The 115343-nt window shown below is 58.5% G+C and carries 96 protein-coding genes and 1 pseudogene (1 of these 97 only partly in view); 50 read left to right on the top strand and 47 right to left on the bottom strand.

Annotation, left to right across the window (positions count from 1 at the left end; genetic code table 11):
* The first annotated feature begins 159 nt into the window (after positions 1–159).
* From KVQ82_RS00750 to KVQ82_RS00720, 7 genes are all read left to right on the top strand, one after another.
* Positions 160–1605, top strand: coding sequence for a sodium:alanine symporter family protein (locus KVQ82_RS00750; RefSeq protein ID WP_198758419.1), 1446 nt, complete (start codon positions 160–162; stop codon positions 1603–1605).
* A 166-nt stretch (positions 1606–1771) separates the two neighbouring features.
* Complete coding sequence (locus tag KVQ82_RS00745) at positions 1772–2776, top strand: asparaginase (RefSeq protein WP_222017563.1); 1005 nt, start codon at positions 1772–1774, stop codon at positions 2774–2776.
* 203 nt (positions 2777–2979) lie between these two features.
* Positions 2980–3972, top strand: coding sequence for an AraC family transcriptional regulator (locus tag KVQ82_RS00740; RefSeq protein ID WP_222017560.1), 993 nt, complete (start codon positions 2980–2982; stop codon positions 3970–3972).
* A gap of 210 nt (positions 3973–4182) precedes the next feature.
* Entirely contained in the window at positions 4183–5208 is a 1026-nt protein-coding gene (locus KVQ82_RS00735; RefSeq protein ID WP_222017558.1) for a histone deacetylase family protein, read from the top strand.
* On the top strand, positions 5205–6305 hold the full coding sequence (locus KVQ82_RS00730; RefSeq protein WP_222017556.1) for a polyamine ABC transporter substrate-binding protein: 1101 nt from the start codon (positions 5205–5207) through the stop codon (positions 6303–6305). Before KVQ82_RS00735 ends, KVQ82_RS00730 begins: the two co-directional genes overlap by 4 nt.
* Before the next feature lie 157 nt (positions 6306–6462).
* Positions 6463–11061 carry a DUF6543 domain-containing protein gene (locus tag KVQ82_RS00725; RefSeq protein WP_222017553.1) on the top strand — a complete coding sequence of 1533 codons (4599 nt, stop codon included), beginning with the start codon at positions 6463–6465 and terminating at the stop codon, positions 11059–11061.
* Between the two features lie 22 nt (positions 11062–11083).
* Entirely contained in the window at positions 11084–15607 is a 4524-nt protein-coding gene (locus tag KVQ82_RS00720; RefSeq protein WP_222017551.1) for a hypothetical protein, read from the top strand.
* 34 nt (positions 15608–15641) lie between these two features.
* On the opposite strand, the gene KVQ82_RS00715 is transcribed toward KVQ82_RS00720, so the two are convergent.
* Positions 15642–17198 carry a PLP-dependent aminotransferase family protein gene (locus KVQ82_RS00715; protein WP_222017549.1) on the bottom strand — a complete coding sequence of 519 codons (1557 nt, stop codon included), beginning with the start codon at positions 17196–17198 and terminating at the stop codon, positions 15642–15644.
* A 92-nt stretch (positions 17199–17290) separates the two neighbouring features.
* Between KVQ82_RS00715 and KVQ82_RS00710 the strand changes: the two genes are divergently transcribed.
* The 3 genes from KVQ82_RS00710 to KVQ82_RS00700 are packed head-to-tail and all read left to right on the top strand — an operon-like array spanning position 17291 to position 19055.
* On the top strand, positions 17291–17914 hold the full coding sequence (locus tag KVQ82_RS00710) for an FMN-binding negative transcriptional regulator (RefSeq protein WP_041071665.1): 624 nt from the start codon (positions 17291–17293) through the stop codon (positions 17912–17914).
* A gap of 10 nt (positions 17915–17924) precedes the next feature.
* Positions 17925–18371: a GNAT family N-acetyltransferase gene (locus KVQ82_RS00705; protein WP_182403105.1), complete on the top strand. Its 447-nt coding sequence runs from the start codon at positions 17925–17927 to the stop codon at positions 18369–18371.
* A 12-nt stretch (positions 18372–18383) separates the two neighbouring features.
* On the top strand, positions 18384–19055 hold the full coding sequence (locus KVQ82_RS00700; RefSeq protein WP_041071669.1) for a GNAT family N-acetyltransferase: 672 nt from the start codon (positions 18384–18386) through the stop codon (positions 19053–19055).
* Between the two features lie 88 nt (positions 19056–19143).
* On the opposite strand, the gene KVQ82_RS00695 is transcribed toward KVQ82_RS00700, so the two are convergent.
* Positions 19144–20043 (bottom strand): homocysteine S-methyltransferase family protein, encoded by a 900-nt coding sequence (locus KVQ82_RS00695; protein ID WP_108184251.1) that lies wholly within the window; start codon positions 20041–20043, stop codon positions 19144–19146.
* A 110-nt stretch (positions 20044–20153) separates the two neighbouring features.
* On the opposite strand from KVQ82_RS00695, the gene KVQ82_RS00690 reads away from it, so the two are divergent.
* The 3 genes from KVQ82_RS00690 to KVQ82_RS00680 all read left to right on the top strand — a co-directional run bounded on the left by KVQ82_RS00690 (position 20154) and on the right by KVQ82_RS00680 (position 24344).
* A complete protein-coding gene (locus KVQ82_RS00690; protein ID WP_222017547.1) occupies positions 20154–20975 on the top strand; it encodes an ABC transporter substrate-binding protein in 822 nt (273 codons plus the stop codon).
* A complete protein-coding gene (locus KVQ82_RS00685; protein ID WP_003229672.1) occupies positions 20972–21808 on the top strand; it encodes an amino acid ABC transporter permease in 837 nt (278 codons plus the stop codon). The genes KVQ82_RS00690 and KVQ82_RS00685 overlap by 4 nt, the downstream gene beginning before the upstream one ends.
* Positions 21809–22067: 259 nt before the next feature.
* Positions 22068–24344, top strand: a complete 2277-nt coding sequence (locus tag KVQ82_RS00680; RefSeq protein ID WP_222017545.1) for an autotransporter outer membrane beta-barrel domain-containing protein — start codon at positions 22068–22070, stop codon at positions 24342–24344.
* A 134-nt stretch (positions 24345–24478) separates the two neighbouring features.
* On the opposite strand, the gene oadA is transcribed toward KVQ82_RS00680, so the two are convergent.
* A complete protein-coding gene (gene oadA, locus KVQ82_RS00675; protein WP_007962245.1) occupies positions 24479–26287 on the bottom strand; it encodes a sodium-extruding oxaloacetate decarboxylase subunit alpha in 1809 nt (602 codons plus the stop codon).
* A gap of 11 nt (positions 26288–26298) precedes the next feature.
* Entirely contained in the window at positions 26299–27714 is a 1416-nt protein-coding gene (locus KVQ82_RS00670) for an acetyl-CoA carboxylase biotin carboxylase subunit (protein WP_222017543.1), read from the bottom strand.
* A 190-nt stretch (positions 27715–27904) separates the two neighbouring features.
* On the opposite strand from KVQ82_RS00670, the gene KVQ82_RS00665 reads away from it, so the two are divergent.
* Entirely contained in the window at positions 27905–28867 is a 963-nt protein-coding gene (locus KVQ82_RS00665) for a LysR family transcriptional regulator (protein ID WP_041073865.1), read from the top strand.
* Here KVQ82_RS00665 and KVQ82_RS00660 read toward each other — a convergent pair.
* The 3 genes from KVQ82_RS00660 to KVQ82_RS00650 all read right to left on the bottom strand — a co-directional run bounded on the left by KVQ82_RS00660 (position 28809) and on the right by KVQ82_RS00650 (position 33133).
* Positions 28809–29021, bottom strand: a complete 213-nt coding sequence (locus KVQ82_RS00660; protein WP_121182817.1) for a PA3496 family putative envelope integrity protein — start codon at positions 29019–29021, stop codon at positions 28809–28811. The two genes, KVQ82_RS00665 and KVQ82_RS00660, sit on opposite strands and share 59 nt — an antisense overlap.
* 211 nt (positions 29022–29232) lie before the next feature.
* Positions 29233–30099 carry a transcriptional regulator HexR gene (hexR, locus tag KVQ82_RS00655; protein WP_007962240.1) on the bottom strand — a complete coding sequence of 289 codons (867 nt, stop codon included), beginning with the start codon at positions 30097–30099 and terminating at the stop codon, positions 29233–29235.
* A gap of 127 nt (positions 30100–30226) precedes the next feature.
* Positions 30227–33133: a GGDEF domain-containing phosphodiesterase gene (locus KVQ82_RS00650; RefSeq protein WP_222017541.1), complete on the bottom strand. Its 2907-nt coding sequence runs from the start codon at positions 33131–33133 to the stop codon at positions 30227–30229.
* A gap of 225 nt (positions 33134–33358) precedes the next feature.
* On the opposite strand from KVQ82_RS00650, the gene uvrD reads away from it, so the two are divergent.
* The 4 genes from uvrD to KVQ82_RS00630 all read left to right on the top strand — a co-directional run bounded on the left by uvrD (position 33359) and on the right by KVQ82_RS00630 (position 37720).
* Entirely contained in the window at positions 33359–35542 is a 2184-nt protein-coding gene (uvrD, locus tag KVQ82_RS00645) for a DNA helicase II (protein WP_041073860.1), read from the top strand.
* Between the two features lie 141 nt (positions 35543–35683).
* On the top strand, positions 35684–36124 hold the full coding sequence (locus tag KVQ82_RS00640; protein WP_027610340.1) for an EamA family transporter: 441 nt from the start codon (positions 35684–35686) through the stop codon (positions 36122–36124).
* A gap of 176 nt (positions 36125–36300) precedes the next feature.
* Positions 36301–37176: a Tim44 domain-containing protein gene (locus KVQ82_RS00635; RefSeq protein ID WP_041073858.1), complete on the top strand. Its 876-nt coding sequence runs from the start codon at positions 36301–36303 to the stop codon at positions 37174–37176.
* 136 nt (positions 37177–37312) lie between these two features.
* Positions 37313–37720 carry an SMI1/KNR4 family protein gene (locus KVQ82_RS00630; protein WP_108184257.1) on the top strand — a complete coding sequence of 136 codons (408 nt, stop codon included), beginning with the start codon at positions 37313–37315 and terminating at the stop codon, positions 37718–37720.
* Positions 37721–37741: 21 nt separating this feature from the next.
* On the opposite strand, the gene KVQ82_RS00625 is transcribed toward KVQ82_RS00630, so the two are convergent.
* Positions 37742–39505: a cation:proton antiporter gene (locus KVQ82_RS00625; RefSeq protein ID WP_041073855.1), complete on the bottom strand. Its 1764-nt coding sequence runs from the start codon at positions 39503–39505 to the stop codon at positions 37742–37744.
* Between the two features lie 282 nt (positions 39506–39787).
* On the opposite strand from KVQ82_RS00625, the gene KVQ82_RS00620 reads away from it, so the two are divergent.
* Positions 39788–40270, top strand: coding sequence for an acyl-CoA thioesterase (locus tag KVQ82_RS00620; protein WP_003229693.1), 483 nt, complete (start codon positions 39788–39790; stop codon positions 40268–40270).
* A 95-nt stretch (positions 40271–40365) separates the two neighbouring features.
* On the opposite strand, the gene pdxY is transcribed toward KVQ82_RS00620, so the two are convergent.
* Entirely contained in the window at positions 40366–41238 is an 873-nt protein-coding gene (gene pdxY, locus KVQ82_RS00615) for a pyridoxal kinase PdxY (protein ID WP_047297339.1), read from the bottom strand.
* Positions 41239–41355: 117 nt separating this feature from the next.
* Between pdxY and KVQ82_RS00610 the strand changes: the two genes are divergently transcribed.
* Positions 41356–41769 carry a DUF3301 domain-containing protein gene (locus KVQ82_RS00610; protein ID WP_086792506.1) on the top strand — a complete coding sequence of 138 codons (414 nt, stop codon included), beginning with the start codon at positions 41356–41358 and terminating at the stop codon, positions 41767–41769.
* A 1-nt stretch (position 41770) separates the two neighbouring features.
* Here KVQ82_RS00610 and KVQ82_RS00605 read toward each other — a convergent pair whose 3' ends face one another.
* The gene (locus KVQ82_RS00605; RefSeq protein WP_222017539.1) at positions 41771–42742 is read right to left on the bottom strand and encodes a GTP-binding protein; all 972 of its coding nucleotides are present in this window, start codon (positions 42740–42742) and stop codon (positions 41771–41773) included.
* Between the two features lie 28 nt (positions 42743–42770).
* Here KVQ82_RS00605 and KVQ82_RS00600 point away from each other — a divergent pair, with 28 nt between their 5' ends.
* Positions 42771–43127, top strand: a complete 357-nt coding sequence (locus KVQ82_RS00600; protein ID WP_047297341.1) for a hypothetical protein — start codon at positions 42771–42773, stop codon at positions 43125–43127.
* 4 nt (positions 43128–43131) lie between these two features.
* Here KVQ82_RS00600 and KVQ82_RS00595 read toward each other — a convergent pair whose 3' ends face one another.
* Positions 43132–43782 carry a DUF1826 domain-containing protein gene (locus KVQ82_RS00595; protein WP_222017537.1) on the bottom strand — a complete coding sequence of 217 codons (651 nt, stop codon included), beginning with the start codon at positions 43780–43782 and terminating at the stop codon, positions 43132–43134.
* Entirely contained in the window at positions 43782–44987 is a 1206-nt protein-coding gene (gene zigA, locus KVQ82_RS00590) for a zinc metallochaperone GTPase ZigA (RefSeq protein ID WP_222017535.1), read from the bottom strand. The genes KVQ82_RS00595 and zigA overlap by 1 nt, the downstream gene beginning before the upstream one ends.
* Before the next feature lie 233 nt (positions 44988–45220).
* Between zigA and KVQ82_RS00585 the strand changes: the two genes are divergently transcribed.
* Complete coding sequence (locus tag KVQ82_RS00585) at positions 45221–45598, top strand: glutamine synthetase (protein ID WP_222019346.1); 378 nt, start codon at positions 45221–45223, stop codon at positions 45596–45598.
* Here the strand turns inward: KVQ82_RS00585 and KVQ82_RS00580 are convergent.
* Positions 45595–46797: an N-acetylmuramoyl-L-alanine amidase gene (locus tag KVQ82_RS00580; protein ID WP_222017532.1), complete on the bottom strand. Its 1203-nt coding sequence runs from the start codon at positions 46795–46797 to the stop codon at positions 45595–45597. The two genes, KVQ82_RS00585 and KVQ82_RS00580, sit on opposite strands and share 4 nt — an antisense overlap.
* Before the next feature lie 84 nt (positions 46798–46881).
* Between KVQ82_RS00580 and folE2 the strand changes: the two genes are divergently transcribed.
* The 6 genes from folE2 to KVQ82_RS00550 are packed head-to-tail and all read left to right on the top strand — an operon-like array spanning position 46882 to position 52076.
* The gene (folE2, locus tag KVQ82_RS00575; protein WP_222017530.1) at positions 46882–47778 is read left to right on the top strand and encodes a GTP cyclohydrolase FolE2; all 897 of its coding nucleotides are present in this window, start codon (positions 46882–46884) and stop codon (positions 47776–47778) included.
* Complete coding sequence (locus tag KVQ82_RS00570; RefSeq protein ID WP_142579864.1) at positions 47775–48443, top strand: metal ABC transporter ATP-binding protein; 669 nt, start codon at positions 47775–47777, stop codon at positions 48441–48443. Before folE2 ends, KVQ82_RS00570 begins: the two co-directional genes overlap by 4 nt.
* A complete protein-coding gene (locus KVQ82_RS00565; protein WP_222017528.1) occupies positions 48443–49309 on the top strand; it encodes a metal ABC transporter permease in 867 nt (288 codons plus the stop codon). The genes KVQ82_RS00570 and KVQ82_RS00565 overlap by 1 nt, the downstream gene beginning before the upstream one ends.
* Before the next feature lie 11 nt (positions 49310–49320).
* Positions 49321–50196, top strand: coding sequence for a metal ABC transporter substrate-binding protein (locus KVQ82_RS00560; protein ID WP_222017527.1), 876 nt, complete (start codon positions 49321–49323; stop codon positions 50194–50196).
* Positions 50193–50753, top strand: a complete 561-nt coding sequence (locus KVQ82_RS00555) for a carbonate dehydratase (RefSeq protein WP_041073832.1) — start codon at positions 50193–50195, stop codon at positions 50751–50753. The genes KVQ82_RS00560 and KVQ82_RS00555 overlap by 4 nt, the downstream gene beginning before the upstream one ends.
* A 3-nt stretch (positions 50754–50756) precedes the next feature.
* Positions 50757–52076 (top strand): dihydroorotase, encoded by a 1320-nt coding sequence (locus KVQ82_RS00550; protein ID WP_222017525.1) that lies wholly within the window; start codon positions 50757–50759, stop codon positions 52074–52076.
* Between the two features lie 94 nt (positions 52077–52170).
* Here the strand turns inward: KVQ82_RS00550 and KVQ82_RS00545 are convergent, their stop codons facing one another.
* Complete coding sequence (locus KVQ82_RS00545) at positions 52171–52689, bottom strand: DUF3617 domain-containing protein (protein WP_027610324.1); 519 nt, start codon at positions 52687–52689, stop codon at positions 52171–52173.
* A gap of 132 nt (positions 52690–52821) precedes the next feature.
* On the opposite strand from KVQ82_RS00545, the gene cls reads away from it, so the two are divergent.
* Positions 52822–54261 (top strand): cardiolipin synthase, encoded by a 1440-nt coding sequence (gene cls, locus KVQ82_RS00540; protein ID WP_222017523.1) that lies wholly within the window; start codon positions 52822–52824, stop codon positions 54259–54261.
* A gap of 42 nt (positions 54262–54303) precedes the next feature.
* On the opposite strand, the gene cfaB is transcribed toward cls, so the two are convergent.
* From cfaB to hflK (KVQ82_RS00515), 5 genes are all read right to left on the bottom strand, one after another.
* Positions 54304–55491, bottom strand: coding sequence for a C17 cyclopropane fatty acid synthase CfaB (gene cfaB / locus KVQ82_RS00535; protein ID WP_041073826.1), 1188 nt, complete (start codon positions 55489–55491; stop codon positions 54304–54306).
* 211 nt (positions 55492–55702) lie between these two features.
* The gene (locus tag KVQ82_RS00530) at positions 55703–57610 is read right to left on the bottom strand and encodes a heavy metal translocating P-type ATPase (RefSeq protein ID WP_198759165.1); all 1908 of its coding nucleotides are present in this window, start codon (positions 57608–57610) and stop codon (positions 55703–55705) included.
* Positions 57607–58668: a protease modulator HflK gene (gene hflK, locus KVQ82_RS00525; RefSeq protein WP_108184270.1), complete on the bottom strand. Its 1062-nt coding sequence runs from the start codon at positions 58666–58668 to the stop codon at positions 57607–57609. Before hflK (KVQ82_RS00525) ends, KVQ82_RS00530 begins: the two co-directional genes overlap by 4 nt.
* Positions 58665–59711: a protease modulator HflC gene (gene hflC / locus KVQ82_RS00520; protein WP_108184271.1), complete on the bottom strand. Its 1047-nt coding sequence runs from the start codon at positions 59709–59711 to the stop codon at positions 58665–58667. The genes hflK (KVQ82_RS00525) and hflC overlap by 4 nt, the downstream gene beginning before the upstream one ends.
* Positions 59708–61669 carry a protease modulator HflK gene (hflK, locus tag KVQ82_RS00515; protein ID WP_222019345.1) on the bottom strand — a complete coding sequence of 654 codons (1962 nt, stop codon included), beginning with the start codon at positions 61667–61669 and terminating at the stop codon, positions 59708–59710. The genes hflC and hflK (KVQ82_RS00515) overlap by 4 nt, the downstream gene beginning before the upstream one ends.
* 210 nt (positions 61670–61879) lie before the next feature.
* Here hflK (KVQ82_RS00515) and lpdA point away from each other — a divergent pair, with 210 nt between their 5' ends.
* Complete coding sequence (gene lpdA / locus KVQ82_RS00510; protein WP_222017522.1) at positions 61880–63280, top strand: dihydrolipoyl dehydrogenase; 1401 nt, start codon at positions 61880–61882, stop codon at positions 63278–63280.
* Positions 63281–63437: 157 nt separating this feature from the next.
* Here the strand turns inward: lpdA and KVQ82_RS00505 are convergent, their stop codons facing one another.
* A complete protein-coding gene (locus KVQ82_RS00505; RefSeq protein ID WP_041073817.1) occupies positions 63438–63911 on the bottom strand; it encodes an Lrp/AsnC family transcriptional regulator in 474 nt (157 codons plus the stop codon).
* Between the two features lie 144 nt (positions 63912–64055).
* On the opposite strand from KVQ82_RS00505, the gene KVQ82_RS00500 reads away from it, so the two are divergent.
* On the top strand, positions 64056–64685 hold the full coding sequence (locus tag KVQ82_RS00500) for a LysE family translocator (RefSeq protein ID WP_222017520.1): 630 nt from the start codon (positions 64056–64058) through the stop codon (positions 64683–64685).
* On the opposite strand, the gene KVQ82_RS00495 is transcribed toward KVQ82_RS00500, so the two are convergent.
* Genes KVQ82_RS00495 through KVQ82_RS00465 form a run of 7 tightly spaced genes read right to left on the bottom strand, consistent with a single transcriptional unit; the run spans position 64682 to position 73813 of the window.
* Positions 64682–66814 carry a hypothetical protein gene (locus tag KVQ82_RS00495; RefSeq protein ID WP_222017518.1) on the bottom strand — a complete coding sequence of 711 codons (2133 nt, stop codon included), beginning with the start codon at positions 66812–66814 and terminating at the stop codon, positions 64682–64684. The genes KVQ82_RS00500 and KVQ82_RS00495 overlap by 4 nt on opposite strands.
* Entirely contained in the window at positions 66801–67991 is a 1191-nt protein-coding gene (locus KVQ82_RS00490; protein WP_222017517.1) for a DUF3142 domain-containing protein, read from the bottom strand. The genes KVQ82_RS00495 and KVQ82_RS00490 overlap by 14 nt, the downstream gene beginning before the upstream one ends.
* Positions 67992–68051: 60 nt before the next feature.
* Positions 68052–68879 (bottom strand): class I SAM-dependent methyltransferase, encoded by an 828-nt coding sequence (locus KVQ82_RS00485; RefSeq protein ID WP_222017516.1) that lies wholly within the window; start codon positions 68877–68879, stop codon positions 68052–68054.
* A complete protein-coding gene (locus KVQ82_RS00480) occupies positions 68873–70027 on the bottom strand; it encodes an acyltransferase (RefSeq protein ID WP_047596949.1) in 1155 nt (384 codons plus the stop codon). The genes KVQ82_RS00485 and KVQ82_RS00480 overlap by 7 nt, the downstream gene beginning before the upstream one ends.
* Positions 70024–70908 (bottom strand): bifunctional 2-polyprenyl-6-hydroxyphenol methylase/3-demethylubiquinol 3-O-methyltransferase UbiG, encoded by an 885-nt coding sequence (locus tag KVQ82_RS00475; protein ID WP_041073806.1) that lies wholly within the window; start codon positions 70906–70908, stop codon positions 70024–70026. The genes KVQ82_RS00480 and KVQ82_RS00475 overlap by 4 nt, the downstream gene beginning before the upstream one ends.
* On the bottom strand, positions 70905–72209 hold the full coding sequence (locus tag KVQ82_RS00470) for a glycosyltransferase (RefSeq protein WP_222017514.1): 1305 nt from the start codon (positions 72207–72209) through the stop codon (positions 70905–70907). Before KVQ82_RS00470 ends, KVQ82_RS00475 begins: the two co-directional genes overlap by 4 nt.
* The gene (locus tag KVQ82_RS00465; protein ID WP_222017512.1) at positions 72203–73813 is read right to left on the bottom strand and encodes a glycosyltransferase; all 1611 of its coding nucleotides are present in this window, start codon (positions 73811–73813) and stop codon (positions 72203–72205) included. Before KVQ82_RS00465 ends, KVQ82_RS00470 begins: the two co-directional genes overlap by 7 nt.
* 427 nt (positions 73814–74240) lie before the next feature.
* Here KVQ82_RS00465 and KVQ82_RS00460 point away from each other — a divergent pair, with 427 nt between their 5' ends.
* From KVQ82_RS00460 to KVQ82_RS00425, 8 genes are read left to right on the top strand one after another with little or no spacing between them, the layout of a single operon-like run.
* On the top strand, positions 74241–75155 hold the full coding sequence (locus tag KVQ82_RS00460) for a GDP-mannose 4,6-dehydratase (RefSeq protein ID WP_222017509.1): 915 nt from the start codon (positions 74241–74243) through the stop codon (positions 75153–75155).
* Complete coding sequence (gmd, locus tag KVQ82_RS00455) at positions 75152–76120, top strand: GDP-mannose 4,6-dehydratase (RefSeq protein WP_007960806.1); 969 nt, start codon at positions 75152–75154, stop codon at positions 76118–76120. Before KVQ82_RS00460 ends, gmd begins: the two co-directional genes overlap by 4 nt.
* A 3-nt stretch (positions 76121–76123) precedes the next feature.
* Positions 76124–77566: a mannose-1-phosphate guanylyltransferase/mannose-6-phosphate isomerase gene (locus tag KVQ82_RS00450; protein ID WP_222017508.1), complete on the top strand. Its 1443-nt coding sequence runs from the start codon at positions 76124–76126 to the stop codon at positions 77564–77566.
* A complete protein-coding gene (locus tag KVQ82_RS00445; protein ID WP_041073796.1) occupies positions 77566–78363 on the top strand; it encodes an ABC transporter permease in 798 nt (265 codons plus the stop codon). The genes KVQ82_RS00450 and KVQ82_RS00445 overlap by 1 nt, the downstream gene beginning before the upstream one ends.
* On the top strand, positions 78363–79628 hold the full coding sequence (locus tag KVQ82_RS00440) for an ABC transporter ATP-binding protein (protein WP_222017505.1): 1266 nt from the start codon (positions 78363–78365) through the stop codon (positions 79626–79628). Before KVQ82_RS00445 ends, KVQ82_RS00440 begins: the two co-directional genes overlap by 1 nt.
* Positions 79625–81001, top strand: a complete 1377-nt coding sequence (locus KVQ82_RS00435; protein WP_086792543.1) for a glycosyltransferase family 1 protein — start codon at positions 79625–79627, stop codon at positions 80999–81001. Before KVQ82_RS00440 ends, KVQ82_RS00435 begins: the two co-directional genes overlap by 4 nt.
* Positions 80985–82115 (top strand): glycosyltransferase family 1 protein, encoded by a 1131-nt coding sequence (locus KVQ82_RS00430; RefSeq protein WP_198759157.1) that lies wholly within the window; start codon positions 80985–80987, stop codon positions 82113–82115. The genes KVQ82_RS00435 and KVQ82_RS00430 overlap by 17 nt, the downstream gene beginning before the upstream one ends.
* Entirely contained in the window at positions 82116–83246 is a 1131-nt protein-coding gene (locus KVQ82_RS00425) for a glycosyltransferase family 4 protein (RefSeq protein WP_222017503.1), read from the top strand.
* Positions 83247–83361: 115 nt separating this feature from the next.
* Here the strand turns inward: KVQ82_RS00425 and KVQ82_RS00420 are convergent, their stop codons facing one another.
* The 6 genes and pseudogenes from KVQ82_RS00420 to KVQ82_RS00395 form a co-directional block, all read right to left on the bottom strand.
* Positions 83362–85392 carry a pyridoxamine 5'-phosphate oxidase family protein gene (locus tag KVQ82_RS00420; RefSeq protein ID WP_222017501.1) on the bottom strand — a complete coding sequence of 677 codons (2031 nt, stop codon included), beginning with the start codon at positions 85390–85392 and terminating at the stop codon, positions 83362–83364.
* 59 nt (positions 85393–85451) lie between these two features.
* Positions 85452–86078 carry a glutathione S-transferase family protein gene (locus tag KVQ82_RS00415; protein WP_222017499.1) on the bottom strand — a complete coding sequence of 209 codons (627 nt, stop codon included), beginning with the start codon at positions 86076–86078 and terminating at the stop codon, positions 85452–85454.
* A 102-nt stretch (positions 86079–86180) separates the two neighbouring features.
* The gene (locus KVQ82_RS00410; protein ID WP_108184286.1) at positions 86181–87107 is read right to left on the bottom strand and encodes a LysR family transcriptional regulator; all 927 of its coding nucleotides are present in this window, start codon (positions 87105–87107) and stop codon (positions 86181–86183) included.
* A 251-nt stretch (positions 87108–87358) separates the two neighbouring features.
* Entirely contained in the window at positions 87359–87751 is a 393-nt protein-coding gene (locus KVQ82_RS00405) for a hypothetical protein (RefSeq protein WP_140396033.1), read from the bottom strand.
* 107 nt (positions 87752–87858) lie between these two features.
* Positions 87859–88418 (bottom strand): annotated as a pseudogene (locus tag KVQ82_RS00400) (arsinothricin resistance N-acetyltransferase ArsN1 family B).
* Between the two features lie 141 nt (positions 88419–88559).
* The gene (locus KVQ82_RS00395; protein WP_230679402.1) at positions 88560–88733 is read right to left on the bottom strand and encodes a hypothetical protein; all 174 of its coding nucleotides are present in this window, start codon (positions 88731–88733) and stop codon (positions 88560–88562) included.
* A gap of 326 nt (positions 88734–89059) precedes the next feature.
* Here KVQ82_RS00395 and KVQ82_RS00390 point away from each other — a divergent pair, with 326 nt between their 5' ends.
* On the top strand, positions 89060–90385 hold the full coding sequence (locus KVQ82_RS00390) for an OprD family porin (protein ID WP_042561899.1): 1326 nt from the start codon (positions 89060–89062) through the stop codon (positions 90383–90385).
* A gap of 373 nt (positions 90386–90758) precedes the next feature.
* Here KVQ82_RS00390 and KVQ82_RS00385 read toward each other — a convergent pair whose 3' ends face one another.
* The 5 genes from KVQ82_RS00385 to KVQ82_RS00365 form a co-directional block, all read right to left on the bottom strand.
* A complete protein-coding gene (locus KVQ82_RS00385) occupies positions 90759–91091 on the bottom strand; it encodes a DUF2790 domain-containing protein (protein WP_042561900.1) in 333 nt (110 codons plus the stop codon).
* A gap of 151 nt (positions 91092–91242) precedes the next feature.
* Entirely contained in the window at positions 91243–91440 is a 198-nt protein-coding gene (locus tag KVQ82_RS00380; RefSeq protein ID WP_042561901.1) for a co-regulatory protein PtrA N-terminal domain-containing protein, read from the bottom strand.
* Between the two features lie 142 nt (positions 91441–91582).
* Complete coding sequence (locus KVQ82_RS00375) at positions 91583–94750, bottom strand: CusA/CzcA family heavy metal efflux RND transporter (RefSeq protein ID WP_042561902.1); 3168 nt, start codon at positions 94748–94750, stop codon at positions 91583–91585.
* Positions 94751–94776: 26 nt separating this feature from the next.
* Entirely contained in the window at positions 94777–96000 is a 1224-nt protein-coding gene (locus KVQ82_RS00370) for an efflux RND transporter periplasmic adaptor subunit (RefSeq protein ID WP_042561903.1), read from the bottom strand.
* 88 nt (positions 96001–96088) lie between these two features.
* Entirely contained in the window at positions 96089–97318 is a 1230-nt protein-coding gene (locus KVQ82_RS00365) for a TolC family protein (RefSeq protein WP_225138954.1), read from the bottom strand.
* 409 nt (positions 97319–97727) lie between these two features.
* On the opposite strand from KVQ82_RS00365, the gene KVQ82_RS00360 reads away from it, so the two are divergent.
* Together KVQ82_RS00360 and KVQ82_RS00355 are read left to right on the top strand one after the other, a co-directional pair.
* Positions 97728–98402 carry a heavy metal response regulator transcription factor gene (locus tag KVQ82_RS00360; RefSeq protein ID WP_080896080.1) on the top strand — a complete coding sequence of 225 codons (675 nt, stop codon included), beginning with the start codon at positions 97728–97730 and terminating at the stop codon, positions 98400–98402.
* Positions 98399–99838, top strand: a complete 1440-nt coding sequence (locus KVQ82_RS00355) for a heavy metal sensor histidine kinase (protein ID WP_042561904.1) — start codon at positions 98399–98401, stop codon at positions 99836–99838. The genes KVQ82_RS00360 and KVQ82_RS00355 overlap by 4 nt, the downstream gene beginning before the upstream one ends.
* A 596-nt stretch (positions 99839–100434) precedes the next feature.
* Here KVQ82_RS00355 and KVQ82_RS00350 read toward each other — a convergent pair.
* Positions 100435–101112: a heavy metal response regulator transcription factor gene (locus KVQ82_RS00350; protein WP_047297377.1), complete on the bottom strand. Its 678-nt coding sequence runs from the start codon at positions 101110–101112 to the stop codon at positions 100435–100437.
* Between the two features lie 952 nt (positions 101113–102064).
* On the opposite strand from KVQ82_RS00350, the gene KVQ82_RS00345 reads away from it, so the two are divergent.
* Complete coding sequence (locus tag KVQ82_RS00345; protein WP_155401178.1) at positions 102065–102208, top strand: hypothetical protein; 144 nt, start codon at positions 102065–102067, stop codon at positions 102206–102208.
* Positions 102209–102264: 56 nt separating this feature from the next.
* Positions 102265–103950, top strand: a complete 1686-nt coding sequence (locus tag KVQ82_RS00340) for a phosphoethanolamine transferase (protein ID WP_047297378.1) — start codon at positions 102265–102267, stop codon at positions 103948–103950.
* A 239-nt stretch (positions 103951–104189) separates the two neighbouring features.
* On the opposite strand, the gene KVQ82_RS00335 is transcribed toward KVQ82_RS00340, so the two are convergent.
* The 4 genes from KVQ82_RS00335 to KVQ82_RS00320 all read right to left on the bottom strand — a co-directional run bounded on the left by KVQ82_RS00335 (position 104190) and on the right by KVQ82_RS00320 (position 108467).
* Entirely contained in the window at positions 104190–104675 is a 486-nt protein-coding gene (locus tag KVQ82_RS00335) for an ATP-dependent zinc protease (RefSeq protein ID WP_155416825.1), read from the bottom strand.
* Between the two features lie 91 nt (positions 104676–104766).
* Positions 104767–105681 carry a cation diffusion facilitator family transporter gene (locus KVQ82_RS00330; protein ID WP_042561907.1) on the bottom strand — a complete coding sequence of 305 codons (915 nt, stop codon included), beginning with the start codon at positions 105679–105681 and terminating at the stop codon, positions 104767–104769.
* 158 nt (positions 105682–105839) lie between these two features.
* Complete coding sequence (locus tag KVQ82_RS31805; protein WP_230679408.1) at positions 105840–106160, bottom strand: zf-TFIIB domain-containing protein; 321 nt, start codon at positions 106158–106160, stop codon at positions 105840–105842.
* Between the two features lie 213 nt (positions 106161–106373).
* Positions 106374–108467, bottom strand: coding sequence for a heavy metal translocating P-type ATPase (locus KVQ82_RS00320; RefSeq protein WP_047297379.1), 2094 nt, complete (start codon positions 108465–108467; stop codon positions 106374–106376).
* Between KVQ82_RS00320 and KVQ82_RS31445 the strand changes: the two genes are divergently transcribed.
* The gene (locus KVQ82_RS31445; RefSeq protein ID WP_162184570.1) at positions 108409–108933 is read left to right on the top strand and encodes a hypothetical protein; all 525 of its coding nucleotides are present in this window, start codon (positions 108409–108411) and stop codon (positions 108931–108933) included. The two genes, KVQ82_RS00320 and KVQ82_RS31445, sit on opposite strands and share 59 nt — an antisense overlap.
* Before the next feature lie 81 nt (positions 108934–109014).
* Here KVQ82_RS31445 and KVQ82_RS00315 read toward each other — a convergent pair whose 3' ends face one another.
* Positions 109015–109659, bottom strand: a complete 645-nt coding sequence (locus KVQ82_RS00315) for a thioredoxin domain-containing protein (RefSeq protein ID WP_042561909.1) — start codon at positions 109657–109659, stop codon at positions 109015–109017.
* Positions 109656–110096: a disulfide bond formation protein B gene (locus KVQ82_RS00310; RefSeq protein WP_047297380.1), complete on the bottom strand. Its 441-nt coding sequence runs from the start codon at positions 110094–110096 to the stop codon at positions 109656–109658. Before KVQ82_RS00310 ends, KVQ82_RS00315 begins: the two co-directional genes overlap by 4 nt.
* A 95-nt stretch (positions 110097–110191) precedes the next feature.
* Between KVQ82_RS00310 and KVQ82_RS00305 the strand changes: the two genes are divergently transcribed.
* The gene (locus tag KVQ82_RS00305; RefSeq protein ID WP_042562261.1) at positions 110192–110599 is read left to right on the top strand and encodes a helix-turn-helix domain-containing protein; all 408 of its coding nucleotides are present in this window, start codon (positions 110192–110194) and stop codon (positions 110597–110599) included.
* A gap of 288 nt (positions 110600–110887) precedes the next feature.
* Here KVQ82_RS00305 and KVQ82_RS00300 read toward each other — a convergent pair whose 3' ends face one another.
* The gene (locus KVQ82_RS00300) at positions 110888–111520 is read right to left on the bottom strand and encodes an antitoxin Xre/MbcA/ParS toxin-binding domain-containing protein (RefSeq protein WP_080963325.1); all 633 of its coding nucleotides are present in this window, start codon (positions 111518–111520) and stop codon (positions 110888–110890) included.
* A 294-nt stretch (positions 111521–111814) separates the two neighbouring features.
* Between KVQ82_RS00300 and KVQ82_RS00295 the strand changes: the two genes are divergently transcribed.
* The 3 genes from KVQ82_RS00295 to KVQ82_RS00285 all read left to right on the top strand — a co-directional run bounded on the left by KVQ82_RS00295 (position 111815) and on the right by KVQ82_RS00285 (position 114067).
* On the top strand, positions 111815–112147 hold the full coding sequence (locus KVQ82_RS00295) for a transposase (RefSeq protein ID WP_108184288.1): 333 nt from the start codon (positions 111815–111817) through the stop codon (positions 112145–112147).
* Positions 112144–112479 (top strand): IS66 family insertion sequence element accessory protein TnpB, encoded by a 336-nt coding sequence (gene tnpB, locus KVQ82_RS31440; protein ID WP_042561913.1) that lies wholly within the window; start codon positions 112144–112146, stop codon positions 112477–112479. The genes KVQ82_RS00295 and tnpB overlap by 4 nt, the downstream gene beginning before the upstream one ends.
* A 61-nt stretch (positions 112480–112540) precedes the next feature.
* Positions 112541–114067, top strand: a complete 1527-nt coding sequence (locus KVQ82_RS00285) for an IS66 family transposase (RefSeq protein WP_047297381.1) — start codon at positions 112541–112543, stop codon at positions 114065–114067.
* Between the two features lie 25 nt (positions 114068–114092).
* Here KVQ82_RS00285 and KVQ82_RS00280 read toward each other — a convergent pair whose 3' ends face one another.
* Positions 114093–115055: an arsenic resistance protein gene (locus tag KVQ82_RS00280; RefSeq protein ID WP_108184780.1), complete on the bottom strand. Its 963-nt coding sequence runs from the start codon at positions 115053–115055 to the stop codon at positions 114093–114095.
* A gap of 91 nt (positions 115056–115146) precedes the next feature.
* Here KVQ82_RS00280 and KVQ82_RS00275 point away from each other — a divergent pair, with 91 nt between their 5' ends.
* Positions 115147–115343 carry the start of a helix-turn-helix domain-containing protein gene (locus tag KVQ82_RS00275; RefSeq protein ID WP_080896083.1) on the top strand. It continues 238 nt past the right edge of the window, so 197 of the gene's 435 nt are visible here — the first part of the coding sequence; it begins with the start codon at positions 115147–115149; its stop codon lies beyond the right edge, outside the window.

The raw sequence follows: 115343 nt of genomic DNA, 5'->3' as shown, positions 1-115343 counted from the left end.
GAGGCCATAACCCATGCGAAACCCGAACTAATAACAAACCCGCGAAATGGACCGGGACGAAACCTTCGCCTCACCTGTCGTGCCGCGCGCAAACCGGTGTAACGCGATGTTTCTGAACATCCAGCATTTGCTTACACAAAAAACAGCGAGGAAAAATCCATGCTCGAAGTCATCAACGACTTCCTCTCAGGGAAAGTACTGATCGTGCTCATTGTCGGGCTCGGTAGCTACTTCACGATTCGCTCGCGTTTCGTTCAATTGCGCCACTTCTTCCACATGTTCGCGGTGTTCCGCGACAGCCTCAAAAGCAGCGGCGGGCAACTCAGCTCGTTCCAGGCCCTGATGCTCAGCCTTGCCGGCCGCGTCGGTGCAGGCAACATCGCCGGTGTCGGCATCGCCGTGACCCTCGGTGGTCCGGGTGCGGTGTTCTGGATGTGGGTGACCGCACTGGTCGGCATGTCCAGCAGCTTCTTCGAATGCACCCTGGCGCAGGTCTACAAGCGCGCCGACGGTGACGGTCTGTACCGTGGCGGCCCGGCCTACTACATCCAGCACGGCCTGAAGCTCAAAGGCATGGCGGTGGTGTTCTCGGTCCTGCTGCTGGTCACCTACGGCTTCGCCTTCATCGGCCTGCAGTCCTACACCGTGACCCACTCGCTGCAAAACGCCTTTGCCTTCGACCCACGCCACACCGGGATCGTCCTGGCGGTGCTGCTGGCCATCACCTTCATCGGCGGCATCAAGCGCATCGCTGCAGTGTCCGACCTGCTGGTACCGGTCAAGACCCTGGCCTATATCGGCGTGACCCTGTACGTGATCGGCACCCAGATCGAGCACGTGCCAGCCATGCTGGAAACCATCTTCAAAAGCGCCTTCGGTCTCGACCCGGCCTTCGGCGGCCTGCTCGGCAGCGCCATCGTCATGGGCGTGAAGCGTGGCGTGTTCGCCAACGAAGCGGGCCTGGGCAGTGCGCCGAACGTCGCCGCCGTGGCCTCGGTGAAACACCCGGGCGCTCAGGGCGTGGTTCAGGCCTTCAGCGTGTTCCTCGACACTTTCGTGATCTGCACCTGCACCGCGCTGCTGATCCTGCTGTCGGGCTTCTACACCCCGGGTTTCGAAGGTGACGGCATCGTCCTGACCCAGAACTCGCTGGCCGCCGTGGTCGGTGACTGGGGCCGCATCTTCGTCAGCGTTGCGCTGTCGCTGTTCGTCTTCACCTGCATCCTCTACAACTACTACCTGGGCGAAAACAGCCTGCAGTTCCTCAGCCGCAACCGCGCGTTGCTGATGGTGTTCCGCGGTCTGGTGCTGGCGCTGGTGGTATGGGGTTCGATGCAGGATCTGTCGACCGTGTTCGCCTTCGCTGACATCACCATGACCTGCCTGGCCTTCGTCAACCTGATGGCCCTGGCCATGCTGTTCAAGGTCGGCATGCGTGTCATGCGCGACTACGACGAGCAGCGCCGTGCGGGCATCAAGCAGCCGGTGTTCGATTCCAGCAAATTTGCCGATCTGGATTTGGACTTGAAGGCCTGGCCGACCGAGGCGCCAGCCGTCGGCAAGACCGCAGTCGAGCCGCAAGGCATCCCTGCAGCGCAACGCTGACAGGTGAATGACGGGCGCATCCCCTGCGCCCGTCAGTTACAGTTCGTAAAACTGTGGGAGCGAGCCTGCTCGCGAAAGCGGCGGATCAGTCGACATTCTGGTATCTGACCCACCGCATTCGCGAGCAAGCCCGCTCCCACAGGAACTCATCGTTTCGGAGAATCCTATGAACCCTTCGACTTATCCCGCCGCCCAACACGTCATGGTGCTCTACACCGGTGGCACCATTGGCATGCAGGCCAGCGCCAACGGCCTGGCCCCTGCGTCCGGTTTCGAAGCCCGCATGCGCGACTACCTGCACAGCCAGCCCGAACTGGTGGTGCCGCAGTGGCGCTTCCGGGAAATGTCGCCGCTGATCGACAGCGCCAACATGACCCCGGCCTACTGGCAACAACTGCGCGAAGCGGTGGTCGATGCGGTGGACGTGCAAGGCTGCGACAGCGTGCTGATCCTGCATGGCACCGACACTTTGGCTTACAGCGCCGCGGCCATGAGCTTTCAGCTACTCGGCCTGCAGGCGCGGGTGTGCTTCACCGGCTCGATGCTGCCGGCCGGCGTGACTGACAGCGATGCCTGGGAAAACCTCGGTGGTGCGCTGGTTGCTCTGGGTCAGGGTCTGGCGCCGGGCGTGCACCTGTATTTCCATGGCGAGCTGCTGGCGCCGACCCGTTGCGCGAAAGTGCGCAGCTTCGGCCGGCATCCGTTCAAGCGCCTGGAGCGTCAGGGCGGCGGGGTGAAAGCGCCGTCGATTCCAGCCGCACTGAACTACAACCAGCCGAAACAACTGGCCAAGGTTGCTGTGCTGCCACTGTTCCCCGGCATCGGCGCCGAGGTGGTTGATGGCCTGCTGGCCAGCGGTATCAAAGGTCTGGTGCTGGAGTGCTACGGCAGCGGCACCGGACCGAGCGACAATCCAGAATTCCTCGCCAGCCTCGGCCGCGCGCGGGACAACGGTGTAGTGGTGGTCGCGGTCACGCAGTGCCATGAAGGCGGGGTCGAGCTGGATGTGTATGAAGCCGGCAGCCGTTTGCGCGGCGTGGGCGTGCTATCCGGCGGCGGCATGACCCGCGAGGCGGCGTTCGGCAAGTTGCAGGCGTTGTTGGGTGCAGGTCTGGAATCGACCGAAGTGCGCCGGCTGATCGAACTCGATCTGTGTGGCGAGCTGATCTGACACCACCCGAACCCTTGCAGGAGTGAGCCCCTGTGGCGAGGGCGCTTGCTCCCGCTCGACTGCGCAGCAGTCGCAGTGTTTTGGGGCCGCTACGCGCCCCAGCGGGAGCAAGCTCCCTCGCCACAACAGCCCTCATACCGTTTGATCTTCACCCGGCATATAACTTGCTGCCGTTTCCAGCACCCCCAAGGCTGGAAGATCTTATGCTCCACTCCCACCTCACCACGCTCAACGCCGTCTCACTGGTGCTCAACACCTTCAAGACCGAAGGCCTGTCGAGCGAAGCGCTGCTGGCCGGCAGCGGCATCAGTGCAGCGGATCTGAACCGCGCCGACACGCGCATCACCACCAATCAGGAAATGCAGGTGTGCGCCAACGCGGTCGCGCTCAAGCACGACATTGGCCTGGAACTGGGCCGGCGGATGCACGTTTCCTGCTACGGCATCCTCGGTTACGCGCTGCTGACCTGTGCCACCTTCGGTGACGCTTTGCGCCTGGCGATTCGCTATCCGGCGCTGTTGGGAACACTTTTCGAACTGAGCCTGGAAGACGATGGCGAGCGCGTCTGGTTCGTCGCTGCCGATTACCGCGAGAGCCCGGAGATGGCGGTGTTCAACGCGGAATTCTGCCTGGTGTCGCTGAAGGTCATCTGCGACGACCTGCTCGGGCATCCACTGCCATTGCTGGCGACGCGTTTTGAACATGCTGCGCCGGATTATCGCGACAGTTATGCCGAGCACTTCGCCAGCCCGCTGCACTTCGCCGCCAAGGACAACGCCTTCGCCTTCGACCGGCGCTGGCTCGATCAACCGTTGCCACTGGCCGACAGCATCACCCACCAGGCCATGGCCGATCGCTGCCGCAAACAGAATATCGAGTTCACCGGACGGCAGGCGTGGCTGGGGCGGATTCGCCAGCTGCTCAGTGCCCAGCTCAATGCAGCACCAGGCCTCGAGGGGCTGGCCCAGCAGATGAAATGCTCGCCGCGCACCTTGCGCCGTCACCTCAAGGACATGGGCAGCAGTTATCAGGAGCTGCTCGACGAACTGCGTTTCGAGCGCGCCAAGCAGATGCTGTGTGAGGATCAGTTGCCGATCTACCGCATCGCCGAGACCCTGGGTTTCAGCGAAACCGCAAGCTTCCGCCATGCGTTCGTGCGCTGGAGCGGCGTGGCGCCGAGCCAGTTCAGACCCTGAAGATCAAAAGATCGCAGCCTTCGGCAGCTCCTACGCCGATCTGTGTAGCAGCTGCCGAAGGCTGCGATCTTTTGATCTGCTGGAAAGGGGCGAATTGCGGTCAGAGTTTTTGGCCATATCGATCCCCTTTTGGCCTTTCCTGCCGTTCTCCGTTGCGCCGCGCGCCGCAACACTGGGGGCAACCGAATCAGCCCCTGCGGAGAACAACAAATGCTGACCATCTACTCGGACGATCACCACCTGCACCACGGCCGCTGCGAGCTCATCGACGGCCAGCTCAAGCCGTGCTTCGAGATGCCATCGCGTGCCGACCACGTACTGCAACGGGTACAGCACCAGAACCTCGGTTCGGTGGAAGCGCCAAAGGATTTCGGTCTCGCACCGATCGCGCGCATTCACAGCCGCGACTACCTCGACTTCTTCAAAGGCGCCTGGGCGCGCTGGACCGAATTCAACACCGACGGCGACCTGCTGCCGTACACCTGGCCGGCACGCACGCTGCGCCAGATCAAACCGACCAGCCTGCACGGCCAGCTCGGTTACTACAGCTTCGACGGCGGCGCACCGATCACCGCCGGCACCTGGCAAGCCGCCTACAGTGCAGCGCAAGTGGCGCTGACTGCCCAAGCGGAAATCCAGCGCGGCGCGCGCAGCGCCTTCGCCCTGTGCCGGCCACCGGGACACCACGCCGCCAGCGACTTGATGGGCGGTTATTGCTACCTCAACAACGCCGCCATTGCCGCTCAGGCATTCCTCGATGCCGGCCACAAGAAAGTCGCGATCCTCGACGTCGACTATCACCACGGCAACGGCACGCAGTCGATTTTCTACGAGCGCAGCGACGTGCTGTTCACCTCGATCCACGGCCACCCGGAAGCGGAGTTTCCGTTCTTTCTCGGCTACGAAGATGAACGCGGCGAAGGCGCCGGTGAAGGCTTCAACTTCAACTATCCGCTGCCGGCCGGCTCCGGCTGGAAGGTGTGGAGCGCGGCGCTGGAACAGGCCTGCAACGAGATCGACAGCTACGGTGCCGACATCATCGTCGTGTCGCTGGGCGTCGACACCTTCAAGGACGATCCAATCTCGCAGTTCAAGCTCGACAGCCCGGATTACCTGGCCATGGGCAAGCGCATCGCCGCCCTCGGCAAACCGACCCTGTTCGTGATGGAAGGTGGCTACGCCGTCGAAGAGATCGGCATCAACGCGGTGAACGTGCTGGAAGGGTTCGAACAATGAACCGACTCAAGCACTGCATGGCGCCAGCCCTGTGCGCGGCGCTGCTCAGCTTCGGCGCCCACGCCGAAGAACGCACCTTGCGCGTCTACAACTGGTTCGACTACATCACGCCCAAGGCGCTGGAAGACTTCAAGGCGCAGAACAGCCAGACCAGACTGGTCTACGACATCTTCGACACCAACGAAGCGCTGGAAGCCAAGCTGCTGACCGGCAACTCCGGCTATGACGTGGTGGTGCCGTCCAATGTGTTCCTCGCCAAGCAGATCGAGGCCGGGGTGTTCCAGCCGCTGGACCGCAGCAAACTGCCGAACTGGAATCACCTCGATCCGAAACTGATGAAGCTGATCGAGGCCAACGACCCGGGCAACCAGTTCGCCGTGCCATACATGTACGGCACCATCCTGATCGGTTTCAACCCGGCCAAGGTCAAGGCCGCACTGGGTGACAACGCGCCGGTGGACAGCTGGGACCTGATTTTCAAGGAAGAGAACATCAGCAAGCTCAAGCAGTGCGGCGTCGCCCTGCTCGACTCGCCGTCGGAGATCCTGCCGCTGGCCCTGCAACACCTGGGCCTGGACCCCAACAGCAAAAAGCCGGCGGACTATGCCAAGGCCGAGGCGTTGCTGATGAAGATCCGCCCGTACGTCACTTACTTCCACTCCTCCAAATACATGGCTGATATTGCCAACGGTGACATCTGCGTCGCAGTGGGTTATTCCGGCAGCTTCTCGCAAGCGGCCAATCGCGCCAAAGAGGCGAAGAACGGTGTCGTGGTCGACATGCGCCTGCCCAAGGAAGGCGCACCGATCTGGTTCGACATGCTCGCCGTTCCCAAGGGCGCGAAGAATCCGCAAGACGCCTACACCTTCATCAACTACCTGCTGCAACCGGCGGTGATCGCCCCGGTCAGCGATTTCGTCGGCTACCCGAACCCGAACAAGGACGCTACCGGGCTGGTCGATCCGGCGATCCGCAACAACCCCAACCTGTACCCGACCGATGCGGCGATGAGCACGCTCTACACCCTGCAACCGCTGCCGCGTGATGCCGAACGGGCGCGCACACGGGCCTGGACCAAGATCAAGTCCGGCACCTGACCGTCACTTCGGTTCAGTTACGGGCCTGCGTTGATGCAGGCCTTTTTTTGTCCGCGATATCTATATACCGCCATGCCGGCCCCGACGGTCATTACCTTGAGCCCGAACGCGCACCGAACGCCCAACGGTACCTGCGCCCACCTCACAGGAAGTGACCATGAGCGAAGATTCCGCCCCACCCGCCGCCCTCCCGAATAATCAGAATGACTTGCTCACCCAACTGGTGGCAGGACCCTCGATCAGGGAGGTCGCCACCCAAGCGCTGTTGCCGGCCCTGAAAACCCTCTACCCGCAACTGATCATCGATCCGCGTCTGGCCATGGTGGTGACACCGACCTGGGCCTTTGATGCAACGCAGGTCATCCCCGGCGCAAGACGCTACGAATCACTGACGGGCGCCCTGGTCCGTCATGGGGTGGCATCCACGCCCGTGCTGTATTTCGATGGCGAGCATTACCTCACCCTGGAACCTCTGGCGCCGGTACCGGTGCAATTGCCGGTCAACATCGAGGCTATCGGGCGCTTGCTCAACGAACTTGCGCCCTTGCTGTTCATTGCGTTTCAGGAGCAACAGCTCAATTACTGGAACCAGCTCACGCGCCCCTCGACGCCACGCTGGAAGCAGTTGTCCCACTCACTGCGCGAGCGCTGGAACATTGAACCCGGGCCATCATGGGATGCCGATCAGGTCGCCATGGCCCGCCACTTGTTCACTTATCCGGAAAAGGACGCTCGCACGACCAACGACCGCTATCAATCGCGGGCCTGCCTGATCGACCTCGACCAGGTCGACGACGGTGCTGCAAGACACCTGAACACCCTCGACATGGCGGTGCTGACCGGAACGCTGGGCACTCGCACACTGATCCTCACTTACACCATAACCGGTGGTTTTCAGAGCTACGAGTCAATGCAGGCGCTGGGCGAGTCCCTGCTGAGCTACACCGCAGAAAATGACGCCGGCAATGCCTGGCAGTGGCGCCTGATCGAACCCGAAGGCAACTACTTCGACCACCTCGCCTGTAACCTGATTGCCTTGCAAGCCGATGCGATCGGTGCACTGGCGACCGATACCGACATCCGCAACCGCGATCTGGCCCCCCACATCAGTCGGGCGGCAGATGGACACGACCCGACGGACAGGCAGGCACCCTCGCGCTTCAACCGGGTCGAGCAAGGGTTGCCGGACTGGATGCTCAACGCGTCCTCCGTCGATCTCACGGCCTACAGTCGTCATCTGATGGACTTGGCGACCCTTCGCACACAGAACGCCAACCAGTCGTTTCAGGACGGGATCAAGCCGATCCGCGAGTACACCCTGGAGAGACTTCGCGAGGCCATGCTCAAGCAACATCCCGAGGCTGCAGATCTGGATCTGGCAGACATCGAGATCGTGGTCGACAGTGTCGTGGTCTGGGGCACTTTTGTGCCACCGACGGAACCACAACGTAGCACCTTGAGCCTGGTCGATCTGGCGCTGCAAAACCTGATCGCCGTCCCCCTGGGTGACAAGACCGTGCGCAGCAAAAGTGCCTCGACGCTGCCGTCCTGGATGAACGCGGCGTACCTGGAGGCCTTGATCGTCAGTGTCGACATCGGCAGGACCTACCCGGCCCTGATCAAAGGCAAATTGCTTGACGATCCTCTGGAAAGCCTGCGCCGGCAGAATCTGTTCACCGGCCATTTGCGGGTTGAGCTACCGCTGTTGGCCCTGCAACAAAAGATTCGCGGCCTGGGCGGGATCAATGAGCTCGGCTATCGCTATGTCGCGGCCGTGGTGCAGGTGCTCGATGCCAATCGCCGGGTCGACGGCCAGGAAATTGTCATTCGCCCACTGGCATTCAATCCCGGTTGGCGGCTGCTTGCCTCTGCGGACGAAGTGGCCAACATGTTTGTCATCGGTCCTCGACAGATGGACAAGGGCCCCTGCCTGCTTTACCAGCCATTACTTGACCAGTCCTTGAGCCAGTACCCGACACCGGCCAACCTGATTTATGCCATCAAGCATTCGGCCACCCTGCGCCAATCGGTACTTGCCTGGTTACCGGACAGGGTACGCAGCCATTACTCCGACTACGTATTCACCGGCAGCCTGCCCTCGGTCTGGTCGCTCTCGCAGCTGTTGGCAGACCCGCTGACCCCTCTGCAAATGGGCGGCACGCTGTCCCTTGGCACGCAAGTCATTGCCAACGATTACCTGGCTGCTGTGTTCAAGAGCAACGCCCTGGCACTGGTGGATCTGGCACAGCGGCAATCGGTGTCCAACGCGCAAAACCGCTGGGCGACTTTCAAACAGGCGGCGTGGTCGATCCTCAATGCGGCGCTGCCCTTTCTGGGCAGTACCGTCGGTACCGCCGCGTGGGTCTGGCAGATTCTGGAGGACCTGCAACAAGGCCTGGACGCCACAGAAACAGGCGACCGTGACCAGCAGAAAGCCGTGATGACCGATCTGTTGCTGACATTGGCCATGGTCCTCGCGCACCGCGGTGCGACGCGTCATACCACGGCCCGCCAGATCGAAGAAAAGCCTGTCGGTGCCGTCACGACCGAGATTCGGCAGGCCGTCGAACCGCCGCCGGCCTCTATCGTGCAACTGCCCGACAGGGCAGGCGATTCCGCTACTGCCCGGCACCCTGTATCCCTACTGACCGGCCCGGCCCTGAGCCTTAGGGAAACGCTCGACCGCTTCCAAATCAGCAAACCCGAGCCTCTGACTCCGCCCGCTGCCGATAGCGGTGCGTACCGACATCTCTACAGCCACGACAACCGCTACTACACCCAGGTCGGGGAGCGCTGGTTCGAGGTGGCCGTGGAGGAAAACGGCGAGGTCTCGATCATCGACGCTCGCCAACAACCTCCACGCCAAGGGCCGCCGTTGATCGGCAATTCCCGTGGGCAATGGTTCGTCGACACCCGCCTGCGTCTGCGAGGCGGCGGCTTGTCTGTCCGGCGCAAAGCGATCAAACAGCAAAACGCTCAACGGATCGCCGAGCTCAAGCAACAGTTGGCCACGTTTGATGAGGAACGCGCCAACGCCAAAACCGAACTGATCGCCGCTTACAACCAGATGAAAGCTGCCAGCACCGAGGCTCGACCGGCCTTGCAGCAACAATTTTTAGACCTGCTCGAGCAGCGCAGCAGCCAGTACGAAGCCCCCATCGAACAGCTCAAGGCGCTCAGCCTGCTTGAAAGCTTGCCCAACTACCGCTCCGCCATGACTTCGATGCTGGATACCCAGCTGTACTTCAACCAGAGCTGGCTTGATGAGAACAATGCCACCTTCAGCCGGACACTGCGTGAAACCCTGGCACTGCTGGAGGCGCAAGAGACTGCCGCGGGCTCGGGCGATCAGACGATCTATCGACAGATGATTGATCTCGCTGAAGGCGTAATCGGCAAGATCGAGTTTGCCCACTCGCGGTTCCAGGCGCTGAGCAGGCTAGGCAGAAACGCTGCCGAGATCACCAATAAGTACCGCAGGCAATTACCCGCTTTCAGCGTGAATGACCTCAAGGCGCTGCAAGTTTCACTGGCGCGTGAGGTCTGCTTCGAAGCAGGCGACGGCGCTGCTCTGAATGAGGCGCGAGGCGACTTCACCCGCCTGCTCGACACCACCAACCTGGCGATCCAGACCTCACAGGAACTGATTCAGGAAGACAGCGCCGAGGGGATTATCCAGCGCGTCGAAGCGCTTGATGGCGTGCTGGAGCAGTTCACGGGCATTACTCAAGCCTTCGAAGACATGTCCCTCAGCCACAAGGAAGTGCTGATCCAGCCTTCCTTCGAGCAAGTGCGCAAACGGGTCAGCGAATTCCACAAAGACACTGAAGATCATCTGGCGCAATTGCTGCGTGAACTGCCGACGACGGAGCCACGTTCCGTACCTTCACAACCGCCGCGAACCTCGCGCAAACGGGTCATCAAAACGCGCTTCAAAGGCACCGTGGTCGGCGAAATGCGCCCTTCGGCTCCCGGTGAACCCGTTTTGCTGGAGGTTCGCGCCCCCGTGACCGGCAAGGTCATCGCCACCTTTCACGAAAAGACACCCGGGGTCTGGCTGGAACGCATCCCGGCCCCGCGGCGCCGTCCGGTCGCACCTGGACCGGCGCTGGCAGTACAGCTGGTGCAGGGCCAGGCACTGCTTGATGGCCTGGAGGATTTCATTCGGCGAACCGAAGCCCAATCGAAGAAACCCGGCCGTATCCCGGTGGAAACCGAGGAGCTGTTTCGACAACAAGCCGAACACGTCGGACAAAGCGCCAGTGCCCTGGCGCAAGCCATGACCCCTCTCAGCACGATTGACGGCCAGAGCCAGACCGCCACCCGACTGCAGGCGGCGCTTGAGAAAGCAAAGGAGCGACTGTACGACGAGGGTTACCGGGTTCGCGTCGACATGATCAAACGGCAACCGCCGACGGCGGCGCGGGTGGAATGGCTGCTGAGCAAAGGTGAAATCGACATCGTGCGCAACGGTGATCGGCGCCGGCTCAAGGGACCGCGCAAGGATTTTCTTCAGGAATACGAGATTCGCGAGCGTCGTGGGGCAGCGACTCTCTGGTACGCGCACTTTCATTATCCCCGGCTCGACGCGGCCATCAACGCCTTTACCGCTGCTCATTTGAAGACCCGGGAGCAGCGCTTGCTGGCCGGCGCTTTCGACGTACGCGCCGACACTGCAAACCCACAGCTCATCGCGATTTATCGCAGCGAGATCAGCCCGCAACTGGCTCGTGCCCTGTTTTTTTCGCATGCCTGAAATGTCAAAAAGGAAACTGACAATGACCGACTCTGTCGACAACCTCCGCCCCCCCGTCCTGCTGAAGAAAAACCTCGTCGTGCGGCAGACGAGCCAAGGCCCTACCGTCGACGAAGTGGCGGCTCAGATGCTGCGTAAAGCGCTGAAAGAGAGGTTTCCCGAACGCGATATCGACCCCGACCATACGCTCATCGGCACCCCTCAATGGCAATGGGACGACGGTACGCTGACGGCAATGCCCATCCGGTTCGAGTCTCTGACCCAGGCCGTAGTCCGGCAGTTCTTCACCGCCACCAGCGCCAATTACCTGGAAGGCGAACACTTCCTGACAACCGATCCGCAAGCCACACCCGTGCTGCACCTGGACATCGGCATCGAAGCCATCGCCACCCTGCTCAACGACTACGCGCCCCTGCTTTTCACCGCCTTTGGCGAACGTCAGCTGGATTACTGGAACAGCGCCGGACCCAAGTCAACGCGTTGGCAGGAGTTGTCCGATGCCCTGCGCAAAGCCCTTGATGTGCAGACCGACAGTGGCTGGGATGAAAGCCAATGCCACGTGGCCAGAGCCGTCTCGCAGTTCCCGGACAAGCAGCAGAGGCCAACTCGGGCTCCCGAGGTTTCGTCGATCAAGGCCTGCCTGATCGACGTCGATACGGTCGATGACAAGGGCGAGACCCGGCATCTGATCGTCGGCGGCGCGGCCGTGCTCACGGGGCGTTATCGGCAGCGCGACCTGGTGATGATGTACTCGGTAGAGAAAGGTTATGAGTCGTTCGACACTCTGGAATCGCTGGGAGCGTCTTTATCTGATCGCCTGCCCGACCAATTGGCCGGGCGCAACCTGAAGTGGCAGTTGTTCGAGCCCGCGGGCAATTTCTTCGATCATATGGCCTGGGCGTTGATTGCCAGTCAACTCGATGCCATCGCCTCGATCACCAGCGCAGAACTCGCCGCCGATCGCACGCCGTACGCCCCGGACTTGACCCGTGCCGACCATCCCCGCGATACCGGACTGGACGATGCCATTCCCGACTGGCTGATCGGCGCCTCGGCGGCGGACATGGAGCGCTACAGCCGATCGGTCAGTGCGCTGGGCAAGCTATACAAACTGGCGGACAAGAACCTGTTCCGGATTGCGTCCATCACGACCTTCGCTGGCAGGCGTATGCGCGAAGCCATTCTGGCCGATAAAAAATCTGCGGCCGGGCTGCCGCTGGAAACCCTCGAAATCACCATCACCAACAGCTTCGAGTCGGGGGGCCTGACGCTGCCCAACCCCAACGATACTCATACGGAAACCCTGGGTGAGTTTGCACTGCAGAACGCCGCCCCCTACCAGGCAAGCCTGCGCTTCAATCCGCCGCAAACCGTTCCCCGCTGGTTGAATGAGACCTATCTGACAAACATGGCGAGCCAGGTCAACATCGGCCTGGCCTATCCACAGTTGATCAAGGAAAAACTGATCAATGATCGGCCGCAAGCTGCATTACAAGCACAGTTCTATATCAGACAACTCCAGGCTGTGCTGCCGCTTGTTGCACTGGAGAACAAAATCCGTCGCATCGCCGGTTTCAATGAGCAGGGCCATCGCTATGTGTGCGAATGGCTCAAACCGACACCCGCTCATCCGCAACCGGTGGTGATACGCCCTCTGACCTTCATCCGCTCCGGAGAAAGCATCGGTGATACGGTGGACAACATGTTCATCATCGGCCCCCGTCAGCCCGAGGCCGGCCCCTGCGTGCTGTACCGGCCACTGTTCGAACAATCGCTGATGCAGTTCCCTTCTGCGCAAAACCTGCTGTACGCCTTGCACCAACCGGGAGAGCTGAGGGATTCGGTGCTGGCGTGGTTGCCCGATGCAGCCATCAGCTTCAAATACGCTCAATTCACCTTCCCGATCGGCCTGCCCACTCCATGGCTCGGCGCTGAGTTGCTGCTGGAACCCTGGACCTCCGTGAACTGGGCCGGGCCTGTCGAGCTCGGGTCGCAGGAACTGAGCGGCGATGTATTCGCCAAATTGTTCCAGTCCCATGCCCAAGCGATGGCACAACTGGCTGACCGGCAATCGCAATCCAATGCCGAACGCCGCTGGGCCTTGCTGCGAGACAGCGGCTGGGCCGTGTTCAATGTTGCTGCGAACTTTCTCAGCGGCCCGGCTGGCGCGGCCATCTGGATCTGGCAAAGCCTCACTGAAATCGAACATGCGCTGGAGGCGCATCAACGCGGCGACAGGCTCAACGAATGGAGTTCGGTGGGCGACATGTTGCTGACCTTGGGCATTCTCCTGGCCCATCACGCTGCCGTACGCCGCAAGGCCGGCCCACGCCCATGGTCAGACATCGACGACAACGTAGCCGACTTGCCGCAGAAACCGGCCGTAGCGCCCGCCAAACCTGTCGTGACCCTGATTCCCACGCCACTGACCGATGAACTGCCTCCCGCTCATTACAATTCACTGGAAGCCAGCGGCTCCATACCTCGCAGGAGCCCTGCGGCCTTGATCGCGTATCTGCAAGATGCCGCAGTCCCGGCCCCGGACCTGACTGATCCGAATGTGCAGACCTTGCGGCGCGGTCGTGCCAGCCTGTACAGGCTCAATGATCAGCTGTACGCACAGGTCGGCGAACACTGGTACACGGTGATCGAAAACGATGATCAACAGCTGCAGATCGTATTTGCCGGCAATCCGCGGAAAACCGGGCCGCTTCTGGCGCAATTTGCTCAAGGCCAGTGGGTGGTCGATACGCGTCTGCGCCTGCGCGGGGGAGCCGGTGGGCAGAGTCTGCAAAACCGGCTCAGGAGCCAACGCAGGGAAAAGGAGCAACAGCGAAAACAGCTGGAAACCGCGCTGAATGACTTCAAACGCCAGGAACCCGCGGCCGATGCCGCGTTGCAACAGGCACTGGATGAAATGCTCGCGGCCAGCGGCCCTGCGCACGAGCAAGCCACCGAGCGCTATCTCGCACAGGTTGAAACGCTGATTGGCGATTATGACGCCGCCCTGAAAAACCTCGAGCAATGGCGCCAGAAAGGCGGCAGCGAAGGCTATCTGCATGATGTGCTGCGCCTGACCACGCTGCTGCAGAAAAACCTCGCCCTGTGGTTTTCCCTCAAACGCAACGCCTATGCCAGCCTTACCCACAAGCTGGTCGAGAACAACGAGATCGAATCGGACACCGCACTGCAAACTCATATCGAAAATGTCAGACAGACATTGGCATTGAGTCAGGACATGGTGACGCGCCTGCGATTGTCCCAGAGCTCACTGGCCGCTCTCGAAACCCTGGGTAGTGCCGGTATCACCGCTGCACAACGCTTGCGCGCGTTGCTGCCGTCATTCACCGAGTGGGATCTGAAGTCCAACGAAATCGGCATGTCCCACGAGCTGTGCATGCGTAACTCGGCCAACGCAGCGGCCGCGCCGGAGCGTGACGTGGTGGGATTGCTGATCATCGAGGCAGCTACCGCCACCCATCAGCATGCACAATTGCTCAAAACGCCGACCGCGAGAGATGCAATCGCGCTGCACATCGAACGTCTGAGCAAGCTGATCGATGTTTATGCCGACACCGATCAGCGCCTCACAGACCTTCCTGGTGAAATGCCGGACAAACTGGAGCCGACCCAGCTTGAACGAATACGCGGCCTGATCAACGAGTTCCGGCAACTGGCTCAGGATCAATTGAACGCGCTGCTGCCCGAGAACGTTGTCAGCGCCCCACCCGTCCCTCCCAGACCGGCCGTTGCGGGGCCCTCCCGCCCAGCCATAAAAGTGACCAAGAGCCGTCCTCGCGAACCGCAATCCGCCCACGCTTCAACCACAACCGAGCAACCTCTGGAGAGCGTACTGCCGCCGAGGCCGCGTCCGAATCGACAACCGCCGTTGGCAGACATCGATATTGTCGCCAATAGCCTGAAACTGGTTGATGACGTGCAGGCTTTCACGCAACAGACACGCAAGGACGCGTTACGGCCCAACCGGATTCCGGCGGACATGCAGGATCTGTTCGATCAACGAGCAGCGCTTCTGGAGCGAGCGGCGGCCGATGCTGCCCAGGCCCTCGCCCGCATTCGCGCAACTGGCGGCGCAACGCCGCCGGTGGGCAATATCGGGGCGTATCTCACCGCCGATGCCCAGCGATTACGGACCGAAGGCGTCAACCTCCGCGCCAGCATGCTCAAGCAGCGCCAGCCTCGTCAGGCTTATCTGCAATGGATGCTGGACAATCATCAAGTGCAAATCGAACGCAATGTTCAGGGAAGGATCAGGACCAAAAAACGTCGCGATTACTTTCAGGAATACCGGATTCTGGATGTAACCAACAAGCATCAACCATTGTGGCTGGCGCATTTTCACTACGACTCGCTGGAGGCTCCACTGGAAAGCTTCACAGCGGCGCACCTGAAAATCGCTGATGCGCATTTGCAGCAATTCACTGCCGAACGCCGCGAGGCACTCGGCACATTGGCACCGATCGACTATGTGCTGCGACGAATCAGCGACCCGGCGCTGTTTTTCAATCTCGAACCCCAGCCCTGACTCAGGCGACGGGGCGGTCTGGAGCCCGCCCCTTTCAATCCACCTGCCAGGCCCTGCGCAACCTGTCCAGCGCGGCGTCGATCGCCGGTTCAGGCACCGCAGCAAACCCCATCACCAGACCGGCGCGCTGCTCCAGCTCAGCGCCGGCGTCTGGCAACCAATAGCTGCTCAAACCATTGATCTCGACCCCGACGTCACGGGCCAATTCGATCAACTCCCGCTCACGCGCCACGCTGTCGACTGGCACGGTCATATGCAGGCCTGCGGCCACGACGGGCAACGGGCCGACTCCCGGGATGTTCGCCGGCCACCCCTTGAGCAGCGTGTCGCGCCGGCTCAGCGCCGCTCGCCGCATACGGCGGATGTGCCGCTGGAAGTGTCCGCTCGCCATGAATTCGGCCATGACCGCCTGGGTGCTGACTTCGGAATGCCTTACATCCACCGCACGCCGTTGAGCGAACGCCTCCACTAACCCCGGAGGCAGCACCAGATACCCCAGGCGCAATGCCGGAAACGCCACCTTGCCGAACGTGCCGACATACAGCACCCGTCCCTGCCGATCCAGCGCCGCCAAAGGGGCCAGCGGCGCGCCGCTGTAGCGGTACTCGCCGTCGTAGTCGTCCTCGACGATCCAGCCTCCTGTGCGCTCGGCCCAGGCAAGCAGTTCAAGGCGTCGGGCAAGACTCATCACCACCCCGGTGGGATATTGATGGGAAGGCGTTACATAAGTCAGGCAACAGTCGTTCAACCTCGTCAGTTCGGCACAGTCGATGCCCTCGTTATCCACCGCCACACCGTGCAGTTTCGCACCGGCCACGGCGAAGGCGTGACCCGCTGCTCGATACCCCGGATTTTCAATCGCGACGCCGTCACCCGGCTCTACCAGCAACTGTGCACAAAGGCTTATTCCCTGCTGCGCACCGCTGGTGATCACAATTTGTTCAGCTGTGCATTGCATGCCCCGAGAACTGCGCAGATAGGCAGCGATCATCCCGCGCAACCGTGCATCACCGGCCGGATCGCCATAACACAGCTGCTGCAAATCCGGTTTTCGCCAGAAAGCCGCATTCAGCTTGGCCCAGACGTCGAACGGGAACAGATCAAACGCCGGTACACCGACCCGAAAAGCCCGGGGCGGACCACTGGGCGGCCGGGCCAAATGGTTATTTCTGACCCGGGTCAGCGGATCGTTGTGGATAACGTTGCTGGATGGATCCACAGGTAAATCCGGGCATTTTGTGGATAAGACTGTGGGTAAGCCTGTTGAAAACCCTGTGGATACTTTTGTGGACAACTTTTTCGCTGGCAACGCTGCGTGAGGCAAATGCGCAACGTAAGTGCCATCACCGACCCGACCTTCGATGAAGCCTTCGGCATACAGTTGATCGTAGGCGCGCACCACACTGTTACGCGAAATGGCCAGCGCCGCCGCCAGATCACGACTGGCCGGTAGCCGCGTGCCGCTGCACAGCCGCCCGTCCAGTACGCGCAATCGTAATGCCTGATAGAGCTGGCGGCTCAAGCCTTGGCGGCGGTCGAGTTCGATTCCGGCCGGATTGAACGGCATAGACAGTGTGGTCGATTCGGGCATGGCAATGGACCTATGAAATTGGTCATCAATGGCTCTTACAACAGACCAATAGCCTGCCTAGGATGCAGGCATTCGCCAAGGAAAATCTCTCCATGTACACGCCCCGCGCCTTCGCCATCGACGACCTGTCGCAATTGCACGAACTGATCCTCGCCACTCGCCTTGCCATTCTTGTGAGTCACGGTGAAAACGGTCTGCAAGCCAGCCACGTGCCAGTGCTGCTGCACCGCGAACAGGGTCCGAACGGCACGCTGTACGGGCACCTGGCCAAAGCCAATCCGCAATGGAAAGACCTGCGCGACGGCGCTGAAGCGATGCTGATTTTTGCCGGCCCCGACGCCTACGTCAGCCCCGGGTTTTACCCGAGCAAGGCCGAGCACGGCAAAGTCGTGCCGACCTGGAACTACGTCGCCGTGCACGCCTACGGCCACGCCGAAACCTTCAGCGACGGCGGGCGCCTGCTCGACATCGTCAGCACACTGACTGATCGCCATGAAGCCGGACGCGCGCAGCCGTGGAAGGTCGACGACGCGCCAGCCGACTACATCGACGGCATGCTCAAGGCCATCGTCGGTTTCGCCATTCCCATCGACCGCCTCGAAGGCAAGCGCAAGCTCAGCCAGAACCGCAGCGCCGAAGACATTGCCGGCGTGCGCGAAGGCCTGGCTGCCAGCCCCGACATCAATGACCAGACCCTCGCCCACTTGATGCGTTAAGGAAATCAGCATGAGTCAGATCCAGATCCGCCCGGTGACTGCCGGTGATCACACCGCCTGGTTGCCGTTGTGGCAGGCCTACCTGCGCTTCTACAACACCGAGTTGCCGGACACCGTCACGCACAGCACCTGGCAGCGCTTCCTCGACCCGAGCGAACCGACTCATGCCGCCCTCGCCTGGGCCGACGGTAAAGCAGTGGGCATGGTGCATTTCATCTATCACCGTTCCAATTGGAGCATCGAAAACTCCTGTTACCTGCAGGACCTGCTGGTGACGCCGGAGACCCGTGGCACTGGCGTCGGACGCCGGCTGATCGAACACGTCTACGCCACCGCCAAGGCAGACGGTTGCTGCAAGGTGCATTGGCTGACCCACGAAACCAATGCTACCGCGATCCAGCTCTACGAGCGCATCGCCGAGCGCCCGGGGTTCATCCAGTTTCGCAAAGCCATTTAAGGAGCCGCGTACATGACCACTTCACTCGCCGACTGGAAAGGCGTCCCGGCGCCCACCAGCAAACTGCTCGAAGGCCGCTTTATCCGCCTGGAAAGACTTGACCCGGCGCGCCACGGCGACGAGCTGTTCAACGCCCTTGAGGGCCCCGGCGCCGACCCGAAGCTGTGGGATTACTTGCCCTACGGGCCGTTTCCGCAGCGCAACGCGTTCAATGACTGGCTGAACAACCATGCGGCCAGCAGCGATCCGTATTTCTTCAGCATCATCGACCGCGCCTCGGGTCAGGTGCAGGGCATTTTGAGTCTGATGTCGATTGTCCCGGCGCAAGGCCGCATCGAGATCGGCCACGTGACCTTCGGCGCGTCGATGCAGCGCTCGCCGAAAAGCACTGAAGCGGTTTACCTGCTCGCCAAATATGCCTTCGCGCTGGGCTACCGGCGCCTGGAGTGGAAGTGCAACAACGGCAACGCCCGCTCCAAATACGCCGCCGAACGCTTGGGCTTCAGCTTCGAAGGCGTGTTCCGCCAGCACATGGTGGTCAAGGGCCAGAACCGCGATACCGCGTGGTATTCGATTCTGGATTCAGAATGGCCGGCGATTGCGGCAGGGTTCGAGCAGTGGTTGAGCGATGCCAACCAGACGCCGACCGGGCAGGTGAAAGGCTTGGTCGAGTGCCGTAGTTAAATCGTCAAAGCAAAATCGGCAGCTCCTACAGGGTGAACGTCAATCCCATGCAGGAGCTGCCGAAGGCTGCGATCTTTTGATCTGTTGTTTACCCCAGTTTCTGCGCCAGCACCGCAATGTGTTCCGGCCCGATCCCGCAGCAACCGCCCAAATGGCTGGCGCCCCGCTGCTGCCAGTCAATCGCCCAGTGCAGATACCCCGGCGGGTCCAGATCGTCGCGCAACGGATCGAGACCGTCATTGGCCGTTGCCTCTTTCGGTTGCGGTGGAAATGCATTGGCATACGCGCCGATGTGAATCTGCACGCCCAGGCGTTCGAAGGTGGCGCGCGCTGCGTCAATCGCCGCGCCGATCACTTCCGGCTGGCTGCAGTTGAACAGCAGCGTCTCGACGCCCAGCTCCGCCGCCACGGCCGCTGCCTCAGCCACCGGCTCACCGGAACGCAGACGCGGTACTTCGTCGGTGTCTTCATCCTTCAAAGTAAACGACAGCCAGAACGGTTTGCCGTCCTGCGGCAGACCGGCACGAATGGAACGCGCCTCGATGATCGAGCTCTGGGTTTCCGCCAGCCACAGATCGACATGCGGCGCCAGGCCGGTCACCAGTGGCGCCAGCAATTCGTTCACCCGCGTCGCTTCGAACAGATCCGGGCGATAGGAACCGAACAGCGGCGGTAACGAACCGGCCACTCGCACCGCTTTGCCCGACGCCTGCACCGCACGCTGTGCCAGCTCGCCCGCCAACGCCGCCAGAGCCTGGCCTTCAGCGGCAAACCGCGCCTCGCCGATATGAAACGGCACGACCGCATAACTGTTGCTGGTGATCACATTGGCGCCGCTGGCGATGTAGGCGGCGTGCACCGCTTCGACCGCTTGCGGCGCTTCGATCAGGGCCAGCGCCGACCACTCGGGCTGCCGAAACGGCGCCCCGGCGCGTTGCAACTCACGGCCCATGCCGCCATCGAGAATTACCGTGCTTGCTGTGCCCATATGCTTTTCGCTCATATGCTTATGAAAATTACTCACTACCAGAGTAGTTCTTATAACTATTTAATACGCACCATTCGGTTAATAACAACCCCTTTTTTCAGGTGTCGACTGTGAAACTTCAACCGCTACTGGCCTTGGGCCTGACGATTCTGGCCGCGTCCACTCAAGCCTTCGGCGGCGCCACACTCGATCGCGTCGAACAGAAAAAAGAGCTGGTCGGCGTGCTGATGGAAAGCTACCCGCCCTTCTCGTTTCTCAATGAGCAGAATCAACTCGACGGCTTCGACGTCGACGTCGCCAAAGCCGTCGCGGAAAAACTGGGGGTCAAGCTGCGCCTCGAAACGCCATCCTGGGACGTGATCGCTGCCGGCCGCTGGAGCGGGCGCTATGACATCTGCATCTGCTCCATGACCCCAAGCAAGGCGCGCGCCGAAGTGTTCGATTTCCCGGTCGAGTACTACGCCTCGCCCGCCGTGATCGTGGTCAACGCCAAGGACGATCGCATCCACGGCGCCAAGGACTTGAGCGGCAAGAAAGTCGGCCTGACCAGCGCCAGCAGCTACGAAAGTTATCTGAACAAGAATCTGGTCATTGAAGGCGCCGAAGACACGCACCTGGAGTACCCGTTCGAAGATGTGCAGATCGCTCCGTACGATACCGACAACGTCGCCTTCCAGGACCTGGGCCTGGGCGCCGGTGTGCGCCTGGACGCCATCCTCACCAATCTGGTGACCGCGCAGCCGCGCCTGAATCAGGACCAGCGCTTCAAACTGGCCGGCGCGCCGCTGTACTCGGAGCCGAACTCGGTGGCCATCGAGAAGGGTGATGCCGAGTGGGACGCCAAGGTGCGCGAGGTGTTTGCGCAACTCAAGCAGGACGGCACGCTGAGCACGCTGTCGCAGAAATGGATCGGCGCCGATATCAGCCAATGACTGCCTTCCCGACACCTCCACAGCCGCCGCAACCGGTGGCTGAATCGCGCCTGCAACGGCTGTTCGGTTTCCGCACGCGCCTGTACCTGACCTGGGCGGCGATGTTCAGCCTGTTCGCCGGGTTTTTCCTGAGCTTCGATCTGAAGCTCTCGATCATCCTCGACAAGCTGCCGAATCTGCTCGGCGTGCACCTGGCGCCCAACGGCTTTCTGCAGGGCGCGGCGCTGACCCTGTTTCTTTGCGCGTGCGCCATCGTCGCCTCGTCCTTGCTGGGCTTCGTCACCGCCCTCGCGCGCCTGTCGAAAAGCGCCGTGGCGTTCGGGATCGCCAGTTTCTACACCTCGTTCTTTCGCGGCACGCCGCTGCTGATCCAGATCCTGTTGATCTACCTCGGCCTGCCGCAACTGGGCGTGGTGCCCGGCGCAGTGGTCGCCGGGATCATTGCCCTGTCACTCAACTATGGCGCGTACCTGAGCGAGATTTTCCGCGCCGGCATTCTCGGCGTGCCCTACGGCCAACGCGAAGCTTCGCTGGCGCTGGGCATGCGCGAGAGCGTGATCTTCTGGCGCATCACCCTGCCCCAGGCGATGCGCACAATCATCCCGCCGACCACCAACCAGTTCATCTCGATGCTCAAGGACTCGTCACTGATCTCGGTGATGGGCGTCTGGGAAGTGATGTTTCTGGCGCAGTCCTACGGACGCTCGAGCTACCGCTACATCGAGATGCTGACCACGGCGGCGATCATTTACTGGCTGATGTCGATCGGTCTGGAGCTGATTCAGGCGCGCATGGAACGGCATTATGGCAAGGCTTATGTGCGGCGTAGCTGAGCTGATGCGTCGACAGACATCTACCACGGGCGGATCGAGCAGTGGCAGATGAGTTTCTGATCATTACCAGCGGCCAGTGACAACACAACTTGTAGGAAAGGGCAGCAGGCCGGCAGGACGTAATGCGCAAATCTGCGTTGATCCGGCCTTTTCCGCCGATCAAAACGACGTAGCCCGCAGCACCGGGCGATCCGGCTGACATCGGTGCCTGCAGCCTCCAACTTAGAGTTTGGCCTCCTTCCAAGAGAGGCTGAACTCGATGCCCGTTCAATTCCACTTTCGACCGAAACACCTGACACTGGCCATTACTCTGGCGATGGGATGTGCTGATCTGTCCATGGCTCAGGACACACCGCCCGACACTCAAGGCATCTCTCCCGCCCCCTCTGAAACGTTCAAATCAGCGATCAACGCTTTCGCCAATCATCCGGACACCGTCCAACTGAAGGTCAGCAAAGCGTATCCGGCGCAGGAAGGTGTAGCGCTGGCGCTCGATGGCCGCAACGATCTTGTCACCGTGCAATCTCGCGGCAGTTTCGCCGGTCTGGTCGACGGTGGCGGGGGCGACAATCTGCTGCAACTCGACGCGAACAAGAAAGGCGTGCTGGGTGAAACCCGTAACTTCAGCGGGCTGGAGGTCAGGCGCGGGAACTGGACCCGTAGCGGACCGGGTGATTTCAACATCGGCGTACTGGTCCATCCGAAGGCAATGCTGGTCAACGATGGGCAAATTCTGGGTACGGCAGTGACCGAGGGGATTCTGATCAACAAAGGAGCGATCAATGGCGGCGCCACTGTCGCGTCTGGGGGTGACCTGACCAACCAGGGCCTCATCGACGGCACGGTGGATGTTCATGAAAACGCCCATATAGCCGGGAATGGTGCGGTTAATCATTTGAACCTGCACGGACGCATGACCGTCGACGATGTCTATGGCGCCCCCAAGATCGCGGGAGATCTGCGCCTGGCCCGTTCTGCCGTACTGGCCTATGCCGTGGATGCCTCCGGCAACAGTCAGACGGTGGTCGTAAAAGGAACCGCTCATTTGGGTGACGCCACCCTGAAACTCGTCACCGCCGGCGACTATCTGCAAAGCAGTCAGCACACTGTTCTGCAAGCGGAAAAGATTGAGGGACAGTTTGGCACCGTTGAAAACGATCTGGCCTACATGACCCCGACGCTGCACTACGAAGCACAACGAGTGGGCTTGCTCTATACCCGTAACGATGTGCCGCTCGAAAAACTTGCGACCACGCAGAGTAGTCAGGCGCTCGCCCAGAGCATTGACGAGACACCTTCCCCATCTCAGCAACCTCAGCAACCTCAGCAACCTCAGCAACCTCAGCAACCTCAGCAACCTCAGCAACCTCAGCAACCTCAGCAACCTCAGCAACCTCAGCAACCTCAGCAACCTCAGCAACCTCAGCAACCTCAGCAACCTCAAGAGCCTGAGGCACTTCGCCAGACAAGCAAAGCCATCAGCGCGGCCACACCTCAAAATGCTGCCGTCACGGCCCTGCTCGGCTCCAGCAAGCCGACGGCCAGCCTGGCCCTCGAACAACTCGCCGCCGGCAGCAACGCCAACCTCGCCAAAGCCACACTGAGCAGCGTCAATCCGCTCGGCGCCAGCATGCTTTCGGCCATGCATCAACTGGACAGCGGCAATGGCGCGCCGAGCTCTGGGAATGCACCGCGTCTGACGGCTGGTGGCGAAGGCAACGGGCGGGTCTGGCTGCAAGCACTGGGGCATGGCGGCCAGGTTGATCGTGACGCCGCCAGTGTTCTGAAGCATTCCACCCAAGGTCTGGTCATGGGGGCCGACTGGCGAATCGACGAACAATGGCATGTCGGCCTGATGGGTGCAAAAGCGCAAACCCGCTTCGATGCCCAACAGTTCGACGGTGATCTCGACAGCTGGCACCTCGGCGCCTACGCGCTGCGTCAGGATGGCCCGTTCGCCTTGCGCTTGGGCGCCTCGTACGGCAGCCATGACGGCAGCGGCAAACGTCGAGTCGACTTCAATGGTTTCAGCGATCGGCTCAAGGGTCGCTATGACGCCAGCACCCAGCACGCGTTTGCCGAAGTCGGCTACAACCTCGGTCGTGGCAACGTCAGCATCGAGCCGTTCGCCAGCGTCGGTTATCAACGCTATCAACGTGACGGCTACACCGAGAACGGTGGCGATGCGGCGCTCAAGGTTCAGGGTCAGACCCAGGCGAATCCGAGCAGCACCCTCGGCCTGCGCCTGGCGAACACCAGCCAGCTGTCCAACGGTATGCAACTGACGCCGCGTTTGAGCGCGAGCGTGAAACACACCTACGGCGATCTGGATAACGTAACGCGCCAGCACCTGGTCAAGGGTGGCAAAAGCTTTGAAGTCACTGGCGCCGAGATGGATCGCAACAGCTTCACGCTGGATGCAGGTCTGGATCTGACCCTGTCCGCCCGTAACACTCTGGGCATTGGCCTCAGCGGCGAGGCCGGCAACGACAGCCGCAGTTACGGCGTGACAGGCCAGTGGCGCATGGCGTTCTGACACAACGCTACGTGTAGGAGCTGCCGCAGGCCCGAGCCTGCGGCAGCCCCTACAAAGAACAGCATATTGCAGGCGAAAAAAAAGGGGAGCACATGCCCCCCCGAGGTTTAAAGCGTTGGATCGCGGCGGTTATCTCAGCCTTCGATCTCGATCAGGATTTCGCCCGGGTTGACCCGGTCGCCCTTGGCCACATGAATGGCGGTGACCTTGCCGGCAATCGCTGCCTGGACTTCGGTTTCCATCTTCATCGCTTCGGTGATCAATACAGCCTGGCCAGCCTTGACGGTGTCGCCCTCCTTGACCAGCACATCGACGATGTTGCCTGGCATGGTGGTGCTGACATGGCCCGGTGCCGACGCCTGCTTGCGTTTGCTGCTGCCACCGCCGACAAATTCGTTGAGCGGTTCGAACACCACTTCTTCCGGCATGCCATCGATGGACAGGTAGAAGTGACGCTTGCCTTCGGCCTTCACGCCGACACCGGTGATGTCGACGCGGTAGGTTTCGCCGTGGACGTCGATGACAAACTCGGTCGGCACGCCTTCGCCGCCGGCCTTCGCCACACCACCGGCCTCAGGGATCGGCAACAGCACTTCCGGAACGAGGGTGCCGGCGGCACGCTCTTCGAGGAATTTGCGGCCGATGTCCGGGAACATGGCGAAAGTCAGCACGTCTTCTTCGGACTTGGCCAGTGCGCCGATGTCGGCACGCAGCTTGGTCATCTCCGGCTTGAGCAGATCGGCCGGACGTACATCGATCACCTCTTCACTGCCGATGGCCTGACGACGCAGTTTTTCATTCACCACGCCCGGCGCCTTGCCGTAACCGCCCTGCAGGTACAGCTTCACTTCGTTGGTGATGGTTTTGTAGCGCTCGCCGGCCAGCACGTTGAAGAACGCCTGGGTGCCTACGATCTGCGACGTCGGAGTCACCAGCGGCGGGAAGCCGAGGTCTTCACGTACCCGCGGAATTTCCGCCAGCACTTCGGCCATGCGGTTCAGCGCGCCCTGCTCTTTCAGCTGGTTGGCAAGGTTGGAGATCATCCCGCCCGGCACCTGATTGACTTGCACACGGGTATCGACTGCGGTGAATTCGCTTTCGAACTGGTGGTACTTCTTGCGTACGGCGTAGAAGTACAGACCGATTTCCTGCAGCAGCTCCAGGTTCAGACCGGTGTCGTACTCGGTGCCTTTGAGCGCAGCAACCATCGACTCGGTGCCCGGATGACTGGTGCCCGAGGCGAAGCTGGAGATCGCGGTGTCGATGTGATCGGCGCCGTTTTCAATGGCTTTCAATTGGCACATCGCCGCCAGACCAGCCGTGTCATGCGAGTGGATGAACACTGGCAGCGACTGCTCGGCCTTCAACGCTCGCACCAGTTCACCGGTGGCATATGGCGTGAGCAGACCGGCCATGTCCTTGATCGCCACCGAGTCGCAACCCATGGCTTCCATCTGCTTGGCCTGCGCCACGAACGCGTCGATGGTGTGCACCGGACTGGTGGTGTAGGCGATAGTGCCTTGCGCATGTTTGCCGGCAGCTTTCACCGCTTCGATGGCCACGCGCAGGTTACGCACATCGTTCATTGCGTCGAAGATGCGGAATACGTCGATGCCATTGACCGCAGCCTTGGCGACAAAGGCTTTGACCACATCATCGCTGTAATGGCGGTAGCCGAGCAGGTTCTGCCCGCGCAGAAGCATTTGCAGGCGGGTGTTGGGCAACGCGGCGCGCAGTTGGCGCAGGCGCTCCCACGGGTCTTCTTTCAGAAAGCGTACGCAGGCGTCGAACGTCGCACCGCCCCAGCATTCCAGCGACCAATAGCCGACTTTGTCGAGTTTGTCGCAGATCGGCAGCATGTCTTCGGTGCGCATACGGGTGGCGAGCAGCGATTGGTGAGCGTCGCGCAGGATGGTGTCGGTGACAAAGATCTTCTTGCTCATTCTTATAATCCTCACAGGCCTGCGTGGGCGGCGATGGCGGCGGCGATGGCCAGAGCCAGCTCTTCGGGTTTGCGCTTGATCGAGTAGTTGGTCAGTTCAGGGTGGCTTTCAACGAAGCTGGTATTGAACTGGCCGCTACGGAATTCCGGATTGCGCAGGATTTCCTGGTAGTACGCGGCGGTGGTCTTCACGCCTTGCAGGCGCATGTCGTCCAGCGCGCGCAGGCAACGGTCCATCGCCTCTTCCCAGGTCAGCGCCCAGACCACCAGTTTCAGGCACATCGAGTCGTAGAACGGCGGAATGGTGTAACCGGTATAGATCGCCGTGTCGGTGCGCACGCCCGGGCCGCCGGGGGCGTAGTAGCGGGTGATCTTGCCGAAGCTCGGCAGGAAGTTGTTTTTCGGGTCTTCGGCGTTGATGCGAAACTGCAACGCAAAACCACGGTGCTGGATGTCTTCCTGTTTCACCGACAGCGGCAGGCCGGAGGCGATGCGGATCTGTTCGCGGACGATGTCGATCCCGGTGATTTCTTCGGTGATGGTGTGCTCCACCTGCACCCGGGTGTTCATCTCCATGAAGTACACCTCGCCCTCGGCGAGCAGAAACTCCACGGTGCCGGCGTTCTCGTAACCCACAGCCTTGGCCGCACGCACTGACAGGTCGCCGATGTAGGCGCGCTGTTCCGGGGTCAGTTGCGGGCTCGGGGCAATCTCGATCAGCTTCTGGTTGCGGCGCTGGATCGAGCAGTCACGCTCGAACAAGTGCACGACATTGCCGAAGCTGTCGCCGAGGATCTGCGCTTCAATGTGTTTCGGGTTGACGATGCATTTTTCCAGGAACACTTCCGCCGAACCGAAAGCCTTGGTCGCTTCGGAAATCACCCGAGGGAAATTCTGTTCGAGTTCTTCGCGGCTGTTGCAGCGACGGATGCCGCGCCCGCCACCACCAGAGGTAGCCTTGAGCATCACCGGATAACCGATGCGGTCGCCTTCGGCCAAGGCTTCTTCGATACCGGAGACGTTGCCTTCGGTGCCTGGGGTGACGGGGACGCCGGCCTTGATCATGCTGCGCCGGGCTTCGGTCTTGTCGCCCATGCGGCGAATGACTTCCGCCGACGGGCCAATGAACTTGATTCCGCGTTCGGCGCAAATGTCTGCCAGCTCAGCATTTTCCGAAAGGAAGCCGTAACCGGGATGCAATGCATCGCAACCGGTTTCCACCGCCAGATTCACCAGCTTGCGCGGGTTCAGATAACCGGCCAGAGGCTCGGCACCAATGCTGTGGGCTTCGTCCGCGCGCTTCACATGCAGGGCATGGCGGTCGGCGTCGGAAAAAATCGCAACCGAGCGAATGCCCATTTCGGCGCAGGCTCGCACGATTCGTACGGCAATCTCACCACGGTTGGCGATCAGGATCTTTGTTATCACTTGGAGGTTCCCTTGAGCCGGTGGCACCACGACCTGCTAGACCCAGGTCGACGCGTGACTAAATGTTTCAATTTAGTCGCAGCCCCACACTAGCGCTCGCAAGGGATTAACAAAAATGAATAAAAATTGGGTCAGGCATAAGCAAAGACTTATAGTTAAGCCATCAGCCTGTAGCCAGAGCCTATAAGAAATGCGTAAGTCCTTGATGCGTATGACATTACGCCAATTGCAGATCTTCAACGAAGTGTGTGATTTACGTTCCTACAGCCGCGCTGCCGATGAAATGTCTCTCACACAACCGGCCGTCAGCCTACAGATTCGTCAGTTGGAAGAGCTGATCGGGCAGCCGTTATTCGATTATGTCGGCAAAAAACTCTACATGACCGAGGCCGCCGAAGCCCTGCAGCGCGCCAGCCGGGATATTTTCGGCCGCCTGGAAAACCTCGACATGCAGCTGTCGGACATGCAGGGCTCGCTGCAAGGCCAGTTGAAGCTGGCAGTGGAATCCAGTGCCAAATACTTCGTGCCGCACCTGTTCGCCGCGTTCAAGCGCCAGCACCCGGAAGTGAACCTGCAGCTGACTGTGGTCAACCGCGGCCAGGTGATTCGCCGCCTCTCGGACAACCGCGATGATCTGGTGATCATGTCGATGGTGCCGCAGGACATGGGGCTGGAGTTTCTGCCGTTTCTGAACAACCCGATTGTCGCCGTGGCGCGCCCGGACCATCCGCTGGCGCACATGGGGCCGCTGCGCCTGCAGGATCTTGAGCCTTACACGCTGCTGATCCGCGAACCGGGTTCAGGTACGCGATTGGCCTGTGAAGAGTATTTCAAAGAGAAACGCGTGCACTTCACCCAGACTCAGGAAGTGGCCTCGGCCGAAGCTCAACGTGAATGCGTCGTGGCGGGCCTGGGCCTGGCGCTGTTGACGCGCCACGCCCTGAACCTGGAACTGGCGACCGGCGGTTTGGTGGAGCTGCCGGTCGAAGAGTTGCCGCTGTTTCGCAGCTGGTGTCTGGTGCAAGCCAAGGCCAAACGGCTGTCACCGGTGGCGCATGCCTTCCTGGCGTTTATCCGCAGCGAGCGGGTGCAGATCAGCGCGCTGGTTGAGCGTTTCGACGGGAAACTGCCGGTGCGGCCTGCCAGTAGTTGAGTTCGATGTCCTCGGGAAAATCGCTGATTTCGCTCTGAAGCTGACGGAGTTCGAAGCGATCTTCGATGGCGCGACGGAATTCCATGCGGCGCTGGTCTTCCTGCTGACGACGGGTTTTCGCGGCGCTGTTGCGTTCTTCGTAGGGCTGAGCCATTTCGAGTCTCCCAAGGCGAGTACGGGAGTTTCACGATAGGCGTGGGGGATGACGGTTTGGCTGCGCGGGGATGACAGTGCGATGAAACTTTGCAAATTGCGTTTCATTGTGGCGAGGGAGCTTGCTCCCGCTGGACTGCGAAGCAGGCCCGGCCTTTCAGGGCCGCTGCACGCCCCATCGGGAGCAAGCTCCCTCGCCACAAAAGCAGGCTTCAGTCGTCCAGAGCTTTCACGGCCTTGGGGGACAGCCGCAAGCTGCGCAGGCTGCGCTTAACGCTCTTCAGGTGGTTAACCAGACTCGGCCCACGCGCCATCGCCACGCCCATCGCCAGCACGTCGATCACCACCAGATGCGCAATGCGCGAGGTCAGCGGTGTGTAGATCTCGGTGTCTTCGTGTACATCGATGGCCAGGTTGACCGTCGACAGCTCGGCCAACGGTGTCTGGCTCGGGCACAAAGTGATCAGCGAGGCGCCGCTCTCGCGCACCAGGTTGGCAGTGATCAGCAGATCCTTGGAACGCCCGGACTGGGAAATACAGATCGCCACGTCGGTCGGCTTCAAGGTCACCGCCGACATCGCCTGCATGTGCGGGTCGGAATACGCCGCAGCGGTCAGCAGCAGACGGAAGAACTTGTGCTGCGCATCCGCCGCCACCGCGCCCGACGCACCAAAGCCGTAGAACTCGACGCGCTGCGCCTGGGACATCAGCGTCACGGCACGCTGCAATTCCACCGGATCGAGCTTCTCGCGAACCTCCATCAGCGTATGCAATGTGGTGTCGAAAATTTTCAGGCTGTAGTCGGCGACCGAGTCGTCTTCATGGATCGCGAACTGGCCGAAGCTGGCACCGGCGGCCAGGCTCTGCGCCAGTTTGAGCTTGAGATCCTGAAACCCGGAGCAGCCAATGGCACGGCAGAAGCGCACGATGGTCGGCTCGCTGATGCCGACGCTGTGGGCCAGGTCGGCCATGGAACTGTGCATCACCGCCGCAGGGTCAAGCAGCACGTGGTCGGCGACCTTGAGCTCCGACTTGCGTAACAGGTGACGTGACTGGGCGATGTGTTGCAGCAGATTCAAGGGGCTGGACTCTTCTTATGGGCAAGGATGTAGCACGCTTGTAGTTATACTACATGAATTGGCTTTTTGCCTGCTCAATGCGTAACTCCATGTCCCCATATCAGGCGCGATGGAGTGCATGTAGCCCTTAAAGCGGTTTTTCCTGTTCGCGCAACAGCCCGGCCAGACGGTCGGCCTCCACCGGACGACTGATCAGATAACCCTGCACTTCGTCGCAGCGCTCGACGCGTAGAAACTCCAGCTGCTCTTGCCGCTCGACACCTTCGGCCACCACCTTCAACGACAGCCCGTGAGCCATGGCGATGATCGCCCGGGTGATCGCCGCATCCTCACTGCCCTGCCCCAGCCCACGAATGAACGCCTGATCGATCTTCACGTAATCCACCGGAATCCGTTTGAGGTAACTCAGCGACGAGTAGCCGGTGCCGAAATCGTCGATTGCCAGCTTCACCCCCAGATCGCGCAGTTGCTGGAAGGTCGCGATGATGTGTTCGACGCTGTCGAGCAACTGGCTTTCGGTGAGTTCCAGTTCGAGGTAGTGCGGCGCCAGCCCGGTTTCCTCCAGCACCTGGCGCACCAGACTGACCAGTTTGCCCTGCCGCAGTTGATGCACCGACAGGTTCACCGATACCCGAATCGGCGCCAGCCCCTGACGCTGCCATTCGCACGCCTGCCAGCAGGCCTGGCGCAGCACGAATTCGCCGATCGGGCCGATCAGTCCGGTTTCCTCGGCCAGACCGATGAAGTCCCCCGGCGGCACCCGGCCCATGGTCGGATGATCCCAGCGCACCAGCGCTTCCGCCGCATTCAGGCGCCCGGTTTGCAGGCACAGCTTCGGCTGGTAGAACACCTTGAGTTGCTTGTCTTCGATGGCTTTGCGCAACTGGTTCTCCAGTTGCAGACGTTCAAGGGTGCTGGCCTGCAAGCTGTCGGTATAGAACTGAAAATTGTTGCCGCCCAGGTGCTTGGCGTGTTGCATGGCCATGTTCGACTGACTGACCAGCGCGGAAATCTCTCGGGCGTTGTCCGGCAGCATGCTGATGCCCATCGAGGCACTGACCACCAGTTCATGCCCTTCGACCGTCAACGGCAGGCGCAGCTTGCTCGACAGCCGCGTGGCGACCCGTGCCAGGCTCGACAGGTTGCCGTAAGCATCGAACAGCACGGCAAACTCGTCACCGGACAGTCGCGCGATGGTGTCAGCCTCCGGCAATGCATTGACCAGGCGTCGGGCCATTTTCTGCAGCAGTTGGTCCGCGACCTCGTGACCGAGGCTGTCGTTGAGCAGCTTGAAGCGATCGAGATTGATGTGCAGCAGCGCCAGGCTGCGCCGGCCGCCCTGACGCACGCGCTGATGGGCTTCGTGCAGGCGCTCGCGGAACAGTGAGCGGTTGGCCAGCCCGGTGAGCTCATCGTAGTGCGTCAGGTAGCGCATGCGTTCTTCGGATTCGCGCCGCGCGGAAAGATCGGCGAAGAAGCCAACGATATGACTGACGTTTCCCCGACTGTCGCGCACCGCGTTGAGTTGCAGCCACTGCGGATACAGCTCGCCGTTCTTGCGGGTTTCCACCAGTTCGCCCTGCCAGCTGCCGTGCTGCTCCAGTGCGTGGCGGATCGAAACGTAATGTCGCCGCGCATCACGACTGCACGGCAGCTCGACGACATTGCGCCCGAGCATGTCTTCGATGTCATAACCGGTGACCCGGCTGAACGCCTGATTGATCGCGATCAGCGCGTAGTTCGGGTCGAGAATGACGATGCCTTCGCTGGCCGCTTCGAACACCGTGGCCGCCAGTCGCTGCTGTTCTTCGAGGCTTTTGCTCGCGCTGATGTCGCGCCGGGTGCCGACCATGCGGATCACCCGGCCACTGTCACTGCGCTCCACGGCGCGACCGCGGTCTTCGATCCATACCCAATGGCCGTCACCGTGCCGTACGCGGTATTCGATCTGATAGTCCTCGGAGCGCCCCTTCAGGTGCTCGATCAGCGCCTGCTTGAGTCCGGGCACATCCTCGGGGTGCAGGCGTGGCTTGAGGTCGCGCAGGATCGCCGTGACATATTCAGGCGCGAGGCCGAACAGCTCCTGAATCTGCGTGTGATGGACTTCGTCGGTCTGCAGGTTCCAGTCCCACAGCCCCAGCTCACTGGCCTTCAACGCCAGGGCCAGGCGGGCTTCGCTTTTGCTCAGCGCCTGGTTGGCCACGTCCAGTTGGCGGCTGCGCTGTGCCACCCGGTCTTCCAGCTCGATCTGCGCTTCACGCAATTGGCCCTCGGCACAGCGCCGCTGTTCGATCTCCTTGGCCAGCGCCTGATTGAGCTGCTCGCTGCGGTTCTGCGCTTGCTGCAGGTGTTCGATCAGGTGCTGATTCTGAAACCGTCGCAGCAAGCCACGATCAATCAGCCGATTGACCTGCCAGGCGACCACGCTCAGCGAACCGAGCAGAATCAGCCCGAGCCAGCCCCAACCGCGCGCCTGCTCATCACCGCCCCAGAACAGGTAGCCTATCGCCGGCAGCAGGCACGGCAAGGTAAAGGACAGAAACGCCGGCAGGCTGACGGCGTAGGCAACGCTGGCCGATAACGTCGCGGCACCGATCAGGCCGAACACCCAGGCTTGCTGCATGAAGTTGTCGGCAGGCACCAGGGCGATGCCGGCACCGGCCAGGGTCAGACCGGTCATGGTCGAGCCGAGCAGGAACATGCGAAACCAGATCGGCTGGGCCTGGCGATCCGGGATCGCCGAATCGAACGCCGCGACCTGAATCACCCGCAGTGCCACCAGCGACAACAACCAGACCAGCCAGATGCTGACCACGAAATAGCGCTGCGGGCTCCAGAGCAAAGCGGCGCAGACCAGACCATTGAGCAACATGAACATCGTCGGCAGCAGCGAGCCCTGATACAGCAGGCGCGTGCGTTCGACCGCCATTTCGACGGCGTAATGCTTGCGGATGACCCGGGGTTCCACAGAGGGGCCCGACAGGTCTGAGCTGAGGGTCTTGTGCAATGTTGTTGTTCTTATAAGAGTGAGCATTGGGCCCGAAACGTGGACGGAGCATACACAAGCAGACCCCGTTGCCAAACTGCTCCAGATCATAATTTGCCGGAAACTTTTCCCGTCCGATCACCGGCAAAACCCGCAAAGCGAGGCGGGCCGAAGCCTGTAGCCAGTGACCGACCGGTCGTCATCGACGGCGCTTTCATCGGCTAATGCAAAGCTCGGTTTGCCCGGGCCTGCGGCGCACCCTAGAATGCCCCGATGCGCGATGATCTCTCCCTTCTGCTGAACTCCCTCAACGATGCCCAACGCCAGGCCGTAGCAGCCCCCGTTGGCCGTCAGTTGGTCCTGGCCGGTGCCGGTTCCGGTAAAACCCGAGTGCTGGTGCACCGTATCGCCTGGTTGATCCAGGTCGAAAACGCCTCGCCCCACTCCATTCTGTCGGTGACCTTCACCAACAAGGCCGCTGCCGAGATGCGTCACCGCATCGAGCAGTTGCTGGGTATCAACCCGGCCGGCATGTGGGTCGGCACCTTCCACGGCCTGGCGCACCGCCTGTTGCGGGCGCACTGGCAGGAAGCCGGGTTGAGCCAGACTTTCCAGATTCTTGACAGCGACGACCAGCAGCGACTGGTCAAGCGGGTGATCCGCGAGCTGGGGCTGGACGAGCAACGCTGGCCGGCGCGTCAGGCCCAGTGGTTCATCAACGGGCAGAAAGACGAAGGTCTGCGCCCACAGCACATTCAGGCCAGCGGCGACTTGTACCTGGCGACCATGCGCGGCATCTATGAAGCCTACGAGGCGGCCTGCCAGCGCGCCGGGGTCATCGATTTTTCCGAACTGCTGCTGCGCGCCCTCGACCTGTGGCGCGATCACCCGGGTCTGCTGGCGCACTATCAAAAGCGCTTTCGCCACATCCTCGTCGACGAGTTCCAGGACACCAACGCCGTGCAGTACGCCTGGTTGCGCCTGCTCGGCAAGGGCGGTGACAGCCTGATGGTGGTCGGCGACGACGATCAGTCGATCTACGGCTGGCGCGGGGCGAAAATCGAGAACATTCATCAGTACTCGTCCGACTTCCCGGATTCGGTAACCATTCGCCTGGAGCAGAACTACCGCTCCACCGCTGGCATCCTCAAGGCGGCCAACGCCTTGATCGCCAACAACACCGGACGCCTCGGCAAAGAGCTGTGGACCGACGGTGGCGATGGCGAAGCCATCAACCTGTATGCCGCGTTCAACGAACACGACGAAGCACGCTACGTTGTCGAAACCATCGAAAGCGCGCTGAAAACCGGCCTGGCTCGCAGCGATATCGCGATTCTCTACCGCTCCAACGCCCAATCGCGCGTTTTGGAAGAAGCCTTGCTGCGCGAGCGCATTCCGTACCGCATCTATGGCGGCCAGCGCTTCTTCGAGCGCGCGGAAATCAAGAACGCCATGGCCTACCTGCGTTTGCTGGAAGGTCGCGGCAACGATGCGGCACTGGAGCGGGTCATCAACGTCCCGGCCCGCGGCATTGGCGAAAAAACCGTCGAGGCGATCCGCGACCATGCCCGTCACAGCGATGTGTCGATGTGGGAAGCGATGCGGCAACTGGTCGCCAATAAAGGCCTGACCGGTCGTGCTGCCGGCGCCTTGGGGGCGTTTATCGAGCTGATCGAGAACCTTGCCGCCAAGTGCATGGAGATGCCGTTGCATTTGATGACCCAGACCGTCATCGAGCAATCGGGGCTGATCGCCTATCACGAAGCGGAAAAAGGCGAGAAAGGCCAGGCCCGGGTGGAAAACCTTGAGGAACTGGTCAGCGCCGCGCGCAACTTCGAAAACACCGAAGAAGACGAAGAGCTGACGCCACTGGCGGCATTCCTCGGCCACGCGTCGCTGGAAGCCGGCGACACTCAGGCCGACGAGCATGAAGACAGCATTCAACTGATGACCCTGCACAGCGCCAAAGGCCTGGAATTCCCTTACGTGTTCCTGGTGGGCATGGAAGAAGGCCTGTTCCCGCACAAGATGAGCCTGGAAGAACCGGGGCGCCTTGAAGAGGAACGCCGTCTGGCCTACGTCGGCATCACCCGCGCCATGCAGAATCTGGTGATGACCTATGCTGAAACACGACGCCTGTACGGCAGCGAGACCTACAACAAGGTTTCGCGTTTCGTCCGCGAGGTGCCGAAGGGTCTGATCCAGGAAGTGCGTCTGTCGAACAGCGTCAGCCGACCGTTTGGCGGCAACCAGTCGATGAGCGGCAGCAACCTGTTCAGCGGCAGCGAGATTCCGGAAACCGGCTTCAGCCTGGGTCAGGCAGTACGCCATTCAATCTTCGGCGACGGCGTGATCCTCAACTTCGAAGGTTCCGGCGCGCAGGCACGGGTGCAGGTGAATTTCAGCGAAGGCAGCAAGTGGCTGATGCTGGGGTACGCCAAGCTGGAAGCGATCTGACGCCGGTTTCGCTTTTCTGTGGGAGCGAGTCTGCTCGCGAATGACATCACCGTGGTTGATCTGATAAACCGCAGTGTGGCTTTCGCGAGCAGGCTCGCTCCCACAGGGGTCGGCGTTGGATGATCTAACAAGGACATATCCATGGGCTCAGGCTTCTTCTCTTCCTGGACATTCTGGGCCTTGCTCTCGGCGACGTTCGCCGCGCTGACGGCGATTTTTGCCAAGATCGGCATCGAAAACGTCAATTCCGACTTCGCCACTCTGCTGCGTACTATCGTGGTACTGGTCAGTCTGGCCTTGATTTTGTACGCGACGGGCCAATATCAGTCATTGGGATCAATTTCCGCCAAGAGCTACCTGTTCCTGCTGTTGTCCGGCCTGGGTACCGGCGCGTCGTGGCTGTGCTACTTCCGCGCGCTGAAAGTCGGCCCGGCTTCGCTGGTCGCGCCAGTGGACAAGCTCAGCGTGGTACTGGTGGCGGTGCTCGGCGTGATCCTGCTGGGCGAGAAACTCGACCTGCGCCAATGGGGCGGTATCGGCTTGATCACCGCGGGTGTGGTGATGTTGGCGTTGCGTCGATAAGCAAGTTTCCCGCTGAACCTATCCCATTTTCCTACAGACAAAAGTACATGGCCTGATTGCCTCGACCGAGCTGAACGTAACCTGTCAGGCAAAAGCCCGAAACACTCTCTCGCTAGCCAGTAACACTTCAGCTGTGCAACATGGCGCGCGTGTCTCCACAAACGGGAATTCCCTTTATGAAACGTTTTCTTAGCATCGCCATGGCGTTGTGCATCGGCCTGACGATGAGCCTCGACGCCAACGCCAAGCGCTTTGGTGGTGGCAAAAGTGCAGGCGCTGCGCCGACGCACCAGACCAGCCAGATGGCTCCTTCTTCCCCAGGCATGGGCGGCGCAGCAGCGACCGCTGGTGCAGCCGGCGCTGCCGGTGCCGCGGCCAAGGCTGGCGGCGCTTCGAAATGGCTCGGCCCTCTGGCCGGTATCGCCGCCGGTGGCCTGCTCGCGTCCATGTTCATGGGCGGCGGCTTCCAGGGCATGCAGATCTTCGACATCCTGATCATGGCCGTGATCGCGTTCGTGATCTTCCGCTTCATCGCCGCTCGTCGACGCAAGCAGCAGGAGCACCTGGCTCCGGCCGGCGCGCCGATGCAGCGTGAAGTATTCGAACAGAAGCCTGCTGCCATGGGTTCGATCTTCGGTGGTTCGGCTGCTCCGGCTGCCGCTCGTCCGGTGATCAACGCACCAGCCTGGTTCAACGAACAGCGCTTCCTTGAAGCCGCGCGCAGCCACTTCCAGTCGCTGCAGCAGCACTGGGACGCCAACGAAATGGACAAGATCGCCGAGTTCGTGACCCCGCAGATGCTCGAGTTCCTCAAGCGCGAGCGTGCGGATCTGGGCGACGGCTTCCAGTCGACCTACATCGACAACCTGCAAGTGCAGCTGGACGGCGTGGATGATCGCGCCGACAAGACCATCGCCACCCTGACCTTCAGCGGCGTGTCGAAGACCTCGCGTTTCGACCAAGGCGAAGTGTTCAGCGAGAGCTGGAACATGGAACGTCCACAGGGCGAGAACCAGCCTTGGCTGGTGGCCGGTATCCGCCAGAACGGCTGATCCCCATCGCGTTACGCATGTGGTAATAAAACCCCGGCTCAGGCCGGGGTTTTCTATTTCGCGGTTGCATCTATAGCGAGCTACTGTATAAACCGGCCCATATAAACCGCGCCATTCAAGCAAGAGGATCCCGGACGTGGAAGAAATCATCGAACAACTGCGCGAAGCCAACGAACCCGTACCGGTTCCCCTGGAGTTGCCCGACGAAGACCAGTTGGTGGAGATCGAAGAAGAACTCTTCATCAACATCCCGTTCGTCTTCAAAGAGTTTCTGCTGACCGTCAGTGATGTGGTTTACGGCAGCCTCGAGCCGGTGACCGTCACCGACCCGCAATCGCACACCTACCTGCCGGAGGTTGCAGCCAACGCCTGGGACATCGGTGTGCCGCGCGACCTGATCCCGATCTGCCAGGACGGCGACGACTACTACTGCGTGGAGGAAGACGGCACCGTGGTGCTGTGGTCCGGCGAAGAAGAGCTGATCACCGAAGAGTCTTGGGAATCGGTGTGGCACTGGGCGCGGGACGTCTGGCTGGAAAGCTGATTCGCTAAACGCCCGGGTCGGTCAGTGCCCCGACGACTCCTTGTGATTGTCGAGGGTTTCCAGCAGGGCCACCTGCATCCGCGTGTGCACACGGATGAACCAGCGCCAGAGCAGCGCCGCCACGGCGGCCGCGACTACGGCGACCAGCACCAGCAACTTGTTGGTCGGCAGGATACTGGCCGACAAGGCTGCCAACAGCAGGAAGATCACCAGCAGCGAGAGGATCGGGATCACTTCGGAGATCACCCGCCGCACTCGCTGCGTGTGCCGTCCGGCCATCTCCGGCTTCACGCCCATCTCCGCCAGCAGCATCGACAGCGCCTTGAGCTTGCGATACGCCGCGATCAGGAACGGCAGCGACAGCAGCAGCGCCCCGCCCCAGATCAACGCCTTCTGCCAGCTCGGATCAGCGACCCAGTCCTGCATCCACTCCGACAGCCGTCCGGCAAAGAACGCACCGCTGAAGAAGATCGCGATCACCAGCGCCAGGTTGACCCCGACCTGCAACAGAATCCGCCGGATCATTGCCGCCAGCATCGCGCCCTCGCCTTGCGGCTGAATGCTGCGCAGCCACTCGCCGTACATGCCGAATACTCGGCCCAGACGCTTGGGTACCGCCGCAGAGAGTTTGATCGACAGCGGATCGGCCGCGCGGATCAGGTACGGCGTCAGCAGCGTGGTGATCACCGACACCGCCACCGCCACCGGATAAAGAAAGTTACTGGTGACCTGCAGCGTCATCCCGAGTGCGGCGATGATGAAGGAAAATTCGCCAATCTGTGACAGTCCCATCCCGACCCGCAGTGAGGTGCGTCCATCATTGCCGGCGATAAACGCCCCGAGGCCACAGGACAACATCTTGCCGAGCACCACCGCCACGGTGATTACCGCGATCGGCCAGGCGTATTGCAGCAGGATCATCGGATCGAGCATCAGGCCGATAGCGACGAAGAAGATTGCACTGAACAGGTCGCGAACCGGTTCGATCAGGCGCTCGATCTTCAGCAACTGCCGCGACTCGGCCATGATCGCGCCGATCAGGAAGGCGCCGAGCACCATGCTGTATTCGAGCTTGACCACCAATAGGCAGAAACCGAAACACAAGCCCAGCACGGTGATCAGCAGCATCTCGTTGCTTTCGAATTTGGCGACGTACGCCAGCAGGCGCGGCACCAGCAGAATGCCGATCACCAACGCGACGATCATGAACAGCGACAGCTTGCCGACCGTGGAAAACACTTCGCCCGAACTGACCGTGCCGCTGACTGCGATGCTCGACAGCAAGGCGATGATGCCGATGCCGAGGATGTCCTCGACGATCAACACGCCGAAGATCAACTGGGCGAAGCGCTCGTTCTTCATCTTCAAGTCGTTGAGCGCCTTGACGATGATGGTAGTCGAGGAGATGGCGAGGATTGCGCCGAGGAACAGCGAGTCCATGGTGTTCCAGTCGAACCAGCGGCCGATTTCATAGCCGATCCAGATCATCAGGACAATTTCGAGGAACGCCGCGATAAACGCCGTGGCCCCGACCTTGAACAACTTGCGCAGGCTGAACTCCAGCCCGAGGCAGAACATCAGGAAAATCACCCCCAGTTCGGCGAGGGTCTTGATGGTTTCTTCGTCGTGAATCAGACCGAATGGCGGGGTGTGCGGGCCGATGATGAAACCGGCGACGATGTAGCCGAGCACCACCGGCTGCTTGAAACGGTGAAACAACACGGTGACCACACCTGCGACCAACATGATCACTGCCAGGTCCTGAATAAAGCTGATGGCATGCATGGTGTGGGCTCCTTGTATGACGTGACCCGCCGTCAGACTTCAAAAAGCTCTGAGCGAGTTGGGTAAAAATCCGCTTTTCATGTAGGAATTGCCCTTGGGCAGGGCCTTTTGCAGGTTAACACCGCGACTTCCGGCTGGAAGGCGGTGCAATATAAGGAAACAGATCGGTCGCGGCGTGACGGCAGCCAGCCGTCTGGCGTCCCGATAACGGTGCTTTTGAAAAAGCCACCAGGCACCCGCAGAGGTGCGTCCAGCCATCCAGCCTTGATCCGTGAGAACGTTATGGAACCCGGAAACGCCCAACTGTCGATGACGGTATTGATGACCCCCGACATGGCCAACTTCTCTGGCAATGTCCACGGCGGTACCCTGCTCAAATACCTCGACGAAGTGGCCTACGCCTGCGCGAGCCGCTATGCCGGCCGCTACGTGGTGACGCTGTCGGTGGATCAGGTGATTTTCCGCGAGCCGATCCATGTCGGCGAACTGGTGACCTTCCTCGCGTCGGTCAACTACACCGGCAACACCTCGATGGAAGTCGGCATCAAAGTGGTGACCGAGAACATCCGCGAGCGCTCGGTGCGCCACACCAACAGCTGCTTCTTCACCATGGTTGCGGTGGATGACCAGCGCAAACCGGCCGCCGTGCCGCCGCTGCAGCCGCAAAACAGTGAAGACAAGCGTCGTTATATGCAGGCGCAGCAGCGTCGGCAAATTCGCCAGGAGCTGGAGAAGCGTTATCAGGAGATCAAGGGCGACGCTTAAAGCAAAAGATCGCAGCCTGCGGCAGCTCTTACAGAGGATTAATGTTCACCCTGTAGGCGCTGCCGAAGGCTGCGATCTTTTGAACGATAACGCGATTACAGACTGATCGCCGTCGCCTCGAACTTCACCCGCGGATGCGCGATCCGGTCCTGCGCCCGCACCAGTTGCAGCTCATAACTGGCACACGCCTGGGTCTCCAGCAGCACTTCATGCACCGCCGCTGCGGTGAACTCGAACGCCGCCACCAGGCTGTCGCCCAGCAGCACCCGCGCGAGGAACAGCCCGGACGTCAGATCGCCCACGCCCACCGGCTGACGCGGAAACGCCAGCAGCGGACGGCGCAAGTGCCAGCTTTCATCAGCGGTCACCAACAACATCTCGAAACCGTCCGCCGGCTTGCCCGGATAATCCAGATGCTTGACCAGCACCGCTTTCGGCCCGCGCGCCAGCAGCGCCCGAGCCATCGCCAGGCAATCGAACAGCGACTGCGGCTTGCGCCCGGAGAAGCTGTCCAGCTCCAGTTGGTTCGGGCACATGATGTCCGCCACCGCCGCGGCTTCTTCCAGCAGAAAGTCGCTGACTTCGGCCGGCACACTGCAGCCCTTCTCCGGATGGCCCATCACCGGGTCGCACAGGTACAACGCCTTCGGATTGACCGATTTGATGCGCTCGACACCACGGAGAATCGCCCGACCCTGCGCCGCGCTGCCCAGATAGCCGGAGAGCACAGCGTCGCAGTTGCCCAGTTCGCCAATGGCGGCAATGCCGTCGACCAGTTCGGGGATCTGCTGCGGCGCGAGCACTTCACCGGCCCATTGGCCGTACTGGGTATGGTTGGAGAACTGCACCGTGTTGAGCGGCCAGACATTCACCCCGACCCGCTGCATCGGAAAAACCGCAGCGCTGTTGCCGGCGTGGCCAAAGACCACATGGGACTGAATGGCGAGCAGATGAGGCGTACGTTTCATTCGGGTTATTCCGTAAAACGATTGAAATTCAAGCCGCGCAGTATGCGACGAAACACAGCCTGTACGACAGACCGGCGACGCAGTTAAGCTGAGCTTATCTTTTGGAGTTTCCTGTTGATGCTGACCCTTGAAAACATCTTCGTGCTGATGCTGTTCGCCGCTGCCGGCGCATGGCTTTGGCACAACCACGGCTTGCGCGAGCGGGCGCTGGAGCGGGTCAAGCAGCATTGCATCAACGTCGGCGTTGAACTGCTGGACGGTAACGTCGCGTTGAAAAAAATCGGCTTGATCAAGGATGCCAGCGGTCGGCGGCGTCTGGCCCGGGTTTACAACTTCGAGTTCACCGTGACTGGCGAAACCCGGCACAACGGCATCATCACCCAGTTTGGTGCGCACAGCGCTCAGATTGAACTGGCGCCCTATCCGGCGCCGTTCGACGACACGCCACCGGTGGTCGAAGTTACCCGCCCACGGGCCGAAGTGATCGAACTGAGCCAGTGGCGTCAGGAACACAATAAGTGGAAGCCGTAAGCTAATCCGCTTGAACTCGACATTGCGTCAAGCCTGACTGCAAAGCATCGATACTTCGCGCATCGGCAAAGATCAGCTCTATACGCGAATCCCGTCGCCACTCGCTGGGCTGCCAATCCAGTTCAGCGTTATCCACGGCATTGGCCGACACCCAGCCCTCGACGCTATGGATAACCAGTTTCGCCCGCCGCCAGTTCAGGCTCTGCAGCCATTGGCTCAGACGATGCGTATCGAACGTCTGCCCCGGGTGCCAACGCCAGCCGATGCTCCAGCCGCCCTCTTGTGCCTGACTCAGGCAGATCGGCGATGCCGGGTCGCTCCAGAACGCCGGAATCGGTCCCGCCCCCTGCGGCACAACAAGGTTATCCACACCCGCCATTGCTTGCGCCGTCACACCCGGCAACTCGCGTAAAGACAGGTGCGCCTGCTGCGTCCAGATCAATTTGACCGCCGGCAAACGCTCGGCGATGGTCTGCCGCACAGCCTCATCCAGACCTTCTGCCTTGTTCAGCAACAGCAGACCGGCGCTGCCCAAAGCGTCCTGCTGAGCGGGTGGCAACGCTTTCCCGGCGGCCAGCGCCTGGGCATCCAGCACTGACACACACGGCTGCAGCGCCAGCACACCCAACCACGGCGCCTCGCCTAACTGCTTGAGCAATTGCGCCGGATGGCCCAGCCCGGACGGCTCGATGAACAGCCGATCCGGCCTGGCCTTGCGCAACAAACGGCCGAGGCCGATCTGAAACGGCGCGCCGTTGACGCAACACAAACAGCCCCCGGCAACTTCGCCCAGTGCGATACCATCGCCATCGCGGGTCAGCAGCGCCGCGTCGAGGCCGATCTGACCGAACTCGTTGATCAGCACCGCCCAGCGCTCGCCTTCCGGCCGTTGGGCCATGAGCTGGCGAATCAGACTGGTCTTGCCGGCGCCCAAAGGGCCGGCGATGACATGGGTAGGAATGTTCTGCAACATGACTGGGCGTTTTCTGAGGGGATTGGACATGCGTTGGATGGGATGGTCGTTGCTGTTGATGTTGCTGTCGAGCGAAGCCTTGGCTCAAGCCTGCGTTGTGCACAGTCAGGGCGAGCGACTCGACGTCAAGGTTTGCCAGCAAAACCGCAGTATTCCCGAGAAGCTGTTCAGCGACGGGTTCTGCCAACCGACCCTGGCCGGGCAGAAAGTCGAGGTGCAGTACGTCGATCAATGCCCGAGCGGCGCGTTCGGCGTGTGCAGCAACGCGCAAGTCGCCAATATGCCCTATCGCCAGGATATCCACTATTACGGCGTGGCTTCAGACATGGCGTATTTGAAGCCGTATTGCGAAGGCCAGAGCCAGGGTAAATGGCTCAAGCCTTGAGCCGTCAACCGAGCCAGTCGAGCGTCAGCAGCAACCGTCGTTCACCCGCTGGCAGTTGCGGAGAACGATGGATCAGACCGAAGCCTTCGTTGCCGTGCCATTTCTCGCCTTTCAATAGCGCCACGTCGCCACTGCGCAGTTGCTGGATGTTTGCCATGTCGTTTGGCTCAGCGTTCGCCTGACCCAATTGCTCGCGGTCCATCGCGCCCTCCTTGAGCCACTGACTGCCGATTCCGCCATACGTGGTGATCAGGCGCACCGGCACATGATCGACGTGGAAACGCGGACACATGGCCTTGTCCAGCACCCGCAGGCGCAAGCCGATACGCCGTGCACCCAGCAGGCAGGCGAAGGCACTGACCAGCCATCCCAGATCAGCGACAAAGCCTTCGTAGCCTTCCAGGTCACGGAACCCGGCAGCCAGTCCACTGAGATCAGGCTCGCCGTCTTCGTCCGGCAATTCGAGGCAAAGCGACTGCGCCAGTGGCTCGTTGCGCGACAGCACCAACGCTGCGAAATCGGCGATGTGCAGCGGCAGTTGGCGCTGCCAGACCGCAAGATTGACGTCGTCTTCGAGGATTCGCGTCAGCGTTTTCGGCGTCGCCCCCTGATGCTGATGACGTACTCGATTCTGCTGCAGTTTGAGCGCAAGCATCAGGCGGCCTCTTCGTGCCAAGGGCCGAACGGATCCGGCAGCGTGCGCCAACGGTCTACGCCAGCAGCCATTTCTTCGTCAGTCAGCAGGCAGGCATCGAGCTCCGACTTGAGCTGTACGAAATCGATGTTCTGGCCAATGAATACCAGCTCCTGACGACAATCTCCGACACTCGGCGTCCAGTTTTCCATGATTGCTGCGGTACTGTCCTGATCCTGCGGCCATTGGTTTTTCGGCACGAAACGCCACCAGCGTCCAGCGAAACCGTGGCGCATCAGGCCGCCCGCCTGCGACCAGCTGCCCGCATCCGTGACCTTGCTGGCGAGCCAGAAAAAACCCTTGGAGCGCAGTAATTTACCGTTCGTCCATGGACGATCAATGAAGCTGTAAAAGCGCTGCGGGTGGAACGGGCGGCGTGCGCGATAAGCCGTGGAAGCAATGCCATACTCGGTGGTTTCCGGCACATGCTCACCGCGCAATTCCTGCAGCCAGCCCGGGGCTTGGGCGGCTTTGTCAAAATCGAATCGGCGCGTGTTGAGGATCTTCTCCAGCACCACCTCGCCCATCACCATCGGGATAATTTCCGCCTGGGCATTGAGGCGCTTGAGAATTGCCGTGAGTTCGTCGCGCGCCTGGCGGCTGATGAGGTCGATCTTGCTGATCAGCAATACGTCGGCGAACTCGATTTGTTCGATCAACAGGTCGGTGATCGAGCGTTCATCTTCATCGCCCAAGGTCTCGCCACGGGACGCGAGGCTCTCGGCAGCCTGATAGTCGAAGAGAAAGTTCACGCCGTCGACTACCGTGACCATGGTGTCGAGTCGAGCAACGTCGGCGAGGCTCTGACCCAGCTCATCGCGGAAGGTGAAGGTTTCGGCGACCGGCAGCGGCTCGGAAATACCGGTGGATTCGATGAGCAGATAATCGAAACGGCCTTCACGAGCAAGTTTGCTGACCTCTTCCAACAGGTCCTCGCGTAACGTACAGCAGATACAACCGTTGCTCATCTCTACCAGTTTTTCTTCAGCACGGTTCAGGCGGACATCGCGCTGGACTTCGCTGCCATCAATGTTGATTTCGCTCATATCGTTAACGATGACTGCAACGCGCAAACCTTCTCGATTACGTAGTACGTAATTCAAAACCGTACTTTTTCCAGCGCCGAGAAAGCCCGAAAGAACGGTCACGGGAAGCGGAGATGACATTGGATAATCCTCATCAGATGGTGGCCGATGGGCGTTTATGCCGGATTTGGCGTAACGCGCCGTGTTCTAGAGCTTCAAGACAGAGTGACGGCAGAAGCTGACGCTTTAAATCGGCGGACTCAGGCTCAATAAAATTGATGTTATAGTATAACAATATGAATTAGCCAGACCTGCTCTTGCCCAAACCGATAAAGAGCATGAAGCTGCATGCCATCTGCCCGTCGGGAACCGTGATGAAAAATGTCCTGAAATGCTCGCTAATGAGTCTGGCATTGCTGTCGGGTGCCAACGTATGGGGACAAGCGCCCGTGCTCGCCAAGTGCACACACAGCGCTAACCTGCTGGCATGCGTCGATGCGCAAGGCAACGCCTACAGCGTGAATACGGTGGGCCGCACGATTTACCTGCGCGGCTTTGAAAAGGACGGCAATCGCTACTGGGCGCAGACCAATAGTCGGTTCGGCCAACTGACGTTCTTCACCGGCATCGCCTCTGACGGTGAAGCCTGGGTCGGCTACACCCGTCGCGTTGGCTGGACGACGATCAATCGCTTCTCCAGCTCAGGCGGCAGCAGCGCGAAGTTCACCTGCAGCCGGATCACTGGCTGCTAAACCTGCACCTTGTGCTGCGCCTGCTGCCAGGCGAGGTAACTGTCGATTGGCGGGTTCTGCTGGAAATAGCGCTGCAATCCTTCAAACAACCCGTTAGCGACAGCCTGCTGATGTCGAGTTGTCACCAGACGCTGGCTGTCACGCGCATTGGAAATAAAGCCGGTTTCTACCAGGATCGACGGCACATCCGGCGACTTCAGCACCGCAAATCCCGCCTGTTCCACGCGCTTTTGATGCAATGTGGTGATGCCTTGCAGACTGCCCAATATGCTGCTGCCGAGTTGCAGACTGGCGGCGATGGTGGCGTTCATCGACATGTCGAGGATCACGCCGGCGAGCATCGGATCCTTGTCCTTGAGATTAAGCAGACTGGTCGCGCCGAGCAGATCCGCGCCGTTCTCGCGCTGTGCCATGAAGCGTGCAGTCGCTGACGTCGCACCCCCTTCTGACAGGCAATACACCGAAGCTCCCGACGCCGTCAGACGCGGCGCTGCATCGGCGTGCACGGAGATAAACATGTCGGCCTTGTGCTGACGGGCAATGTCTACACGCTTGCGAAGGGGCACGAAAAAATCGTCATTGCGCACCAACTTCACGTCGAAGCCCTTCTCCTTTTTAAGACGTTTGGCGAGCAATTGGGCGATGGACAACACCACGTCCTTTTCCCGCTCACCCTTGGCGCCGACGGCGCCAGGGTCTTTACCACCGTGTCCGGGATCAACCACGACAATGATGTCGCGTTTAAGGTGATGGTTATTCGTGGATGTTTCACGTGGAACCACTGCGGTGCTCAGGACTTTATCGGCGTTCACCAAGTCGAGCACCAAACGGTGTCCTTGACCATCCTGCGGTGCCAAAACAAAGCTGTTCAATAGAACGGGAGTGTTCAGATCGAGAACGATCCGGGTATCGCCTTGACCAAAATGCCCGGCGCGGATCGAGCGAATGGCCGTATCTGCTAACGGCAATTGACTGAAATCACCACTCAGACTCGCCCCGGACAGGTCAATGATCAAACGCTCTGGAGCACTCAACGTGAACGTTTTGTAGCGCACCGGGCCGCTCAAATCGAAGACCAGTCGCAGCTTTTCACGCGAACGCCAGAGCCGCGCATTTCGCACTTGGGTTGCTGAGACACTGAAGGGCAGAGCCAAGGCTGCGCTGGCCAAAAACAAACTGAGCAAGTGGCGTCTGTGCATATGAAAACCCGTTCATGAAAAAAGCATCGAGATTTGAATTGTTATAATGTAACATCCAATTCAGTCAACACGATGGTTCCGAACATGAATTCGCTGACACTTCCGGATATCGCCACTCAAGCCTCTCGACAAGCATTACCGCTTGAGTGGGTGGGAATGCGCGGCATTGCCTTGCCGGTTTTATTGGATGGCCAACGTCTGAGCGCGAAGGCAGATGCAGGCGTCAGTCTTGACGATGGTGAGGCGCGTGGCATTCACATGTCGCGTTTGTATCTGGCCCTGGCAAGGCTTGAGCAGCAGAACCTTTCTCCACGGGTTTTGCATCAGGTACTGGACGATTTTCTGGCGAGCCACGAGGGCTTATCCAGCAATGCTTACCTGAATATCCACAGCGAAGTGCTGCTGAAACGACCCGCGTTGGTCAGCCCACTGGCGGGGTGGAAAAGCTATCCAGTGAGCATTTCTGCCAGCCTCAAAAACAAAGTGTTCCACGTGGAACTCAAGATCGATGTGCCCTACTCCTCGACCTGCCCGTGCTCAGCCGCATTAGCGAGGCAACTGATCCAGCAGCAGTTCATCGATGATTTTGCCAATAAGCCACTGCAGCACGCTGAAGTTCTGGCTTGGCTTGGCTCAAGCCACGGCATCGTTGCCACTCCGCACAGCCAACGCAGCACCGCGGAATTGCACATGCATCTGGAGGAGTTTATCGATGAGTTGCCCCTGAGCGTGATCATCAACGACGCTGAAGCCGCACTGGGCACCGCCGTGCAAACCGCCGTGAAACGCGCCGACGAACAAGCCTTCGCGCTGGCCAACGGGCAGAACCTGATGTTCTGCGAGGACGCCGCGCGACGACTCAATCTGGCCCTGCGTCGCTGCCCTGGTGTCAGCGGGTTCCACCTGCGAGTGATCCACGCTGAAAGTCTGCACGCCCACGACGCCGTCGCCGAAAGCCACTGGCATCGAGAACACGCATGATCCGCTGCCATTCCTTGAGCTGGGGCGCCCCCGGGCAACCGCTGACTTCACCACTGACGGTCACGCTGGAAAGCGGCAGTCTGAGCGCTATCGTCGGCGCCAACGGCTGCGGTAAAAGCAGCCTGCTGAAAGTCATCGCCGGGTTGCAGAAACCCTTGAGCGGAAAAGTCGCGCTAGGCGTCCCCCGCCAAGGAGGATTGTCATTCCTGCCGCAACAGCAACACCTCGACCGACAGTTTCCCATCAGTCTGGAAGAACTGGTGGCTGCCGGGTTCTGGGGCCGTCGATTGTCGACGCAATTGCGCGCACAGCGCCTCACTCACGCACTCGACAATTGGCACTTGAGCGGACTCGAGAAACGCCCGCTGATGGCGCTCTCCGGTGGCGAACTACAACGCGCATTGCTCGCCCGTTTGAGTCTGGCTGACGCGCCACTACTCCTTCTCGACGAACCCCACGCTGCGCTCGACGAACTGGGTCAGCAATTGCTTTGGCAACACATCCAGGCCTGGCACGCCGAAGGTCGAACCTTGTTGGTGGTCTGCCACGACCTGGCCGCCGTCCGCCAACACATACCGCAGACACTGCTGATCAAAAACCACGAATGCGTGTTTGGCGCCAGCGTCGAACTGATCCAGCAAACACCCGGCACGCAGGTGGCTTGATGCTCACCGTCGCCCACCTTTGGCAACCGTTCAGCGAATTCCTGTTCATGCGCCGAGCGCTGCTCGGCGGATTGGTCTTGGCCTGCAGCACAGCACCGCTCGGCGTATTTCTGATCCTGCGGCGCATGAGCCTGATCGGCGACGCCGTCGCTCACGGCATTCTTCCCGGCGCCGCATTGGGCTTCTGGTTCGCCGGCCTGAGTCTGCCCGCGCTAACGCTCGGTGGTCTGGGTGCGGGCCTGAGCATGGCCGGGCTGGCTGCGTGGATTACCCGTCGCACCGGTTTGCGCGAAGATGCCAGCCTCGCCGCGATCTACCCGATCTCACTCGCAAGTGGCGTTCTGATTCTCGGCATCGCTGGCAAACGCCTCGACTTGCTGCACTTGCTGTTCGGCTCGGCGCTCGCCGTCGACGGATCGACCCTCAACGGCATGTTATGGGTCTCGGCCCTCAGCCTGATCGCCATGGCAGTCATCTACAAACCGCTGCTGCTCGACACCCTCGATCCTCTATTCCTGCAAACCGTCAGCCGCCTCGGCCCTCTCGCACACGGCGTGTTCCTGACCTTGGTGGTGCTCAATCTGGTGATCGGCTTCCAGGCCATCGGTGCATTGATGGTGGTGGGTCTGATGATGCTGCCTGCCGCTGCCTCACGGTTCTGGAGTCGTCGTCTGCCGAGCCTGATTGCCATCTCCGCACTCATTGGCTGCCTGTCGGTGTGGCTCGGATTGTTGCTGTCGTTCGACTACTCGCTGCCCAGCGGGCCGGCCATCGTGCTGGTCGCGGGGTTCGCCTACTTGCTGTCCGTGGTGTTCGGACCGGTTCACGGGCTGCTGCGCCGCCCGCCTTTGCTCACATCCCAATGAGGTGTTTCCCGATGCGCGTTCTACTCGTGTTGTTCAGCTTGCTGCTGTCGATGTCGTTATCGGCGGCGGAAAAATTGCCGGTGGTCACCAGCTTCAGCATCCTCGCCGACATGGTGCATCAGGTCGGCGGCGAGCATATCCAGATCACCAACATGGTCGGCCCGGACGCCGATGCGCATACCTATGAGCCAACACCGGACGACGCCAAAGCGCTGCTCAAAGCCAAGCTGATCATCAAGAACGGCCTCGGTTTCGAACCATGGCTCGATCGACTGATGACCAGCACCGGCACCCAAGCCCCGCTCATCAGTGCCAGCCACGGTGTGATTCCGCGCTCGCTCGATGAAGACGGTGAAACCATTCCCGACCCACACGCCTGGCACAACCTGGCCAACACTGAGTTGTACATCGCCAACATCACCAAGGCGCTGATCGCTGCCGATCCGGCGAACAAGGCCGATTATCAACGCAACAGCCAGACCTACCTGAAACAGATCTACGCCCTGCTCGCCGAAGCCAAGACCAAGCTCGGCTCGCTGCCACCAGGCAATCGCAAGATCGTCACCAGCCACGACGCCTTCGGTTATCTCGGGCAGGCCTACGGCATTGACTTCATGGCGCCGCAAGGTCTTTCCACCGAGCGCGAACCATCGGCCGCCGAAGTCGCTGCACTGATCACGCAGATCCGTCAGGCCAAGGTCAAAGCGGTGTTCATGGAAAACATCAAGGACGCGCGCCTGCTCAAGCAGATCGCTGATGAAAGCGGCGCGCATATCGGCGGCACGTTGTACTCCGATGCCCTCGCCGCCAGTGGCCCGGCCAGCACCTTTACCGGACTGTTCGAATACAACCTCAACACCCTTTATGACGCGCTGAGCCAACCATGATCCGCAAAAATCCCTCAGGCGATCTGCCGCAAATTGCCGAGTCGGCCTACGTCGACAAAACCGCGATCATCTGCGGCAAGGTGGTCATTGGCGAGAATGTGTTCGTCGGCCCCTACGCGGTGATCCGCGCCGACGAAGTAGACGCTTCGGGCACAATGGAGCCGATCACCATCGGCGCCAATTCGAACATCCAGGACGGCGTGGTGATCCATTCCAAATCCGGCGCTGCCGTGACCATCGGCGAATTCACCTCGATCGCTCACCGCTCGATCGTGCATGGCCCGTGCGTGGTCGGCGACCGGGTGTTCATCGGCTTTAACAGCGTGCTGTTCAATTGCGTGGTCGGTGACGGCTGTGTGGTGCGGCACAACTCGGTGGTCGATGGCCGTGATTTACCGGACGCGTTCTATGTGCCCTCCACCACCCGCATCGGCCCCAACACCGACCTATCGCAGTTCCCGCCGGTGAGTGTCAGCGCCTCGGAGTTTTCCGAAGACGTGGCGCGCACCAATGTCGATCTGGTACGCGGCTACAAAGCCTTGCAGAACGAGTTCTGAGCCATGAGCAGCGTGCTGATTCGCAACGCCAGACTGGTTAATGAAGGGCGCGAGTTTGACGGCGATCTGTTGGTCAGCCATGGTCGCATCGTCAAGATCGCGGGACGCATCGACGGTGAAAATGCCCGTGTGGAGATCGACGCCAATGGCCAATGGCTGTTGCCGGGCATGATTGATGATCAGGTGCATTTTCGCGAACCGGGAGCGCCGGCCAAGGGCAGTATTCACTCCGAGTCGCGCGCAGCGGTGGCGGGTGGCATCACCAGTTTCATGGACATGCCCAACACCCAACCGGCCACGCTTACCCTCGAAGCGCTGGCGGATAAAAAGCGTCGGGCGGCGATCAACTCCGTGGCCAACTACGGATTTCACTTCGGTGTCAGTCAGGACAACCTCGACACCTTGGCCGCGCTCAACCCCTGCGAAGTGGCCGGGGTCAAAGTGTTCATGGGCGCTTCCACTGGCAATATGCTGGTGGATGATCCTAAGATTCTCGAACGCTTATTCGCCGAAGTGCCGACGATTCTGCTGGCGCATTGCGAACACACACCAAGCATCGAGGCCAATGCAGCACGTCTGCGCGAACGCCTGCCGGCGAATATCCATGCACTGATTCGCGATGCCGAGGCTTGCTACCGATCCTCTTCGCTGGCGGTGGAACTGGCCAGACGTCACGGCACCCGCCTGCACGTTTTGCACCTGACTACCGCTCGCGAGCTGGAGCTGTTCGAAGACAAACCTCTCACTCAAAAGCACATCAGCGCTGAAGTCTGCCTGCACCACCTGCTGTTCGATGACCGCGACTATCCAGCACTCGGCAACCTGATCAAATGCAACCCGGCGATCAAGACCCAGGCCGACCGAGACGCCTTGCGCGCGGCGCTGCTGAGCAACCGGCTGGATGTGATCGGCAGCGATCATGCACCGCATACCTGGGCGGAAAAACAGCGTCCTTACACCGAAGCACCGTCCGGGTTACCGCTGGTGCAACACGCCCTGCCGGCACTACTCGAGCTGGTGGCCGATGGCGTGCTGCCGATCACCACGTTGGTGGCGAAGACCAGCCATCGCGTGGCGGATCTGTTTGCGATTCCGGATCGGGGTTATTTGCGCGAGGGGTATTGGGCGGATCTGGTGCTGGTTGAGCCCGCGGCCATGGAGGTGTCGCGGCAACCGATTCTGTCGCAGTGCGGATGGACGCCGTTTGCTGACAAGACTTTCCGCTATCGGGTGAATACCACGTTGGTGTCGGGGCAGATTGCATGGCGGGAGCAGCGCATCAACGAAAGCTGTCAGGGGCTGCCGCTGCGGTTTATGCGTTAAATGATCAGGTGTCTGACAGAACGTCTTCGCGAGCAGGCTCGCTCCCACAAGGAGTCGCGCTGGCCCTGTGGGAGCGAGCTTGCTCGCGAAGCTTTTAAGCTCTTGGCTTCACAGTGCCGCAATCCTGACCCAACCACACCGCACGGGTTTCCAGACTGCCCTTCTGGTTGATGCCGATGGCGTTGAACGTGCCGTTGGCCACGGTGGTGAACTCACGATCACTGAGGAACGTCGCGACACCCGTGCCTTGCGCTTTCGGGCAGCTGAAGCGGAATTTCCACTGGTTGCCGGTGCGCTCGGTAATCTGCTGTTTGCAGCCCGACTGCGGATCGGCCAGCGGGATGTCGTTGGTCGCCACTTGCTGCGGCGTCAGGCAGGCACGAATGCCCTTGCCACCGATGTTGATCCCGTTCTTCTCCAGCGCCGCGCGCTGTTGCGGGGTCATCTGGCCTTGCAACTGGCCGAGGATCGATTGCACATCCATGGGCTGGTCATCGACCTTGACGTTGCTCGAGGTCATTTCCCACAGCCCCGGCTGCAGCATTTGCGCCTGCGCAACCACCGGCATTGCCAAACCCAGGCCCAGCGCCAAACCCAGCAGACGAACGTTCATCGAAAAAACTCCTCATCAGTAGTGGCCGTTAGACGTCGGCCGATTGCTTCGGTTCATGCACCAATTAAATAGCGACATTCGCCTCGGAACATGGTCTGTTACGCATTGAGTCTTCAGGAGCAAGGCTGCCCCATGGATTATTTTGGACCGCACATTTTCGGCTATCTGATCGCCCTCATACATAGCCTCGGCTTGATCGCCGCGATCCACGCGGTGCTGACCGTTCGCACCGCCCAAGGCTCGATCGCCTGGGCATTGTCGCTGATTTTCATTCCCTACCTGACACTCATCCCTTATCTGGTCTTCGGCCGCAGCACCTTCGACGGCTATATCAAGGCACGGCGCCAGGCCAACGAACAGATGCGTCAGGCAATTTCCGAGTTGAACTGGCGACCGTGGGTCGAAGAAGCCCTCACCGCCCGCGCCTCAAATGCCTATGCCTCGCTACGGGCCATGCCCAAACTGGGGCGGATGCCATGCCTGGCGAATAACGAAGTGCAACTGCTGGTGAATGGCCACGCGACCTTCGAGGCGATTTTCCAGGCCATCGATCAAGCGCGCGAAGCCGTACTGATCCAGTTTTTCATCATCCATGACGACCGCCTCGGGCAGCGCCTGCGCGATCTGTTGCTGAAGAAAGCTGCCGAAGGCGTGGCGATTTATCTGCTCTACGACCGCATCGGCAGCCACGCCCTGCCCCACAGTTATGTACAGGCGTTGCGCGATGGCGGTGTCGAGGTCAAAGCCTTCGCCACACGTAGCGGCTGGCTCAATCGCTTCCAGGTGAATTTCCGCAACCACCGCAAAATCGTCGTGGTCGATGGCGTGCTCGGCTTTGTTGGCGGGCACAACGTTGGCGATGAATACATGGGCGAGAAGCCGCCGTTGGCGCCATGGCGCGATACCCATGTGCAAGTGCGCGGGCCGGTCGTGGCCTGCATGCAGGAGTCATTTGCCGAGGATTGGTTCTGGGCCGCGCGCACATTGCCGCCGCTGATCCTGCCGGACGTTTACCCGGACGACGGCGTGCTCTGTCAGTTGCTGGCCAGCGGCCCGGCCGACGCCTACGAAACCTGTTCGCTGTTCTTCGTCGAAGCGATCCACGCCGCAACCGAGCGGGTGTGGATCACCAGCCCGTACTTCATTCCCGATGAAGCCGTGTTCGCCGCGTTGCGTCTGGCGGTGCTGCGCGGCGTCGACGTACGCCTGCTGCTGCCATCGCGCCCCGATCACCGCATCGTCTACGCCGCGTCCAGCCTGTATGCATTCGAAGCGGTGCGCGCCGGCGTGCGGGTGTTCCGCTACGAACCGGGGTTCCTGCATCAGAAAGTGGTGTTGATCGACAGCGAAATCAGCGCCGTCGGCAGCGCCAATCTGGACAACCGTTCGTTCCGGCTGAATTTCGAAGTGATGCTACTGACCGTCGACAGCGAATTCGCCGCCCACGTGGAACGTATGCTCAACGATGATTTCGAGCAGGCTTATGAAGTTGCCAAAGAGGAAAGCCGGGAGATCCACCGCCTACAACAGCTCGGCATGCGGATCGCCCGGCTTATTTCACCGATTCTCTAGAAGCCCATCACCCTCTCCAAGGGAGAGGGCAGGGTTCAGGCATCAAGGATTGTAGATGTCGTCACGGGTCCAGGGCAGTTCATGACTGCCGTCCGGATGAGCCTTCACTGCCAGAATCTGATGCAGATTGATCCAGCCCCGGGCAAACGCGTAGGCACACCCGGCCAGATATAGGCGCCAGATGCGCAGCGCCTGATCCGGCACCAGTTTCCCGGCGGCCTCGAGGTTATCCTCCAGCCGCTCGCTCCAGTGATCCAGCGTGCGCGCGTAATGCAGGCGCAGGCTTTCGACATCGACAATCTCCAGCCCGGCTTCGCTGATCTCGGCCGAGATCATCGCCAGGTGTGGCAACTCGCCGTTGGGGAACACGTATTTCTCGATGAAGTCGCCGGCACCGCGTCCCACCGGGCGGCCGTCGGTGTGCTTGGCGGTGATGCCATGGTTCATCACCAGACCGCCCTCCTTCACCGCGCCAAACAGGACTTTGCAGTATTCGGCGAGGTTGGCGTGGCCGACGTGTTCGAACATACCGACACTGACCACCTTGTCGAAACGCCCGTCCTGCGGCAGGTCGCGGTAGTCGAGCAATTGCAGTTCAATCTGGTCTTCCAGGCCTTCGGCCTTGACGCGCTCGCGGGCCAGTTCCAGCTGTTCCTTGCTCAAGGTGATGCCGAACACTTTGGCGCCGAATTCACGCGCGGCGTAACGCGCCAGACCACCCCAGCCGCAACCGACATCCAGCAGGTAATCGCCCGGCTGCAAACGCAGCTTGCGACACAGATGGCGGAATTTGGCTTGCTGCGCCTGCTCCAGGGTTTCGCTGCCCGTTTCGAAATACGCGCAGGAATACGCCATGTCGCTGTCCAGCCACAGCTGATAGAACGCGTTGGACAGGTCATAGTGATAGGAAATGGCTTTGGCGTCGGTTTCCTTGTCGTGCACTGCACGCACTGGCTGAGCGCCTTCATCTTCATCGAGCAAGGCGCTGCTCAATTCGTCGCAGACCCGGATGACCTCGCTGATCGAGCCCTCCAGTTCGAGCTTGCCTTCAACAAACGCCGCCCCCAGCGCGTCGAGGCTTGGATGGGTGAACTGGGTGACCATCGTCGGGTCCTTGACCACGATGGTGACGCTGGGCGTCGGCCCCAGATTGAACTCATGGCCGTCCCAGAGTCGCAGGCGAAGCGGAAGCTGCAGATTCTGTAAGGCCGGTGGAAGTTGCGCGAGCATGGAAAATCCCCCCTTGTTTCAGACGTCAGATCTGAGGGTAGACCATCCTTGAAAAATAGCAGGCTATCGATTTAATTAGCCGAGACTATCGTTTCAGACGCGCCAGCAGGCCGGAATGCAACCCGTGTTTTCGACACGGAAACCGGCAATGACGTGTGCGCCTTCTATATAGATGACTGCCTATTCGGCGCACAGTTCGCTGCAAATCATTTCAATGACCGTCCTTGAGCTTGAGCAATGGCTCCTGAAACCGCAGCAGCCGTCCGGCATTGCCCAACACCAGCAACGTGCTCAGGTTGTGCAGCAGCGCGGCGATCATCGCCCCGGCCGCGCCGAGCCAACCAAATGCAGCAAAGATGACAATCGCCAAGGTCCAGCCCAGACCGATGATCACGTTAACCTGCAAGGTTCGTCGGCATTGGCGACTGAGCCGCACACAGGTTCCGAGGCGGCGCAGATCACTGCCGATCAAGACGATATCCGCCGAGGCCAGCGCGATGTCAGCGCCGCCCGCGCCCATTGCGACACCGACCACACCAGCCTTCAGCGCCAGCGAATCATTGATGCCGTCGCCCACCACCATCGGCCGAAATCCGTTGTCGATTTCCTTCAGTACGCGGTTGAGTTTGTCCTCGGGCAGCGCCTGCGCTTCCAGCTCTTGCAGGCCGACCTCGCGGGCCAGGGTCTGCGCGACACTCAGGCGGTCGCCGGTCAGCAGCAACTGGCGACCCAGACCTAGCTCGCGCAATTCGCTGAGGGCAAAGCGAGCTTCCGGTTTGACGCTGTCGGCCAGCAACAGCCAGGCGACAAATTCGCCGTTCAGTGCCAATCCGGCAATCGGCCCGTCGTGCTCGGGAACGGTGGTGGTGACGATGCCCAGTTGCGCGAACAACTCGGGCCGGCCCAACGCCGCCTCGCCTTGGGCGGTCGTGGCGACTACACCGAGACCCTGACGCTCATGAATATCAGTCAGCGGCAGACTCTGGTCCTGGCTGACCAGCCCAGCCAAGGCGCGGCTGACCGGATGGCTGCTGGCCGCCCCGAGGCTGGCGGCCAGCGCCATTACCGAGGCCTGATCCAGTCGTGGGCTGCTGATCGATTGCAAACGCAAGGTGCCGTAAGTCAGCGTGCCGGTTTTGTCGACCACCAGTGAAGTGAGATCTGCCAACTCCTCAAGGAACGCTGAACTGCGAATCAGAATGCCGTGGCGCGCCGCCACCGCCACGCCGGCAATCGCCGTGGCCGGTGCCGACAGCACCAAAGCGCAGGGACATGCCGCCACCAGCACCGCGAGCATCGCCTGCGCGTCATGGGTGACAAACCAGGTCACCGCCGCCAGCAGCAACACCAGCACCATGTAGCTACCGGCATAGCGCTCAAGCAGGCGCGTGATGGGCGGCTTCGAGCGCTCGGCGTTCTGCATCAGCGCGATGACCTTGCCCAGCGTCGATTGATCGCCGGTACGGGTCACCTCGATGCGCAGCAAGCCGTCGAGGTTGATCGCGCCGCCAAACACAGTCATGCCTACCGCCGTTTCCACCGGAACCGACTCACCGGTAATCGACGCCGTGTCGAGGCTGGCCTGGCCGAACAACACTCGACCATCCGCTGGCACCCGATCTCCGGCGCGCACCTCTACCGTGTCGCCGGGCTTCAGCGTGCCGTTATCGACTTCGATGATCGAGCCATCAGTCTGAATCTTGCGCGCGTGGCTGCGGGTCAACTGGCCGAGGGCGTGAATCGCTTCCTGCGAGCCGATCACGCTGCGCTCTTCCAGCACGTGGCCGAAGATCATGATGATCGGCAGCAACGCGGCGGTCAGCAGATCGCCGGTCGCCCACGCACCGAGCATCGCCAGGGCGATCAATTGATCGGTGATGCCGTGCAGGCTTGGGTAGCGCAGGCTGTACCACGCCGAGCGCATCACCGGCACCGCCACCAATAGAGAAGCGAAACCCAGCAGCAACTGACTGACACCGGTTTGCTCCGGTAACAGCCAGCGCCAGAGGAGACCGAGGCCGAGCAAGCCAAGGGCGAGCATCGCCAGCGTCAATTGCCGTGCGGCGCGGCGCTGTTCGGCCGAGGACAACAGGCTCGGTGCGGCAGTGGTCGCAGTCATTTGCTGGCTCCCTGAATGATCAGGCGGGAATCGTCTTTCGGATCGACCGTGGTCACTGAACCGGCCTGGCCAAGAATCTTCGGCATGCGTTCACGGTACAGCCGCAGGAGCATCTGCGGGTCGGTACCCTGTTGTTGCGCCTTGGCCAGGCTCAGCACCGTGGCGGTATCGGCAGCGGCTTTTGCCAACCGTTCGCCGGCCTGCGCGTGGGCCACTTGCAGGATGCGGTCGGCTTGTTCGTTGGCGGTCTGGGTAAGTTTTTCTGCTTCGGTGCGTGCGTTGGCAACGGCTTTGTCGGCTTGCTGGCTGGCGGTCAGAACCGCATTGAAAGCGCTGACCGCAGGGTCCGGCAGACTCGACTGCACGTCGACCCGCGCCACTTCAATGCCGATGCCCTGCCCGCTCGCCTTCAACTCAGCCAAGCGCTTGTTGATGCCTTGCACCAGATCACCGCGCAGACGCTCACGTCTTTCGGCGGCCTGGTTATCAGTACCGATCAACTCCGGACGGGCGACCAGAATCGTGTCCAGATCCCGGGCAGCGGTCAAAGCCACAGCGCTACGGGTGACCAGCCGATCCAGTGCCGGCAGCACATGACCACCCTGCAGGACGAAGTCGTAAGGGTCGGTCACTTTGTAAAACACCCGCACATCCAGTTGCACCACGCCGGCGTCCCCCGTCAGCAAGTAACCGGAACCGGCCAATGCATCGCTTAGCGGTGTGGCGAAAGTCGCTACACGATCAGCCTTGATCGCCTCACTGCTGCGCAGCAGGTTTTCCACTCGACGCTCGATCACCCGATCCGCTGCCGGTAGTAAAACCACCTGCTCGAACGGCTGTGGCCAAGCCAGTAACAGCCCGGCATTCTGGATGCGTTCCAGTGCGCCAAAGTGCAGAACCACGGCGCGATTCTGCGGATCGATCTGCCGCACATTGGAAAACGCCCACGCCAACGCGGCCAACACCGTGACCGCGTACAAGGCAAAAAACGCCAAACGTCCGGCCTGAATCCACGGACTGCTCAGCGAATGTGTTCCACGTGGAACTTCATCACTCATGGCTGCGATCCGGATTTGTTTTCGACATTCGGCGGGCCGTCCACCAGCACGCGGAATGGCGCGGCGTCGGTGCGCAGGATTAGCTTGGTGTCCGGCGTGACGATAGTGCCTAGGGTGTCCAGCGAACGCAGCAGGTTGTACAACTGCGGCGACCCAGCGTAGGCACGGCCATAAATTTGCGCCGCTTCGACTCGGGATTGCGCTTCGATTTCTGCGGCTTTAACTGTCGCGTCAGCCTGAACAATTCGTGCATCGCGCTCGGCAGCAGAACGAATTTGTGCAGCTTCCCGCTTACCGATGGCGGTGCGTTCGGTGGCAATTGTTTCACGCTCCGCGCGCATCCGATCGACCGTGGCGGTGAGCGTGACCGAAGGCAAGGTCAGGCGTTCGATGCCCACCTGCACCACGCGCACACCGTAAGTGGCCAGCAACTGCTGGTCGATCTGCTGACGCAGTTGCGCCTCGAAATCGGCAATACGCACTTTGCCGGCATCAGTATTCACCAGATCCGCCAGGTCGAAACTGCTGGCGGTGGTTTCCAGCGCCGAGCCGACAAAGGTACGAATCTGCCGCGCCGCTTCGTCCGGCTGGTTCTGCACCGCGCGCATGAAACGCTGCACGTTATCCGGATCGCCCTGCACCTGCCACGCCACGTAGGCCTGAACGATGATGCGCAAACCGTCGCGAGTGCCGACATCCTGCAAACCGCTGGAGGTGGTGCGCAGGCGCAGATCCACCGGGATCGCCGCTTCGAACGGCGCCGGCCAGCGCCAGCTCAAACCGGGTTCAAGCAGCACCCGTGAAGGATTGCCGAAACGGGTGATGACCGTGGCTTCACCCGAGCGCACTTGCACCAGGCTCGCCGCCGCAATGGCAAACGCCACCAGCAACAGCGCCCAGCCCATCCGCCGCCAAGGGAACGGTCCCGCGTCCTCCGGCGCACCGTGGTGATGGTGATGATGCCCATGATGATGGTGATGCCCGGCGTGGCCGTGATCGTGGCCGCTGTGATCATGGGAATCGTGAGTGTGCGACTGGCTCAAGGGGCAACTCCTGGTTGAGCGGTGGTGCGCGCGGGCGTCGGATCAGCCGGCAGCGTGAACGTACGCAGGTCGATGGTCGGCGCATTGCTGCTGCCGCCTAATCGGTGGTCGAGTACCAACAGTTTGGCTTTGCTCAGACCGTGGCTAAGTTGGCTGAGGTATTGCTCCAGCACGAATGCCTGACCAGCGCTGGCATAAGCTTTCTGTTCAGCGCTGAACTTCAGGTCTGCCGCCTGCGCCGTGGCGTTGATTTCGCGAGCGCTGGCACTGGCCTGATCACGGGCAAGGCTGGCCTGCAACAACGCCTGGTTACTGGCTTCAGCCGCAGCGCCGCGCTCACGGGAGATCAACGCCTGCGCGCCGATCTGTGCCGCTTGCACACCGTGATAAGCATTGGCGGCGCCGGCTGGCGGATGAATCGCTTCGACCACGGTGGCGAGAATTTCCACGCCGCTGTTGAGCTTCTGCAGATCGCCTTGCACCGCGCGACCGATTTCTTCGCCCAGCCCAACCCGGTCAGCACCGAGCAGACCGTCGAGGGTACGCGAGGCAAAGTCGTGCACCAGAATCCGGCTCGCGGTGCTGCGGATCAGCGTCGGCACATCGGCGTTGTTATAGGTAGCCGCCAAGGCATCCTGGTCACGCAGCCCGATGCGATAGACGAAGCGCACATCCATGTTGACGATCTGGAAGCTCTGCTGATCGCCACGGCTGCTGGCGATCACCTGGGATTTATCGTTGACGTGGCTGGCATCCCACAAGCGGTTGGCGGTCATCGGCGCCGGGCCTTCGGCAGGCTCAGCCTGGGTTGGCGCCGGAGCATCGCCAACGCTGGTTGCCAATTCGTGCACCACGCCGTTCTCGACGCTCAATACACGGCCCAGTGGCCACGGCAAACCGGCGTGCAAGCCAGGGCCAAAGACTTGTACCGGTTTGCCGAAGCGCTCGTAGATACCGCGCCCTTGCAGCGGGATTTCGTGGATCCCGGTCAGCAGCCATCCGAAGGCGGCGACCAGCGCCAGCACCGGCAGAAAAGCGCGGCGCATGTAGCTGAACGCCCAGATCTGACGCAAATCGATGCCGAACCGGTTGTGCAGTTCGTGCTGCAAAGCGAGTAATGGCTGTGGTGGCCAACGCAGCATATCGGCAACAAAACTGCGCGCCAGCAGAGTCGGTTCCAGCTGCTCGCGTCGAGGGCTGAATACCGACAAAACTGCGCGCAATAGCAACTCGATCGCGATCAATCCCGGCAAGATCCCGATCAATACCGCAAGGCGCACGGGCCACACCGAAGCCTCGCTGGCGAACAGCAGGCACAACGCCCCCAGTACCAGACTGATGATCGCCACCCGCGCAAGTTGCGCAAGGGACCCGGCTTCCGGCCATTGCGCGGGGTTTTCCTGAGCCAGTTGCCGCTCCAGCACCAGCAAGCCGAAACCCAACAGCAACATCAGCGCGGCGCCCACCGTGGCCGATAACCCGATTGCAGCGGCAGGCAACGTCAGATTCCACACCTGCCCGATGGCCAGCACAATCAGCACTGACCAGCCGCCCAGCCACAACGTGGCCACGCCAATCTGACCGAGCAGGTGCAGACCGCGCTGACTCAATCGCTCCAGCACCCGTTCGTACCAGCCGTCAAGAGCGGTTTGCTCGACCTCGTTCAGAGGGTGCTGCGCCACTGGGTGCATGACCCGTGCGCGCCATTGAGTCACCCACCACGCCGACTGCAGTCCGGCGACCAGCACCAGCAACGCCGCGCCCAGATTCACCAGCAAGGCCGGCCATATCGATTGCGCGGCAAACAGCTCGACAAACAACGCCAGCACCCACCCTGCCCCAGCCAATCCGCCGAGGCCGAAGGCCAGGCGGCGCAATCGTCGCCCCTGCGCAGCCGCTTGTTGAAAGCGCGGCAACCCGGTCACTTGCGTGCCATCGACATCCAGATCGACTTGCATATCACCCCAAAGCCATTGATTCACCTGTCTTATCGTTACGATATAACGAAAAGCGTGAAATATTCGTACACAAATACACCTATCTAAAGATGCGCAACCTGTCGCTTGCCTGAAGCCTTGACCGAAATGTCCGGAAACGCACATATTACGTTCGTAATTTTAATCGCCTACTACTTTTAGCGATCCGCATCCCCAACGAGGAGCAAGAGCATGAGTCACTACGACGTGGTCATTCTGGGCGGCGGCCCCGGTGGTTATAACGCGGCGATCCGCGCCGGACAGTTGGGCCTGAAAGCCGCGTGTGTGGAAGGCCGCGCCACCCTCGGCGGCACGTGCCTGAACGTCGGTTGCATGCCGTCCAAGGCCTTGCTGCATGCTTCGGAGCTGTACGACGCGGCCATGGGTGCGGAGTTCGCCAACCTCGGCATCGAGGTCAAACCCACGCTCAACCTCGCGCAAATGATGAAACAGAAAGACGACAGCGTGAGCGGCCTGACCAAAGGCATCGAATTCCTGTTTCGCAAGAACAAGGTCGACTGGATCAAAGGCTGGGGCCACATCGAGGGTCCGGGCAAAGTCACGGTGACCGACGATCAAGGCAACAAGACCGAACTGAGCGCCAAGGACATCATCATTGCCACCGGCTCCGAACCCACGCCCCTGCCCGGCGTCGAGATCGACAATCAGCGCATCCTCGACTCCACCGGCGCGCTGTCGCTGAGTGAAGTACCGAAGCATCTGGTGGTCATCGGTGCCGGAGTGATCGGCCTGGAGCTGGGCTCGGTCTGGCGGCGTCTCGGCGCCCAGGTGACCGTGGTCGAATACCTCGACCGCATCTGTCCGGGCGTCGATGCCGAGGCCGGCAAGACCTTGCAGCGTTCGCTGAGCAAGCAAGGCATAAGCTTCAAATTGAGCTCGAAAGTCACCCGCGCCACGACCTCGGCCAACGGTGTGCAGCTCAGCGTCGAACCTGCAGCGGGCGGCAGCGCCGAGTTACTGGAAGCCGACTACGTACTGGTCGCGATCGGCCGGCGCCCGTACACCAAAGGCCTGGGCCTGGAGAACGTCGGCCTGAGCACCGACAAGCGTGGCATGCTCGCCAACCGCCAGCACCGCACCGAAGCCAATGGCGTCTGGGTAATCGGCGACGTAACGTCCGGGCCGATGCTCGCGCACAAGGCTGAAGACGAAGCGATGGCCTGTGTGGAGCAGATCGTCGGCAAGGCCGGCGAGGTCAATTACGACTTGATTCCCAACGTCATCTACACCCGGCCGGAACTGGCCAGCGTCGGCAAGACCGAAGAGCAACTGAAGGCCGAAGGACGTGCCTACAAAGTCGGCAAATTCCCGTTCACCGCCAACAGTCGGGCGAAGATCAATCACGAAACCGAAGGCTTTGCCAAAGTCCTCGCCGACGAACGCACAGACGAAATCCTCGGTGTGCACCTGGTCGGCCCGAGCGTCAGCGAAATGATTGGTGAATATTGCGTGGCCATGGAGTTCAGCGCCTCGGCCGAAGACATCGCGCTGACCTGCCATCCGCACCCGACTCGCTCCGAGGCGCTGCGTCAGGCGGCGATGAATGTCGAGGGGATGGCGACGCAGATGTAGGTGGTCACCCAAACCCTGTGGGAGCTGGCTTGCCATCGATGGCGTCAGTCCTGTAACCGTTGCGGTCGCTGACACACCGCTATCGCTGGCAAGCCAGCTCCCACAGTTGACCGTGTTCCTGCTGGAGGACTGCGGTCGAATGTGGGAGCAACCCGCTCTACCGCGGCAGATGCCCCAACGGCAACGCCCCCGGCGTCTTCACCGTGTGAATTGCAAAGTTGCTGCGAATGTCACTCACCCCCGGCAGCTTCAGCAGGCAGCCGCTGAGAAAGCGGTCGTATGCGCGCAGGTCCGGCACCACCACCTGCAACAGAAAGTCCGATTCGCCCGACACCAGAAACGCCGAGATCACCTCCGGCAGGGCGGTGACTGCCGCGTAAAAGGCTTCGGCCTGCTCATCGTTGTGGCGCTCGACCTTGACCCCGACAAACACCGTCAGCCCCAGTCCCACTTCATCGCGATCGAGGTTGGCCTGGTAGCCACGAATCACCCCGGCCTCCTCCAGCATCCGCACCCGGCGCAAGCAAGGTGACGCCGACAGGCCGATCTCGTCCGCCAGCTCGACATTGCTCAGCCGTCCGTTGCGCTGCAAGGCAGCGAGAATCTTGCGATCAAAAGCGTCGAGTTTCATGTTTGGCAGATCCTGCTGGTCAAGGCGCAAAAAGAAAGCAGGTTATGCCAATCCCAAGGGTTTTTGAAGCTGACTTCGCAAGCACCTGCCCCGCCCTTGCGCCATAAACTTTGCTCACCGAATCGACAACGAAAGGGCTGCGACATGACAAGTATCTGGCTGTTTTTTCTGGCATTGGCGGTGGTCTTCCTGTTGCCGGGGCCGGACATGATCCTGTTGCTGCAAACCGGTGCCCGCCAGGGTCGCGGTGCGGCGCTGGCAACCGCCGTTGGCTTGGCGATCGCCCGAGGCTGTCACGTGGCATTGGCGGCATTGGGTCTGGCGGCGCTGTTCAAGGCGGCGCCGTGGACGTTTGATATGGTGCGTCTGGCCGGGGCGGCGTACCTGCTGTGGATCGGCATTCAATGCCTGCGCAGCAGCTGGCTGCCGAACCTGAACACGCCCGCCGTGACACACGCCCAAGGACAATGGCGCGAGGCGATTCGCCGTGGCCTGCTGACCAATCTGCTCAATCCCAAGGCGTTGCTGTTCTGCTCGGTGCTGTTGCCGCAATTCATCGTCAATGACGGCGCAGCGGTACTGACCCAATTTGCCACCCTCGGCGTGTTGCTGGTGGGCGTCGGGCTGCTGTTCGACAGCGCCTATGCCCTGACCGGCGCGGCGCTGGGCCGTTGGCTGCAACACAGTCCAACCGCCCAACGCGTTCAGCAATGGCTGTTCGGCAGCCTGTTGATCGGCTTTGCCGTGCGCCTGACGTTTATCCAGCAGGCTTAGGGCTTGCGTGCCTTGCGCCGACGACTGAGCAACACCAAGGCGCCCGCACTGAACAGCACCAGGACACCGACCACCGGCCATTTATACGGGCGCAACGTATTGCGTACGGCATCGGTAACCTGGGTGACGTAACGCTTGTCGGCGTTTTCGAAATCCGGGTACGGGCATTGATTGCCGAAGTCCACCGCCCAAGGCACGTATGGGCCTTCGTTGACGTAGCGTCGATACAACGCGCTCTGCTCTTCAAGGCTGCTGTTGAAACCGGCGGCATTGCACAACACCGCAGCAAACGCCTGACTGGTGTGCGGCAAGTTGTCGGCAGCCCGGCTGGCCAGCGCGGTAGCGACAAAACGGTAGTGATAACGCTCGTCCGGTTGCGCCTGGCTGGCCTTCTGGCGCTGGACTTCAGCCTCGGCCACCAGCGGCCCGACTTTCAGCTCGGTGCTTTCCAGACTGTAATTGCCGCCAAACGTGGCGTAATCCGGCGCCATCTCGTAACCGAGAATGTCCATGCCCCATTCACGCGCGGTCCACGCCGCGTTGTACAAGGCGCTGGCGCGTTTGGTCGGCCACCACGCAGCGTCGGCCTTCATCCGTTGTTCGCCGTAGAGCCGGGCCTTGTGCTGCAGGTCGGGATTGTCGAAATAGCCGACCGCTTCCTCGTAATGCCCTTCACGCAGCAAGCGCCGTCCCAGCAGATTGCGCAGGCTGGCGGCGACCGGCAGCGGCACATAGTTGTCGCGCTGCTGCTGGGTCAGCGCCGGCGGCGCCGGCACGTTGTCATCGACATAGCGCTTGAGCTCATCGACCGTCAGCACGCGCTCGGCCACCGTCGCCGCGTCGAACCAGTAGATGCTGTTGCTGCGATACAACTGCACGAACGCTTGCAGGTATTCGCCACGTTGCAGCGCGAGAATCGCGCTCTCGCCTTCGACCCGGCATTTCGGCTGGACGGTTTCAAAGTCCCAGTCCGGGGTGCGCCGGTAGCCCCAATCCTCGCTCTGCGGGAAAGCCTGCGCAGCTTTGGCATAGGCGGCAGCCGCGGCATTTTTATCACCGTCACGCACCGCCAGTTTGGCTCGCAGCCACCACGCCAGTCCGCCGTCACCGGCATTCTCCAGGAAGGCTTTGGCGCTGGCGTAATCACCTTGTTGATAGTTCATGGCCGCCAGTCGATCGGCGTTTTCCAGGCTGCCACGGGTGCTGTCCTGCAGCAGCTTGATCAGCTTCTTCTCGTTCGGCGGTTGTTCGTCGAACGACCAGCCCATCCGGCTGATCAACGAGGCGGTAACCAATTGCTGCACAGCCTTGCGCTCCAGCAACTTGGCCAGTTGCGGCTCGGGCAGTTCGGCCAGCTCATTCATCAGTTGTTTCAGCGAGGTATAACCCACGGCCGAGCCGTGCAGGTTCTGCGCTTCGTACAGTTCGATGGCGCCGTTCCAGTCACCGGCGTTGCGCAGCACTCGCGCCTCCTCACCGAGACTGGCGACACCGAGTTCCAGCGGATCGCTGAAGCCATCGATGCTCAGTTGTCGGGCCTGACGGAAGGCTGCGCGTGCGTCCTCCAGCACTTCAATGACATCGCCCGCCTCGGCACTCATGGCAAACCAGGCGCGGCCCAGGGAGTAAGCCGCCCAAGTGCTGCGCAGCGGACGCTGATCGGCCGGCAGCGCCAGCACTTTGTTGAAGTATTCGATCGCCAGCGGATGATCGCCAGTGGCAAACGCCACCGCGCCGGCCACGTACAAGCGGATTTCCGCCGGCAGGCTGGCGCCCTGCGCCTCGACCTGACGCGCGTCGGTCAGGCCGCGCAGTTGCTTGACCAGTGCTTGTTGCTCGGCGCTCAGACCCACCTGTTCGGCTTTTTCGCGAAGCGCCGCAGGCTCGCTTTCGTCACCGTACATGTCGTCGGGATTGTGCGTCGCGGCGGTGACGTTCTTCAGCCCGGCAATGGTTTTGCCGAGGCGGCTGATCTCGAAGTTGAAGTTGCCCTCCGGCAGTTCGGCCAGGCTTTGCCCACGATTGTCGAGCAGGCGCATCGGAAAGTCCGGGCCGCAGGCCAGCGCCGAACCCAGCGGCAGGCTGAGGCTCAGGCAGAGCAGATGGCGGGGCCAGTTACGGGTCAACATGCGAACCTCCTTGATCAATAAATGCACAGCGCGCCCAACCGATGGCGCGTTGTCCGCCCGCCGGCAGACGACCGTCGCGCAGGCGGGTGAAGGTAAGCAGATCCGCGCTTTGTTGCAACGCGTAACCGGCGAGCGCATCGGCGCCCTCGCAAGCGCTGGCCTTGACGGTGATGCGCGTGGGCCAGGCACTGTCGAGGTTACCGACATTGCGCAGGGCGATGTCCTGCAGGCCATCGTGGTCGCTGAACGTCAGACCGAGCCGGCTGCTCAACGTATCGCCACGGGCCACAGCGCGCAGCGTACTGAGGCTCCAGGCGCGGCGATCATTGGGTAGCGGCAGACGAAACCAGATCAAACCGGCCAGATGTTCCGGGCGATCCTCGCGCATGTCAGTGGCCAGTCGGCTCAGTTGTTGCGGATCGGCGAGCAATTCGCGCCGCTGGCCGCCGCGCTCGAGTGGCACTTCACTTTCCACCACCGGAACGCCATCGGCATCCGGCAGCAGCGCCACGCCGTAGGCCGGCAGCGCCAGATAAAACGGTTTGTCGCTCACTCGCCCCCAGGCCTTGGCCCAGCGCCGCGCCTGCTCGGCGTCGAACAGACCACGACGCGGATCGCTGACCGCGTGCACCTGCAGCACACTGCTGTCGACGCTGGCCAGCAGTGCCGGCAGTTGCGAACTGTCGAGCCACGCCGGCAACGCAGTGATGCTCAGCGGCAAGTTGGCCGGCAATGCGCCACGCAGATGCACGAGAAATTCGCTGTACGCCAGCAAACGCGCATTACCGGCGTCGTGATCGATCTCGACCCCGCTTACCGTCAGGCCCTGCGCTTGCCAGTCAGCCAGCATCTGAAGGATCTGTGCGCTCACCTGTTGCTGATCGAGCGCCTTGAGCTGACCGTCGAGACGAACCACCGCAATCAGCGGTCGGCCATCGTGCTTGAGCAACGGCGCATCAATTTGCGCCCGATACCAGCCGTCATTGGGGAATGCCTGCAAGGCCAGCACGCGCAGTGTCGAGAAGCTCTCGCGGCTTTCGCGCAGGGCGGCGTCATGGGCCGGCGTCCATTGACGTTGCCAGATATAAAGTTGTTGATCGAGGGCGGGGGCATCCTGCCGCTCGCAAGCCGCGAGCAGCAGCGTTGCCGCGATCAAAATCGAAAAGCCGAACCGCATGAAATGCTTATTCCCTGCCGATACAAAAATGCAGGGTACACAAATCCCTGGAGGAGCGACTCAAGGCTTGCGGGCAATGATTACCTGACTCTTCGCCACGACCGCGTCCAGCGCCTGCTTGATCTGCGCACCCCGGGGCGAATCGAGCACCGCTTGCCAGGTGTTGGCCCAATGCTCGAGCAACGGGTGATCCGGGTTGCTGAAATCGACCTTGGCTTCCCAGAACAACAGCATCCACATCGACCAGTAAAAACCGTACTGGCTGTGGCTGATGATCTCCAGCCCGGCGTCGCTGACCAGCGTCTTGAATTGATCTTCACTGATGATGCGAATGTGGTTGGGCTTCTGGAAATACTCCGGCGCCGCAATGTCCTTCTGCAAGTCTTCCGAGCTTGGGTGCGGCACGCTCAGCAGGTACAGCGCACCGGACTGGCCGACCCGCACCAGCTCGGCGAGAAACTGCGCCGGGTCGTCGACGTGCTCGATGACTTCGGTGGAGACCACACGGGTAGCGGTGCCGTCGGCGATCGGCAACGGATTGCAGTCAGTGACGTGGCACTCGACGCTGCGCGCCGGGGTATCGCTCAGGCGTTGGCGGGTGGCCTCGACCTTGGCGCCGTCGATGTCGGCGATGATGATCTTCGCCCCGCGCATGCCGCAAAAATGCACGTTGCCGCCGTCACCACAGCCGACATCGAGCAAGGTGTCATCGGCGGTCACCGGGAAGCCCTTGAACAGCTCGCCGGTCTCCTGGTTGAACCAGCCGCTGAGCTTGGCATCGTAGAGGCCGAGCATGTACGGATCGACCTTGTCCGCCACCGGGGCGACAGGTTGCGCGGGGGCCGGTGCAGGCGCCGCCGCCGTGAGTTTTTTCAATAGGCTCAGCATGAGGTGGCTCCGGGGGTTGAAACGGCAGTTCGGGACGTGTCGAGGCGCCGTACCAGGGCGGCACCGCGATTACGCATCGGCATTTCGATGAAGCGGTAGTTCAGCTCGCTGAGCAGCACGATCAGGCCGAAGGCGATCAGCAAGGTGAGAATCGGGTGCCCGGCCGGGCTCGGTAAACCGGCAGCCTGCAAACGGAAGATCAGCTCCCGCACTAGCAGATAGGCCGGGATATGAATCAGGTAAATGCCGTAGGAACGACTGCCGATCCACGCCATCAGCCGCTGCAGGTGGCCTGCCGGCAGCAGGTAATCGCGGTTGTACGAAGCGATCCACACCAGCAGCGCGCCGAGCACGGCAATCGAGCCGATGCGATAAGGCGCGAAAGTGAAACGGTCGGTGGCCATGAAACTCATCAGCAGCGCCACGCCGATCAACACTGACACGCCAGCCCACGGTCGCCGCAGAAACGTCGGCTGCCAGCGCTGGTAAGAAGGTTGCGCACTCCACAGCGCCAGCAGCACGCCGAGCGCCAGGGCATCAGTGCGCACCACCATCAACAACGGCGTGCGCAGGGTGAAAAGTTGTACCGCCACCAGCGCCAGCAAGGCCCAGACCAGATGCTTGCGGCACAGCACAATCAGCAGCGGGAACAGCAGGTAAAACTGCTCCTCCAGCGCCAGGCTCCAGTAGACGAAACTGCTGCCGTACTCGTAATGAAAGAAACTGTCGGCAAAACGGAAATTGGCGTACTGCAACACCCCCGCCAGCGTCGCCTGCAGGTTGGCGTGCAAGCTGCCAAAGGCACCGGAGCGGTTGAGAAACACACACGCGAGGAGAATCAGTGCCAGCCACAACCAGGCCGACGGCAACAGGCGAAACACCCGGCGCAGCCAGAAATTGCGCGTCTGCTGCCAGTACTCCTGACGCGTGGTGCAGCCTTGCAGCGCGGGGATCAGGCTGCGCGCGATAACGAAGCCGGAGATCGCAAAAAACAGATCAACGCCCCACCACGGTTGCGCCCAGGCGTGGATTTTTTCCAGCAGCGGCACGGTGTCGGTGAACAGGCTGCCCTGCAAGTGATGGAACAGCACGCCGAGCACGGCGATGGCACGCAGCACCTCGATGTCCATGATCCGCCTGGCGCTCATGGCTGGCCCCCGGTGCAGGTTTCGCCAGCCAGCGGTTTGCGGGCGATGATCACCTGGCTCTTGGGCATGAAGCGGTCGAGCATCTGCTTGATCGCCAAACCGTCAGGCTGCGCCAGCAGGTCTTGCCAGGTCCGTGCCCAGCTTTCCATCAGCGGCGGATACGGCGCCTGAATCCGGTCGCGTACCGCGCCACCGAGGTCCCGGCCGGCAGCGCGTTCGCTGGCCCAGAAGAAGATCATGCCCATCACCCAGAAGAAGCCGCTGGCCTGCCGATGCTCGATCACCAGCCCGGCGTTCTCCACCAGTTCGGCAAAGCGCTGCTCGGTGAAAATCTGCACATGATTGGGCGTCTGGTAATAACTGGCCGGGGCGATGCCTTGTTGCAGGTGCTCGCCCACCGGTGCCGGCACACTCAGCAGATACTGCGCACCGGGACGGCCCATGCGCACCAGTTCGGCCATGAACGGTTCCGGCTGATCGATATGCTCCAGCACTTCCATGCATACCACTTTGCTCGCGCAACCGGCGGCCAGCGGCAATGGCAGGCTGTTGCTGACCAGCCCCAGATTCGGCTTTGTGCTCTGCGCCTCCACCTGCCGGGCCAGATCGCGAACCTTGTCATGTTCGCTGTCGGTGAAGATCACCGAGGCGCCCTGCCGCACAGCGAACAGCGTCGCCACGCCCTCGCCGCAACCGACGTCGAGCAAGGTGTCGTCAGCCGTGATCGCGAAGCCCTTGAGCAACTCGCCGCTGCCCGGCAAAAACCAGCCGTCGAGAATCGCGTCATGCAACCCCACATCCCGTGGCGAGACCTGCGCGCTTGGCTCAGGTGCAGCAGGCGACGGAGCCGGGAGCAAGCGTGCGAGCAGACGCCGGATCATGCGCCCGAGGCTTCCACGGACAACGGCTTGAGGGCCTGCGCGCGCTGCGCAAAAAACCTCCGCAGGCGTTCTTCTGCACTCGCCTGACTGCAGAACTTCTGCAGGTTGTGAACGGCATGCCCGGACATTCGCGCATAGCGTTCAACGTCGTTTTTTGCCACCTCATAACTGTCGCGGTACGCAGCGCACAACGAGTCCCAATCGGTGATGTAGCGCAAGGTACGGTAAGCCGCACGGGGGTCGTGGGGCCATGCCGTAAGCTCGTCGGTGGAATCAACGATGAACGCGTTGTCGCTGTCGACGTAGTCGGCCATCGCCGTGTTCAGCGGGGCGATCGCCGGTTTGCCGCAGGACATGAACTCCATCAGCGGCAGACACTGCCCTTCGCCATAGGAGCTGTTGACCACATAGCTGGTGGCCTGCACCAGCGCTTCGTAATCGGCGTCCGCCAGATAACCGTGGATCAGCACGATCCGGCACTGGTAGGACTGGTTCTTGTACAGGTGATGCAGCATGTCATTCAGGGCATTGGCGATGTCATGGTGCGTGAGCTTCAGCACCAGGGTGGCATCGGCGACGTCACGGAACGTGGTGCAGAAGGCACTGATCATGTCCTGCCAGTTCTTGCGCCCGTCGTACGGGTTGAACACCGAGGTGTAGACCACGCCGTCCAGTTGCAGCTGGCAGTCCTGCGGCGGCCCGGCAAACGACATTGGCGTGCCTTCGCACAACCCCGGCGGACCGTACGCGCGCAGATCCACCGTGCGGCTGTCGAGCAACAGGCCACGCAACCTCAACTGCACCGCTTCGACCACAGGCTGCTTGCGCAACTGCGCACCGCGTGCGGCAAAACGGTCCCAGACAGGCGCGGGTATCGCGCAGATCGGATAGTCCGCGCCCATCACGTCGCAGACCGCGTTCACCGTGAAACTCGAATGGGTAATCGCCATGCCGCAGGCGTTCAATACCACGCGCCAGTCGTGACGTGGCTCACCGTGCCAGCTCTCGGTGGGGATAGTGCTGAATTCCCAGGCAAATACCGGGATGGTCGGGCAGGCGTAATGAATCGGTGTGCGATGCGGCGGCGAGAACGACAGGAACACGCACGCTTCGCCACGGCTCAGACAATCGAAGTACAGGCGATCAACCAGTTCGTCCGGGTTGCTCACTTCAATCACTTGCCCAAGGCGTTCCAGCACCGGGCGGAATTCCTTGAGCACGAAGTAATAGCTGTACTCGGGCCGGCCGAGGTTCTGCTGAATGTTGCTCTTGTTGGTTTCCGAATGAATGATGATCAGCATGATGCAGTCCCCGCCTCGGCGATCAGCTGTGGGCTTGCACTCGGCGTCAGTTGAAAAAACTGCGCCAGACGCTGCTGCACCGGGGCAAAACTGCAGTAATCGCGCATGCGCTCATTGGCCGCCAGGGCCATGGCCTGATAAGCCACCGGATCGTTTTTGGCCATGGCGTAACTGTTTTCGTAGGCGATTTTCAACGAGCCCCAATCCGGACGATGGCGCAGGGTGCGGTAGAGGATCCGCACGTCATCCGGCCAGATCGTCGGCTCACGGCTGGACTTGACGATGAAGCCGACGCGCTCGTCGACGTAGTCGTGCATTGCCGTGTGGTCCGGCGCGATCACCGGACGAGCGCAGGACATGAATTCCATCAGTGGCAGGCACAAACCTTCGCAGCGGGACGCGTTGACGTAGAAACTGGCAGCACCGTAGAGCCTGGCGAACTCTTCGTCTTCCAGGTAGCCGTGCATGACCACCACCCGGCAGGCGAAGGGCGACAGCTGCGACAACAAGGTGATCAGGTGCACGTAGTAAGTCGCCAGATCGTTCTGCGTCATCTTCAGCACCAGCGTGGCATCTTCGACATCGCGCATGGCCCAGCAGAACGCCGTGATCAGGTGATGCCAGTTCTTGCGTCCATCTTCAGGGTTGAACACGCTCACATAGACCACACCGCTGACCTCGGTCTGTACCGTGGCACTGGTGTCCGGCAGGCTGGCCTGCGGATGCTCGACCACCGGCGGTGTTTCGACGATGACAGCCGGCGGCAACGGCTCGGGGGCCGGGCTACGCAACCGGAAGAGCTGGCGGCGCAGGGCGAGCGGCAGCAAGTCGCGAACGGCTTCGCGATACCACAACAACAGATTGTGCTTGAGCAAAAACAGCGGCCCGTGGTCAGTCGGGGTCGCGGCGGCGCGATAACTTTCGCGCAGGTAGTGTTTGGTGATGAACGCACGTCGGCGCAAGGTCAGTGGCGGTAATGGCGCTGCTTCGGGTGTAACCACCGCGTCGGGCGGCGGCTCCTGCACATCGACGGCGGGTGCGATCAGCCCATCGGCGGACAACCCGAGCGTGCGGCTATCGATAATGCAGCCCTTGATCTGCAACACCGTGCCTGGGTTGACCGGCGCAGCAGGGTACCGCTGGCGCACCCCGGCAAAGCTTTCCCACAGTGGTGTCGGCAATACCAGGACCGGGAAATCTTCGCCCATGGTCCGGCGAATGGCTTGTGCGGTGTGACTGGACAAAGTGATCGCCCGACCATGGCTGGCCAGCAGCCGGCTCCAGTCGTGCCGCGTATCGTCATCGCGAGGGTCATCCGGGATCGAGTCGTACTCCCACGCGATCACGCAGACCACGGGGCATTGCAGGTCGGTCGGGGTTTTATGCGGCGGCGCAAACGAAAGAAAAAGGCATTCCTGACCGGCCAGTTGCAACTGCCGATACAACGGGTCGACTTCGGCCGCCGACGACACCACGTGCACCTGTCCAAGGCTTTCCAGCACAGGACGGTAGGCCTTGAGCACGAAGTAATAGCTGTATTCCGGACGCCCCAGACTCTGGCTGATGGAGCGGTCATTGACGTCCGAGTAAAGAATGAAATTCATGGCATCCCACGGTGACACCACCATCCCGGCAGTTTCACGCTATGACGGCCAGGCGCTGAATCGAGTCGGGATCACCGCTGCTCGTCCTTCGTCCTGAGCTCGTCTTCGTTCTTGTTTTAGTGGCTGGTTTCACCCTGTTGCGCAACATCCCCGGCGAATCCGGGGAGATGGCGACGAGGGCCATTCTAAACACATCCTTTGCGAATCCGGGAACCGCCCGACAAGAATAAATAGGGCTACGCTGACGAGAACTGACCGGTCACGGTTTACGGTGTTGAAATTGCCGAGCATTTGGCACAGATTGGTAACAAATAACTACAACAATGACTTCGCCGATTGTCCTGTCAGACTTTTTTATCCGGCCTGACGACTCCTCCCCCAAAGCCTATGGGAAAGTGGCGAATGTTAAAGACCAAGGGGTCAGTGTTTGAAAAAACGTCTGTTCATCACGGGCCTCAGTGGGTTCGTGGGACAACATCTCCAGTCGCATCTGGAACAGCCTGGCTCGACGTGGGAACTGCTGTCTGCGGCGGCGCCCTACGATCTCACGGCTGCGACCAGCCTCACCGATCTGTGGCCACAATTGCCCGACGCGGTGATTCACCTGGCCGGTCAGACCTTCGTTCCCGAAGCTTTCCGTGACCCGTCCCGAACGCTCGAAATCAATCTGCTCGGTACCCTTAATCTGTTACAGGCGCTCAAGGCGCGCGGATTTCAGGGGACTTTCCTGTATGTCAGCTCCGGCGACGTCTATGGACAAGTCGACGAGAGCGCCCTGCCCATTACCGAACTGCAACCGCCCTGCCCGCGCAATCCCTACGCCGTGAGCAAACTGTCGGCGGAATTCCTCTGCCTGCAATGGGGCCTGAGCGAAGGCTGGTCGGTGCTGGTGGCGCGGCCGTTCAATCACATCGGCAGCGGGCAGAAAGACAACTTTGTCATCGCCAGTGCTGCACGCCAGATCAACCGCATCAAACAAGGCCTGCAAGCCGCGCAACTGGAGGTCGGCGACATCGACGTCACGCGCGATTTCCTCGATGTCGGCGATGTGATCACGGCGTATTTCGCCTTGCTGGAAAAAGGCACGCCGGGGCAGGTCTACAACATCTGCTCGGGCCGCGAGCAAAGCATCCGCAGTTTGATCGAGCAAATGGCCGACCTTGCCGAAGTCGACCTGCAACTGGTCCAGGATCCGGCGCGCATGCGCCGCGCGGATCAGCGTCGCGTTTGCGGCAGTCATGCAAGGCTTGCCCAAGTCACGGGATGGGCGCCGAAAATTACAACACAACAATCCCTGCGGGCGATCCTGTCCGACTGGGAGCAGCGAGTACGACAAGAATGAAAAGTGCACTGATCACAGGGATCACCGGCCAGGACGGCGCTTATCTGGCCAGACTGCTGCTCGACAAGGGCTACAAGGTTCACGGTCTGGTCGCACGGCGCAGCAGCGATTCACGCTGGCGCCTGCGCGAGATGGGCGTCGAAGGCGACATCGTCTACCTTGACGGTGACATGGCCGATGCCTGCTCGGTGCAACGCGCGGTGATCAAGTCGGCGCCGGACGAAGTCTACAACCTGGCCGCGCAAAGCTTTGTCGCCGCGTCCTGGAATCAGCCGGTGACCACCGGTATCGTCGATGGCCTGGGCGTGACCCACCTGCTCGAGGCGATCCGCCAGTTCAGCCCGCACACCCGTTTCTATCAGGCCTCGACCAGCGAAATGTTCGGCCTGATCCAGGCTGAGCAGCAGGACGAGAACACGCCGTTCTACCCGCGCAGCCCCTATGGTGTCGCCAAACTCTACGGCCACTGGATCACCGTCAACTACCGTGAAAGTTTCGACCTGCACGCCAGCAGCGGCATCCTGTTCAACCATGAATCGCCGCTGCGCGGCATTGAATTCGTCACCCGCAAGGTAACCGACGCCGCTGCCCGCATCAAACAGGGCAAGCAGCAGGAACTGGCCCTGGGCAACATCGACGCCAAACGCGACTGGGGCTTTGCCGGTGACTACGTCGAAGCCATGTGGCTGATGCTGCAGCAGGACAAACCTGACGATTTTGTGGTCGCCACCGGCGTCACCACCACCGTGCGCGAGATGTGCCGCATCGCTTTCGATCACGTCGGTTTGAACTACCGCGATTACGTGAAGATCGACCCGGCGTTCTTCCGCCCCGCCGAAGTCGAAGTGCTGCTTGGCAACCCGGCCAAGGCGCAGCGCGTGCTGGGCTGGAAACCGAAAACCGACCTCGACACCCTGATCCGCATGATGATGGATGCGGACATGAAACGCGTCGCCAAGGAGTAGGCCATGCTGATCCCCGTGATTCTGTCCGGCGGCGCCGGCACTCGTCTGTGGCCGGTGTCCCGCGAGGGCCATCCCAAGCCGTTCATGACCCTGCCCGACGGCCAGTCGCTGCTGGGCAAGACCTATCAGCGTGCCGCCGCATTGCTGGACGGCTGGGGCGACATCGTTACGGTGACCAACCGCGAATACTACTTCCAGAGCAAGGATCACTATTGCGCCGCCCACGTGTCGCGCCATCGCGGACATTTCCTGCTGGAGCCGACCGGGCGCAACACCGCCCCGGCGATTGCTGCGGCGGCCTTGTCACTGCAAGCGTTGCACGGTGACGACGCGATCATGGTGGTGATGCCCGCCGACCATTTGATCGTTAATCAGCAAGCCCTCAAGAGCGCCGTCGAACACGCGGTCAACCTGGCGAAGGACGGTTATCTGGTGACCTTCGGCGTGCTGCCGACCGCCCCGGAAACCGGCTTCGGCTACATCGAAACCGGCGCGCCACTGGATGCCAAAGGCGCGGCAAAAGTGCAGCGTTTCGTGGAAAAGCCCGACCTGCAAACCGCCGCGCATTACCTGGAAAGCGGCAACTTCCTGTGGAACTCGGGCATGTTCTGCTTCACCACCGCGACCCTGATCAACGAGCTGCAATTGTACGCGCCGGAGTTGCTGGAACAGACCCGCGCCTGCATGGAGGCCAGCGCCCCGGTGGAAACCGTCGGCTGTCTGCAACAGGAACTGTCAGCAGCGCTGTTCGCTGAAATCACCGACATCTCCATCGATTACGCGTTGATGGAACGCTCGGACAAAGTCGTGGTGGTGCCCGCCGGTTTCGACTGGAGCGACATTGGTTCATGGGGCGCCGTGGCCGCACTGGTACCGGCCGATGCCGACAACAATCGCGCCAGCGGCGAAGCGGTGTTCATCGACAGTCACAACAACTTCGTGCAGAGCGAAGGCCGGCTGGTGGCTGCCGTGGGTGTGGATAACCTGATCATCGTCGACACCGCCGACGCCGTGCTGGTGGCCCACGCCGACCGTGCCCAGGATGTACGGCGCGTCGCCAAGCAGCTCAAGGACAAGTCCCACGAAGCCTACCGCCTGCATCGCACGGTCAGCCGTCCGTGGGGCACCTACACCGTGCTCGAGGAAGGCCCGCGCTTCAAGATCAAGCGCATCGTGGTCAAGCCCGGCGGCAAGCTGTCGCTGCAAATGCACCATCACCGCAACGAACACTGGGTGGTGGTCGAAGGCATGGCCAAGGTCACCAACAACGGTACCGGCACTCACCTGGTGGCCAAGAACGAATCGACGTTCATTGCCGCTGGCCATCGCCATCGCCTGGAAAACCCCGGCGTGATCGACCTGGTGATCATCGAAGTGCAAAGCGGCGAATACCTGGGTGAAGACGATATCGTGCGCTTCGAAGACCAATACGGCAGGACGGTTTGATGCTGCTTTCCCTGTATCGCTCGCTGCGCAGCTACCGCGGATTCATCCTCGGCAGCGTCAAGCGGGAGTTTCAGGCGCGTTATCGCAATTCGCTGTTCGGCGCGCTGTGGACCGTGCTCAACCCATTGTCGATGATCGTCGTGTACACGGTGATCTTTTCCCAGATCATGCGCGCGCGCCTGCCGGGTGTGGATGACGGCCTGGCCTACAGTGTGTACCTGTGCGCGGGCCTGCTGACCTGGGGACTGTTCGCGGAAATCACCTCGCGCAGCCAGAGCATGTTTCTGGAAAACGCCAACCTGCTGAAGAAAATCAGCTTCCCGCGGATCTGCCTGCCGGTGATTGCGCTGCTCAACGCCGGGATCAACTTCGCGATCATTCTCGCGCTGTTCTTCGGTTTTCTGCTGATCAGCGGGCGCCTGCCCGGCATGGCCTTGCTGGCGCTGATTCCACTGTTGCTGGTGCAGGTGATCTTCGCCGCTGGGCTGGGGATGATCCTCGGCATCCTCAACGTATTCTTCCGCGATGTCGGACAGATGTTCGGCATCTGCCTGCAATTCTGGTTCTGGCTGACCCCCATCGTTTACCCACTGTCGATCCTGCCGCCGGGCATCCAGCACCTGATCAGCCTCAACCCGATGACGGCGTTGATGACCAGTTACCAGAACGTGTTCCTCTACAACCAGTGGCCAAACTGGTCATCGCTGCTGCCGTTGCTGATCCTCGGCCTGCTGTTCTGCGCCATGGCCCTGCGCCTGTTCCGGCAACGTGTCGGCGAAATGGTGGATGAACTCTGATGGGACATATACGCGTCAGTGGCCTGGGCAAGGCCTACAAGCAATACCCCAATCGCTGGAGCCGGTTGTTCGAGTGGCTGGTGCCGTTTTCCGGCACGCGGCACCACTTGCACTGGATCCTGCAGGACATCGATTTCGAGATTCAGCCCGGCGAAGCCGTCGGCATCGTCGGGGTCAATGGCGCGGGCAAAAGTACGCTGCTGAAGATGATCACCGGCACCACGCAACCCAGCTGCGGGCAGATTCAACTGCAAGGTCGCGTGGCCGCGCTGCTGGAGCTGGGCATGGGTTTCCACCCGGATTTCACCGGGCGTCAGAACGCGTTCATGGCCGGCCAGTTACTGGGCATGCAGGTCGAAGAGATCGAAGTCTTGATGCCGCAGATCGAAAGCTTTGCCGAAATCGGCGCAGCCATCGATCACCCGGTGCGCACGTATTCCAGCGGCATGCAGATGCGCCTGGCCTTCAGTGTCGCCACCGCGCGCCGTCCGGACATCCTGATCGTCGATGAAGCGCTGTCGGTGGGCGATGCCTACTTCCAGCACAAAAGCTTCGAGCGCATCCGCAACTTTCGCAAGGCTGGCACCACGCTGTTGATCGTGTCTCACGACCGTTCGGCGATTCAGTCGATCTGCGACACCGCGATCCTGCTGGAGAACGGCCGTCTGGCCATGCGCGGCAAACCCGAAGAGGTCATGGACTACTACAACGCCATGCTTGCCCAGCGCGAAGGGCAGATCGTGCGCCAGGAAATGCTCGCCAACGGCCAGGTGCAGACCATTTCCGGGACCGGTGAAGCGGGAATCGTCAGCGTGCGCCTGCTCGACGCTCAAGGGCGCAGCCTGGAAGTGGCGGAAGTCGGCCAGCCAGTGGTGCTGGAAGTGCAGACCGAGGTGCGCGAGGACATCGAACGACTGGTGTTGGGCTTTCTGATCAAGGATCGCCTCGGCCAGGCGATCTACGGCATCAATACCCATCGCCAGGACCAGGCGATCAGCGACCTGAGCGCCGGTGAACAGGTGACGTTCCGCTTCGCCTTCGATATGCGCCTGGGCAAGGGCAGCTATTCGGTGGCGCTGAGCCTGTCGCGTCTGGATTCGCATCTGGATCGCAATTTCGAATGGCGCGATTACGGTCTGGTCTTCCACGTCATCAACAACCGTCAGGAAGACTTTGTCGGTTGCTCATGGCTGCAAGCCCGGACCGAGATCAGCCGCTCCAGCGAACACGCAACGCCGCAGCCAGACAGGGAGATCTCGCGATGACACGACTGTTGATGGAGTGCACCTACGTTTTCGAACACCCGTCCGCCAATTCGGGCATTCAACGCGTGGTGCGCAACGTTATTCAACAGTTGCCAGAAGCCAACGCCGAGCGCGAATGCATCCCGGTGGTGATGCTCGACGGTGCCCTGTATGAGGTGAAAAGCCTGGCGCCGATCAAAACCCCGAGAATCAATCTGACCAGCCTGCGGGTGAAGCTGGAACAGTGGGCCAACAGCTTCTGGTTGCGCCATCGCGCTCTGGAACGACGCCGGCCTTTCAGCCAGTCGCATTTCGCCCGGCGGGTGTTGTATGTGCTCTGCCGGCTCACGGCGTTTGCCTGTTTCAGCCTGCCGATGCGCGTCCTCGGGCGCCTGCTCAAGGGCAAACCGATCCCCGAGCGTTGCGTGCCGCTGCAACATCGGGCCGGCGATCAACTGGTGTTGCTCGATTCCTCCTGGCACGCCAACTTTTTCCCCTTGGCCGAACAACTCAAACGCGATGGCGTGGGTATCGTTTCGGTGATCTACGACCTGATCCCGCTGACCCATCCGCAGTTTTGCGACGCGGGTCTGGTCAAGGTGTTCAATGACTGGTTCGACTGGATTGCACGCACGGCCGATGGCTATGTCGCGATCTCGACCACCATTCGTGATCAGGTGCGCCAAGAGATGTTGCGCCGGATCGGCACGCAACAGGTCCAGCAGCGCTGGTTCGACTACTTCCACCTGGGTTCCGAACTGGATCTGACCGACGCCGCAGCCGAGGTCGATCGCAACCTGCTGAACCTGTTCAAGACCCCGGAGCCGGTGTTCCTGATGGTCAGCACCATCGAGCCGCGCAAGAACCACGCCTACCTGCTCGATGCGTTCGAACGTGCCTGGGCGGCTGGCTCCACAGCGCGCTTGTGCATCGCCGGGAAAATCGGCTGGAAGTGCGAAGCCCTGATCGAGCGGATCCGCCAGCACCCACAACTGAACCGTCGCCTGTTCATGTTCAACTCGCTCTCGGACAAAAGCCTTGAGCACGCCTACTCCCACGCCACCGCGCTGGTATTCCCGTCGCATGTCGAAGGGTTCGGCCTGCCTCTGGTGGAAGCCATGCAACGCGGGCTGCCGGCGATGGCCAGCGACATCCCGGTGTTCCGCGAAATCGGCGGCGATTACATGGCGTATTTCGACCTGCACAATCCGCAGAGCCTTACCGACCTGGTGCTCGGGATGGAGCGCTCGGGTGAGTTTCCGGCACCTCTGAGCCTCGACCAATGGCGTTGGCTGAGCTGGCGCGAAGCAAGCGCACAACTGGTGCAGCGCATCGAGCGCAACCTGAACCATCCACTGCCCGCATCCGAAGGCCAGCATGCGCATTGCTCTTAACGCGCGGATTCTTCAGGCGCCACGCACTGGCATCGGCCATTACGTCGCCGAACTGGTCCGCGCCCTGCGCGCCAGCACTGAAGTCGAGGTGGCGTTGTTTCACGGCTGGGGCTGGAGCTCGGCCCTGCCGGAAGCGGCCATGCCCGGCTACTCGCGCTTGACGCCACTGCTGCGGCAGATCCCCGGGGCCTATCAAGCGCGGCGCTGGCTGGAGCAGAAACGTTTCGATCAGGGCCGCACGCAAGGCATCGACCTGTATCACGAGCCGAGCCTGTGGCCGCTGGCCTTCGATGGCCCGACCGTGATCACCCTGCACGACCTGACCCATCTGCACTTCCCTGAGACCCAGCCCTTGGCGCGCCTCAAGGAAATCGAACGGCGTCTGGCGGCTGGCGTGCAACAGGCGCAACGGATCATCACCGACTCGCAGGCGATTGCCGACGAGGCGCAGGCTTATTTTGGTCTGCCGGCCGAGCGTTTTGTGGTGGCGCCACTGGGTGTGGCCGAGCGCTTCCACCCACGGCAACCCGACGCCATCGAAGCGGTGCTCAAGGCACATGCCGTTGCCCCGCGCGAATATTTCCTGTGTGTCGGCACTCTGGAGCCGCGCAAGAACCTCAGCCTGGCATTGCGCGCCCATGCCCTGCTGCCGGAGGCCGTGCGCCAGCGTTTTCCGCTGCTGATCGTCGGCATGGCCGGTTGGCAACAGGCCCAGTTCAGCGATGAACTGCGTCAGGCCCTCGCGTCGGGGCATGTGTGCCTGCTCGGCTATCTGCCGGATGAACAGGTCGCACAACTGCTGGCCGGCGCTCGGGCGCTGGTGTTTCCGTCTCGGTATGAAGGCTTCGGATTGCCGGTACTGGAAGCCATGGCCAGTGGCACTCCGGTGATTCTCACCCGTTCTTCAGCCATGCCGGAAGTCGCCGGCGCGGCGGGCAACTACATTGAACCTGATGATGCACAGGGCTTGCGTGATGCGCTGATCCGCCTGATCGACGATCAAGCGCATTGGCAGGCCTGCCGAGAAGCCGGATTGCACCGGACGCGGCTATTTTCCTGGGAACGTTGCGCACAGGCCACCGCCGGTGCCTACCGCCAGGCCATGGGAGGCTGAATGCGAGTTCTTCATTTCTTCAAGACGTACCTGCCAGATTCGGTCGGCGGCATCGAACAAGTGATCTTCCAGCTCTGCGAAAGCGGCGCGCATCACGGCATCGACGGTCAGGTGCTGACCCTCAGCGCCGACCCGACCCCTCCCGTGATGCAACTCGGCTCACACGAAGTGCATCGCGCCAGACTCGACATCCAGTTCGCCTCCACCGGGTTTTCCTGGAGCGTGTTCAAACAGTTTCGCGAACTGGCGGCCGAAGCCGATGTGGTCAACTATCACTTTCCGTGGCCGTTCATGGACCTGGTGCACTTTGCCTGCGGCCTGAACAAACCGAGCGTGGTGACCTACCACTCCGACATCATTCGCCAGAAGCATCTGCTCAAACTCTACCGCCCGCTGATGAACCGCTTCCTCGCCAGCGCCGACCGGATTGTTGCGGCCTCGCCGAACTACCTGCACACCAGCGACGTGTTGCAGCAGTTCCAGGACAAGACCCGGGTGATTCCATACGGTTTGAACAAGGCGGGTTATCCACAGGCCGACAGCGAACGCATAAATCGCTGGCGCCAACAGCTTGGGGACAAGTTTTTCCTGTTCGTCGGGGTCATGCGTTATTACAAGGGTCTGCACATCCTGCTCGATGCCTTGAAGGACGTGGATTATCCGGTGGTCATCGTCGGTGCCGGGCCGCTGGAACTGGAACTGCATGCCCAGGCCGCCGCGCTGGGCCTGCGTAATATCCACTTCCTCGGGCGTCTGGGCGATGAAGACAAAGTTGCCCTGCTGCAACTGAGCTACGCCATCGTGTTCCCCTCGCATCTGCGCTCCGAAGCGTTTGGCATTTCGCTGCTCGAAGGCGCGATGTACGGCAAGCCGATGATCTCCAGCGAGATCGGCACCGGCACCAGCTACATCAATATCCACAACGAAACCGGGTTGGTGGTGCCACCGAGTCATCCACAGGCATTTCGCGAGGCGATGCGTACCCTCTGGGAAAACCCCGAACGCGCGGCGGCCATGGGCGTCAAGGCCGAAGCGCGTTACCGGCAGTTGTTCACCGCCGACGAGATGGGCCGCAAGTGGACCGCGTTGTATCAGGAGCTGCTCGAAGAGAAAGACCTGTCTTACGCCTGATCCACCACAACACATCAATCCTCTGTAGGAGCTGCCACAGGCTGCGATCTTTTGATTGTAAAAACCCAGGATCAAAAGATCGCAGCCTGCGGCAGCTCCTACAGGGGGAGTTGCGTTACAGATCCAGCACCAGCAATTGCTCGCTCTGCGCCGGCACCGCGCAGCAAATCAGCACCTGCCCCGCTTCCGGCATGTCCGCCGGGGGCTGTGGATAATTCACCGCGCCACTGACCAAGCGCGTCTTGCAGGTGCCGCACGAACCGCCACGGCAACTGAACTCGGGGCGCAGGCCACGGCTTTCTGCGAGCTCCAGCAGACTGCCGCCGTCCGGCTGCCAGCGCGCTTCCTTGGCAGAACGTTCGAACATCACCGGCACTGACGTGATCGCGGCCGGTGGCTGCTCGATGACCAGCGCATCCGGGTCTGGCTGGCGCTTGAGCGTTGAAGGGCCGAAGGTTTCGGCGTGAATCCGTGCGTCGCGAATGTCCAGCTCACGCAGCCCGTCGTAGACACTTTGGGTGAAAGCGCCGGGGCCACACACAGCAAAATCGATCTGGTCGTAATCCTCGACCTCCAGCAGATCGCGCAGCAGTGCCCCGTCGATACGCCCACGGCGGTCGAAATCCACGCCTTCATGCACATCGGCTTCCGGCTGGCTGAGCAGGCGAATCACCCGAACCGCGTCGCCAGCACTGTCCAGCAAGCGATCAAGTTCCTGGCGAAACGGTTGATCGGCCAGGCTGCGCGAACTCTGCAGCAACCACGTCGGCCGAATCCGCCGAGTGCGCAGGCCTTGATACACCACCTCGCGCAGCATCGACAGCAACGGCGTAATGCCAACCCCCGCCGCCAGCAGCACCAGCGGCCGTTGTTCCAGCGGCGCCACCGTGAAGTGCCCCTGTGGCGCCCGTGCCTCGAGGACATCGCCGACCCGGATCTGCTGGTGCAAATGGCCTGAAACCAGGCCCTCGCGTTTCACACTGATGCGCAGGAAATCATCCGATGGCGCACTCGACAGGCTGTAGGTGCGGATATGCGTTTCTCCACCCAGAATGAAGCGCAGCGGCAGATGCTGGCCGGCCTGAAACACCGGCATCCCTGCACCGTCGTCCGGTTGCAGATAGATCGAGCGGATGTGCTGGCTCTCCCTTTCGATGCGGGTTACCCGCAGCGGCCGCCAGCGGTCACCGAGAGCCTTGGCCTGCAGACGTGCATCAGCCTGGGCCCAGCTGCCGGTCAACAGGCTGGTGGGCGACATACCGTCGAAGCGCCAGCGCAGGGCCAGTGCCGCCGGACGCCGCACGAGTTTCTCGACCTCGAATGTCCACAGACGCTCGGCGCCCTGGAACGCTTCAATCTGCGGCCCTTCAAGGATGATTTCGGTCCGCCCGCTCAGTTGCAGCACATCGCCTGTGGAAAAGTCGATGAACAGCAGGCCAGCCTTGGGATTGAGCAGCAGATTGCCGAGCGTGTTGAAGTGCAGATTGCCGGCAAAATCCGGGATGGTCAGGCGATGACCTTCAACCCGGACAAATCCGGCCTGCCCGCCACGATGGGAAACATCCACCGCACGTTGTCCGTCGGCATCGACGTAACTGGCGACAAAGAAGGTGTCGGCGCCTTCGATCATCGCCCGGGCCGCGTCATCAAGACCGTTGCCGTGCTGCGCTGGCCGCGTCTGCGGATCGGTCAGCGGCACGCGCTGGAACTGGCGTAGCTGGATGTATTGCGGACAGTTGCCGAAAGCCTGATCCACGCTCACCTCGAAACCCTGCTCGGTGAGATTGGCGACATGACCGTTGAGGCGATTGCGGCGGCGAGTATGCAATTCAATACCGAGCAACCCGATCGGTTCGCCATTGCGCAATTGCGCTGGATCATCAGCAGCGGGTTGGCTGGCGAAATGCAGGTGCCCGGGATCAGGCGAATGAGCAAACCCTGGCGCGCCCTCGAGCACACTGGCCCATGGACGCCCGTCACCATCGACCGCGCCGTACAGCATGAACGGCAATTGCTCATAAAAGGCGCGGTGTTGATCCGGCATCCAGTCGCGAATCACTTTTCGGCCAAAGGCCTCCATGCGCTCGGCAACGCCGACATGGGCCTGCAGTTGTTGCTCGCCAGCGTGCCACGGTGAACGTTCCATCACGCCTCTCCCCGCGCCGCCGGCGCATTGTGGATAACTCGATCAGATCGGATTGAACCTCAGGCAGTCTTTTGCAGACCAGCGACCGTGCGTGGCATGCCGACAAAACCGGGCAAGGCTTCAACCCGCGCCAGCCAGGCACGCACGTTGGTGTAGTCGTCCAGTGCCACGTTGCCTTCCGGCGCATGGGCGATGTAGCTGTAGGCGGACACGTCGGCGATGGTCGGCTCGCTGCCGGCCAGGTATGGGGTCTTGCCCAGTTCCACGTCCATCACTTTGAGCAGGTTGTGCGCACGGGTAATCGCTTCTTCAGCATTCAACTGTGCGCCAAACACCGTCACCAATCGGGCTGCAGCAGGTCCGAAAGCGATCGGCCCTGCGGCGGCCGACAACCAGCGCTGAACCCTTGCAGCGCCCAGCGGATCGGTCGGCAGCCAGCGACCATTGCCATACTTGAGCGCCAGGTACACCAGAATCGCGTTGGAGTCGGCCAGCACCACGCCGTCATCGTCAATCGCCGGCACTTGGCCGAAGCTGTTGATCGCCAGATACGGCGCCTGCTTGTGCTCACCCTTGGCCAGATCGACCAGGATCAGTTCGGTCGGCAGTTGCAGCAGGGACAACATCAGCTCCACCCGATGGGCGTGGCCGGAACGCGGGAAGTTGTAGAGTTTGATCGCTTGCATGGTCGACTCCGCTGGAGGTGGCGCCGTTCGGGATGGCAGCGCCGGTGGAGGCCATCTTCCCCCCATCCTCAAAGCAACAGAATCACCAGCAATCGCAATCGATTATTTCACTGGATGAAATAACGCTGCGTTCTGCAACGCCGGATGCTCTCGCAAGGCTTTCACTGCATGGTCGACAAAACTGCGTACCCGCGCCGGCGCCTTGCGCCCGCCCTGATACACCACATGGATCGGCAGCGGCGGCAGTTCGAAGTCGGCGAGGACAATTTCCAGCTCACCGCAGGCCACCTTGCCGGCGACCTGATAAGACAACACCCGGGTCAGCCCCAAGCCCAGGCAAGCCGCAGTAATCGCCGCCTGGTTGGCGGTGACCACCAGCCTCGGTTCTGGCCGCACGCTGATCGCTTCGCCCTGATCCACAAACGGCCAACTGCGCAACTGGCCGATGGCCGAGGTCGCCACCACCGGCGCGCCGGCCAGCGCCTGTGGATGCTCGGGGCGGCCGTACCGGGCCAGGTAGGCCGGCGACGCACAGATCACCCGCCGCACTTCGCCAACCCGGATCGCGTGCTGATTGCTGTCCGGCAACTCACCGATGCGCACCGCGACATCGATGCCCTCCTCGACCATGCTCACCACCCGATCAACCAACAGCGCATTGATCGAAACGTCCGGGTATTGCGTCAGATAACTGGTCATCAGTGGCGTGACAAACAACTCACCGAACAAAACCGGCGCAGTCACCGTCAATTGCCCACGGGGCTGGGCGTGACTGCCGGCCGCCGAATCCTCGGCTTCCTGCACTTCGGCGAGAATTCTCCGACAGTCTTCCAGATAACGCTGACCCGCTTCGCTCAGATGCACACTGCGCGTGGTACGGATCAGCAACTGCGTGCCAATACGCTGCTCCAGCGCTGCAACCGCGCGAGTGACACTGGCGGCGGACAAGCCAAGGCGTCGCGCCGCTGCCGAGAAGCCCTGCTCCTGAGCCACCGTGGCGAAGATCTGCATTTCCTGGAAGCGGTCCATGGATGCCCTCGAGTCGGATACAAAAATCGCAGCCGAGGCTGCGATTTTTGCGGGTGGGTACCAACAACATAGTTTGACACAACCCATCGCGTAAATCGGGGTCTGTAGGATGATTCGCGATAAAGACAACAGCAACATAGATTGACACAGATGGGCTGCGCTTCAAATACAGGGCCGGGCTGCTCCCAACATAGTGTGACACCAACAACTGAAGTAAGCGGTCAGGAGGGGAGCAGCATAATCTGCGGTCTTCAGCACAAGCTCAGTGCGATGTCTAAATCTGTGCGCAACCTACGGCCGGCTCCCATAAGCACATAAACCGTATTTTTCGTCTCAAACAAGCAGTTGTGAGTGAAGGAAACCCCCAACGTTGATCTGACCCAATCACCAGGCGCAAAACGACCTTTTCTATCTTGGATAACCGTCAATGCGTAAACCAAGGCAGGGATAAGCCCTCTATCGGTGATGGCTATTCGTTGACGTGTTGTAACTTCGAGATCCAAGATTACCCAATCAGCAACAAGGCAATATGCACGGGAAGGAAAATGCAGACCTGCGAATGTCACTGCATCTAAATCGGGGAGTGGGCACCCGTTTATGTTTTCGCCTGCGGAAAGCAGCGAGGTAAACGCCGCCAAATTCATTCATCCCTCCAGCCGGTCGGTAAACTGACTCGAACGTGAATCATCCATAAGCATAGCTCTCAGCGAACAGCCTGGTACCGATGGCGACGAATAGTAGCCAGGTCGCCTCACACCTGGTTTCTCAACTCTCCCTTTATCTCACTGAACGGGATGATTTCTATTGGCGGCGTCACAGCACAAATCGGTTTACGCCAATAATCCACGCTATGCCATTGGCCGTGCTTGAACCCAACCTCTGGGTAGGTGCCGATGTGGGTGAACCCGAGTGCTTCATGGATACCTATACTTCCTGCGTTGGGTAAGGCAATGCCGGCATAGGCTGCATGAATCCCCTGTTTCTCTAGAACTGGTAGAAGCTGCTGATAAAGCGCACGACCAACCCCTTTTCGGTGCACAGCCGGATCAACATACACGGTGACATCCGCCGACCATCGATAGGCTTCTCTCGCTCGATGCTCGCTTGCGTAAGCGTATCCAACGACGTTGCCCTCCACCTCGGCTACCAGATAGGGATGCGGCGGTAGTGTTGCGGTTATTCTTGATGCCATCTCATCAACAGTCGGTGGTATCAGCTCGAACGAGATGACTGAGTTCAAACCATTGGAGCATAGATAATCTGGATGGCAGGGGCATCAGATGGTGTAGCAACCCTCACTTTGTAATTCATGTCTTTCCTTACTGCCCCTTTAAAAAATCGCGTTTGAAAGGCTGAACCACCTTAAGGCCTAGCCCTTCAGGATGTCGCGATAGGAACGTGAACTACGCCTTGAGCGGGCTTACCGCATCCACGAACCGTAGAGAGCATCGTTCAGTGAATTGTGAGCTTTTGCTCATGGGGACTAGGCTGCGGGATATCCACGACAACGTCTTTAGCACCGAGAACCTTCGCCAGGAACAGCGCCGTTAACCCACCGAAAAACTGCGCGATGATGAACAGCGCTACGTCTGACATCCGTATCCCCGAGAATGTATTGGTGAACACGCGAGCAATCGTCACCGCCGGATTCGCACTTAAAAACCAGTCGGACCCTACGCATGCGCTTCAAGTTTAAATCATGCCGCCCGTCAGGAGACACATGCGAAGATTCGTTGTAAATAGGAGCCACTCATCGGTGGGTATGTGCCGCAGAAATATTTTTTTGAAAAAAAATACAGACATTACAGAATTGTAATTCTTCAATCATCTCCCTGTTATCTTCAAATTGCAACGATACAAGTCGGCGACGATACGAAAGCGCAACGCGCTTTCCGTAAACAATAATTCCAGCCGAAGAACTTACTAGTTCTGCCAAACCTAAGGAGTGATTAATGGATAACAATACAAAATTCTCAATGGCCGCTTTAGCGTTGGTTGTCAGTTCTGGGCCTTCCATGGCATTCGCAGAGGAAAAGACTGGGGGATTTATCGAAGATAGTAGTCTTTCCGTGCTAAATCGAAATTTCTACTTCAATCGTGACCATCGTAACGGGCAATCAAGCCCCACAGGCAATGGTTATTCAGAGACTTGGTCGCACGCGATCATCAGTAAATTTGAATCCGGTTTTACTCAAGGCACTGTCGGTGTGGGCGTCGATGCTTTCGCGATGATTGGGTTGAAGCTTGATACGGGTGACGGTCGAAATGGTGGTCGTAGTTCGTTCGATGTACTGCCTGTCAATGGCGATGGTGAGGCTCGAGATGAGTACACAAAAGTCGGTGGGGCAGCAAAGGTTCGCGCTTTTGACACAGTAGTGAAAGTTGGTGATGTTTTTCCAGCGAACCCCGTCGTGGCTTCTGGCGACTCAAGACTACTACCCGAAAGTTTCCGCGGTGTAACCGCGACCAATACCAGCATTGAAGGACTGACTGTTCAAGGTGGTCGCCTGCACGCCATGAGCCAACCAGTCTCCAGCAATATGCGCGACAACTTCGCGACATTCTATGCAGGGCCTGTTAATTCACCTTGGGTAGGCTATTTCGGCGGCGACTACAACGTTAACAAAAATATCATCGTTAGTCTCTATTCCAGTCGCCTCAAAGACGCTTGGAATCAATACTATGCGGGCACGGGATTGAATTACTCACTGTCTGATCAGCTTTCTGTATTCGGTGGCGTGAATTACTACAAGGCCGTTGATGAAGGAAAGAAACTGCTGGGAGAATTCGACAACAATATTTGGAGCGCTAAAGTTGGCGTGAAGTATGGTGCGCACTCACTTGCACTTTCTCACCAGCGAAATAATGGTAATGACGACTTCGACTATCTGCGTCAGTCGGACTCTATCTTTCTCGACAACTCGATCCAATACAGCGATTTTAACTCGCCAAAAGAACGTTCGTGGATGGTTCGCTACGACCTCGACATGAGCTCGTACGGCGTACCAGGCCTGTCGTTTATGACACGTTATGGTCGCGGCACCGACGCTGACTATTCCAACGCTAACGCAACATACATGAGGCGCGATGCAGACGGGAACCCGTTGACAGATCAGAAACGTTGGGAGCGCGACATTGAGGTGAAGTACGTCGTTCAGACAGGTTCCTTGAAAGATATGTCTTTCCGCTTGCGGCAAGCGAATACTCGCGCAACCGCTTTTGAATCGGATCTGGATGAGGTCCGTGTGATTGTTGAGTACCCACTCGCCATTCTGTAATACCTAAACGGGAAAATTCTCGGTTCTTCTAAATTGTCCCATTTTTGATTGAAAATTTCAAAATTGTAATTTTTCAATCATCTCCACGTTAACTAGGATTGCTTATAGTGAGTGGGAGTTATTAGGAATCTAGCTAGCGCATCTGGTTAGATCTCTACAGACAAGTAGCAAGCCTGTGAAAATCTGGAAACTCATTGTTGCTCAGTTAAAGCTACAATTTCACCTTTAGAAGCTCCTTCGGAAAAGGGTGAATTTTTAAGACGTCCCTCGGGACGTCTTTTTTATACCTGTTCGAAGCGAATCTAAAAAACGCCCGATTCCTATTTTTCATATCAGTCGAGCGTTATAGATTGTTCAGATAGTAGGATAGCTACTAGCCACCACGTTTGCGACACTCTCCAGCCACAGTGTACCTAATCGTATTTAGCTGCCCATTTGAATCTTCATAAGTCATGGCGGCTGGCACCACCGCGCAGACTTTTGCAGGCCGCACCACACTGATCACTTTCACAACATCCATCTTCATTCCGTACTCGTATTGTTTCGCTACAGGTGCGCTTTTCCCTTGGCTAATAGCATACTGCTCCATAGCTTTAGCATTAGCCGCCATCATTTTCTCAAAGGTTTTGTCTCCTCCCCCTTCAGCAGAGACAAGAGAGGATAACGCCAGAGTTCCAGCGAGAGTAATAATGCTCATGAATTTCATATTGAGTACCTCATATATTAACAGTTACCAGAATATCAACTAGAACATTGCGTAGGTGTGGCGCCAGGATTACCGATGTCCAATCTGCCATCCAAAAAAAACCGCAACCGGAAACCGGAAGCGGTTTTTTTTATTCAGCGTACTGCTACATTTACATTTCATCAGTCTCATCTTTAGCATCACTTGACACTACTGGCTCGATTTTTCCTTCTTTAGCCACGTACTTCTCCATTGCTAGATCATTTGCGACCATCATTTTCTCAAAGGTTCTGTCTCCGCCACCTTCGGCTAAAGCAACTGAAGAAAGGACTAAAGCACTCGCAAGAGCAAAAATTTGAGCAATTTTCATACTGACACCTCATCTAGTTGACACTCTTAGGGTATCAATTCGAACCTATCAACACGGTGGCGCCTAGATTACAGATTCGTTATGTTGCGCACATAAAAAAGCCCCCCATCGAATCTCGATAGGAGGCTTTGAGAAAACTAAATTATATGGATGCTATTTTGTCGTCTTTGGTTTCTTCCTCGTCTCGGCGGTGCACCCATTGATAAAGAGCAGGCAGTATCAGCAGAGTCAACACAGTTGAGGATAGGATTCCCCCGATTACTACGGTAGCTAGGGGTCTTTGAACCTCTGCCCCCGTTCCGGTTGCCAGTGCCATCGGAATAAACCCAAGAGAGGCCACGAGAGCTGTCATCAACACCGGACGTAAACGTGTGAGAGCCCCTTCATTAATTGCGGAACTTAAAGAATGTCCTTCCTCGCGTAGATTACGTATGAAAGCGATCATCACCAGACCGTTTAGCACCGCCACTCCCGACAACGCGATGAAACCAACACCTGCCGAGATCGATAGCGGGATGTCTCTCAGCCATAAAGCCATGACACCCCCTGTCAATGCGAACGGAATACCAGTAAACACCAGTAGGCCATCCTTGAGGTTGTTGAACATCATGAACAAGAGTGCGAACACCAGAAGCAGGGCAACCGGCACTACAATCTGTAGTCGCTTGGCAGCGGATTGGAGCTGCTCGAACTGCCCTCCCCAAGTGGTCCAGTAACCGGATGGGATTTGCACTTCCTTATCAATGGCGCTACTGGCCTCCTGTACAAAAGAGCCGATATCACGCCCACGCACGTTGGCGCTGACGATCACCAGACGCTTGCCGTTTTCTCGGCTGACCTGGTTAGGTCCCAACACTAGATCGAGGGTCGCCACCTCTGAAAGAGCTATGAATCCGATCTGGTCAGCATTGGTGTTGAGCAACGCCGGTACCGGGATTAGCAATGTGGACAATCCCTCGAGATCCTTACGCATCGCGTCGGATAAACGCACCACCATGTCAAATCGGCGGTCTCCCTCATACATCGTACCGGCTTGTCGACCGCCAACTGCCACCGCAATGGTGTCTTGCACGTCGCCTACGTTGAGTCCGTAACGGGCGGCTTTGTCGCGGTCGATGTTGATGGTCAGTACCGGCAGTCCCGACGTTTGCTCAACTTTGACCTCGGAGGCACCATTGATCTTCAGCATTGATGCGGCGATTTTTGCAGCGGTGCCGTTGAGCACCGCCATGTCATCACCGAATACCTTGACCGCCACATCACTACGTACGCCTGAAATCAACTCGTTGAAACGCAGTTGAATAGGCTGAGAAAGCTCATAGTTGCTTCCGGGCATCGCAGCTGCAGCTTTTTGAATATCGTCTATCAATGCCTCCCTTGATTTATTCGGATCAGGCCATTGACTCTTCGGCTTGAGCATCACATAGCTGTCAGAAATGTTTGGAGGCATTGGATCGGAGGCAATTTCGGCAGTACCTGTACGACCAAACATCCGTTTGACCTCCGGTACTTTTGCCAATACCAGGGTTTCAAGGCGTTGCTGCATCTCTACCGATTGCGTCAGGCTGGTACCTGGGACACGCAATGCTTGCAACGCGAAATCGCCTTCGCTGAGACTCGGCACAAACTCACTACCCATCCGACTTGCGACCACACCGCATATTGTGATCACGCCTAATGCCATGGCGAATGCCAACGATCGATGGCCCATGACCCAGTCCAAAGCTGGAGCATACATCCGGCGGGCGCCACGCATGATGACGTTTTCTTCTTCCTTGACCTTGCCGGTCACGAACATCGCAATCGCAGCAGGGACAAAAGTTACTGACAACAACATCGCCCCCAGTAAGGCGATCACTACGGTGAAGGCCATCGGGTGGAACATTTTTCCTTCGACGCCAGTAAGCGCAAAAATCGGTAGGTACACGACCATAATGATCAACTGACCGAAAATTAATGGTCGGCGTGCTTCCTTGGCAGCAGCGAATACTTCGTGAAAACGTTCAGAGCGAGTGAGGATGCGCCCGTGGTGTTGCTGCGCATGGGCCAAACGCCTGATGGCGTTTTCAACAATTACCACCGCACCGTCGACGATGATGCCAAAGTCCAAAGCCCCAAGGCTCATCAGGTTGGCGCTAACTTTATTGGTAAACATGCCGGTGAATGTGAACAACATAGCGAGCGGGATAACCATGGCAGTGATCAGCGCTGCACGTATATTTCCCAAGAACAGGAATAGAATCGCAATCACTAGGATTGCACCTTCGATCAGGTTCTTTTTTACCGTGGCAATCGCCTTGTCCACAAGATTGGTACGGTCATAGACAGTGACTGCTACAACCCCTTTTGGCAGTGAACGGTTGATTTGCTCAAGCTTGTTGGCAACGGCCTGCGCCACGGTGCGGCTGTTCTCGCCGATTAGCATGAACACTGTGCCGAGCACCACTTCACGACCGTTTTCGGTCGCTGCTCCCGTGCGCAATTCACGGCCGATATCCACGGTTGCAACATTCTTCACACGTATTGGCGTACCGTCGACATTGGCCATGACGATATTGGCGATATCGTCGGTGGTTGCTACTTGACCAGGTGCACGAATCAGTAACTGTTCGCCGCTGTGCTCGATGTAACCGGCACCGACGTTAGCGTTGTTGCGCTCCAGCGCTGTAACAAGGTCAGTCAGCGTGAGCTTGTAAGCGGCCAAGCGTTTTGGATCGGGCGCAATCTGATACTCCTTGGCAAACCCGCCAATGGTATTGATTTCGGCGACCCCAGGAACATTGCGCAGTTGAGGCTTGATGATCCAGTCTTGAATCACCCTCAGGTCGGTCGGCGTATAGGGACTGCCGTCCTCCTTGACAGCCCCCTCTTCAGCCTCGACCGTCCACAGGAAAATCTCACCAAGACCGGTTGAGATCGGTCCCATGACAGCTTCCACACCTTCTGGCAGTTGCTCTTTGGCCACCTGTAATCGTTCGTTGACCAATTGCCGAGCGAAGAAGAGGTCCGTGCCCTCTTTGAAAATAACAGTAACTTGCGACAAACCCGAGCGTGACAGCGAACGAGTTTGTTCTAGAGCCGGTAAACCAGCCATTGCTGTTTCGATGGGGAACGTGATGCGTTGTTCGGTTTCCAGTGGTGAAAAACCTGCTGCCCCCGTGTTGATTTGCACCTGGACGTTGGTGATATCGGGAACCGCGTCGATCGGCAGCTTCTGATAGCTTGCTATACCGAGGCCGGCCATGAGGAAAACCGCGAGCAGTACGATAATGCGCTGCTCGATGGCAAATTGGATCAGGCGTTCGAACATGAGAACCTTCTCGTGGAAATGGCGGATCAGTGGGCGTGTTCAGCCGAGGCTTTACCCAATTCTGATTTCAAAATGAAACTACCGGCGGCGGCGATTTGAGCTCCGGGCTCCAGGCCTTCCTTGATCTCGACCAGACCCGCCGAACGACCACCTGTCTCCACTGGCTGAGCTCTAAACCCGTCCTCCGTTCGAACGAAAACAGTTTGCTTGTCCTCGACCGTCTGAAGAGCCGCCTCTGGTACAGCGACCTTTGTCTGCCGAGTACCGGTGTCAACCTGCACGGTCACAAATAGCCCCGGACGCCATGCACCTTGTGGATTTTCCAATGTCACGCGGACCGTGGCTGTACGGGTTTGCTCGCCCAACAAACTGCCGACATAGGCCACGGTTCCAGTGACTTCAGCATTCAACTCCGGCGCACTGACCTTGACCGATTTGCCTACGAGTACCTTGTTCAAATCCTTTGGTGAGACTCCAAAGGTCACCCACACACGCGACAAGTCGGAGAGCGTAAAGGCATTGGTGGTTTCGCTGACAACTTCACCGAGGGCCAAATGTTTCTCGACTACAACCCCGTCAAACGGCGCACGCAATTCATATCGATTACCCCCGCTGGCGACCGAGCTACCACTCAGTACGCTAATTTTTTGCCGAGCATTGCTGAGAGCAATTTCAGCTTCTTGCAAAGCCTGGCGGGCTTGCAGGAAGTCCTGTTCTGCAGAGATTTTGTCCTGCCATAACTGTCGCTCTCGCTCGTAGGTAGTACGCGCCAACTCAAGACGACGTTGCGCAGCGGCTTGTTCACTGCGCTGATCAGAAATTTGTTGGCTAGCGATTACGGCCAGCAACTGACCTTTTTTCACTGGTTGACCAAGATTGGCATGAACCGACTCAACGACACCAGGTACGCGGGGCACCACGTGCGCAGTGCGGTCTTCATCAAAACGGATTTCTCCAGGAAAGGGCAATGAAAGGCTGATGCTCTGCGCTTTCGCTTCAACCAGTTGGATGCCGGCAGAGCTGATCTGCTCTTCGCTCAGAGTCAAATGACCCTCTTCAGCTTCGCCTTCTGCGTGTTCGCCCTCGGCCGGTTTTCCGTCAGCAGTTTCATCGCCGTGATCGTCATAGCCTTTGCCCTCCTGAGTCTGAGCTTCAGCTGAAGGCACCGATGGGCTTGTCATCCAAAACGAACCGATGCCTATACCTATTGCCAAGGTTAGTGCCGAGACGAGGATTAGTTTTTTATCCATGGAGACTCCCTGCGCAACCCAGTCGGCATTCACGGATTAACGTGGTATTGCGATACTGAGCAGCGGTAAAAAAAGCGTTATATGAAATTCACGGGGTACGAGTGAGAATGGCAACATCACCGAAAATTCGCTCGATACGCACCCAGGCGTCTGTCGCCTCGGCGATGGCTTGGATGTATTGCGTGCGAGCGCTAATCAATGTGCGCTGAGCATCGAGCACGTCGAGAAAGTTAAACTTACCCATTTCGAAACCTCGGGTAGCGGTATCGACGGCACTTTGCGCTGCAGGCAGGATGGTTTGATTGAACGACGCCACTTCAGTGTTAGCAGTCAGCCACTGATCTAAGGTGGTTTGGATCTCTGTGCGCAGTCGTAACTCACTGGCATTCCGAAGGTCGCGAGATTGATCGGCACGGCGGGCTGCGGCCAGTACGTTGCCTTGGTTACGGTTAAACAACGGGATGGGCATAGATAGCCCTACGACATTCACCCGCTCGCGCTCACGCTCGTCGTATTGACTCCCGATACTCACGGTCAGGTCCGGAATTCGACGAGCCTTCTCAAGACCAAGAGAGGCTTCCCGCTGATCTATTTGCAGTTTTGCTAATCGTAGCTCTGCAGTTTCACCAATTCGGCTAAACAGCAGCGACGAATCGGGCACGGTTGGCATCGACCGATTTGGATCACCTACGGACACAAATGCAGGCAAAGGCGCCCCCATGACCTGAGCGAGTCTCTGGTAGGCACTGGCCTCATCCCGCTCAGCCCGCCTCAACTCTAGGCGCACTTCTGATAGCTGAACCTCTGCGCGCGTACCTTCAACGGGTGAGGATTTGCCACTCTTGATGCGACCTTGCGCTGCACGCAAACCGCGCTCGGCGAGCTCAAGTGATTGACGTGACAGCAGCAGTCTTTGCTGAGCCGTTGAGGAACTATAAAAAGCCTGAATGACATCGGCACGCAGAACGTTACGCTTGCGCTCCAACTCAATCCCCGCTGCGTCCTGAGCTCTATTGGCCACTTCAATCCTAGCTCCACGCTTACCGCCAAGCTCTATCGGCTGGCTGATCATTACCGTCGTGGTGCGCGAGTTTCGCCGAGTATCTTCAGCCTCCCAGGAAACCTCAGGGTTTGGAATCAATCCAGCCTGCTGTCGCTCTCCCTGAGCAATACCTGTCTCCCATTGAGCGGCCGCTAGGTCTGGGTTGTTGGAAAATGCAGTTTCAAGCGCTTGATCCATTGTGAGCATTTGAGCGTTTGCGGCTAACAAAGGAGCATTCAAAAGAGCAAGGATCGAAATAAGACCTGCTTGTAGCATGGTTTTATGCGTGATTGGGTGAGCAATAAACTTTCTAAACCGAAGTAATTCCATCATTCCCCAAAACCTTTATACAAAAAGAATTTCCCATGAGGCAAATATAATTCCGTACACCTATCAACAAGGTGACTGAAGAATTACAAATACGTTATCTAACGAATAAGCCTCACTTAATGCATTAGGATTAGGGCAATAAGTGCTCGCACCAAGCGACATCCCTAGACAAAAACGGGAGGCGGCTCTTGTACTACAGGGTGACGAGGGTCGCACGAAACCTTGTTAGTTTTAAACTCTATGATCCCAGAAAATTAAAAATGCAACCAGAATCCAACGTTTAAACAGATGGTTAACTTTAAACAGATTCTACGAAAAGAGCCATTACGAACCACTTTAAGAAGGGTTAATTCCTATGCGTATTCTTGTGATAGAGGACGAGCCAAAGACTGCTGAATACTTACATCAGGGTCTAACTGAAAGTGGCTATATTGTAGATTGCGCATCGACAGGAGCTGATGGACTCCATCTGGCACGGCAGCAAGCTTATGATCTGGTATTACTTGACGTAAATCTTCCTGAAATGCACGGATGGGACGTTCTTGAAAATATTCGGCGGTCTAGCAGTACTAGGGTAATGATGCTTACTGCAAGAGGACGCTTAGAAGATAAAATTAGAGGATTGGATCTGGGGGCTGATGACTATCTTGTCAAGCCATTTGAATTTCCAGAGTTGCTGGCAAGAGTACGCACTCTAATGCGTCGTAGCGAACACATACCAATTCAAGAAGTGTTAAAAGTTGCTGATCTTGAACTTGATCAAGGAAGGCATCGCGCATTTCGCGGAAAACAACGCATAGATTTGACGACGAAAGAATTCGCACTGCTCCATCTATTAATGCGTCAATCTGGAGAGGTGTTATCTCGTACTCAGATCATTTCATTGGTTTGGGACATGAATTTTGATTGCGACACCAATGTTGTCGAAGTTTCGATACGTAGGCTCAGAGCTAAAATAGATGACCCATTTGAAACTAAATTAATCCATACGCTCCGCGGCGTAGGTTATGTACTGGAGGAGAGAAAATGAAGCAAGTCAGCCTGTCAATGCGATTGGGTTTGACAGTAAGTATAATGGGAGCAGTACTAGTAGTTTCTTTAGCGATTCTGGCCTATTTAGCGCTTACCCACGAGCTTGATTTGCGTGCAAAAAACAGCTTAGAAAAGAAAATGAATCAAATTGAGCACAGTTTACTGATGGATATCAGTACTAGCAACATGAGCCTAAAGCCACACGCACTATTAGATCAAGTGCTAGGGCATGACAATCTTAATCTCACTATTTTTGATGATGAAAATCTGAGTGTCCCTGTCCTGAGTTTTGGAGCAGATATAACCGTAGTTTCTAGGAGCAAAATCGGAGCAACCGATAGCACTAAGATTTCTTACTACTCCTCGGCACAGGAAAGCGAAAATCACATCCTCACAGCAGCGAAACTCATGAGGCTAAAAGATGGTGAATTCGTATCAGTCTTGCTGACTATGGACCGCTCGAATGATGAATCACTGTTAAGCTCTTATTTGAGTTCAACCATCGTAGCGGTTCCGCTGTTGTTGATCCTTATTGGTATCAGTGCTTGGGCGATAGTGCAACGCGGATTGTCCCCACTCCGGGAATTCTGTGAAGTTGCGGGAATGGTATCAACCCAAGATCTCAGTCACCGACTCTCCGTTGTCAATATGCCCCAAGAGATCAGTGAGCTAGCTCATGGCATAAATTTCATGCTTCACCGACTTGATAGCGGAGTCCAACAACTCACTCAGTTTTCAGATGATTTGGCGCATGAGTTGCGGTCACCGATTACGAACCTTATGGGGAAAGCACAGGTAACTCTTTCTCGTGATCGCTCAGTAAAGGAGTATAAGTCTGTACTAGAGTCTTGCACCGAAGAGTTGGGGCGAGTCACTAGAATTATATCTGATATGCTTTTTTTAGCCCAAGTAAGTCACCCAGCCGCACTTGTACCATTCGAAAACATTTTGCTGGAAGACGAAGCTTTAAAAGTAATTGATCTTTTTTCTCTTTCGGCTGAAGAAAAGTGCGTCGGCATAACCGTCAGTGGTCAGGGTAAAGTTTCAGGCGATCGACTCATGATTCAGCGCGCCATTTCGAATCTTTTATCAAACGCCATTCGTCACTGCCCGATAGAAGAGTCGGTTGTTATTTCCATTGAAACGCGAACCGAAGAAGTCTCCCTTTCAATAAGCAATCCCGGAGTGGGAATTGAACGCCATCACTTGCTTAATATCTTCGATCGTTTCTATCGAGTGGATAATAGTCGCTCACGAGCTGAAGGTGGCACTGGATTAGGATTGGCTATTGTCCGATCTATCATGAGCCTCCATCATGGAACAGCAGATGTCTTTAGTATACCAGGGCATCCGACAACCTTCAGAATTACATTCCCGAAGAACATTTCAACTAGTAACTTAAACTCTCAAAGACCGGGGGAGGTTTTTAGTTAGGATTTAATTTAATCAAAAGCAATATAAAACAGCTTGGCTGCACGAGTCAGATCACTAGGTAATATATAAGTGGGGATCGATGCTTAAAAACCCAAAGACAACATTACTCTTTTTGCTCAGCCAGAGATGAAACCGATGACTCACCAATGGATAGTGAAGATTTAATAGCCCTGTGCAAAATATAACCTTCGTCAAGATACATTACTAGTGCCCAAGAGCAATCCAACGTGAACATCTATTGGTACCGATCTTTGTGATACCCACCTATTACGCAGGTTGATCATGCCTTCATGGATAATCACTCGAGAGTGTGTGGTCTTGCAGATATAGCGTCGCAACCCCCTACTTCGGAATTAAGCTAAATTCAGCATGTTTATTCTAAACTGCAAATCGTATAGACTTTCGTGCAATCTAGATTTTAACGTTATCTTAAGCGCTTGGTGCAAAATTAAATCCCTACTGCAGAACCATTCCGCTTCCTGAGACAATTTTAGAGATTACATAACTGCCTTTCTATAATCAATATTTTCAGCGCGTTTAATTTAGTGCAATCCAATTATTTCGCACAATATCAAAATAAGAATGGCTAAACGGGGTTAATGGGCACGCGACTCAAGGACATATCCAGCACCTCGCAATGTATGGATAAGCTTGTCGTCAAAAGGATCATCAATTTTAGCTCGAAGCCTCCTCATTGCTACTTGAACAACGTTCGTGTCGCAATCACTACTCAGACCCCAGACAGAAGACTTAATCTGCGTGCGCGATAGCGTCGTGCCTGATTGACACATCAAAAAGTGTAGCAAGGCGAACTCCTTGTTAGTCAGGTCAATTCGCTGGTTAGCGCGAAAGGTCCTGTGCCTACCCAGATCGAGCTCCAAATCGCCAACGCGAAGCACATTTAGCGATGCCGACGACCCAGTTCGACGCATTAAAGTACGGACTCTAGCTAACAACTCAGGAAACTCAATTGGTTTGACCATGTAATCGTCAGCGCCTAGATCAAAACCCAAGACTTTATCCTCAACACTACCTTTCTCGGTAAGCATCATGATCGGGGTAATAATTACCTCGCGAATACTTACAAGTAGATCCCAGTCGTCACTTTGCGGGGGGTTTACGTCTAGTACTACAAGGTCATAAGCCTGTTGGGAGACTAAGTTTATGCCATCGATTCCGTTTTGTATGCAATCAACGATAAAGCCGCTTTCAGTCAGACCCTGGCGCAAATAATGAGCGGTTTTCGGATCGTCTTCTATTATCAAGATACGCATTTATTATAAAGTCTCGATACTAATTGAAAATACCACCACACTCATTTAGGCAACTTTACTCACCGGTTCACTTTAGCATCTCAACTGGATGAGTTAAGCCATTACAGAATATCGCGCATTTTTTCAGTTTCTGTTAAATGAGTGAATTGAGACACACGACCATACGGCAAATAGATTTTAGACTACTTGATGACGATAGATGGTCTTATTACAAATTTGTAATTCTTCAGTCACCCTCGCGATAACTCTTATGCAGTACATTGAGCATGCAATATATCTAAACACTCTAGACGCTGCAGATGTCCCTACTGTTAAACGATGAAAACGGCGCGCCTTGGGGGCGAAAATTTTGTGATGCCATCTCGCATTAGAAAAATGTTGTGGTCGGCTGATTCCCTGCCTCGGGAATCATTGATGACGACCGCGCATGAGCCAGCCAATGTAAGACGAGGAACAGTCACCAACCCGTATTATCAAATGAGCCAAGACTCGCAGACGCCGAGCGGGAAATACAGAATAGCGCAGCCAGGCTTTAACAGAGTTTGAACCCCGATGCCGTACTAAAAACGGCTGCCAAAGCTTTCAACGAATATTTGAAATCAACTGCAAGGCGTCGCCTGACTCCGAGGAGTGTGCGTTATGCGAGTACGGCGATGTTTCGCGCAATGAGGATTATCGGCATTCGAAAGTGGTGAACTTGGTAAGCGCATCAAGACCGCTTTGGTCTCTCATCCGCAACTAGAATTCCTTTTTAGACAACTAGTCGCGCCTATCAGAATAGTGATCTAAACAATTTCATCACCTATGCCTTCGATACTAAGACAGATGCGCAACGTCAGCAAGAAAACCATACCCCCGCGACCCAACCACCATCATTTCGCTCCAAAAAAAATTGTTTTTTAAGTCAAGTCGAGCGGATCTATCAGTACAACACTTACTTGGGGGGCATCTCATGAAAAAAATCCTCATCGGTTTTGGCGTTTTGGCGGTTTGGCTAATCGTGGAGCTTCAACCAACCGAGGAAAGCGTTGAGGGTCACTGGTGCATCCATGAATTACATCGCTCTGTTGCTGATTTTTTCTTCCCTAAAACGTAGCGGCAGTCCAGTGACAGTTTGCGCGCACGATCATGTCGAGATATTCCGAGATACCCATGAATAAAAAAATACCAATTCTGAGTACGAAAATTATACTCAGTAGCAATCAATTAATTATTGCAGTTTCAACTTGGCTTCTGTTGTTCAGTAACTGGCCATTTTGGCGAGTTGTTTGGAAAAGCGTGGGAGGCCTACAAGACGGAAGCATCTTATTTGTGCTTAGCCTGCCTTGGTTCGTGTTGATGTGGCTGTACGTGTTACTCAGCGCGATGGCTTGGGGACGCTTCATAAAGCCTGTGCTAGCCATTGTTCTGTTGGTTGCGGCAGCAGCGAGTTACTTTATGAATAGCTACGGCATTGTAATTGACTACAGCATGCTAACGAATGTTATTCAAACAGACATCTCTGAGACCACGGACCTGCTGAACTGGGAGTTACTGCGATGGATGCTGGGTTTTGGTGTTCTACCGGTGCTGCTTATCACCCGAGTCCGTTTGATACAACGATCGCGCACCCGCGCGCTTGCTCATCGATTGATGGGGCTGGCGGCAGCACTTACCTGTTTGGCAATCATCGTATTTACGCTTTACCAATCTTATGCATCGCTCGTACGTAACCATCGCGAACTCAGATTGATGTTAGTTCCTTCGAATGTGGTTTCGGCAATCCATGGGTATATGCGTCGCCAGCTAGCACAGCCCACAGAACTAAAAATCATTGGTGCTGATGCCCGCCAAGGAGAAACTACTGCGAGTGTAAAAAAATCACGCCTGACGTTGTTAATTGTGGGTGAAACCGCTAGGTCCGCGAACTTCTCGCTTAATGGCTACACACGCGATACCAATCCGGAATTGACTCGGCGTGGTGTCTTAAGTTTTACCAATGTCAGTTCATGTGGAACAGCTACGGCAATCTCCTTACCTTGCATGTTCTTGGATGCGGGTAAACAAGGCTATAAAGACGGTATGGCGTTACGGAGAGAAGGCTTATTAGACGTGTTGCAGCGGGCCGGAGTATCGGTACTTTGGAGAGATAACAATTCGGGTTGTAAAGGTATTTGTGACCGAGTAAAAAATGAGAAATTGAACAATCAGAAAACATCAGGATTATGCAGAGCAGGCGAGTGTTACGACGAAGTCTTATTGCAAGACCTGCAAGCTTACTTGGATCAACAACAGGGTGATTCAGTCGTGGTTCTCCACATGAAAGGTAGTCACGGCCCATCCTACTACAAGCGCTACCCACGCGAATTCGAGCGATTTGGTCCCGTTTGTGATAATAACCAACTAGAGCGATGTACGCGCGAGAGCATAGTCAGTGCCTATGATAACAGTATCGTCTATACAGACTATGTACTTGGACAAACGATTGACTTGCTAAAGCGCAACGCTGAGCGCTTTGATACGGCTATGCTTTACGTCTCTGATCACGGTGAGTCTCTCGGCGAGAACGGGATATACTTGCACGGACTGCCTTATGCTATGGCGCCCAAAGAGCAGACTAGCATTCCCATGGTTCTCTGGATCTCCAAAAACATGCAATCTCGTCAAAAACTAGACGTTCAATGCTTGAGGGAACAGCGAGGCGCATCACTATCCCATGACAACTTATTCCATTCGATATTAGGATTGATGAATATCCAAACTTCGGCATATCGACCTGAGCTTGATCTGTTTAGCGCATGTCAATCCAAAGCCTTGGCCTCATTAAAACTTACTTCAATGACTGGCCAGCAGCAGTAATAGCAGCCAACTAGTGGCAAGAATGAAGTCTAAAGATCATCATTAAAATTAACGCACACTCCACTCAGAGCCATTCATATTAGAATGGTAAGTTTTCAAGCATCTAAAAAAACTGCGACCGACTGTCCGTCTTTTTATTTGACGATTCAGTCGGCCTTTGCAACACTCAATACGAGTATGCCTTCCAGGTGCTTTGCAAATAAAGTAACTCTAAAACTATAATATAAATATATTTAAAATTAACTGCAGTGGGGTTCCTCGGTGAATTTGCGCGAAACATCGACCGCTCCCAAAGCTTCCAATGTTCGGCGTCCTATCAGTACGGGATAGTTCATCTCGCCTCGATCTTTCAGAGAAAATTCCTCTTTATAAATTTTATCTCCTATGCACATCGTCATCATGACGACTGGACGATGTTCAGCGCCGCCGGCACCTCTAACTTTTACATTTCGTTCAATCCGTCGTTCGAAGAGTGCGCTACTCACCTTCTTAGTTTTGGTGTCTTTGACTTTAACGTTAAACCGAATCCATTCTTCTCCATCTTTTTGGAATCTTTTTAAGTCCTTCGCATCCATGGATGACGTAAGAGCCCCAGTATCCAACTTTATTTTCACGGCGATATTTTCTGGTAAAAGTATCCCTTCTTCAATCCACCCGAATACCTTTTCTGGTCTAGCCGGGCTCGACAAAACCGGCTCTACTGTTAGAGACAAAAGCATTATCATGCAGAGCACAATTTAAAATAATTTTTTCATTTTAACTAGCCCTCTGGGGTGGATCCCCGAAATAACAACTTGTCTTAAAAGTGGAACTCAATTAGTGGACCTTGCCTTCATAATCGTCAACTAATTGGCTATGGAAATCTGCTTTTTCCATTTGTACAGTAGTATGACTGATCTGAAACTCTTCACTCATAAGCGACGTGACTTCAGTTAAAATATCTTGTTCACTGCGGGAGGTATAGTCAGCGACCAGGTGAACGCTCATTACACTCTTACCACTGGTTAAAGCCCATATATGCAAATCGTGCACATTTTTTACTCCTACGATTCCGTATATTTTCGCCTCCACCTTTTGAATATCGATGCCCTCTGGAACGCCCTGCAGTAATATATTCATGCTTTCCTTGAGCAGTGACCAAGTCCTAGGCAGCACCCAGAATCCGATACCTGCTGCAACAAGTGAATCAACCCAACTCCAACCGGTGAAGCGGATTACAAGCGCTGCAATGATGACGCCAATAGACCCCACCATATCGCTCCAAACCTCTAAATAAGCGCCCTTCACATTGAGACTTTCCCCACTAGCGGCACTCAACAGACGCATTGAAATGAGGTTAACTATCAGTCCCATCACTGCAATTACTAACATGCCCGTCGACTGAATTTCTGCGGGGGCGTTAAGTCGAAGATACGCTTCATAGACAATGTATATAGCGACTAAAAACAACAAGACAGCATTGAATGTGGCTGCAAGTATTTCGAATCGTGCATACCCGAACGTGCGCTTCCTGTCAGCAGAGCGTTTGGCAATATGAATAGCCAGCAAGGATATTGCCAAAGCCACAACGTCTGTCAGCATATGCGCAGCATCCGACAGTAAGGCTAGGCTGCCCGTGACAAAGGCTCCGATGACCTCAGCAATCATAAAACTTGTCGTCAGGGCGAGTGCGATCCATAACATCTTTTCATGACCCGCACGTACTTGACCGTGACTGTGCCCTGAACTCATGATTTTTCCCCAAATGTAGCCTAATGAAGATCCAACGAGTGGACTGTAGAATATAAAGACCTACTAGCACCCAAACCGTTCCATATCATCAAACCAATCATTCAAAGGTGGATACTGGTTTGATGTAGTATTCAGATCATAAGCGAGAAATCGCCATCTTAATCAAATAGTTCCTGCAAAAACGATTTTTTGCGACTCGGTTGTCCCTGATGCCCACTTTGACTTTGATGGCCACCTTCTTTCCATCCACCGCTGTGGCTCCCTCGATCTCCATGACCATGCTTATTCCCGTACTGGTTGTAACCAGGTTGTTCTGCTGGCGTCGAACTTTGGACAGGTGATGTGAGGTTCTGTGGAAGCAATCTAACGGTCTCTTGTCGCTGACTACGCTCAATAATCTTGTCGAGTTCACCTCGGTCAAGCCAGACACCGCGGCATTGCGGGCAATAGTCAATTTCTATGCTCTGGCGCTCAGTCATTACTAAAGCTATATCTTTGCAGATAGGACATTGCATATTTAATTCCTTATGTGAGTAATCAATTTTGACAATGTAGCTTTCGAATCAATACCGCAATAGTTGTGGTCCATTGAATACCACAAGCGGGCTCGTCCCCATATCGGCGAAAAGAGCCATCCACAAAGTTGCTTGGCCGGGCGAAGACGCTTTTATCTTTCATCCTCACCTCGCGATCTACTTCTTTAGCAATCGAAGTCCATTGAGCACGACAAGTATGCTCACTCCAACGTCTGCAAAAACAGCCATCCACATGGTGGCCAAACCCATGAGGGTGAACACAAGGAAAATGGCCTTAATACCTAAGGCGAACAAAATGTTTTGCTTAAGAATCACAGCTGTCTCGCGTGACAGGCGGACGAAGGCCGGAATCTTGCGCAGATCATCATCCATTAAAGCAACGTCAGCCGTTTCAATAGCGGTTCCCGTGCCAGCCGCGGCCATGGCGAATCCGATCTGAGACTTGGCCAATGCAGGTGCATCGTTTATCCCATCACCGACCATCCCCACCACGTGCTTACGGCCCTTCAATTGATCAATTACTGAAAGCTTGTCGCTGGGCAACAAGTTTCCCCGCGCCTCATCTATCCCAACTCGTTTGGCAATCGCATCAGCCGTGTACGAATTGTCGCCTGTAAGCATCATGGTCTTGATACCCAATGCATGCAGCTCCTTGATCGCTGTCTGGCTTGAGTCCTTTACGGTATCGGCTACAGCAAACAACGCAAAAACCTGACTGGCGCTGGTCAAGGCTACGACTGTTTTGCCTTGGCGCTCCAGGCTAGTCAGAGATTCGTCCAACTGCGAAGTACCGAGCCCCAACTCCTGGATCAGTCGGTGATTGCCCAGGTAGAAGAGCTGGCCTTCAATCATCCCCTTTACCCCGCGACCGGGAAGGGCCTCAAAACTCTCCACTTGCAGGAACGTTGATGCGTCCGAGCCTTCGTACTTGGCAATTGCCTGTGATACGGGGTGATCCGAGCGTGCACTGAGGCTGGCGGCAACAATCTGAGGATGTACCTCTGAGTCTTCGGCTACCGGAATGTAGTCTGTCTGAACCGGTTTCCCATGGGTAATGGTGCCGGTTTTATCGAGCGCGACGAAACTCAGCTTGGCGCCTATTTCCAGGTAGATGCCGCCTTTAACCAAAATGCCTTTGCGAGCCGCTGCCGCCAGACCACTGACGATGGACACCGGAGTGGAAATGACCAGCGCACAAGGGCAAGCAACCACCAGAAGCACCAGTGCACGATAGATCCAGTCAGTCCACAATCCGCCCATAAACAGTGGTGGGAATACCGCAATCGCGACGGCGAAAAAGAACACCCCTGGCGTATAAATTTTGGCAAACTTATCAACGAACCGCTGGGTTGGAGCTCGCGAACTTTGGGCTTCTTCAACCGCGTGAATGATTCGAGCAAGGGTCGTATTGTTGGCCTCAGCTGTCACTCGATACTCGAAGGAGCCGGATTCGTTAATGGAGCCGGCATAGACAGGATCATCGACATCTTTTTCGATGGGCAAGCTCTCGCCCGTGATGGGCGCTTGGTTAACAGTAGAGTTACCAGAAGAGACTTTACCATCCAGGCCAATTCGTTCGCCGGGGCGGACACGAACCAAGGCCCCAATCTCGACCGTTTTTACATCGACTTCCAGCCAACTACCGTTGGGTTGGCGCACGGTAGCTCGTTCAGGGGTCAAGTCCATCAGCCCCTTGATCGCATTGCGCGCACGATCCAGCGATTTCGCTTCGACCATTTCCGCAACGGTGAAGAGAAACATGACCATCGCGGCTTCTGGCCACTGTCCGATCAACACCGCTCCGGTAACCGCGATGCTCATCAGCGCGTTGATGTTCAGGTTGAGGTGTTTGATCGAGATCAAACCCTTCTTGTAGGTCGTAGGCCCGCAGAGCACGATGGCGAACAAGGCTATGACCGCTATCACCCATTCAGGCGCGGAGTTAGTGAAGTGCAGGACTTCAGCACCCACGGCAGCGACACCGGAAAGCGCTAATGGCCACCATGTGCTCTTAGGTGATTCCGCCTGGGGAAGGACTTCTGGCGTATCTGCGCTGGTTGCATTGCCATTAGCCCTCAAAGGTTCGGCGTGCATGCCCAGCGATAGCACTGCTGCCTCGATACCCAAGGTGTCGGGTAGCTCGTGCCAGACAGCCATCGTGCGGTTCATCATGTTGAACTCGAGCTTTTGAATGCCGCTCATCTTCGCGAGCTTGTCCTCGATCATGGTCTGCTCGGAAGGACAGCACATCTGCCCAATCCTGAAACTGCTGAAACGAGTCGCTTCGTCGGTATTGGTGGGAGACACGTTTTCGATGCCGACTTTGGGACTACCCGCAGCAGATGGTGGGCAGCAAGCATCGATAAAAAGGTCATTATCAACCGTAGCAGCAGGCTGGCTCGGCTCGGCAAGGCTGTACAGGGCAGATGGCGGTGCTACGACAGCGCAGTTCGATTTACTGATATCGGAGCCGGGGGAGCAGCAACCCGCGCCCTTTACTGAAGAAGGCGCTGAGCTGACGTCCAAAGTTTTCGCGGAGCAGCAACTACTGTTGGACTGTGCTGTAGTTGTATTACACATAGTCGCGGCAGGTGCACAGCAGCCGGTCGGTGCTGCCGGGTCAAATACCTCAACGGCGGCGTCACTTTTCGGTGTTTGTTCATCACCGCAACAGCTTTTCATAAAGGCACTCTCCACAATTTATTGTGAAGAGTGAACACCCTATAGCCACTATAAGGTCAAGCGGATTGTCGAGCCCGGTGAGCTTTTTTCATTCCGCATTCCGCACGCGCCCTTATTAACGAGCTTGGTTGATTTCGCTCCAAATCAGATCGTAGAGCTGTTGAGCGCCGAAGTTAGTCAGGGGTTTACCGTTAACGAAAAATGTCGGTGTTCCCTTCACACCTACAGTTTTGGCATCAGCGGCATCTCTTTCTATCGTGGCGGTGATCTCCGGCGACATCATGTCCTCACGAGCCTTAGCCACGTCCAAGCCCGCTTGGGCCGCTACGTCCCAAGCTGCTGATGCTTTCGCATCGTCATGCCACTGCGGTTGAGCAGCGAGGACAGCTTCAAGTACCGGCACAAAAACACCCTGCTTACGTGAAGCCTCGAGCAGACGTATGGCTTCTTCAGACCCTACGTGAAGCTTCACATAGCGCAGCACTAAGCGAACATCGCCTGGGTGTTGTGACATCATCTTTTTGACGATGGGGTAGAAGGCACGGCAGCTTTCACAAGATGGATCGAAGAATTCTACGATTGTCACCGGGGCGTCGGCAGGGCCGAAGCTTGGTGAGTTAAACCGCACTAGCGCGCTGGTTTGCGGTACAGGTGCTGTAGCCTGGGGCACAGTGGCAGCACGATTGTAGAAAAATGCTGCGACGGCAAAGCCTACGATGGCTAGCACGCTGATGGAGAGGACGACGGCGCGTCTGCTCATACGGTAAATCTCCGACGGATAAGAACGAGAAAAATGATCAGCAGGCTGAACGCGCCCAGCGATAAAAGTGGCAGCGGAACACCACTGAGGATGGTCATGTCGGCACCGGAGCAGGAAGGGCCGGCCCCGCAAGGTTTGATGCTTTCAGGAATCAGTCCGAAATAAAGCAGGTTGTGATACAGAGCGATGAGCCAACCCATGACTGCTAATGGCAGTGCATAGCGCCAAACACCGGTGTCCGATAAACAGCAGGCGACGCCCAATACCAGGACGAGTGGAAACATGAAGGCTCGTTGAAACCAACAGAGCACACAGGGCAGTTGCCCCATGACTTCACCAACGAATAGCACGGCGATTGTTGATACCAGAGCAAGCAACCAGGCACAGAGCAACAGCGCCCAAGCTCCGGATTGATGTTGTTTTAAGGGGGCTTCCATAGGATTCAGTCCACTTTTCTATTGAGCGCACGCAGATTTGCTTATCGCCTAAGGCGCGTAGAATGAAGATTCTAGCAACTATAAGGTCAAGCGAAATGAGTTCGACCAAATACACAGTCGGTGATCTGGCGAAGGCGACTGATACCAAAGCGGTGACCATCCGCTATTACGAGCAGGTCGGCCTCCTGCCTTCTGCAGGGCGTTCAGCATCAGGCTATCGCTTCTACACCGACGAGGAGCGCGACCGTCTATTGTTCATCCGACGTAGCCGCACACTGGGCTTCAGCCTTGACGATGTTCGAGAGTTGCTGGGCTTTGCGGATAACCGCGACGCTTCCTGCGCCAGGGTGGACGCAAAAATCGAGGGGCAGTTAGAGCAGGTTCGAATGCGCATCCGAGACCTGCAAGGCTTGGAGGTGGAGTTGGAGCGTTTGATTGCTTGTTGCGAGGGCGGCGTGATCGAGCAGTGCCGTATTATCGAGTCGATGTCCAATCCCCGTTAAGGATGCTAACCGGCCACCCCACAATTTTGGCGGGAGTCCTGTTGAATGAACTGATCATTTATATCGACTATGTGGTGGTTTCGACTCCGTCTTGGCGGTATCAAGAGTCGCAGGTGCAATGACGTAACGCACGCCGTTGAGGGATGAACCAACGCTTGGGCTTTGATGCCTATACCGGCTAGAGCGTTTGCGTTGATCATAGTGATTGACTCTCAGATTCAGTGATAGTCATAGAAGTGGGCATGCTGCTGCCCGTTATTTCCGTCCACACTGTTAACTGTGGCAGGATTAAAATGACATGCCTTCAGACACCTGAATCAGCATTTCTTCAACTAGATGTGTGCCGTGAGACGTAGTGACCATTGCCAGTGGGCTTTTTCCCAAAAAACGGGCTTTGGGTTTGGAAAGCCATTGTTTGGCCTTCCCTTCGTCCCCGAACATGATCTCGGCCATGGCGGTAATGTGTGCGAACCGGAACAGGCGATCGCTCTCATCCGACGTTAAAAGCTGATCGCTTGCCAATTTTGTTTTGAGCGTTTTGGGGTGAATGATTATGTCGCGTTCTTGCGGATTTACGGTGCCATCAGCACAAAGCGATGAAATCAGGCCGGCCGAAAAGCCAGCTACTATCATGTCGTGAATGTCTTGATCCGAAGCGTTGGAAGGGATATGGAGATACGCAGCCAACCGCTTGCGGTAAGCATGATAGGCATCCTCACGCAGGACTCCAGCAAACATCGGCCGTACTGATATTGCACTGTTCATGGGCGTCAGCACTAATGTGCCATTCGCTATCGTTAGCTCTAAATGATCACCAACACCTAACCCCATTTGGTCAAGCAACTCTGGAGGTAGGTCAATGATGATGTCGCCAGTACCGTCCTCAGTATTCTGGCACTTGACTATCCAATGCTCGCTCATGATTGTCCGGCCCTCATCCGCGACTAGAGAATGACACACATCATTATGCTCGGGCGCAGAGCTGACCAAAGGAACGTGCACTCCTCCAGTAGACATGCACTGCCGCTGCTCGAACGCCGGATAGCGAGTGCAACAGCAAAAAATGGGGCAATGGCTTTGCCGCCTTTCCACCGTCACATGGTTACGAGCTTGGTAACCGTCCGGCCAAGTCATCTACCCAGCCCTGCAAAGCGAAGACATGGTGTGCACTTAAATTAAGTGGACACCAGTTCTAGCCTTTTAAGCGGGTATTTCATGCAGCCAACACGCCGTTCCTATTCCAAATCCTTTAAAGCCCAGATCATTCAAGAGTGCGCCCAACCAGGCGCTTCGGTTGCCAGCGTCGCGCTCGGTCATAGCCTCAACGCAAACCTCGTCCACAAATGGATTCGGCTGCAAGCGCAGAAAATCCCGGCGCCGCCACCTGCATTTATTCCGTTAGCCATGCCGCTGGCCGGGGCGAACTCCCATCCAGCATCATCGAATATCTGCGTTGAAATACAGCACCCGCGCGGCATCATCAAAGTGAACTGGCCCACTGAAAGTGCTGCCGCCTGCGCGGCTTTTCTTCGAGATATTCTGCGATGATTCGCATCGACTCTATCTGGCTCGCCACCGAACCGATGGACATGCGCGCAGGCACCGAAACGGCGCTAGCCAAGGTGATCGCGGTGTTCGGTGCGGCGCAGCCGCACTGCGCTTATCTGTTCGCCAACCGTCGCGCCAATCGCATGAAAGTGCTGGTGCATGACGGCTTCGGAATATGGCTGGCGGCGCGCCGGTTAAACCAAGGCAAGTTCCACTGGCCTGGCATTCGCCATGGTTCTGAGATGGAACTGGATGCCGAGCAACTTCAAGCATTGGTGCTGGGGCTGCCATGGCAACGCGCAGGTTCTGGAGGCTCGATCATACTGCTTTAACGGCTGCCATTAGCCTATCGGTCTATCGTCGCGAAACGCCTGCTCTGGCAAAGTCCGGCGTATGACTTCTTCGCCCAATCTCGACCAACTGTCTCCCACTCAACTGCGCGTCCTCGCAGCGCAGTTGCTCTCGCAAGTCGACACTATGGGCAAGAAAATCAACCGTGATCAAACAGTCATTGAGAAAGTGACCCATGAGATCGCCCAGCTCAAGCGTTTGAAGTTTGCCAAGCGCAGCGAGCAGATGAATCCTGAACAGGCCAGCCTGCTAGATGACCTGATCGATACTGATATCGCGGCGATTGAGGCCGAGCTTCAGGCGTTGCAAATAGCACCAACGGCGACCGAGGAAAAGCAAAAGCCCAAGCGCACGGCATTGCCGGCAGAATTTCCGCGAACGTTGATCCATCACGAACCGGACAACACTCACTGCCCATGCGGCTGCGCCCTCAAGCGCATAGGTGAGGACGTTAGCGAGAAGCTGGACTACACGCCCGGCGTGTTCACCGTCGAGCGCCATGTCCGTGGCAAGTGGGTCTGCGATAACTGCGAAACGCTGATCCAGGCACCGGTTCCGGCGCAGGTCATTGATAAGGGCATCCCGACTTCGGGCCTGCTCGCACAGGTCATGATCGCCAAGTTTGCTGACCATCTGCCGCTTTACCGTCAGGAATCGATCTTCGGTCGAGCGGGCCTGGCGATTCCACGTTCAACCTTGGCTCAATGGGTTGGCGTGACCGGAGTTCAGTTGCAGCCGCTGGTCGATGCGCTGCGCGAAGTAGTGCTTGGGCAACAAGTCATCCACGCAGATGAAACACCGGTGCAGATGCTCATGCCGGGAACAAAGAAAACCCATCGCTCCTATGTGTGGGCCTACGCTACCAGCCAGTTCTCGGATGTGGCAGCGGTGGTTTATGACTTCAGCTCCAGTCGCGCCGGAGAGCATGCTCGCAACTTCCTTCAGGACTGGAAGGGCAAGTTGGTCTGCGACGATTTTGGCGGCTACAAGGCCAGCTTTGAACTCGGCGTGACAGAGATCGGCTGCATGGCCCATACACGGCGCAAGTTCTTCGAACTGCACGCTACGAATAAAAGCACGCTCGCCGAGCAAGCCCTGCGCTATATCCAGTTGTTGTACGAAATCGAAAGAGAAGTCAGAGACCTGGAGCCGGATTTACGGCGCCGAATACGGCAAGAAAAAGCCGTACCGGTGATGGATAGGCTGCATGCCTGGATGATCGCGCAGCGTGATCTTGTGCCCGAAGGTTCGGCCATCAGCAGAGCACTCGATTACAGCCTTAAACGCTGGGCAGCGCTGTCGCGCTACCTCGATGACGGGGCGGTTCCCATTGATAATAATTGGGCGGAGAACCAGATCCGGCCATGGGCTCTTGGGCGCAAGAACTGGCTCTTCGCCGGGTCGCTACGCAGCGGAAAACGGGCTGCGGCGATCATGAGCTTGATCCAGTCAGCACGGCTGAATGGCCATGATCCGTACGCCTATCTAAAGGATGTTCTCATGCGCCTGCCGACGCAGCGCGCGAGTGAGATTAACAAGCTGCTGCCGCACATGTGGGCGCCTGTTTAATCGCGCAGGGTGTCTGCCCTGGCATCTACATTTTGCGCCACACCAAAGCAGGAATTGCTCGGATGTAAATTAGTTCGCTGACCAACTCAATCAGCGTTTGAGTAATGACTGCTGCCGCAGCGAGCCCTCTGATTTCCTCGGGCAAGGCCAATGCCAATGGCAGAACCACTAATGAGTTTCGTGTCGAACTGCTGAAAGCGACTGATCTTGCCGTGCTGGCCGGTAACTTAAACGCCCGAGCCACCAGCGCACCTACCACCGGTGCCAAGAGCGTGAAACCAATGTAGGCGGGAATAACAGGCAGCAGCTTGTCGATGTCTCTGACCACCGTTGAAATCTGAGCGCCGATCACTACGACCAATACAGCCGCCATAGCCGGTACAGGCATCCAGGCCCATGCGTTGTTCCAGCTTTCAACGATGCGTGATCTCTTTGCCCCGGCAGCTGTTGCTACCGCTAAGACCAAAGGCAAAGCGATCAGCATCACAAAGGCCTCAACAAATGGGCCTATAGAAATGACCACTGTTGAGTCGTTACCCAGCATGAAGGTCAGGTACACCGGCAGCAGCACAAGCTGCATCAAAAGAAGCAATGGGGTGGCCGCCAGAGTGAGTTTGGAGTCGCCTTTACCGATATGGGTAAAAACCACCACATAGTCGATACAAGGCGTCAGCAAGACCAACAGGGCACCCACCAAAATCGCCGGGTGATTGGTTATCCCCATCGTCAATGCCCAAACCAGCAAGGGGATGGCCACGAAGTTGGCTGTGAGCAGCGCTGCCATGAAACGCTTATTTGCGAGGCCATTACGGAGATCCAAGAACGGGATCTGTAGAAACATGGCGTACATCAGCACTGCGATGGTGGGTGTCACCGTCGACCCTAATGCTTCAGACGCATTGGGGGCGAGCAGGCCTCCGAGGGCCGCGACAATGACCGCGACGAAGTAAATGGGAATCTGGTTAGTCTCTAGCTGTTCTCTGTCCACAAAATGCCCTTCAAGCGCGTGAAATTATTTTCTGAAGACAGGTTAATATCTGTAGCTGCTACAGGTTCAAGAAAATGCTTGGGGAGTTTGCATGTCAGGAATCGGGGCGCTGTCGAAATCAACGGGTTGCCACATTGAAACGATTCGCTACTACGAGAAAATAGGCCTTTTACCTCCCGCCCTGCGGTCGACTGGGCGGCATCGAATCTATACTGAAAAGCATCGATCAAGACTCGTCTTCATCCGGCAGAATCGTGAATTGGGTTTCCCGCTCGAAGATATCCGAGA

Source organism: Pseudomonas sp. AO-1 (genome assembly GCF_019775695.1).
GTDB lineage: Bacteria > Pseudomonadota > Gammaproteobacteria > Pseudomonadales > Pseudomonadaceae > Aquipseudomonas > Aquipseudomonas parakoreensis.
This window is presented reverse-complemented; position numbering and strand designations above follow the sequence as displayed.

Excerpts from the sequence above, each read along its gene's own strand:
- KVQ82_RS00750 (WP_198758419.1), top strand. The coding sequence starts at position 160 with ATGCTCGAAGTCATCAACGACTTCCTCTCAGGGAAAGTACTGATCGTG.
- KVQ82_RS00745 (WP_222017563.1), top strand. The coding sequence starts at position 1,772 with ATGAACCCTTCGACTTATCCCGCCGCCCAACACGTCATGGTGCTCTAC.
- KVQ82_RS00740 (WP_222017560.1), top strand. The coding sequence starts at position 2,980 with ATGCTCCACTCCCACCTCACCACGCTCAACGCCGTCTCACTGGTGCTC.
- KVQ82_RS00735 (WP_222017558.1), top strand. The coding sequence starts at position 4,183 with ATGCTGACCATCTACTCGGACGATCACCACCTGCACCACGGCCGCTGC.
- KVQ82_RS00730 (WP_222017556.1), top strand. The coding sequence starts at position 5,205 with ATGAACCGACTCAAGCACTGCATGGCGCCAGCCCTGTGCGCGGCGCTG.
- KVQ82_RS00725 (WP_222017553.1), top strand. The coding sequence starts at position 6,463 with ATGAGCGAAGATTCCGCCCCACCCGCCGCCCTCCCGAATAATCAGAAT.
- KVQ82_RS00720 (WP_222017551.1), top strand. The coding sequence starts at position 11,084 with ATGACCGACTCTGTCGACAACCTCCGCCCCCCCGTCCTGCTGAAGAAA.
- KVQ82_RS00715 (WP_222017549.1), bottom strand. The coding sequence starts at position 17,198 with ATGCCCGAATCGACCACACTGTCTATGCCGTTCAATCCGGCCGGAATC.
- KVQ82_RS00710 (WP_041071665.1), top strand. The coding sequence starts at position 17,291 with ATGTACACGCCCCGCGCCTTCGCCATCGACGACCTGTCGCAATTGCAC.
- KVQ82_RS00705 (WP_182403105.1), top strand. The coding sequence starts at position 17,925 with ATGAGTCAGATCCAGATCCGCCCGGTGACTGCCGGTGATCACACCGCC.
- KVQ82_RS00700 (WP_041071669.1), top strand. The coding sequence starts at position 18,384 with ATGACCACTTCACTCGCCGACTGGAAAGGCGTCCCGGCGCCCACCAGC.
- KVQ82_RS00695 (WP_108184251.1), bottom strand. The coding sequence starts at position 20,043 with ATGGGCACAGCAAGCACGGTAATTCTCGATGGCGGCATGGGCCGTGAG.
- KVQ82_RS00685 (WP_003229672.1), top strand. The coding sequence starts at position 20,972 with ATGACTGCCTTCCCGACACCTCCACAGCCGCCGCAACCGGTGGCTGAA.
- KVQ82_RS00680 (WP_222017545.1), top strand. The coding sequence starts at position 22,068 with ATGCCCGTTCAATTCCACTTTCGACCGAAACACCTGACACTGGCCATT.
- oadA (WP_007962245.1), bottom strand. The coding sequence starts at position 26,287 with ATGAGCAAGAAGATCTTTGTCACCGACACCATCCTGCGCGACGCTCAC.
- KVQ82_RS00665 (WP_041073865.1), top strand. The coding sequence starts at position 27,905 with ATGCGTAAGTCCTTGATGCGTATGACATTACGCCAATTGCAGATCTTC.
- KVQ82_RS00660 (WP_121182817.1), bottom strand. The coding sequence starts at position 29,021 with ATGGCTCAGCCCTACGAAGAACGCAACAGCGCCGCGAAAACCCGTCGT.
- KVQ82_RS00650 (WP_222017541.1), bottom strand. The coding sequence starts at position 33,133 with ATGCTCACTCTTATAAGAACAACAACATTGCACAAGACCCTCAGCTCA.
- uvrD (WP_041073860.1), top strand. The coding sequence starts at position 33,359 with ATGCGCGATGATCTCTCCCTTCTGCTGAACTCCCTCAACGATGCCCAA.
- KVQ82_RS00640 (WP_027610340.1), top strand. The coding sequence starts at position 35,684 with ATGGGCTCAGGCTTCTTCTCTTCCTGGACATTCTGGGCCTTGCTCTCG.
- KVQ82_RS00635 (WP_041073858.1), top strand. The coding sequence starts at position 36,301 with ATGAAACGTTTTCTTAGCATCGCCATGGCGTTGTGCATCGGCCTGACG.
- KVQ82_RS00625 (WP_041073855.1), bottom strand. The coding sequence starts at position 39,505 with ATGCATGCCATCAGCTTTATTCAGGACCTGGCAGTGATCATGTTGGTC.
- KVQ82_RS00620 (WP_003229693.1), top strand. The coding sequence starts at position 39,788 with ATGGAACCCGGAAACGCCCAACTGTCGATGACGGTATTGATGACCCCC.
- pdxY (WP_047297339.1), bottom strand. The coding sequence starts at position 41,238 with ATGAAACGTACGCCTCATCTGCTCGCCATTCAGTCCCATGTGGTCTTT.
- KVQ82_RS00610 (WP_086792506.1), top strand. The coding sequence starts at position 41,356 with ATGCTGACCCTTGAAAACATCTTCGTGCTGATGCTGTTCGCCGCTGCC.
- KVQ82_RS00605 (WP_222017539.1), bottom strand. The coding sequence starts at position 42,742 with ATGTTGCAGAACATTCCTACCCATGTCATCGCCGGCCCTTTGGGCGCC.
- KVQ82_RS00600 (WP_047297341.1), top strand. The coding sequence starts at position 42,771 with ATGCGTTGGATGGGATGGTCGTTGCTGTTGATGTTGCTGTCGAGCGAA.
- KVQ82_RS00595 (WP_222017537.1), bottom strand. The coding sequence starts at position 43,782 with ATGCTTGCGCTCAAACTGCAGCAGAATCGAGTACGTCATCAGCATCAG.
- zigA (WP_222017535.1), bottom strand. The coding sequence starts at position 44,987 with ATGTCATCTCCGCTTCCCGTGACCGTTCTTTCGGGCTTTCTCGGCGCT.
- KVQ82_RS00585 (WP_222019346.1), top strand. The coding sequence starts at position 45,221 with ATGAAAAATGTCCTGAAATGCTCGCTAATGAGTCTGGCATTGCTGTCG.
- KVQ82_RS00580 (WP_222017532.1), bottom strand. The coding sequence starts at position 46,797 with ATGCACAGACGCCACTTGCTCAGTTTGTTTTTGGCCAGCGCAGCCTTG.
- folE2 (WP_222017530.1), top strand. The coding sequence starts at position 46,882 with ATGAATTCGCTGACACTTCCGGATATCGCCACTCAAGCCTCTCGACAA.
- KVQ82_RS00570 (WP_142579864.1), top strand. The coding sequence starts at position 47,775 with ATGATCCGCTGCCATTCCTTGAGCTGGGGCGCCCCCGGGCAACCGCTG.
- KVQ82_RS00565 (WP_222017528.1), top strand. The coding sequence starts at position 48,443 with ATGCTCACCGTCGCCCACCTTTGGCAACCGTTCAGCGAATTCCTGTTC.
- KVQ82_RS00560 (WP_222017527.1), top strand. The coding sequence starts at position 49,321 with ATGCGCGTTCTACTCGTGTTGTTCAGCTTGCTGCTGTCGATGTCGTTA.
- KVQ82_RS00555 (WP_041073832.1), top strand. The coding sequence starts at position 50,193 with ATGATCCGCAAAAATCCCTCAGGCGATCTGCCGCAAATTGCCGAGTCG.
- KVQ82_RS00550 (WP_222017525.1), top strand. The coding sequence starts at position 50,757 with ATGAGCAGCGTGCTGATTCGCAACGCCAGACTGGTTAATGAAGGGCGC.
- KVQ82_RS00545 (WP_027610324.1), bottom strand. The coding sequence starts at position 52,689 with ATGAACGTTCGTCTGCTGGGTTTGGCGCTGGGCCTGGGTTTGGCAATG.
- cls (WP_222017523.1), top strand. The coding sequence starts at position 52,822 with ATGGATTATTTTGGACCGCACATTTTCGGCTATCTGATCGCCCTCATA.
- cfaB (WP_041073826.1), bottom strand. The coding sequence starts at position 55,491 with ATGCTCGCGCAACTTCCACCGGCCTTACAGAATCTGCAGCTTCCGCTT.
- KVQ82_RS00530 (WP_198759165.1), bottom strand. The coding sequence starts at position 57,610 with ATGACTGCGACCACTGCCGCACCGAGCCTGTTGTCCTCGGCCGAACAG.
- hflK (WP_108184270.1), bottom strand. The coding sequence starts at position 58,668 with ATGAGTGATGAAGTTCCACGTGGAACACATTCGCTGAGCAGTCCGTGG.
- hflK (WP_222019345.1), bottom strand. The coding sequence starts at position 61,669 with ATGCAAGTCGATCTGGATGTCGATGGCACGCAAGTGACCGGGTTGCCG.
- lpdA (WP_222017522.1), top strand. The coding sequence starts at position 61,880 with ATGAGTCACTACGACGTGGTCATTCTGGGCGGCGGCCCCGGTGGTTAT.
- KVQ82_RS00505 (WP_041073817.1), bottom strand. The coding sequence starts at position 63,911 with ATGAAACTCGACGCTTTTGATCGCAAGATTCTCGCTGCCTTGCAGCGC.
- KVQ82_RS00500 (WP_222017520.1), top strand. The coding sequence starts at position 64,056 with ATGACAAGTATCTGGCTGTTTTTTCTGGCATTGGCGGTGGTCTTCCTG.
- KVQ82_RS00495 (WP_222017518.1), bottom strand. The coding sequence starts at position 66,814 with ATGTTGACCCGTAACTGGCCCCGCCATCTGCTCTGCCTGAGCCTCAGC.
- KVQ82_RS00490 (WP_222017517.1), bottom strand. The coding sequence starts at position 67,991 with ATGCGGTTCGGCTTTTCGATTTTGATCGCGGCAACGCTGCTGCTCGCG.
- KVQ82_RS00485 (WP_222017516.1), bottom strand. The coding sequence starts at position 68,879 with ATGCTGAGCCTATTGAAAAAACTCACGGCGGCGGCGCCTGCACCGGCC.
- KVQ82_RS00480 (WP_047596949.1), bottom strand. The coding sequence starts at position 70,027 with ATGAGCGCCAGGCGGATCATGGACATCGAGGTGCTGCGTGCCATCGCC.
- KVQ82_RS00475 (WP_041073806.1), bottom strand. The coding sequence starts at position 70,908 with ATGATCCGGCGTCTGCTCGCACGCTTGCTCCCGGCTCCGTCGCCTGCT.
- KVQ82_RS00470 (WP_222017514.1), bottom strand. The coding sequence starts at position 72,209 with ATGCTGATCATCATTCATTCGGAAACCAACAAGAGCAACATTCAGCAG.
- KVQ82_RS00465 (WP_222017512.1), bottom strand. The coding sequence starts at position 73,813 with ATGAATTTCATTCTTTACTCGGACGTCAATGACCGCTCCATCAGCCAG.
- gmd (WP_007960806.1), top strand. The coding sequence starts at position 75,152 with ATGAAAAGTGCACTGATCACAGGGATCACCGGCCAGGACGGCGCTTAT.
- KVQ82_RS00450 (WP_222017508.1), top strand. The coding sequence starts at position 76,124 with ATGCTGATCCCCGTGATTCTGTCCGGCGGCGCCGGCACTCGTCTGTGG.
- KVQ82_RS00445 (WP_041073796.1), top strand. The coding sequence starts at position 77,566 with ATGCTGCTTTCCCTGTATCGCTCGCTGCGCAGCTACCGCGGATTCATC.
- KVQ82_RS00440 (WP_222017505.1), top strand. The coding sequence starts at position 78,363 with ATGGGACATATACGCGTCAGTGGCCTGGGCAAGGCCTACAAGCAATAC.
- KVQ82_RS00435 (WP_086792543.1), top strand. The coding sequence starts at position 79,625 with ATGACACGACTGTTGATGGAGTGCACCTACGTTTTCGAACACCCGTCC.
- KVQ82_RS00430 (WP_198759157.1), top strand. The coding sequence starts at position 80,985 with ATGCGCATTGCTCTTAACGCGCGGATTCTTCAGGCGCCACGCACTGGC.
- KVQ82_RS00425 (WP_222017503.1), top strand. The coding sequence starts at position 82,116 with ATGCGAGTTCTTCATTTCTTCAAGACGTACCTGCCAGATTCGGTCGGC.
- KVQ82_RS00420 (WP_222017501.1), bottom strand. The coding sequence starts at position 85,392 with ATGGAACGTTCACCGTGGCACGCTGGCGAGCAACAACTGCAGGCCCAT.
- KVQ82_RS00415 (WP_222017499.1), bottom strand. The coding sequence starts at position 86,078 with ATGCAAGCGATCAAACTCTACAACTTCCCGCGTTCCGGCCACGCCCAT.
- KVQ82_RS00410 (WP_108184286.1), bottom strand. The coding sequence starts at position 87,107 with ATGGACCGCTTCCAGGAAATGCAGATCTTCGCCACGGTGGCTCAGGAG.
- KVQ82_RS00405 (WP_140396033.1), bottom strand. The coding sequence starts at position 87,751 with ATGAATTTGGCGGCGTTTACCTCGCTGCTTTCCGCAGGCGAAAACATA.
- KVQ82_RS00390 (WP_042561899.1), top strand. The coding sequence starts at position 89,060 with ATGGATAACAATACAAAATTCTCAATGGCCGCTTTAGCGTTGGTTGTC.
- KVQ82_RS00385 (WP_042561900.1), bottom strand. The coding sequence starts at position 91,091 with ATGAAATTCATGAGCATTATTACTCTCGCTGGAACTCTGGCGTTATCC.
- KVQ82_RS00380 (WP_042561901.1), bottom strand. The coding sequence starts at position 91,440 with ATGAAAATTGCTCAAATTTTTGCTCTTGCGAGTGCTTTAGTCCTTTCT.
- KVQ82_RS00375 (WP_042561902.1), bottom strand. The coding sequence starts at position 94,750 with ATGTTCGAACGCCTGATCCAATTTGCCATCGAGCAGCGCATTATCGTA.
- KVQ82_RS00370 (WP_042561903.1), bottom strand. The coding sequence starts at position 96,000 with ATGGATAAAAAACTAATCCTCGTCTCGGCACTAACCTTGGCAATAGGT.
- KVQ82_RS00365 (WP_225138954.1), bottom strand. The coding sequence starts at position 97,318 with ATGCTACAAGCAGGTCTTATTTCGATCCTTGCTCTTTTGAATGCTCCT.
- KVQ82_RS00360 (WP_080896080.1), top strand. The coding sequence starts at position 97,728 with ATGCGTATTCTTGTGATAGAGGACGAGCCAAAGACTGCTGAATACTTA.
- KVQ82_RS00355 (WP_042561904.1), top strand. The coding sequence starts at position 98,399 with ATGAAGCAAGTCAGCCTGTCAATGCGATTGGGTTTGACAGTAAGTATA.
- KVQ82_RS00350 (WP_047297377.1), bottom strand. The coding sequence starts at position 101,112 with ATGCGTATCTTGATAATAGAAGACGATCCGAAAACCGCTCATTATTTG.
- KVQ82_RS00345 (WP_155401178.1), top strand. The coding sequence starts at position 102,065 with ATGAAAAAAATCCTCATCGGTTTTGGCGTTTTGGCGGTTTGGCTAATC.
- KVQ82_RS00340 (WP_047297378.1), top strand. The coding sequence starts at position 102,265 with ATGAATAAAAAAATACCAATTCTGAGTACGAAAATTATACTCAGTAGC.
- KVQ82_RS00335 (WP_155416825.1), bottom strand. The coding sequence starts at position 104,675 with ATGATAATGCTTTTGTCTCTAACAGTAGAGCCGGTTTTGTCGAGCCCG.
- KVQ82_RS00330 (WP_042561907.1), bottom strand. The coding sequence starts at position 105,681 with ATGAGTTCAGGGCACAGTCACGGTCAAGTACGTGCGGGTCATGAAAAG.
- KVQ82_RS31805 (WP_230679408.1), bottom strand. The coding sequence starts at position 106,160 with ATGACTGAGCGCCAGAGCATAGAAATTGACTATTGCCCGCAATGCCGC.
- KVQ82_RS31445 (WP_162184570.1), top strand. The coding sequence starts at position 108,409 with ATGCCGCTCATCTTCGCGAGCTTGTCCTCGATCATGGTCTGCTCGGAA.
- KVQ82_RS00320 (WP_047297379.1), bottom strand. The coding sequence starts at position 108,467 with ATGTGCTGTCCTTCCGAGCAGACCATGATCGAGGACAAGCTCGCGAAG.
- KVQ82_RS00315 (WP_042561909.1), bottom strand. The coding sequence starts at position 109,659 with ATGAGCAGACGCGCCGTCGTCCTCTCCATCAGCGTGCTAGCCATCGTA.
- KVQ82_RS00310 (WP_047297380.1), bottom strand. The coding sequence starts at position 110,096 with ATGGAAGCCCCCTTAAAACAACATCAATCCGGAGCTTGGGCGCTGTTG.
- KVQ82_RS00305 (WP_042562261.1), top strand. The coding sequence starts at position 110,192 with ATGAGTTCGACCAAATACACAGTCGGTGATCTGGCGAAGGCGACTGAT.
- KVQ82_RS00300 (WP_080963325.1), bottom strand. The coding sequence starts at position 111,520 with ATGAGCGAGCATTGGATAGTCAAGTGCCAGAATACTGAGGACGGTACT.
- KVQ82_RS00295 (WP_108184288.1), top strand. The coding sequence starts at position 111,815 with ATGCAGCCAACACGCCGTTCCTATTCCAAATCCTTTAAAGCCCAGATC.
- tnpB (WP_042561913.1), top strand. The coding sequence starts at position 112,144 with ATGATTCGCATCGACTCTATCTGGCTCGCCACCGAACCGATGGACATG.
- KVQ82_RS00285 (WP_047297381.1), top strand. The coding sequence starts at position 112,541 with ATGACTTCTTCGCCCAATCTCGACCAACTGTCTCCCACTCAACTGCGC.